The 115,343-nt window shown below is 31.9% G+C and carries 105 protein-coding genes and 3 pseudogenes (1 of these 108 running past the window's edge); 32 read left to right on the forward strand and 76 right to left on the reverse strand.

What is annotated here, in order from left to right; genetic code table 11:
• Positions 1-123 precede the first annotated feature (123 nt).
• The 33 genes from LQ598_RS04480 to LQ598_RS04640 form a co-directional block, all read right to left on the reverse strand.
• A complete protein-coding gene (locus LQ598_RS04480) occupies positions 124-2,442 on the reverse strand; it encodes a bifunctional glycosyltransferase/CDP-glycerol:glycerophosphate glycerophosphotransferase (protein ID WP_239745288.1) in 2,319 nt (772 codons plus the stop codon).
• Positions 2,443-2,464: 22 nt separating this feature from the next.
• Complete coding sequence (locus tag LQ598_RS04485; protein WP_239745289.1) at positions 2,465-3,778, reverse strand: glycosyltransferase family A protein; 1,314 nt, start codon at positions 3,776-3,778, stop codon at positions 2,465-2,467.
• Positions 3,779-3,896: 118 nt separating this feature from the next.
• Positions 3,897-4,847 (reverse strand): accessory Sec system protein Asp2, encoded by a 951-nt coding sequence (locus LQ598_RS04490; RefSeq protein ID WP_239745290.1) that lies wholly within the window; start codon positions 4,845-4,847, stop codon positions 3,897-3,899.
• Positions 4,848-4,893: 46 nt separating this feature from the next.
• Positions 4,894-5,247, reverse strand: coding sequence for a hypothetical protein (locus LQ598_RS04495; protein ID WP_103323595.1), 354 nt, complete (start codon positions 5,245-5,247; stop codon positions 4,894-4,896).
• A 235-nt stretch (positions 5,248-5,482) separates the two neighbouring features.
• On the reverse strand, positions 5,483-6,628 hold the full coding sequence (locus tag LQ598_RS04500; protein WP_208165576.1) for a DegT/DnrJ/EryC1/StrS family aminotransferase: 1,146 nt from the start codon (positions 6,626-6,628) through the stop codon (positions 5,483-5,485).
• Positions 6,629-6,633: 5 nt separating this feature from the next.
• The gene (locus LQ598_RS04505) at positions 6,634-7,254 is read right to left on the reverse strand and encodes an acetyltransferase (protein ID WP_239745291.1); all 621 of its coding nucleotides are present in this window, start codon (positions 7,252-7,254) and stop codon (positions 6,634-6,636) included.
• Positions 7,251-7,847: a sugar transferase gene (locus LQ598_RS04510; protein ID WP_239745292.1), complete on the reverse strand. Its 597-nt coding sequence runs from the start codon at positions 7,845-7,847 to the stop codon at positions 7,251-7,253. Before LQ598_RS04510 ends, LQ598_RS04505 begins: the two co-directional genes overlap by 4 nt.
• 47 nt (positions 7,848-7,894) lie before the next feature.
• Positions 7,895-9,022: a glycosyltransferase family 4 protein gene (locus tag LQ598_RS04515; protein ID WP_239745293.1), complete on the reverse strand. Its 1,128-nt coding sequence runs from the start codon at positions 9,020-9,022 to the stop codon at positions 7,895-7,897.
• 88 nt (positions 9,023-9,110) lie between these two features.
• Positions 9,111-10,385 (reverse strand): nucleotide sugar dehydrogenase, encoded by a 1,275-nt coding sequence (locus tag LQ598_RS04520; RefSeq protein ID WP_239745294.1) that lies wholly within the window; start codon positions 10,383-10,385, stop codon positions 9,111-9,113.
• Positions 10,386-10,408: 23 nt separating this feature from the next.
• The gene (locus tag LQ598_RS04525; RefSeq protein ID WP_239745295.1) at positions 10,409-11,410 is read right to left on the reverse strand and encodes an NAD-dependent epimerase; all 1,002 of its coding nucleotides are present in this window, start codon (positions 11,408-11,410) and stop codon (positions 10,409-10,411) included.
• A gap of 507 nt (positions 11,411-11,917) precedes the next feature.
• A complete protein-coding gene (gene wecB, locus LQ598_RS04530; protein WP_239745296.1) occupies positions 11,918-13,042 on the reverse strand; it encodes a non-hydrolyzing UDP-N-acetylglucosamine 2-epimerase in 1,125 nt (374 codons plus the stop codon).
• A gap of 2 nt (positions 13,043-13,044) precedes the next feature.
• On the reverse strand, positions 13,045-14,157 hold the full coding sequence (locus LQ598_RS04535; protein ID WP_239745297.1) for a polysaccharide biosynthesis C-terminal domain-containing protein: 1,113 nt from the start codon (positions 14,155-14,157) through the stop codon (positions 13,045-13,047).
• A gap of 13 nt (positions 14,158-14,170) precedes the next feature.
• The gene (locus LQ598_RS04540; RefSeq protein ID WP_239745298.1) at positions 14,171-15,196 is read right to left on the reverse strand and encodes a nucleoside-diphosphate sugar epimerase/dehydratase; all 1,026 of its coding nucleotides are present in this window, start codon (positions 15,194-15,196) and stop codon (positions 14,171-14,173) included.
• Between the two features lie 12 nt (positions 15,197-15,208).
• Positions 15,209-16,570, reverse strand: a complete 1,362-nt coding sequence (locus LQ598_RS04545; protein WP_239745299.1) for an MATE family efflux transporter — start codon at positions 16,568-16,570, stop codon at positions 15,209-15,211.
• Between the two features lie 48 nt (positions 16,571-16,618).
• On the reverse strand, positions 16,619-17,764 hold the full coding sequence (locus LQ598_RS04550) for a glycosyltransferase (RefSeq protein WP_239745301.1): 1,146 nt from the start codon (positions 17,762-17,764) through the stop codon (positions 16,619-16,621).
• 34 nt (positions 17,765-17,798) lie between these two features.
• Positions 17,799-18,806, reverse strand: coding sequence for an EpsG family protein (locus LQ598_RS04555; RefSeq protein WP_239745302.1), 1,008 nt, complete (start codon positions 18,804-18,806; stop codon positions 17,799-17,801).
• Between the two features lie 43 nt (positions 18,807-18,849).
• On the reverse strand, positions 18,850-20,052 hold the full coding sequence (locus LQ598_RS04560) for a glycosyltransferase (protein ID WP_239745304.1): 1,203 nt from the start codon (positions 20,050-20,052) through the stop codon (positions 18,850-18,852).
• Positions 20,033-21,352 carry a glycosyltransferase family protein gene (locus LQ598_RS04565; RefSeq protein WP_239745305.1) on the reverse strand — a complete coding sequence of 440 codons (1,320 nt, stop codon included), beginning with the start codon at positions 21,350-21,352 and terminating at the stop codon, positions 20,033-20,035. Before LQ598_RS04565 ends, LQ598_RS04560 begins: the two co-directional genes overlap by 20 nt.
• Positions 21,353-21,364: 12 nt before the next feature.
• Positions 21,365-23,149 carry a polysaccharide biosynthesis protein gene (locus tag LQ598_RS04570; protein ID WP_481817246.1) on the reverse strand — a complete coding sequence of 595 codons (1,785 nt, stop codon included), beginning with the start codon at positions 23,147-23,149 and terminating at the stop codon, positions 21,365-21,367.
• 56 nt (positions 23,150-23,205) lie between these two features.
• Positions 23,206-23,970, reverse strand: coding sequence for a tyrosine-protein phosphatase (locus LQ598_RS04575; RefSeq protein WP_239745307.1), 765 nt, complete (start codon positions 23,968-23,970; stop codon positions 23,206-23,208).
• Entirely contained in the window at positions 23,967-24,656 is a 690-nt protein-coding gene (locus LQ598_RS04580) for a polysaccharide biosynthesis tyrosine autokinase (protein ID WP_239745308.1), read from the reverse strand. Before LQ598_RS04580 ends, LQ598_RS04575 begins: the two co-directional genes overlap by 4 nt.
• A gap of 14 nt (positions 24,657-24,670) precedes the next feature.
• The gene (locus LQ598_RS04585) at positions 24,671-25,339 is read right to left on the reverse strand and encodes a Wzz/FepE/Etk N-terminal domain-containing protein (protein ID WP_239745309.1); all 669 of its coding nucleotides are present in this window, start codon (positions 25,337-25,339) and stop codon (positions 24,671-24,673) included.
• Positions 25,340-25,650: 311 nt separating this feature from the next.
• Positions 25,651-27,297: a phospho-sugar mutase gene (locus tag LQ598_RS04590; protein ID WP_239745310.1), complete on the reverse strand. Its 1,647-nt coding sequence runs from the start codon at positions 27,295-27,297 to the stop codon at positions 25,651-25,653.
• A gap of 17 nt (positions 27,298-27,314) precedes the next feature.
• The gene (galU, locus tag LQ598_RS04595) at positions 27,315-28,181 is read right to left on the reverse strand and encodes a UTP--glucose-1-phosphate uridylyltransferase GalU (RefSeq protein WP_239745311.1); all 867 of its coding nucleotides are present in this window, start codon (positions 28,179-28,181) and stop codon (positions 27,315-27,317) included.
• 376 nt (positions 28,182-28,557) lie between these two features.
• Positions 28,558-29,397, reverse strand: coding sequence for a class II fructose-1,6-bisphosphate aldolase (gene fba, locus LQ598_RS04600; RefSeq protein ID WP_239745312.1), 840 nt, complete (start codon positions 29,395-29,397; stop codon positions 28,558-28,560).
• 26 nt (positions 29,398-29,423) lie between these two features.
• A complete protein-coding gene (iolG, locus tag LQ598_RS04605) occupies positions 29,424-30,446 on the reverse strand; it encodes an inositol 2-dehydrogenase (protein WP_239745341.1) in 1,023 nt (340 codons plus the stop codon).
• A gap of 7 nt (positions 30,447-30,453) precedes the next feature.
• Positions 30,454-32,043, reverse strand: a complete 1,590-nt coding sequence (locus LQ598_RS04610) for a solute:sodium symporter family transporter (RefSeq protein ID WP_239745313.1) — start codon at positions 32,041-32,043, stop codon at positions 30,454-30,456.
• A gap of 58 nt (positions 32,044-32,101) precedes the next feature.
• The gene (gene iolE / locus LQ598_RS04615; protein ID WP_239745314.1) at positions 32,102-32,986 is read right to left on the reverse strand and encodes a myo-inosose-2 dehydratase; all 885 of its coding nucleotides are present in this window, start codon (positions 32,984-32,986) and stop codon (positions 32,102-32,104) included.
• A 10-nt stretch (positions 32,987-32,996) separates the two neighbouring features.
• Entirely contained in the window at positions 32,997-34,016 is a 1,020-nt protein-coding gene (locus LQ598_RS04620) for a Gfo/Idh/MocA family oxidoreductase (RefSeq protein ID WP_239745315.1), read from the reverse strand.
• A 16-nt stretch (positions 34,017-34,032) separates the two neighbouring features.
• Complete coding sequence (iolD, locus tag LQ598_RS04625; protein WP_239745316.1) at positions 34,033-35,946, reverse strand: 3D-(3,5/4)-trihydroxycyclohexane-1,2-dione acylhydrolase (decyclizing); 1,914 nt, start codon at positions 35,944-35,946, stop codon at positions 34,033-34,035.
• Between the two features lie 13 nt (positions 35,947-35,959).
• Positions 35,960-36,919: a 5-dehydro-2-deoxygluconokinase gene (gene iolC, locus LQ598_RS04630; protein WP_239745317.1), complete on the reverse strand. Its 960-nt coding sequence runs from the start codon at positions 36,917-36,919 to the stop codon at positions 35,960-35,962.
• A 13-nt stretch (positions 36,920-36,932) separates the two neighbouring features.
• The gene (gene iolB / locus LQ598_RS04635) at positions 36,933-37,751 is read right to left on the reverse strand and encodes a 5-deoxy-glucuronate isomerase (protein ID WP_169034482.1); all 819 of its coding nucleotides are present in this window, start codon (positions 37,749-37,751) and stop codon (positions 36,933-36,935) included.
• A gap of 15 nt (positions 37,752-37,766) precedes the next feature.
• Positions 37,767-39,221 (reverse strand): CoA-acylating methylmalonate-semialdehyde dehydrogenase, encoded by a 1,455-nt coding sequence (locus tag LQ598_RS04640; RefSeq protein ID WP_239745318.1) that lies wholly within the window; start codon positions 39,219-39,221, stop codon positions 37,767-37,769.
• A 205-nt stretch (positions 39,222-39,426) separates the two neighbouring features.
• Between LQ598_RS04640 and LQ598_RS04645 the strand changes: the two genes are divergently transcribed.
• Entirely contained in the window at positions 39,427-40,182 is a 756-nt protein-coding gene (locus LQ598_RS04645) for a DeoR/GlpR family DNA-binding transcription regulator (RefSeq protein ID WP_204198120.1), read from the forward strand.
• Positions 40,183-40,468: 286 nt separating this feature from the next.
• Here the strand turns inward: LQ598_RS04645 and panC are convergent, their stop codons facing one another.
• The gene (gene panC, locus LQ598_RS04650) at positions 40,469-41,311 is read right to left on the reverse strand and encodes a pantoate--beta-alanine ligase (protein WP_239745319.1); all 843 of its coding nucleotides are present in this window, start codon (positions 41,309-41,311) and stop codon (positions 40,469-40,471) included.
• On the reverse strand, positions 41,308-42,117 hold the full coding sequence (gene panB / locus LQ598_RS04655) for a 3-methyl-2-oxobutanoate hydroxymethyltransferase (RefSeq protein WP_239745320.1): 810 nt from the start codon (positions 42,115-42,117) through the stop codon (positions 41,308-41,310). Before panB ends, panC begins: the two co-directional genes overlap by 4 nt.
• Positions 42,118-42,178: 61 nt before the next feature.
• Between panB and LQ598_RS04660 the strand changes: the two genes are divergently transcribed.
• From LQ598_RS04660 to LQ598_RS04680, 5 genes are all read left to right on the forward strand, one after another.
• Positions 42,179-43,027 (forward strand): oxidoreductase, encoded by an 849-nt coding sequence (locus LQ598_RS04660; protein ID WP_239745321.1) that lies wholly within the window; start codon positions 42,179-42,181, stop codon positions 43,025-43,027.
• A gap of 86 nt (positions 43,028-43,113) precedes the next feature.
• Positions 43,114-43,986 (forward strand): SDR family oxidoreductase, encoded by an 873-nt coding sequence (locus LQ598_RS04665; RefSeq protein WP_239745322.1) that lies wholly within the window; start codon positions 43,114-43,116, stop codon positions 43,984-43,986.
• Between the two features lie 305 nt (positions 43,987-44,291).
• A complete protein-coding gene (locus tag LQ598_RS04670; protein ID WP_107556765.1) occupies positions 44,292-45,329 on the forward strand; it encodes a quaternary amine ABC transporter ATP-binding protein in 1,038 nt (345 codons plus the stop codon).
• Complete coding sequence (locus LQ598_RS04675) at positions 45,322-46,158, forward strand: ABC transporter permease (RefSeq protein WP_016911258.1); 837 nt, start codon at positions 45,322-45,324, stop codon at positions 46,156-46,158. The genes LQ598_RS04670 and LQ598_RS04675 overlap by 8 nt, the downstream gene beginning before the upstream one ends.
• 16 nt (positions 46,159-46,174) lie before the next feature.
• On the forward strand, positions 46,175-47,053 hold the full coding sequence (locus LQ598_RS04680; protein ID WP_107559132.1) for a glycine betaine ABC transporter substrate-binding protein: 879 nt from the start codon (positions 46,175-46,177) through the stop codon (positions 47,051-47,053).
• Positions 47,054-47,293: 240 nt separating this feature from the next.
• Here the strand turns inward: LQ598_RS04680 and LQ598_RS04685 are convergent, their stop codons facing one another.
• Positions 47,294-47,851: a GNAT family N-acetyltransferase gene (locus tag LQ598_RS04685; RefSeq protein WP_192978359.1), complete on the reverse strand. Its 558-nt coding sequence runs from the start codon at positions 47,849-47,851 to the stop codon at positions 47,294-47,296.
• Between the two features lie 221 nt (positions 47,852-48,072).
• On the opposite strand from LQ598_RS04685, the gene LQ598_RS04690 reads away from it, so the two are divergent.
• From LQ598_RS04690 to LQ598_RS04700, 3 genes are all read left to right on the forward strand, one after another.
• Positions 48,073-48,495 carry an aggregation-promoting factor C-terminal-like domain-containing protein gene (locus tag LQ598_RS04690; RefSeq protein WP_107559134.1) on the forward strand — a complete coding sequence of 141 codons (423 nt, stop codon included), beginning with the start codon at positions 48,073-48,075 and terminating at the stop codon, positions 48,493-48,495.
• A gap of 138 nt (positions 48,496-48,633) precedes the next feature.
• Positions 48,634-49,263, forward strand: a complete 630-nt coding sequence (locus LQ598_RS04695; protein ID WP_107559135.1) for an NAD(P)-dependent oxidoreductase — start codon at positions 48,634-48,636, stop codon at positions 49,261-49,263.
• A gap of 70 nt (positions 49,264-49,333) precedes the next feature.
• Positions 49,334-49,738 (forward strand): Rrf2 family transcriptional regulator, encoded by a 405-nt coding sequence (locus LQ598_RS04700; RefSeq protein WP_107559136.1) that lies wholly within the window; start codon positions 49,334-49,336, stop codon positions 49,736-49,738.
• Positions 49,739-50,203: 465 nt separating this feature from the next.
• Here LQ598_RS04700 and LQ598_RS04705 read toward each other — a convergent pair whose 3' ends face one another.
• The gene (locus tag LQ598_RS04705) at positions 50,204-50,857 is read right to left on the reverse strand and encodes a CPBP family intramembrane glutamic endopeptidase (RefSeq protein ID WP_192978134.1); all 654 of its coding nucleotides are present in this window, start codon (positions 50,855-50,857) and stop codon (positions 50,204-50,206) included.
• Positions 50,858-51,046: 189 nt separating this feature from the next.
• Between LQ598_RS04705 and LQ598_RS04710 the strand changes: the two genes are divergently transcribed.
• The gene (locus LQ598_RS04710) at positions 51,047-52,549 is read left to right on the forward strand and encodes a glycosyltransferase (RefSeq protein ID WP_239745323.1); all 1,503 of its coding nucleotides are present in this window, start codon (positions 51,047-51,049) and stop codon (positions 52,547-52,549) included.
• A 409-nt stretch (positions 52,550-52,958) separates the two neighbouring features.
• Here the strand turns inward: LQ598_RS04710 and LQ598_RS04715 are convergent, their stop codons facing one another.
• The 6 genes and pseudogenes from LQ598_RS04715 to LQ598_RS04740 all read right to left on the reverse strand — a co-directional run bounded on the left by LQ598_RS04715 (position 52,959) and on the right by LQ598_RS04740 (position 57,721).
• Complete coding sequence (locus tag LQ598_RS04715; protein WP_239745324.1) at positions 52,959-54,002, reverse strand: HAMP domain-containing sensor histidine kinase; 1,044 nt, start codon at positions 54,000-54,002, stop codon at positions 52,959-52,961.
• Positions 54,003-54,682 (reverse strand): annotated as a pseudogene (locus LQ598_RS04720) (response regulator transcription factor).
• Between the two features lie 5 nt (positions 54,683-54,687).
• On the reverse strand, positions 54,688-55,125 hold the full coding sequence (locus tag LQ598_RS04725) for a DoxX family protein (protein ID WP_107559139.1): 438 nt from the start codon (positions 55,123-55,125) through the stop codon (positions 54,688-54,690).
• Positions 55,126-55,191: 66 nt separating this feature from the next.
• Positions 55,192-55,644 (reverse strand): DM13 domain-containing protein, encoded by a 453-nt coding sequence (locus LQ598_RS04730; protein WP_192978135.1) that lies wholly within the window; start codon positions 55,642-55,644, stop codon positions 55,192-55,194.
• A gap of 92 nt (positions 55,645-55,736) precedes the next feature.
• On the reverse strand, positions 55,737-56,417 hold the full coding sequence (rpiA, locus tag LQ598_RS04735; RefSeq protein WP_345773314.1) for a ribose-5-phosphate isomerase RpiA: 681 nt from the start codon (positions 56,415-56,417) through the stop codon (positions 55,737-55,739).
• 161 nt (positions 56,418-56,578) lie between these two features.
• Positions 56,579-57,721: an NADH-dependent flavin oxidoreductase gene (locus LQ598_RS04740; RefSeq protein ID WP_192978136.1), complete on the reverse strand. Its 1,143-nt coding sequence runs from the start codon at positions 57,719-57,721 to the stop codon at positions 56,579-56,581.
• A gap of 351 nt (positions 57,722-58,072) precedes the next feature.
• Here LQ598_RS04740 and LQ598_RS04745 point away from each other — a divergent pair, with 351 nt between their 5' ends.
• Genes LQ598_RS04745 through LQ598_RS04760 form a run of 4 tightly spaced genes read left to right on the forward strand, consistent with a single transcriptional unit; the run spans position 58,073 to position 61,600 of the window.
• A complete protein-coding gene (locus LQ598_RS04745) occupies positions 58,073-58,519 on the forward strand; it encodes a PTS sugar transporter subunit IIA (protein ID WP_107537126.1) in 447 nt (148 codons plus the stop codon).
• Between the two features lie 10 nt (positions 58,520-58,529).
• On the forward strand, positions 58,530-59,915 hold the full coding sequence (locus LQ598_RS04750; RefSeq protein WP_107556763.1) for a PTS fructose transporter subunit IIC: 1,386 nt from the start codon (positions 58,530-58,532) through the stop codon (positions 59,913-59,915).
• Positions 59,916-59,941: 26 nt separating this feature from the next.
• Entirely contained in the window at positions 59,942-60,805 is an 864-nt protein-coding gene (locus tag LQ598_RS04755) for a ketose-bisphosphate aldolase (protein ID WP_192978137.1), read from the forward strand.
• A gap of 24 nt (positions 60,806-60,829) precedes the next feature.
• On the forward strand, positions 60,830-61,600 hold the full coding sequence (locus LQ598_RS04760) for a DeoR/GlpR family DNA-binding transcription regulator (RefSeq protein WP_107556762.1): 771 nt from the start codon (positions 60,830-60,832) through the stop codon (positions 61,598-61,600).
• A gap of 88 nt (positions 61,601-61,688) precedes the next feature.
• Here LQ598_RS04760 and LQ598_RS04765 read toward each other — a convergent pair whose 3' ends face one another.
• The 11 genes from LQ598_RS04765 to LQ598_RS04815 form a co-directional block, all read right to left on the reverse strand.
• Positions 61,689-63,047: a PTS ascorbate transporter subunit IIC gene (locus LQ598_RS04765; protein ID WP_239745325.1), complete on the reverse strand. Its 1,359-nt coding sequence runs from the start codon at positions 63,045-63,047 to the stop codon at positions 61,689-61,691.
• 19 nt (positions 63,048-63,066) lie between these two features.
• A complete protein-coding gene (locus LQ598_RS04770; protein WP_103322872.1) occupies positions 63,067-63,351 on the reverse strand; it encodes a PTS sugar transporter subunit IIB in 285 nt (94 codons plus the stop codon).
• A gap of 1 nt (position 63,352) precedes the next feature.
• The gene (locus tag LQ598_RS04775) at positions 63,353-63,793 is read right to left on the reverse strand and encodes a PTS sugar transporter subunit IIA (protein WP_103322873.1); all 441 of its coding nucleotides are present in this window, start codon (positions 63,791-63,793) and stop codon (positions 63,353-63,355) included.
• A 2-nt stretch (positions 63,794-63,795) separates the two neighbouring features.
• Entirely contained in the window at positions 63,796-65,739 is a 1,944-nt protein-coding gene (locus tag LQ598_RS04780) for a BglG family transcription antiterminator (protein ID WP_103322874.1), read from the reverse strand.
• Positions 65,740-66,328: 589 nt separating this feature from the next.
• Positions 66,329-67,306, reverse strand: coding sequence for a Delta(5) desaturase DesA (gene desA, locus LQ598_RS04785; RefSeq protein WP_213017707.1), 978 nt, complete (start codon positions 67,304-67,306; stop codon positions 66,329-66,331).
• Positions 67,307-67,721: 415 nt separating this feature from the next.
• Positions 67,722-68,798: a M42 family metallopeptidase gene (locus LQ598_RS04790; RefSeq protein ID WP_107537204.1), complete on the reverse strand. Its 1,077-nt coding sequence runs from the start codon at positions 68,796-68,798 to the stop codon at positions 67,722-67,724.
• A gap of 350 nt (positions 68,799-69,148) precedes the next feature.
• Entirely contained in the window at positions 69,149-69,874 is a 726-nt protein-coding gene (locus LQ598_RS04795; protein WP_103322877.1) for a GTP pyrophosphokinase, read from the reverse strand.
• Positions 69,875-69,996: 122 nt separating this feature from the next.
• The gene (locus LQ598_RS04800) at positions 69,997-71,475 is read right to left on the reverse strand and encodes a tripartite tricarboxylate transporter permease (protein WP_239745326.1); all 1,479 of its coding nucleotides are present in this window, start codon (positions 71,473-71,475) and stop codon (positions 69,997-69,999) included.
• An 18-nt stretch (positions 71,476-71,493) separates the two neighbouring features.
• The gene (locus tag LQ598_RS04805; protein ID WP_107537342.1) at positions 71,494-71,979 is read right to left on the reverse strand and encodes a tripartite tricarboxylate transporter TctB family protein; all 486 of its coding nucleotides are present in this window, start codon (positions 71,977-71,979) and stop codon (positions 71,494-71,496) included.
• Positions 71,980-72,001: 22 nt separating this feature from the next.
• Entirely contained in the window at positions 72,002-73,003 is a 1,002-nt protein-coding gene (locus tag LQ598_RS04810; RefSeq protein ID WP_103322880.1) for a Bug family tripartite tricarboxylate transporter substrate binding protein, read from the reverse strand.
• Positions 72,996-74,162 (reverse strand): 2-methylaconitate cis-trans isomerase PrpF family protein, encoded by a 1,167-nt coding sequence (locus LQ598_RS04815; RefSeq protein ID WP_239745327.1) that lies wholly within the window; start codon positions 74,160-74,162, stop codon positions 72,996-72,998. The genes LQ598_RS04810 and LQ598_RS04815 overlap by 8 nt, the downstream gene beginning before the upstream one ends.
• Before the next feature lie 146 nt (positions 74,163-74,308).
• Here LQ598_RS04815 and LQ598_RS04820 point away from each other — a divergent pair, with 146 nt between their 5' ends.
• A complete protein-coding gene (locus tag LQ598_RS04820) occupies positions 74,309-75,178 on the forward strand; it encodes a LysR family transcriptional regulator (protein WP_103323397.1) in 870 nt (289 codons plus the stop codon).
• Between the two features lie 240 nt (positions 75,179-75,418).
• Here the strand turns inward: LQ598_RS04820 and LQ598_RS04825 are convergent, their stop codons facing one another.
• Together LQ598_RS04825 and LQ598_RS04830 are read right to left on the reverse strand one after the other, a co-directional pair.
• The gene (locus LQ598_RS04825) at positions 75,419-76,744 is read right to left on the reverse strand and encodes a 6-phospho-alpha-glucosidase (RefSeq protein WP_016912554.1); all 1,326 of its coding nucleotides are present in this window, start codon (positions 76,742-76,744) and stop codon (positions 75,419-75,421) included.
• 24 nt (positions 76,745-76,768) lie between these two features.
• The gene (locus LQ598_RS04830; RefSeq protein ID WP_103323399.1) at positions 76,769-78,343 is read right to left on the reverse strand and encodes an alpha-glucoside-specific PTS transporter subunit IIBC; all 1,575 of its coding nucleotides are present in this window, start codon (positions 78,341-78,343) and stop codon (positions 76,769-76,771) included.
• A 153-nt stretch (positions 78,344-78,496) separates the two neighbouring features.
• On the opposite strand from LQ598_RS04830, the gene LQ598_RS04835 reads away from it, so the two are divergent.
• Complete coding sequence (locus LQ598_RS04835) at positions 78,497-79,246, forward strand: MurR/RpiR family transcriptional regulator (RefSeq protein ID WP_016912552.1); 750 nt, start codon at positions 78,497-78,499, stop codon at positions 79,244-79,246.
• Between the two features lie 50 nt (positions 79,247-79,296).
• A complete protein-coding gene (locus tag LQ598_RS04840; RefSeq protein WP_103323400.1) occupies positions 79,297-80,253 on the forward strand; it encodes a 2-hydroxyacid dehydrogenase family protein in 957 nt (318 codons plus the stop codon).
• 106 nt (positions 80,254-80,359) lie between these two features.
• On the opposite strand, the gene nagE is transcribed toward LQ598_RS04840, so the two are convergent.
• From nagE to LQ598_RS04855, 3 genes are all read right to left on the reverse strand, one after another.
• The gene (nagE, locus tag LQ598_RS04845; protein WP_239745328.1) at positions 80,360-81,844 is read right to left on the reverse strand and encodes an N-acetylglucosamine-specific PTS transporter subunit IIBC; all 1,485 of its coding nucleotides are present in this window, start codon (positions 81,842-81,844) and stop codon (positions 80,360-80,362) included.
• Positions 81,845-82,049: 205 nt separating this feature from the next.
• On the reverse strand, positions 82,050-82,406 hold the full coding sequence (locus LQ598_RS04850) for a zinc ribbon domain-containing protein YjdM (protein WP_016912549.1): 357 nt from the start codon (positions 82,404-82,406) through the stop codon (positions 82,050-82,052).
• 92 nt (positions 82,407-82,498) lie between these two features.
• Positions 82,499-83,086, reverse strand: coding sequence for a nuclear transport factor 2 family protein (locus tag LQ598_RS04855; RefSeq protein ID WP_239745329.1), 588 nt, complete (start codon positions 83,084-83,086; stop codon positions 82,499-82,501).
• A gap of 152 nt (positions 83,087-83,238) precedes the next feature.
• Here LQ598_RS04855 and LQ598_RS04860 point away from each other — a divergent pair.
• Positions 83,239-85,229: pseudogene (locus LQ598_RS04860) on the forward strand (catalase).
• Between the two features lie 133 nt (positions 85,230-85,362).
• Here the strand turns inward: LQ598_RS04860 and LQ598_RS04865 are convergent.
• The 7 genes from LQ598_RS04865 to LQ598_RS04895 are packed head-to-tail and all read right to left on the reverse strand — an operon-like array spanning position 85,363 to position 90,597.
• Positions 85,363-85,701: a PTS sugar transporter subunit IIA gene (locus LQ598_RS04865; protein WP_239745330.1), complete on the reverse strand. Its 339-nt coding sequence runs from the start codon at positions 85,699-85,701 to the stop codon at positions 85,363-85,365.
• The gene (locus LQ598_RS04870) at positions 85,676-85,843 is read right to left on the reverse strand and encodes a hypothetical protein (protein ID WP_239745331.1); all 168 of its coding nucleotides are present in this window, start codon (positions 85,841-85,843) and stop codon (positions 85,676-85,678) included. Before LQ598_RS04870 ends, LQ598_RS04865 begins: the two co-directional genes overlap by 26 nt.
• 24 nt (positions 85,844-85,867) lie before the next feature.
• Complete coding sequence (locus LQ598_RS04875; RefSeq protein ID WP_239745332.1) at positions 85,868-87,241, reverse strand: BglG family transcription antiterminator; 1,374 nt, start codon at positions 87,239-87,241, stop codon at positions 85,868-85,870.
• Positions 87,242-87,277: 36 nt separating this feature from the next.
• Positions 87,278-88,660, reverse strand: a complete 1,383-nt coding sequence (locus LQ598_RS04880) for a glycoside hydrolase family 1 protein (protein ID WP_239745333.1) — start codon at positions 88,658-88,660, stop codon at positions 87,278-87,280.
• Positions 88,657-88,971, reverse strand: coding sequence for a PTS sugar transporter subunit IIA (locus LQ598_RS04885; protein WP_016912616.1), 315 nt, complete (start codon positions 88,969-88,971; stop codon positions 88,657-88,659). The genes LQ598_RS04880 and LQ598_RS04885 overlap by 4 nt, the downstream gene beginning before the upstream one ends.
• A 21-nt stretch (positions 88,972-88,992) precedes the next feature.
• Entirely contained in the window at positions 88,993-90,273 is a 1,281-nt protein-coding gene (gene celB, locus LQ598_RS04890) for a PTS cellobiose transporter subunit IIC (protein ID WP_239745343.1), read from the reverse strand.
• A 9-nt stretch (positions 90,274-90,282) separates the two neighbouring features.
• Entirely contained in the window at positions 90,283-90,597 is a 315-nt protein-coding gene (locus LQ598_RS04895) for a PTS sugar transporter subunit IIB (RefSeq protein WP_239745334.1), read from the reverse strand.
• A 204-nt stretch (positions 90,598-90,801) separates the two neighbouring features.
• Between LQ598_RS04895 and LQ598_RS04900 the strand changes: the two genes are divergently transcribed.
• The 3 genes from LQ598_RS04900 (at position 90,802) to LQ598_RS04910 (ending at position 94,771) form a co-directional block, all read left to right on the forward strand.
• The gene (locus LQ598_RS04900) at positions 90,802-92,163 is read left to right on the forward strand and encodes an amino acid permease (RefSeq protein ID WP_016912613.1); all 1,362 of its coding nucleotides are present in this window, start codon (positions 90,802-90,804) and stop codon (positions 92,161-92,163) included.
• 204 nt (positions 92,164-92,367) lie between these two features.
• Positions 92,368-93,534: a hypothetical protein gene (locus LQ598_RS04905; protein WP_107536886.1), complete on the forward strand. Its 1,167-nt coding sequence runs from the start codon at positions 92,368-92,370 to the stop codon at positions 93,532-93,534.
• Positions 93,535-93,553: 19 nt separating this feature from the next.
• A complete protein-coding gene (locus LQ598_RS04910; protein ID WP_107536887.1) occupies positions 93,554-94,771 on the forward strand; it encodes a metal-dependent hydrolase family protein in 1,218 nt (405 codons plus the stop codon).
• 722 nt (positions 94,772-95,493) lie between these two features.
• On the opposite strand, the gene LQ598_RS04915 is transcribed toward LQ598_RS04910, so the two are convergent.
• From LQ598_RS04915 to gabT, 3 genes are read right to left on the reverse strand one after another with little or no spacing between them, the layout of a single operon-like run.
• On the reverse strand, positions 95,494-96,873 hold the full coding sequence (locus LQ598_RS04915) for an NAD-dependent succinate-semialdehyde dehydrogenase (RefSeq protein WP_107536888.1): 1,380 nt from the start codon (positions 96,871-96,873) through the stop codon (positions 95,494-95,496).
• Positions 96,836-98,227, reverse strand: a complete 1,392-nt coding sequence (locus tag LQ598_RS04920) for an APC family permease (RefSeq protein ID WP_107536889.1) — start codon at positions 98,225-98,227, stop codon at positions 96,836-96,838. Before LQ598_RS04920 ends, LQ598_RS04915 begins: the two co-directional genes overlap by 38 nt.
• A 31-nt stretch (positions 98,228-98,258) precedes the next feature.
• Positions 98,259-99,545 (reverse strand): 4-aminobutyrate--2-oxoglutarate transaminase, encoded by a 1,287-nt coding sequence (gabT, locus tag LQ598_RS04925; protein ID WP_016912987.1) that lies wholly within the window; start codon positions 99,543-99,545, stop codon positions 98,259-98,261.
• A 102-nt stretch (positions 99,546-99,647) separates the two neighbouring features.
• On the opposite strand from gabT, the gene gabR reads away from it, so the two are divergent.
• Entirely contained in the window at positions 99,648-101,024 is a 1,377-nt protein-coding gene (gene gabR / locus LQ598_RS04930; protein WP_126578779.1) for a MocR-like transcriptional regulator GabR, read from the forward strand.
• Positions 101,025-101,515: 491 nt separating this feature from the next.
• Here the strand turns inward: gabR and LQ598_RS04935 are convergent, their stop codons facing one another.
• Complete coding sequence (locus LQ598_RS04935; RefSeq protein WP_107536891.1) at positions 101,516-102,526, reverse strand: aldose epimerase family protein; 1,011 nt, start codon at positions 102,524-102,526, stop codon at positions 101,516-101,518.
• Between the two features lie 97 nt (positions 102,527-102,623).
• Entirely contained in the window at positions 102,624-103,211 is a 588-nt protein-coding gene (lepB, locus tag LQ598_RS04940; RefSeq protein WP_107536892.1) for a signal peptidase I, read from the reverse strand.
• 905 nt (positions 103,212-104,116) lie between these two features.
• On the opposite strand from lepB, the gene LQ598_RS04945 reads away from it, so the two are divergent.
• Positions 104,117-104,416 carry a DUF3923 family protein gene (locus LQ598_RS04945; RefSeq protein ID WP_233709592.1) on the forward strand — a complete coding sequence of 100 codons (300 nt, stop codon included), beginning with the start codon at positions 104,117-104,119 and terminating at the stop codon, positions 104,414-104,416.
• A 122-nt stretch (positions 104,417-104,538) separates the two neighbouring features.
• Here LQ598_RS04945 and LQ598_RS04950 read toward each other — a convergent pair whose 3' ends face one another.
• Positions 104,539-104,700 carry a hypothetical protein gene (locus tag LQ598_RS04950; protein WP_158278539.1) on the reverse strand — a complete coding sequence of 54 codons (162 nt, stop codon included), beginning with the start codon at positions 104,698-104,700 and terminating at the stop codon, positions 104,539-104,541.
• A gap of 362 nt (positions 104,701-105,062) precedes the next feature.
• Here LQ598_RS04950 and LQ598_RS04955 point away from each other — a divergent pair, with 362 nt between their 5' ends.
• From LQ598_RS04955 to LQ598_RS04965, 3 genes are all read left to right on the forward strand, one after another.
• Complete coding sequence (locus LQ598_RS04955) at positions 105,063-105,242, forward strand: VraH family peptide resistance protein (RefSeq protein ID WP_107536894.1); 180 nt, start codon at positions 105,063-105,065, stop codon at positions 105,240-105,242.
• Positions 105,243-105,483: 241 nt separating this feature from the next.
• Positions 105,484-106,416 carry a dihydrodipicolinate synthase family protein gene (locus LQ598_RS04960; RefSeq protein ID WP_107536895.1) on the forward strand — a complete coding sequence of 311 codons (933 nt, stop codon included), beginning with the start codon at positions 105,484-105,486 and terminating at the stop codon, positions 106,414-106,416.
• A 42-nt stretch (positions 106,417-106,458) separates the two neighbouring features.
• A complete protein-coding gene (locus LQ598_RS04965; protein WP_232059923.1) occupies positions 106,459-107,694 on the forward strand; it encodes an Nramp family divalent metal transporter in 1,236 nt (411 codons plus the stop codon).
• A 14-nt stretch (positions 107,695-107,708) separates the two neighbouring features.
• Here the strand turns inward: LQ598_RS04965 and LQ598_RS04970 are convergent, their stop codons facing one another.
• The 3 genes from LQ598_RS04970 to LQ598_RS04980 form a co-directional block, all read right to left on the reverse strand.
• Complete coding sequence (locus LQ598_RS04970; protein WP_119595940.1) at positions 107,709-108,716, reverse strand: LacI family DNA-binding transcriptional regulator; 1,008 nt, start codon at positions 108,714-108,716, stop codon at positions 107,709-107,711.
• Positions 108,717-108,876: 160 nt separating this feature from the next.
• Positions 108,877-109,491 carry a YIP1 family protein gene (locus LQ598_RS04975; RefSeq protein ID WP_107537470.1) on the reverse strand — a complete coding sequence of 205 codons (615 nt, stop codon included), beginning with the start codon at positions 109,489-109,491 and terminating at the stop codon, positions 108,877-108,879.
• A gap of 301 nt (positions 109,492-109,792) precedes the next feature.
• Positions 109,793-110,365, reverse strand: coding sequence for a flavodoxin family protein (locus LQ598_RS04980; RefSeq protein WP_107537469.1), 573 nt, complete (start codon positions 110,363-110,365; stop codon positions 109,793-109,795).
• 118 nt (positions 110,366-110,483) lie between these two features.
• Here LQ598_RS04980 and LQ598_RS04985 point away from each other — a divergent pair, with 118 nt between their 5' ends.
• The 6 genes and pseudogenes from LQ598_RS04985 (at position 110,484) to LQ598_RS05010 (ending at position 114,163) form a co-directional block, all read left to right on the forward strand.
• Positions 110,484-111,362, forward strand: a complete 879-nt coding sequence (locus LQ598_RS04985) for a LysR family transcriptional regulator (RefSeq protein ID WP_119595941.1) — start codon at positions 110,484-110,486, stop codon at positions 111,360-111,362.
• The gene (locus LQ598_RS04990) at positions 111,359-111,715 is read left to right on the forward strand and encodes a hypothetical protein (RefSeq protein ID WP_107537454.1); all 357 of its coding nucleotides are present in this window, start codon (positions 111,359-111,361) and stop codon (positions 111,713-111,715) included. Before LQ598_RS04985 ends, LQ598_RS04990 begins: the two co-directional genes overlap by 4 nt.
• Positions 111,716-111,846: 131 nt before the next feature.
• A complete protein-coding gene (locus tag LQ598_RS04995) occupies positions 111,847-112,830 on the forward strand; it encodes an aldo/keto reductase (protein ID WP_107537455.1) in 984 nt (327 codons plus the stop codon).
• Between the two features lie 27 nt (positions 112,831-112,857).
• Positions 112,858-112,965 (forward strand): annotated as a pseudogene (locus LQ598_RS05000) (VOC family protein); the annotation flags it as partial.
• A 182-nt stretch (positions 112,966-113,147) separates the two neighbouring features.
• Entirely contained in the window at positions 113,148-113,960 is an 813-nt protein-coding gene (locus LQ598_RS05005) for an alpha/beta fold hydrolase (protein WP_107537530.1), read from the forward strand.
• Positions 113,961-113,968: 8 nt separating this feature from the next.
• Entirely contained in the window at positions 113,969-114,163 is a 195-nt protein-coding gene (locus tag LQ598_RS05010) for a hypothetical protein (protein ID WP_239745347.1), read from the forward strand.
• A 414-nt stretch (positions 114,164-114,577) separates the two neighbouring features.
• On the opposite strand, the gene LQ598_RS05015 is transcribed toward LQ598_RS05010, so the two are convergent.
• Positions 114,578-115,343: the 3' portion of a flotillin family protein gene (locus LQ598_RS05015; protein ID WP_119609405.1), read on the reverse strand. It continues 752 nt past the right edge of the window; the window shows 766 of its 1,518 coding nt (coding positions 753-1,518); its start codon lies beyond the right edge, outside the window; it ends in the stop codon at positions 114,578-114,580.

Genomic DNA, 115,343 nt, shown 5'->3' on the forward strand with positions numbered 1-115,343 from the left:
GTATTTATATCTATTTTAATATTTCTAGTCATAGTAAAACTCCCTGCTAAGTTTTCACTATTTAAGTGTTTCCTTAACAGGGAGCATATCACTGGATGTTGATGGGTTTTCATTTTACAAGCATTATACTTGTTGCATACTATTAGAGTGATTTATTTCAATACTCTTTTCATCTTGCTTTATATTCTCTGATATTATTTGAGCTATGCTTTCATTTGCATTCTCAATATTTTTATTAATATAATTTTCTGGTGCTTTAAAATCTTTAAAAACATTTGTTTTAATTTTTTTAGCAAGTTCTGCTTCATCTTTTGCTACCAATTTCAATATATCATTATACATATCTAAGTAGACACCTCTAGATAAATTGAACTTAGGATAATCTTTAATCAAGAAATAAAATGGTTTATCTATATGAATAGCATCAAAATAAATTGATGAGTAGTCAGATATTATAACATCTGATATAGCTATCAATTCCTGTGTTTCCACTTTATCATTAACAGTATATACTTGTGTAATTCCATTGTTCCAAGATGGCTGTGTATCCATAGAATGTGCTTTATTAATGATGCAATAATCGTTCCCTAAATGATTTAAAATTTTTCTGAATTGAAGCATATAATCTTTATCTTTTTTACTTTCAGCAATTTTATAATTATAATCTCTCCAAGTTGGAGCATAAAGTATAATTTTCTTATCAAGTGGAATATTATTTTTAATTTTAATTTCTCTAACTAACTCTTCATTAGAATGATTTTCTTTCAACCATTCATTCCTTGGATAACCAGAAGTTATCACTTTATCACTCGAGATATCAAATGAAGTCTTGAATTTTTGTTTTGCCTTTTCTGAATCTGCAATTAAGTAGTCCCATCTTGCAATATCGTTTTTCATCTTCACTTTATGATTAGGATTTAAACTTAGCATAGTCGCTTCATTTGAATCAAACAACATTTTTTTAAATGGCGTACCATGCCATAATTGAATCCATTTTTGGCCTTTTTTCTTTCTAAATGCAGCTGGTATCCACGATTCACAAATCACTATATTTGAAGTATAGAAATAATTGAAAAATTCCTTACTTTTTGGATTAATTCTATATTCTTCAGGCACCTTTTTATCAAATGTTACAAATTTGAGATTTTCTGGTTCATATAAATCCTTTAAATAATCAAATAAGTACTTAGAATTCCCTCGATATTGGTAATCGAATCCCATCATTATAATATTTCCAGATTTTACTTTTAAGCTCATATAATTCTCAATTTCATTTGCTCTTTTTTTATTTCTTTTTGCATGAACTTTTCTTCTTGTATTATAAACTAAAGGTTTAAGGTAATAATTATTCTTCACTTTATTTATAACTTTATTTTTTCGTTTATTTTTTTCAATTTCTCGTGTGTAGTAGAAATTAATTTTATTTTTTTTATGCAGTTTAAATAATTTTTTCATCTCTGCTACATCTAAATTTTTAACTACGCCTTTAGAAAATGCATAATTATATAATGGTAATACGCCGTTTGGAACCTTAATATTAGGACTATACTCGTTTATGATCTTCATTGTCGATTTAATGAAATCATTTCTCATATTTTTATTATTTGGCAACCTTTTTTCTGAATACAATAAAGCCCTATATATAAAGTATTTATTCACTTGATAAGGGGTATATTGATCACGATAGCCATCTTGTAATTTTGATGCTGCATTTTCTATTGCTATCAAGAATGAGTCTCTATGTTTAGTACTTGTATAATCAGTTTTAGTAGTAGATTTATCATGTACTCTAACTTTATATAAAATATTAGAAATTACCGGTACTCGATATGCTTTTAGCGCACAAGCAACGTAGAATTCGAAGTCTTCATAAATATATCCTTCACCATATCTAATTTGATGTCTTTGTAAAAATGATCTTTTATATAGTTTGTTTACACTAAAGTATGTTGAACACCCTAATAACATTTCAACTGTATTACGATATAATGCTAATTTAAGATTGTATTTTTCTTTGTTAACATACTTTGTTTCACCAGTTTCTGGATAGTAATAAGCCCATTCAAAGATTACAAAATCATTCTCTTTTGTTCCACTTAATCTCTTGTATGCTATATCCAAAGTTGTATCTGCAATTAAATCATCAGAATCTAAAAATAATATCGATTCACCAGTAGCTATATCAATACCTAAATTTCTTCTAGCACCTTGCCCTTTATTCTCACCATCATCATGCATTTTATAATGGATGTTCTCTTTTTCACTATTTGCTATAAAGTCATTTATTAAATTAACTGAGTTATCTTCTGAACCATCGTTAATTAATATAACTTCAAAATTCTCTTTAAATGTTTGCTTCTCAACAGACTCTAATGTTTCTATGATAAATTCTTCAGCATTATATACTGGAATAATAATAGAAACTTTCATTTTATTACTCAATTTACTTCCTCCGAAATTATTTTTATTTTGTTTTTTTTATATTTTTAAGTACCCTATTCATTATTGAAGGGTTATTAATTTTATAAGTTATATCATTTTGAACTATTAGCATTCTACTTCCTGTAAATATAGAAATCAATGGTAATTTAACTTGATAAATATTTCTACTAAAATCACTAAAAGATTTTCCTAGTATTTTAAAACTTCTTTGTCTTATAAGAGATGCTTTTTTTATTTTATCACCTAAAAACTCAATATATACTTCTGAATCTGAAGGTAATGAGCAGGTTTCATTAGAAAATGTAAAAGTTATATTCCTATTCACAAGATTAAATGAATGCATATATACACTTAGCTGATTTGAAAATTTACTAGTTATCAATTTTTCTTCTTTTAAATTTAGCATATAATTCTTATATGAATAATGTGTTTTTAAATCATAAATAATGTTAGAATCTATATTTTCAAATAACACTCTTGACGACTTTTCAAATTCTTCTCTGTCAAAAAATGGACTATTTATTATTTTATTCTGATTATGTTCTTTTAAATATTCAATATAATGAGTACCAATTAAGAACTGAACATACTTTATGGTCTTATCAAATTTTTTATTAGATTGCTCTATTAAAAACATATAACTATTCTCAATTAATGGTATATATCTTTCTTCTAATGTCCACGCTGATTTACTAAGTGAATTTGGGTTTTCACTATTATAAAAATAAGCTGTATCATGTATTAATCCGTACTTTTCCTTATCTAACAGTAAATTATTAATAAATTTCGCGTCTTCCCAAAAATGTAATTTTTCATCAAATCTATAATATTCATTTTTAAAAACTTCTTTTCTAAATGCCATACCTCCAATATGAAAATGAATATACTTATAATCTTTATGTATATTAACAATTTCTATATTAGAGTGAAATCGATAATTTAAACTATGGTGTTTTTTCAATTGCTTATTAGTTCTTATAAGGGGTGTTGCTACAACATCAATTTCTTTGTTGGTATTGAAAAATTCATCTATTTTTCTAAAAAAATTCTTTTTTACTGTATCAGAATCATCTATAAATACTACATAATTTGATTTATCACTTAAATGTCTAATACCTCTATTTCTAGAAGCGCTTATACCTTTATTAAGTTGATCAAATATTTTAAATTGAATATTGTCTTTATAGTCTTCAAGAAGTTCCCTTGTGTCATCTGTACTTCCATCATTAATTATAATAATTTCATAGTTGAAATTATTTAAACTTTCCACAATATTTTCAATCGTATGTATTATATTTTTACTTCCATTGTATGTGGAGATTATTACCGAAAACATTACTTCACTCCTAAAATATAAATCAATATACATTCCCTATAAAACACAATTTACTTAACCTTCTATATAAATCGTCTTATTAAACTCTACATTATAAGATGATTCTACTTATAGTTATCTACACACTTACTCCGCTCAATAGATTATTTAAAATCATTAATTGTTCTGGCACAGTATTAGGAGAAACTTCTGGATGAGAAGTAATTTTATCATCTTTCATATTTATAACTTTTGCTTTATCTTTGTCTATGCGCATTGATTGTTCATAATATAATTTCACATTCTCACTACATATAATTACTTTTTGAAATTTATTTGATTCACTTAAATTTTCATTTACCATAGGGACTAAATCTTCTTTTCTTAATCCTTTTAATAACCTTCTATCATTAGCTTCTAATTTATCTCCAATATTTAATATTGGATCAACTGCTAATGTTTTATAATCCATTGAGGTTCCATGTACAATTGCACCTGCTCCTCCTCTAGACACTCCATAAAAAACAACATTTTTCTTATCTATGTCTAAATAGTTCCTTACATTTTCTATTGATTCTTGAATTTCTTGTTCATAATCAGGATAATTTACAGTATTTATATAATGTGAACCATGAGAAACATTCAAATCCATAATTCTCATTGTATATACATTTTTAACTAGACTTCTCTCTAAATCATCAAAAAAGGGAGGCAACATTCTATGAGGGATTTTAGGACTATCATATTGGTTAGCACCAGGCATTTTTGCAAAAATAACAATTAACTTTTTTTCTACCTTATTGTTCACTTTTCTTCCTTGTGGCATAGAAAGTCTATAGAAAATATTTTTGTATTGTTCTAAATTCAAACCATCAAATAATTTATTTACATGCTCTCTCTTACAAAATCTTGATATTTCTTTGTCATGAAAGTATAAGATATAATCATTTGCCAGCAATTCTTTATACTTTATTTTCAAACCACTGTCTTTTCTTGCAAGTTGTAATAAATTTTTATCACTACCTGTTTTAACCAATATTCTTTCTTGGTTTTCGTATTTAATATCATCATTTAAATTAAAAACTTTCAATTTAATTATTCCTTTCGAAGATGCTTGATCATTTCTATATTTTTATTTATTCGGTTCCCGTATTATTCTTCAACCATACAGACTCTTCATACGCATATACCGCTTCTTGATAATTATTGCTTCTTGGAAGTATTCCTTTATCAATTGCTTCATTATATGCATTCATCTTAGCTTGTTCATCTTTATCGCTATATATAACTTTAGATAAATCTTTTTGCGTTTTAATTTTCGGCTCATTTTCTTGTTTCTTCTGAGCCTTTTCTTTTTTCTTAGATGCTTGTTCTGTTTTTTCTTTATTGGCATCTTTTTTATCTTCCTGCTTATTATCTGTTGTTATCATGAAATAAGCTGAAAGTACTGTAAGGCAGAAAATAATGACTACAAGAATTATATTTTTCAATGACTTACCTCTCTCCTGTTTTTTAATCAATATTCTTATTAAACTACAATTTTTTACTTTTGTAAAATTGATTTTTACATTTTTAATTAAAAATTTACTTAACTACAAAATGAAAACAATTACATTATAAACATCAACATTTAGCGATATGTTTTATTACAAAAATAATTATACTCAATTAAAAAAAGCTGTTTGAGTTTTGAAGTCTCATTCAGCTTTTATATTTTTGTCATTTCTACAAATTCTTATTACCTAGGAAATCTTGAATTGTTTTTATAACTGTACTTAATTCTGTATTGGTCATGTTAGAGCCAGATGGAAGACAAACACCATATTCAAATAATGTTTTTGCATTATCATTATTTTCAGCTATATAATCGTATTTTTCATATAAAGGTTGTAAGTGCATTGGTTTCCATACTGGTCTTGCTTCAATATTATTTTTCTGTAAATGATCAATTAATTCAAGAGCATTAAATCCAACTTTTTCAGGAATAATAGTTAAAGCAGTTAACCATCGATTAGATTTAGTATTAGTTAATTCAGGTTGGAATTCTATTCCTTCAATATGGCCTAACTCTTTATGATAAGTATCAAATATTTCTCTTCTTCTATTTACTCTATCTTCTAATACTTCCATTTGACCTCTACCAATTCCAGCTGAAATATTACTTAATCTATAATTGTAACCTAATTCACTATGCTGATAATGAATCGCTTGATCACGAGCTTGTGTAGATAAGAATAATGCATGTTCAACATTTTCTTTGTTATTTGAAACTAACATACCTCCACCACTAGTGGTAATAATTTTATTTCCATTAAAGGAGAAAATACCATAGTCACCAAAACTACCACTTTTTCTTCCTTTATATTCAGAACCAAGTGATTCAGCAGCATCTTCAATTAGTTTAACGTTAAATTTTTCGCATAAAGCTTTGATTTCATACATTTTAGCTGATTGACCATATAAATTCACTACTATTACCGCTTTAGGTAGCTTTCCAATCTCCTCATACTTTTCGAATGCCTTTCTTAATGCATAAGGAGACATGTTCCAAGTATCATTATCTGAATCAATAAATACAGGCGTAGCATTCTGATATAAAATAGGATTAGATGTAGCACAAAAAGTTAATGATGAACAAAATACTATATCTCCTTCTGCTACACCACATTCTATTAAAGCAAGATGTATTGCAGACGTCCCGCTTCCTAGCGCTAAGCTATGATCGACTTGTACATATTCACGTACAGTTTTCTCAAATTCTGATACATTCTCACCAAGAGGCGCAATCCAATTTTGTTCAAAAGCTTCATTAATATATTTTTGCTCATTGCCCCCCATATGAGGCGATGATAGTAATATTCTCTCTGTCATAAAATTCATCTCCTAATCGGTTTAGCAGGCGTACCTACTACAATCTGATTATCACCAATATCATTAACAACAGTTGAACCAGCTCCAACTATCGTGTTTTTCCCAATATTTATCTGAGGTATGACCGTTGCACTAGCACCTATTTGAGACTTGGATCCAACTGTAACTCCACCAGTCAAAGTAGAATTAGGTGAAACATGTACAAAATTTGAAATATTATTATCATGTTCAACAATAGCTCCCGTATTAATAATGCTATGTTTCCCTATACTAGTATCTGCATTTATTACTGTATTAGCCATTACAACTGAGCCATATCCAATTTTTACATTAGATCCTATACTTGAAGTAGGATGTATTAAAATTGAATACTTTTCAATAGGGATATTTACCTTTTTATAAATGGTTTCTCTAACTTCATTATTACCAATAGATATAATAAAGTGATAATCATTCGCATAATTACTAATATTTTCTAAACGGTCATATATAATATTATTCTCTTCATGAAATTCATTGATATTATCATCTAAATATCCCTTAAAACTATAATCTTCACTTTGTTTAATAATATCTTTAATCACTTTTGCATGTCCGCCATTACCTATTAGTAATATTGGCTTCATTTTAAACTTCCTTTGAATCTTTCTATCGTTACATGATCACTTGCACTTATATCTTTACGTTTAATAACATTATAGAAAGTTTTATATAATATATACATATCTAGAGTGAAAGATTGATTTTCTACATACCAGACATCTAATTTAAATTTATCTTCCCATGAAATAGCATTTCTACCATTTATCTGAGCCCATCCAGTAATGCCGGGTTTAACAAGATGTCTTTTTCGTTGTTCTTCTGTATATAAAGGTAGATATTCCATAAGTAATGGTCTTGGTCCTACTAAACTCAAATCGCCTTTTAATACATTTATTAATTGTGGTAATTCATCTATACTCGTTTTACGAATAAAGTCGCCCGTTTTCGTCATTCTTTCTTCATCTGGCAATAGATTACCATTACCATCTCTTTCATCTGTCATTGTTCTGAATTTCAAAATTTCAAAGGGCTTTTCATCTTTACCAGGCCTAGTTTGTTTAAATAAAACAGGATTACCCATTTTTTTAGAGATTATTACTGATGCGCCAAGTATTAAAGGAGAACTCAATATTAATAGAGAAGAACTAACACTTACGTCAAATAATTTTTTTAACAATTATATCTCTCCTTATAGCTAATTTAATTATAATAATACTATAATTTCTATTTTAATTTATTATTATAGAATCTTAGCATATCTTTCCAAATAAGTTCATTAGAGAAATTTTCTTTTACCCATCTCTGACTATTAACGCCTAAATTTCCTTTTAAAATTTGATCGTTCAACAATAGTTCTAACTTATTTGCAATTTCAATATAATCACCAGGTTTAACTATGAATCCCGTTTCATTATTTAACACTGTATCTTTAGCTCCAGTTACATTATAAGTTATTACAGGTACACCTACTGATTGTGCTTCAATACTTACATTTCCAAATCCTTCGCGATAAGTAGGAAAAACAAAAACATCCATATTATTATAGTATTTGACAGGTTCTTTCACATGTTCTATATATATTACGTTTTCGCTATTCATTATGTACTCTAAATCCGAATTATTTATACTATTTAATTTCTCAACCGATCCAATTACCAATAATTTCACACTACTATATTTTTTTTCTAGTAATTTAAATGCTTTTATCAAATCTTCAATACCTTTGTCTTTTACAATTCTTCCAACATATCCAACAATAAATTGTCCTCGTATTTTATCCGCAATCTTATTGTCTAATTTATTATTATCTCTTTTAAATTCATTTAGATTTAATCCATTAGAACTACCATTACCAAAAACTATAATTTCTTTATTGTTATTTAATTTTAGTTCAACTATCCTAGTTTTTAAACTTTCAGAAATTGCTATAATATCAGTGGCACAAAGCATAGCTATCTTTTCCATTAAAAATAATATTTTATATTTAATGCCTGAAACTGTTTCTAATCGAAGACCACGTACCGTGTATACTCTGTGTGGTCTTCTGGTAATATATGAAGCAATCATCCCTAACAAACCGGCTTTTGGTGTTCCTGCATTCACAATATATGGTCGTTCTTTTATAAATAAATTAATTAATTTCAACAAAGATTTTATATCTTTTAAAATAGAAATTTCTCTATTCATTTCTATTTTATGAATTATATCATTTGGATATTGTTCTAATTCCTTCCCTTCAGAAGAAATAAGATGCATATTTATATCATTTACCCTTAAATATTCAATCTGTCCTCTTAATAAATTCACACTTTTGGATACTGTAATTATTTGAAATACTTTTCTTTTTTTCATTTTATCATCCAAATCTTAATTATTATTTTGAATAAATTTTAATTTTTTTACTAATATATTAATAATATTCTAGAAAGGTAATCGTTTTTTATAATCTCCATACAGTCTGATTGGCTTTTAAATCATTATTCTTAATTAGCCCTTTGATATCAATAATTACCCCATTATCATTTAATAATTCTAAATAGCTATTTTTATCTTCAATATAATCATTGTGAGGAACTGCAAAAATTAATGCATCTGTTTTTGTCATTTCATTTTTATCTTTTAATTCAATACCATATAATTTTTTTGCAGTTTCTTTATCTGCTTCTGCATCGTTAACAATAACATTCATACCATAGTCTTCTAGTTCTCGAACAATATCAATAACTTTAGTGTTTCTTAAATCAGGACAATTCTCTTTAAATGTTAATCCCAATAAGTTAATTGTCATACCTTGTACTTCAATACCTTTTCTTAATAACTCTTTGATAATATTAGAAGCTACATACTTAGACATATTGTCATTGATACGTCTACCAGCTAATATTACTTCAGGATGATGTCCTAGTTCTTGTGCTTTATGTGTTAAATAATATGGATCCACACCGATACAATGTCCACCTACTAATCCAGGTTTGAAGTTTAAGAAGTTCCACTTTGTTCCTGATGCTTCTAACACTTCTGAAGTATCAATCCCAACTTTATCAAAAATAATAGCAATCTCGTTCATTAGAGCAATGTTGACATCACGCTGCGTATTTTCTATAACCTTAGCCGCTTCTGCTACCTTTATAGATGATGCTTTATGCACACCTGCTTTTACTACCATGCTATAAACTTCTGCAACAACTTCTAGCACCTCAGGTGTTTGACCTGAAACTACTTTTGTAATAGTTTCAAATGTATGTACTTTATCGCCAGGATTAATTCGTTCAGGAGAATATCCCACAAAGAAATCTGCTCCATTAGTTAGGCCGGAGAATTTTTCAAGCACTGGGACACAATCTTCTTCTGTAGCACCAGGATATACAGTAGATTCATAAACTACTATAGTATCTTTTGTTAATACTTTACCTACTGTTTCACTAGCTTTAACCAATGGTGTTAAATCAGGTTGATTATTTTCATTAATTGGAGTAGGAACTGCTACAATAATAAAATCAGCTTTGCTTAATTCCTCAGGTTCATTAGTAAACTTAATCTTACTTTTCTTTAAATCCTCATCATTCACTTCATTCGTACGATCATAACCTTTTTTCAATTCATTAATTCTTGTTTCATTAATATCAAACCCCACAACCTCTTGTTGCTTCCCGAAAGCAACGGCTACAGGTAATCCTACATAGCCCAACCCAACGACAGCTATCTTTCTTTTCATGTCATAATCTCCCTTAATATTTTTTATTTATAATAATCTAAATACCAATCAACAAACTTATTCACACCATCTTGAATCGTAGTTTTTGGTTTAAAATTAATATTATTAAATAAATCATCTACATTTGCATAAGTTTCTGGTACATCTCCTGGTTGTAAATCCATATAATTCTTTTTAGCTACTTTTCCTAGTTTGTTCTCAATTGCTTCAACAAACTCCATAAGTCTGACAGGACTATTATTACCAATATTATAAATTTTATATGGTGCATAAGATGAACTTGGATCTGGATTGTCGCCAGTCCATTCAGGATTTGGTTGAGCTGGTTTTTGAACTAATCTACTAATAGCTTCAACTATATCGTCAACATATGTGAAATCTCTCATCATTTTCCCGTGATTATAAACATCAATTGCTTCATCATTAACAATTGCTTTAGTAAACTTAAATAATGCCATATCCGGTCTTCCCCACGGACCATATACAGTAAAGAATCTTAATCCTGTAGTAGGTAAGTTATATAAATGACTATAAGTATGAGCCATTAGTTCATTTGATTTCTTAGTAGCTGCATATAAACTTAAAGGATGATCAATATTATCAGAAGTTGAAAACGGCTTTGAAGTATTAGCCCCATATACCGAACTGGATGAAGCATAAATTAAATGTTCTACTTTATGATGTCTTGAACATTCTAAAATATTTATAAATCCTACTATATTTGAATCAATATATGCTCGAGGATTTTCCAAGCTATAGCGAACTCCAGCTTGAGCAGCTAAGTTAACAACTACTTGCGGTTTTTCATTTTTGAATATATCATCCATTGATGCGTCATCTTCAAGATTTATTTTGTAAAATGTGAAATTCTCAGTACCGATTGATTTCAATCGATCCTCTTTAATTGTGACATCATAATAATCATTAATATTATCAATACCTACAATTTCATGACCTTGTGATATTAATTTTTTTGATAAATGTGAACCTATAAAGCCTGCTGTACCTGTAATTAAAATTTTCATTATTTATATCTCCCTATTTTTCTTTTTAGCACCACTGGTACTACTACAACTAACCAACATTTTCATTAACAGCACTTCTAGCAGTTATAATAGTATGACTTCCAATATGAACATTATTTAAAATCCTAACACCACAACTAATCCTTGCGTTATTATTTATGGTTACACTTCCCTTGGTAATTGGATTATATTTAATAGGCTTTGTAAGGTCATTCCAAGTATGTGAACTACTAAGAATTGAGGAACTATGAGCAATTGATATAAGATAAATCATGTATACTCACTTTATCTCCAAAAGAACATCTTTCTATATTTTTTAATGTTACATGTTTTCCTATATATTTTTTTCGAATTTTCTCAATATACTTCTTACTACTAAATGTCTTATTGTTATATGAAATTTCAGGTTAGTAGAGCTACTTAGTTCATATAATAAATATCTAAATTTCGTTTGTAATAACTTAAGGATCAAAATAATTAAATTAAATACTATTTTCTATTTATATATTATTTCCCCCACGTATTCCTATTAATAATCTCCGTATAACTCTGTATAATCTTCACTACTTTTTGTGAAACATTTGTATCTTTATAGTCAATTGCATCTATCATTGGTTCATTGTTATTTTGCATTGCTCTTGCAAGTTCTACAGATTGCACTAAGTTATCATATTTAATGCCACCGATAATTACTGATCCTTTGTCTAATACTTCTGGTCGTTCTGTAGATGTTCTTATTAGAACTCCTGGGAACTTAAGCATTGATGATTCTTCTGACAGTGTTCCACTATCTGAAAGAACAACAAAGGCATGTTTTTGTAATGCGTTATAATCGAAGAAGCCGAATGGTTTCAGTTGTTTTACTAATGGATGAAACTCAAATGATCTTTCTTCGATTTTTTTCCAGCTTCTTGGGTGTGTTGAATAGATTACTGGTAATTGATATTTTTCTGCTATCTCGTTAATAGCATTCATTAATGAATTAAAGTTATCTTCAATATCAATGTTTTCTTCTCTATGCGCTGAAATTAAGATGTATTTGTTTTTTTCTAGATTTAATGTCTTCAGTGCATCGCTTGTATTAATTTTATCTTCATATTGTTCTAATACTTCGCGCATTGGTGAACCTGTAACGAAAATATTTTCTTTTTTAAATCCTTCATCTAATAAATATCTTCTACTATGTTCTGTATATGGTAGGTTTACGTCACTCACGTGATCAACTATTTTTCTATTAATTTCTTCAGGTACATTTTGATCGAAACAACGGTTACCTGCTTCCATATGAAAGACAGGGATTTTTAATCTTTTAGCTGATACTGCTGCTAAACAGCTATTTGTATCTCCTAGTATCAGAAGCGCGTCAGGTTTTTCTTTTGCTAACACTTCATAAGATTCAGCTATAATATTCCCCATTGTTTCACCAAGATCTTTGCCTACGGCTTCTAAAAAATGATTGGGTTCTCTTAATTCTAATTCTTCAAAGAATACTTGATTAAGTGTGTAATCATAGTTTTGACCAGTATGTACTAATATTTGATTGAAATATTTATCACAAGCTTTTATAGTAGCTGATAGTCTAATAATTTCAGGTCTCGTTCCAACAATTGTCATCAATTTTAATTTATTCATTTTTAAACCTCCAAGAAATATGTGTCAGGGTTTTCTGGATCAAACATCTCATTAACCCACATGATAGTTACCATGTTTTCTGTACCTAAGTTTTCAATATTATGTGTATAGCCTACTGGAATATCTACTACTTCTAAGTTATCCCCTGACACATAATATTCTATAATTTCATCAGATTCAGGTAGTCTAAATCTAATAACACCTTTACCAGAAACGACAAGGAATTTTTCATTTTTAGTGTGATGCCAGTGATTTCCTTTGACTATGCCTGGTTTTGAAACATTGACAGATACTTGACCTCTGTCTGGCGTTTTGAGAAACTCTGTAAAAGATCCTCTTTCATCAATGTTCATTTTAAGAGGATAACTAAATTCATTTTTAGGTAAATAACTTAAATAAGTACTATATAAAGCTTTTTCAAAGGAATCATCTAACTTTGGTAAAGTTCTTTTTTCTCTTGTTTCTTTAAAAGACACAATTAAATCACTAATTTTTCCTAAGCTTGCTTTATATACATTTGGAACTTCTACTTTGTTATCAATAATGGTAGGTTTATCTTCAATTGCTCTCTTGATTTCAGCAATAACATCATCAACATAATTCAGTGATAACATGATTTCTCTATCATTCACGCTTATTTCTTTGCCATGAGCAATATTGTGACAAAATGTTGCAATGACCGAATTATAATTAGGTTTACACCATTTACCAAATAAATTCGGTAATTGATAAATATAAACTTTATTCCCATTATTTTTAGAAAAATCTTTTAATAAGTTTTCTGCTTCATTTTTACTTTTTCCATATGAATTATCTGCGTTGGCTTGAATGGAAGATGATAAAATAATTGAAGGTTTATTAGGATTGTCTTTAATCGAATCTAACATTTCATTTAAAAGTGACACGTTTCCTTCATAGAATTCACTTTCACGTACTGGTCTATTTACACCTGCTAGATGAACAATACAGTCTGCTTTAGTTAAATATTCATTTCTCTCTTCAATAGAAGTATTTCTTGATATTTCAAGTATTTGATAATCAGTCGTTTGCTTTAAATCAAACTTTAAATTTTTTCCTACAAAACCATTTGAACCAGTTATGACGATTGATTTCATGTAAACCTCCTATTTAAGCTTTATTTTTATATTTATTGAGTTCATTTTTTACGAGATCAAGTGATAATAATTTTTCTTTAATTTCCTCTACTGAAAGTTGATAAGTATTATCTGAGTTATACTCATACGCTTCTGTTATTTCTTTACTACCATCTTCAAAATAATTACTATAATTTAAGTCTCTAGAATCCGCAGGAACTCTGTAATAATCACCCATGTCTTCTGCTTGAGCATATTCTTCTCTAGTAAGTAGTGTTTCAGCTTGTTTTTCACCGTGTCTTGTACCAATTATTTTAATTTCATTTTTCGCTTCAAAAAGTTCTAATAGTGCTTGTGCTAAATCACCAACTGTAGAAGCAGCTGATTTTTGAACCATAATATCTCCAGTTTCAGCATGTTTGAAAGCATGTATCACTAATTCAACAGCTTCTTCTAAACTCATTAAATATCTTGTCATATTAGGATCTGTAACTGTTAACGGTTCATTGTTTTTGATTTTCTCAATAAACAAAGGAATTACAGAACCTCTTGAAGCCATAACATTCCCGTATCTCGTTCCACAAATTAATGTTTGATCTTTATCCACATTTCTAGATTTTGCAACAAACACTTTTTCCATCATTGCTTTAGAAATACCCATAGCATTTATTGGATAGGCAGCCTTATCTGTAGAAAGACAAATTACTTTCTTTACATTAGCTCTTATTGCAGATTGCACAACATTTTCTGTACCTAATATATTTGTTTTAACAGCTTCTATTGGGAAAAATTCACAAGAAGGAACTTGTTTTAAAGCGGCGGCATGAAAGACGAAATCAACGCCTCTCATAGCACTTTCCACACTAACAACATCTCGAACATCACCAATATAAAACTTCAATTTATCATCATTATATTTTTTTCTTAAATCATCTTGTTTCTTTTCATCTCTTGAAAATACTCTAATTTCTTTAATGTCAGTATGTAGAAATCTCTCCATCACTGCATTTCCAAATGACCCTGTACCACCTGTAATTAGTATGATTTTATTTTTAAACATTATTATCTCCTCTTAATTTTTTTTGTATTTCAAATGATTGTTTAAGTGTTTATTCAGCCATATTGGCTGTACTATACAATACATGCTAAGTGAAAGAACAGATGCAACTAAAACTCCTATCCAAGACTCAAGTACATTAACAAAATACCAAGAGAGTGGTATTTTAATTAATACACCTAACGTAAAAAAGATTGTTTGGGTTTTAAGTTTTCCTAAACCATTGGCAAAATTATTATTAACACCAATCCAAACGATCATACTTCCATATATTGCAAATAAAATTGCATAATAAATATTAATATCGATACTTTTATCCTGTAACCAAAAATCAATAATAATCTGTAAAAAAGGAATTATCAAAAACTCAAGTAACATAACAATAACTCCTATAAAAACAAAAACAGAATATGTTTTTTTTATCCATATATAATTTTCTTCAGCAAATGCTTTTGTTACTATAGACCAAATCGGAATCAAAGTTAACGAAAAAATAGTTCCTACAAGTGAAAATATCCTGTTATATATTTGAAATTCCACAACATTTTCAGTGTTAGAAAATAATGAAATTAAAAATTCATTTGTTGTTGTCAATAGCATATACATGATTTGCACCCAAAAAAATGCAACTCCTACTTTTAATATTTCATTTGAATGATTAATACTAAAGTATTTTAAATTTGGTCTACTTCTCTTTAAAGTAGTTGTAAATACCAAAATTGAAGTTATAAAATTCGGGAGATTAATTGCTAAAGAATAGATTATAGTAAGTGAATATAATTGTTCTTCAATATTATTGATGTCAAATATTAGTAAATAAAATAAAATGATACCATTACTAATTAAAAGATTAAGGTTGTTCATAAATGATTTTTGCATAGCGTAAAGAATCGAGTTTATTATTCTAAATAAAAACTGTATCATTATGCCAATAAACAATATATATATCGCATTGTTAAGTGTGTTTTCAGGAACAATATTATTTGAAATTTTAAATATTATGTTCCAATTAAAACTATTCTTTATAAATCCAAATCCTATTATTATGGCTATTACTATTGAAGCAATCATAAAATATGACGACGAAATATATTTTTTAATTAGTAAATCATCTTTAATAAGAAAAAGCGTTACTAATTTATTACGCAATCCATTTCCTATTCCTAAATCAAAAGCTAACATCCAAGTTAAAACTGATAAAATGGTAAACCAAAACCCTAATATTTGATAGTCATTAAAGTAATTTAAATAGGCTGGTATTGTAAAAAAAGATACAATCATTGCTCCACCTTTTATAATAAATGCATTCATTATATTAGTAATTACCACTCTTGTATTTGAAATCTCAGAAACTTTTTTGGTTTTTAATTTTTTCATTAATATCATTCCTACTTCTCTTTTCTAAATACTAATTAAATTAAACGTTTATAATTTTAGTAATTTATTTAAGTCATTTAGAAATCTTACATCCAAATTTCTAATTATATTTGTAGTTTGATTTTCATTAGACAAATTTATACTTTCTATAGCTTTAATAAATGATTGAGTTTGATCATTATTAGCAAAAACAATATAATCCTTAATTTTTGATGATTTCACACTTTTTATTGGCGTACTTACCACATGTAGGTTGTGACTTAAATACGAAATGATTTTTGATGGGAATGCTGTTCCCATGTAGTCTCCAATATGTTGAGGATTTAAAGCTATATCACATTTCATTAAATAATCATCAAATTTTTCACCATGTAAAAGTCCAACATAATAGCATGCTTCATCATTCTTAATTTTATTAATCTCTTTAATTTTATTATTTAAAGTTTTTATATTTTTTTCATTTCCACTGCCTAAAATATGCAATTTGTAATTAGCAGGCAATCCTAGAATAATATCAAGTGATTTAAAGGCCCCGCCCTTAACTTCATCAATAGAACCGGCATAGACTAAATCTATATTTTCTTTATTAAACTTTTTGTTATCTTCTAATTCCACTACGTTATATGCTCCATACAAAACTATGCATTTTTCATCTTCAATATCAAAAAGCTTTCTCAGCTCATCAGAGACGAATAAATACTTATCTCCACTTTTTATTAACTTATTTTCCATTTTTTCTAATAACTTAGATTTTTTCCATACCTTACTATAGATTTCTTCAACTTCTAATATTAGTTCAAACCTTTTTATAAATTTAGCCATTCTTACTGGGTAAGAAAGCCATTCCACATGGTATACTAGAACACTTTCTCCTTTTTTTACATTTATAAGTAAATATAAAAAAAGCCATATTAAAGAATACATAATTTTGATTTTTTCTGCAGTTTTTGATTTTGTATACCATGATAAACATCTAGTTACCTTATGGCTTTCATTTCTTTTTAAAACCTGTTTTTTTTCAAATTTAACTGTTGAATTTCTACCCATCCACGATGGTGAAATGATTTCTACATTATATCCTATTTTAATTAAAGAATTAGTTATATAATCCATTTTTTTAATTGCTGCTATATTACTAACTCTATCACTTATACTATTTTCAATATCATAAAATCCAATATATTTTATGTTCATACCTAAACACCTCCATAAACAATATTTACACTTCTCACCAGTTGAAAGTATATCCTTCATAATATCCACTTATAAATAAATACATTATCAAAATAACTATAACTATTATATTAACTAAAATTTTTATATATACGTCTTTAAAGCTACTAATTACATTAGAAAATAATATTATTGAAAATATGCTAAAATAAAGACTAATTCTAAATACAACAGCTATATTTGTTGCAAACAATTGAAAAATTAAACCGATGAATATCAAATTATAAAAAGTTATATTTTTAGGTGAGTTTGTAAGACTCGTTTTTTTAAATAACAAACAGAATAAAAAAATACTCAGCTGTATTAAAAAACCTGAATAATTCAATGATTCTTTATTATTTAAATAGTACTCATACTGTTCATTAAAAATAAAGTTTTTTAATAGACTGTATATTTGAGTGTTAAATAATATATTTATTAAGAACGCTATAATCAAAACTACTACATGTTTAATTCCTAATTTCATATAAACTAGCGGATATGCTATTAAAAATACTAATGCCGTAGAATGGAATAACGATGCTAATAGTACTAATATAATAAATTTATATATATTCCTTTCTCTTAAATACTTATACGAAATTATAATAAATGTAAGTGCAAATGTTTGTCTTAATCCAGTTAGACTGAAAAATAAATAGCCTAAACATATAAATAAAGTAATACTAATTAGAGTGTTATTGGAATATTTATAGATCATCCAAAAAACTGATATCAAAAAAAGTATGGAAAATAGAACAACTATTAACGACTCTTCTACACCAATAAAATTTAATGCTCTTACTACTAAATAAAATGTTTTATCTTTTTCATCAATTTTGTTTAAGTAATCTATAATTCGTGAAAAATCTATTGAATTATATTCCTTAAATTTTTCTACATATACTAAAGTATCAGTTCCAAAACTTAGATTTCTTAATGAAACAATTAACATCATTAAGAATGCAGCAAGTGTTAAAAATATGTTTTCTGTGATTTTATTTTTTGTAAGTATAACTTTCAAAATAACTATTGCAATTATATAAGCAAAAATTATATACATAAAATCACCTTAATAATTCTTTGTATAACTCAATATACATATTATTATTTTTATTTTTATCAAAATTGTCTTCTGCATACTTTCTACACGCATTGCTATATTCACTTTTACTACTTACTTTTATTTTGTTTATTTTCTCTCTTAATTCATTTATATCTTCCGAATATAAAACCTCACCGCATCCTTTGCCAATTAATTCAGGATTTGCAGTAGAATTATATACTATTGCTGGAGTACCGCAAGCTAATGACTCAGCCGTAGTTTTCCCAAATGATTCTTCTAGAGACAAATTCAAAAACAAATCTGCGCTAGAATAAATATCTGCTAATAATTCTATTTTTTCTGTTTCTTTAATATTAATTATATTTTTAGGTAATTTTTGCATATCGCTTATATTTCCTATTAAAATTATCACTTCATTCTCATCTAATATTTCAGATAACTCTATAAATTTATTTAACCCTTTCTCTGAAGTCCAATGACTTGCTACTCCTAATATCAAATATTTATCTTGTAAATTTTGATGTTTTTTAAATTCATTATTTTTTTTAGGATAGAATTTTTTTAAATCTATTCCATTATAAATTCTTTGTATTATACTAGCTTCAGCTAATACAGATTTTTTTGCTTCTTCAGTTATCCAATCTGAAACTCCAATTACAGCTAATTTTTCAATTTTTTTGTACCAGTCTTCCTTATCTCTTAACATAGTTGTAGTTCTATCAAAAATAATACTTGGGATATCTTTTTTTAATCTAGGGCAACTGCCACATGAATCTTTCCATCTAAAACAGTTGTCTGCAGTATAGTGTGTACATTTTCCAGTGTAAAACCAGCAATCATGTAGAGTTAAAACTACACTTTTTTTATGTTCAATAATATAATTCATTAATATTTCTATATTTATATAGTTCGCATGTAAATTATTCAAATGTATAATATCTGGGTTGATTTTTTTAAAATACTTAATTAATTTTTTGGTTGAACAATCAGAATAGTAACCTTGCTTCCCAATTACTCTGCTTAATAACGCATGAATTTTTTTTTCTATTTTATTTCCAATCTTATAGCTATTATCAGTATTTAATCCTTCAGAATATACGATATAACTTTCATAGCCTTCGTGTTTTATACATTCAGATAGCTCAATTGTTGATCTTCCTGTACTTTTTATTCCGTTTACTGCATTAATTTGTACTATTTTCATTTTTATTTACATCCTTAATTAAATTATCAAGTTCATTGTAAAATTTATTTCTTACAGTACTTAACTTATGATTTTTAACTCCTGTTTTCCAACCCTTTACAGCATATTCATTTAATATTGTAGGGTTATTCTGAATTTCTATTAGATGATCTTTTATACTATTTTCAGTTCTAGCAATAATTGCCGCATCATTTTTCAACAAATAATTTATACTAGCTAAATTAGTATCTCCTATAGCTAATAAAGTTCTTCCACTACTAAGGCAATCAACTATTTTTGTTGAAAATGATAAGCGAGTCAAACTTTTTTCTGTTTCATCAAAAGATTCAACATGCAATACAATATCTGATTTTTTCATCTCTTCTATGACTCTATTATTAGGAATCTTACCTTTAAATTTAGAAATATCTTTAATTTCTATTTTATTTAACATTTTTTTATCTGGTTTATACTGGGAATATATATCAAGTGTAAATTTAATAGTGCTTTTTTCATTTACTTCTTTTATACTTTTAACAAGTTGAGATATTGTTTTCCATCTACCGTATTGTAATGTTCCAATATAGATAATTCTTATGGTTTTTTCATTATTCATACTATATAGAGGGAATTCATTAAAAACCCCTCCTTTATACAACAACTTCATTTTTTTACCCAATTCATTTTGATACTCTACTTGTTGTTCTTGTGAAATACAGTAATTCAATGAAGCTAGGTTAATACTCTTAATTATTGTTTTTTTTCTATTTTTGTTCAATAATTTTTTCACACCATTGTTTTCTGTTAACATGAGATAATCATCTGCATGAAATAGCACTATTTTTGCGTTCGTTTTCTTTTGTAAATACCAAAGAATTTTGTGTGTATATACAGTATAAAATGAAGGTGAAAATATAATATCTGGCTTAAATTCATTTAAAAAATTATCTAAATTTTCATTTTTCCATTTATTTGTATTCCATAAAAGGTTTTGAAACATAAATGGTAATAGCTTGCTTCTATTTCTAAAAAAATTATATAGTTTCTTTTCAAATGATGTTTTATTATTTATAGATTGATTTTGAGCTAAATTATTTTTGAAATGTTTACCTGGTAATGTTTTTATTTTTAGCAGTGATTTAAAAATTTGTATATCTGACACTGAATAATAATTATCACAGACATTATTATTTGGTTTAGCATCTCTAACGTATATATTCGCTATATTAGTCTTATCAAAATCACCAAAAATGTTAGACATCGTATTTCCTGTACTATTTTCATCTGACCATTCACTTCTAGTGAAAATCAAAACCTTCATAATATCCACCTCTTATTTTTCATTAACTTTGGATAAAAGTAACTTTTTACATTCTTCGATATTCTTTTCATTTATTAATTTATTTATTATTTTTTCATCAATATATGAAAGTGAATTTATAGTAGTTTTCCCTCTATAAATCTTCTCGTACACTTGTTCCGGATGTATTTCATCCTTATTTAATAGTTCTTCAAATAATTTTTCACCAGGTCTAATGCCACTGTACTCTATCCCGATGTCTTCTTCTTTATAACCACTTAATCTAATAAGATTTTTGGCTAAGTCTACTATTTTTACAGGTTTACCCATATCTAATACAAATACTTCTCCACCTGTTGCTAACGCGCCTGCTTGTAAGACTAGTCTTGATGCTTCTGGTATCGTCATAAAGTACCTTGTCATATCTGGGTGAGTCACTGTTACTGGACCGCCCGTTTCTATTTGCTTTTTGAATAGTGGTATTACAGATCCTCTTGAACCAAGCACATTTCCGAATCGTACTGCTACGAAATCTGTCTTACTTGTTTCATTGTTCATACTTTGTATAACCATTTCTGCTATTCGTTTTGTTGCACCCATGACGTTTGGTGGATTTACGGCTTTATCTGTTGATACCATTACAAATTTACTTACTTCTGCTAATTTAGCTGCTTCTGCTGTATTTCTTGTTCCTAAAACATTATTCTTAATTGCTTCTTGTGGGTTGTACTCCATTAATGGTACGTGTTTATGTGCTGCTGCATGATAAACAACGTATGGTTTATAAGCTTGCATCACTTCTTTCATACGCTCTTTATCTTGAACGTCTGCAATAATGGGTATGACTTCTATTTCTTCTTTATATAGTCCAGTAAGTTCTTGATGAATGTGATATATACTATTCTCTCCATGACCAAGTAGCATGATTCTATCTGGTGTGAACTTACATACTTGTCTACATATTTCAGAACCGATTGATCCACCTGCTCCTGTTACAAGTATCGTTTTGTGTGTTAATTCTTTTGAAATGGATGCCATATCTAGATCTACTGGATCTCTTCCTAGTAAATCTTCGACTTCTACTTTTTTCAATTGATTAACTTCAATTTCACCTGACATAACATTTTCTATGTTAGGCATTTTAAATACTTCTACATTTGCGCCTTCACACAATTTATTAATTTCTCTTAATCTCTGTTGTGAAAGTGTCGGTATCGCAATGATGATTTTTTTAATATTAAATTTCTTTACTAAGTCTGGTATATCTGCAATGTAACCTTGAATTTTAACGCCAGATGCGATAGACATTTTTTGTTTATTAGGGTCATCATCTACTACAAGTGCGGGTTCCATTCCCATATATGGTGTATTCATCATTTGACGAATAAGTAATGAACCACCTCTACCACCACCTACGATAAGTGTTGGTTTCTTTTCGCCTTCTTTACTAATAAATGTCTTTCTAAATATTCTCCACGACAACCTTGATCCACCGATTAACAATAAGTGCATCATCCAAGTTATAAAATACAATCGTAAAAATGGTGGTTGTAGCGTAAATATTGAAACAATTATCCCGGTAGCAACGATGGATCCCGTAACCGCTTTAACTATTAATATTAATTCGCTAACACTCGCATATTCCCAAGCTCTATGATACAAATCAAAGATTTGAGCGAATACATGATGCGATATAAGCAATATGAGTGATGATAAAATCAACACGTTAATTGAATATCCTTTAAAAAAAGGTTCTAAGATGTAATATCCTAAAAACACTGAAAAAGTTACAATTAGCGAGTCTATGAACAACAACATCAAAAGTTTCTGCTTAGTTGATATATATTTCAATTCTCATTCCCCGATTTCCTTAATTAAAATAGACCTAAAAATTTATTCTTCTTAAATTCAATGGGCCTTCCCGTAACTACATTTTTGTCTTGAATCATTGCCTCATTATTATCTAGTAACACGCTTATATCAGATTCAATATTTTTTAATTTAGGCGTGCTAAACAAAGCATCCAAACTAAATGGTCTACTTTCTGAATGATGTGCATCTGAAGCAACAAAATGTACTAAATTGTGTTCTAACATTTGTATAGATAATTTTTGTATATTTTTACCAAGCTCACCTGTTAAAGATGATGATGTAAGTTGACTAAGTGCTCCGTGATTGATCAGTTCATATAGTAAATTTATATTTTGAGCAATCGCTTTATTGCGTTCTGGATGCGCAATAATAGGTATAAAGCCTTTAGTTTGAATTTCATATAGAAGTTTCTTAGTGTAGTGTGGTACTTCATTTGAAGGTAGTTCAATAAGTAAGTATCTTGATTTATTAATCCCGTAAATTCTTTGTTGCTCGATTTCTTCGAAAATTTTATCTGTTATACGTATTTCTTGACCTGGATAAAGCTGTAAATTTAATTGTGCAATCTCTTCGATGTTGTTAAGTTCATCAATCCCTTTTAACACTGTATCAAAAGTATTATCATATCTAGGATGTAGATGATGTGGTGTTACAACAATACCTTTAATCCCTTGTGCACTTGCTTGCTTTAATAGAGCAATGGTTTCATCTAAAGATTGTGGCCCATCGTCAACTCCTACTAAAACATGATTATGGATGTCGATCATTTTTCATCTTTCCCGTAGTAATAATAGTAACTAGATGATTTATCTTCAGGCGCTTTATTTAACACAACTCCTAAAATTTTCGCACCCGCTTTTTCAATGAGTTCTTTACCTTTTTTAACAGCGTTTCGATCATTCTTTTGTACATCTACTACAAAGACAACATATTTAGCAATTTCAGAGAACAATTGCGCATCTGTTACGGTATTTACCGGGGGTGTATCAATAATAATAAAATCATATTCTTTTTTTACATATTGAAATATTTCTAATAAGTTTTCTGAACCAATTAATTCCGAAGGATTCGGCGGAATCGGACCCGATGTAAGCAAATCTAACCCTGAAATATCTGTCTTATGAATTGCTTTAGAATAATCCGTCTTATTAATGATTAAATTTGATAAACCATCAATATTCGTCGTATTAAATAAATAATGTTGTGTAGGTTTTCTCATATCACCATCTATCAATAATGTCTTATATCCAGCTTGTGCATATGTGATTGCAACGTTAGCAGAAATTGTTGATTTGCCAGCTGATGGTTTTTCAGAAGTAAATACGACAGTTTGAACATCGTTATCTGCTGTCGAGAATAAAATGTTCGTACGAATACCTCTGAATTTTTCACTAATTACTGATTTAGGTTTATCTACTGTAATAAGTGGTTTTACATTTTCATTTTTAGCCATATTCTTACCTCCCCTTATTTACTAAAGTCTTGTATAGTGCCTAATACTGGTAAATCCAATAATTCTTCTACGTCTTCTTCTGTTTTAATTCTCTTATCTAAAATTTCTTTCAAGAATATTATAATAAGTGCGACAATTAAGCCTAAAAAAACACCGACCACTGCATTGATAAGCAGTTTAGGTGAAACTTTATTCCCATTATGATCTGCTTTAGAAAGGATAGAAACATTATCTACGTTCATAATTTTATTAACATCTTTACTAAAGACGTTTGCTATTTCATTAGCAACTTTACCTGCTGCTTCACGACTTTCATTTTCAACAGCTATGTTTAAAATTTGTGATTCTGCTTGGTTGCTAACTGTAAGCATGCCTGCTATTTCTTTACTAGAATACTTACCTTTTAAATTTTTAGATACTTTGTCTAATATTCTTGGACTCTTAATAATTTCTGAGTATGTATTGACTAGTTGTAAGTCTGATTGCACTTGTTGAGCCATCATTTGGCTGTCTGTTTCTTTTTGGTTAACAAGTACTTGTGTTGAAGATGAATATTTAGGTGTCATAAATAAGAATGTCATTACCATACTTAAAACAAGAAAAACTATCGGTAAAATTATTAAATACTTCATGTTTTTCTTTAATATTGCAAATAATTTACTTAAATCAATTGTTTCTTCCATAAAGTCCTCCACTTTTTCACATTTAATACAATTTAATTATACAACAATTATTAACATTTACCATTGTTTGTTTGTAAAATTTTGATTAATATTTTTTATACTTTATCACTATTAAAAATATTAATTCTTTTATTAATCATATTTTAGTTTTTATTATGTTATATTTTTTTCAATACTCTTTTCCCCTTAAATTGTAAGTCAGTTTTAATTACAATTAAGTAAGTTACTTTTTACATCTATTATTCCATTAATTGGTATTAATGCACATTAAAAAGCCTCATTGAGTGTATCTCAATGAGGCTTTTAGTATGCTATTCCAACCCGTATTTCTCTTTAAATTCTTCAATTACTTCTTCTAAATTCTCTACGTCTAATGAGAAGTATAATTTCATTTTAGGTTCTGTTCCTGATGGTCTTACTGCTATAAATCCTTCTTCAAATATAAACTTGATCAAATCTGTTTGTGGTAAGTGTATGATTTCTTTGTTACCACTTTTAACATTTAATGATTCTTTCGTAATATAGTTTTCAATAAACAATGGTGTTAAGTTTGATAGTTCAATTGTATCTAGCTGTTTGAAGTTGTACATAATGTGGTTAATTTTTTTTCTGCCTTCTGCGCCTTCAAATGTTGGTGATAGTGTTCTATCTTTATAATGCCCGTGTTCTTGATAGATATTGTTTAATACATCTTTAAATGTTTTGTTTTCTTGTGCGAGTTGTTCTTTATATTTGATAAGCAATGCGGCTGTTTGTACCGCATCTTTATCTCTTGAGAAATCATTTATTAAATAACCATGGCTTTCCTCATAGGCTAAGACGAGTTGTGATGGATTGTTCTCTAAGTTCATCAGCTGTTCGGATATATATTTAAAGCCTGTTAGAACGTTTATAACGCCCATATCTAATGATCTAGCTAATTTCTCACTTAATGTACTTGTTACAACGGATTTAATGATGTACTTTTGTCGATCATTTGATAATGCGTTATCTCTCAGTTTGATAAGCAACAAGCCTATTTCGTTTCCGCTGAAATATCTTGTCGTTCCATCTTCGTATCTTTCAACGATACCTATTCTATCTGCATCTGGATCTGTTGCGACGATCAACTGTGCATTTTCTTGTTCAGCTAATTGCTTACCTAATTCAAATGTATCTTCCGCTTCTGGATTCGCAATATTCACTGTTGGGAAGTCTCCGTTCGGTGTTGATTGCGCTTCTTCTACGACATGATTTGTATATAACAGATCATTTAAGATATCAGATAATAAAGGAAGACTCGTCCCGTGTAAGCTTGTCAAAATAGTCTTAGTTGATGTCGTTTCAAATTCACCTATTAATGCTTTAACAGCTGCTTTATAAGCAATTGTTGTCGCTTCATTAAATGGTACGATGACTTGTTCTTCTTTTAGTACTTCGATATCTGTTGTTTTAATGTTTAATGGATCTTGTACTGCCTCGATATATTGACTCAGTTCTAATGATGGATCTGTGAGCAGTTGGCCACCGTCTGAGCCATACACTTTAATTCCATTATAGTTCTTAGGATTATGACTTGCTGTGATCATAATGCCTGCCGTTGTGTTTAAATGTCTTACCGCAAATGATAGTTCTGGTGTTGATTTGAAAGTTTCAGGTAAAATGACATGCACACCATTCGTGCCTAATACTTTCGCTATTTCAATCGCAAATTCTTTAGATAAATATCTTGTATCAAAATGGATGACAACTTTAGGCTGCGCTGTTATATGCTTTAAATATTTAGCGAAACCTAAAGCGAACTTTTGAATCGTAAATTTATTTAAACGCCCAGGGCCAATACCAAAGGTGCTCCTAATACCTGCAGTTCCAAAGGATAATACATCTGAAAACCCTTCTTCAATTTCTTGTTCTGATTGAAGTTTATAAAATCGTTCTACTAAGCTTTCAGAAACTTTCTCTTCCCATTGTGCTCTCAAAGTCCTATCCCCTTTACCTAAATATCTAATGATTGAATATATCGCTTAATTTCTTCACGCATTTCTTCATCTTTCAGTGCATATTCTATCGTTGTCTTCACGAATCCAATTTTTTCACCAACATCGTAACGTTGGCCTTCAAAGTCATATGCATATACTTTATCATCTTTATTTAAACGTTCTATTGCATCTGTTAATTGAATTTCTCCACCACTACCTTCAGTTTGTGTTTCTAAATAGTCAAAGATTCTTGGTGAAAGGACATATCTCCCCATTATCGCAAGGTTTGATGGCGCTGTTCCTTGTGCAGGCTTTTCAACGAATGTTTCTACTTCGTATAAACGCGCTTCCTGAGACTTCGGCGCAATAATACCGTAACGATGTGTTTCAGATTCAGGTACAGTTTGAACACCAATTACAGACTTTCCTGTTTCTTCATACTGATCCATCAATTGTTTAATCGCTGGATTGTCTGATTCTACGATGTCATCGCCTAATAGCACTGCAAATGGCTCATTACCGATAAATTGCTTAGCCGTATGAATCGCATGACCTAATCCTTTTTGTTCCTTTTGTCTAACATAGAAAATGTTCGCTAAGTTTGTTGAATATTGAACTTTATCCAGTAGCTCAAGCTTGCCCTTTTCAAACAATGTCGTTTCAAGTTCTTTTTGAATATCAAAATGATCTTCAATCGCACGTTTATGTTTACCTGTCACGATGATAATATCTTCAATTTCAGCACGCGCCGCTTCTTCCACGATATATTGAATTGTAGGCTTATCTAATATCGGTAACATTTCTTTAGGCATCGCCTTCGTAGCAGGTAAGAAACGCGTCCCTAAACCTGCAGCTGGTATGATTGCTTTTTTTATTTTTGTCATAGTAATCCCCTTTATAAAATTGCTTTTAAAAAATATATAATAACTATTATTAATGTTTATTTTTAATATAGTAAAACTCTCTCATTTTTACCACGTTATAATTATAGCATTTTCAGTTTATCTGTTGCCATTATACATATAATCATCATCCTTATCTCTAAACATACATTTCCCATTTTATAATAAATAAACCTTTATGATATGTACTTTTCAAGGTTAAACGATAAGTATTCTTTTAATTCTTCTTCACCTTACTCGAACACAACAAACAGGCTGCATAGTCCGAGATACTATGCAGCCTGCGTTCATACAATGTCAGTTGGTTAGTCTGATGTGTATGATTTAATATAGTTTTGTGTGTATGAAGATATTCATTCTATGCTCTATTGTTTGATAGACATTTATGAATGATTTGTACGACAGTTTCTTCTATTACGTCTTTGCTTGGGTTCAAAATTTGTTGTGGATTAAATATATTTTGGTCATTTGTTAATGTTTGTCTCAGTTGATTACTCCAAGCGATATTTATTTCAGTATTAAAATTGATTTTTGCATGTCCTAGTTTTATTGCGCGTACTAAGTCTTCATCGGAAATGCCTGATGCCCCATGCAATACTAAAGGTATATCAATAGCTTTTTGAATTTCTTCCATTTCTTTAAATCCTAAATTCGGTTCTCCTTGGTATTTACCATGTACGGATCCAAGTGCTGGTGCGAGTGTATCAAGGTTTGCTTCTTTTGCAAGTCTTATACAGTCTTCTAATCGTGCGTACTGTACATTGCCAATTACACCATCTTCGTTTCCGCCTATTGCGCCGACTTCACCTTCTACTATTACATTATGTTTATGTGCGTAGCCTACAATTTCTTTAGTTTGCGCAATATTTTCATCAATTGGTAATTTTGAACCATCAAACATTACTGAGTCATAACCTGCATCTACTGCTTTTTTACATCCTTCTAATGTTAAGCCATGATCAAGATGTATAATGACAGGTACCGTTATATTCATCGATTTAACTTTGTTTTTGATTGTTTTACATATAAAATCATATCCACCAAGAAAATCAATTACTTTATCAGTCGTTCCTAAAATAATTGGGGAACGTGTCTTTTCAGCTGCCTTTAAAATACATTCTATCCATATTAACCCATTAACATTAATTTGAGGAATGGCATAATGTGATTTTTTAGCTTTTTGTATAAATGTATTCATTCTTTAACGTTCCACCTTCCTTATATTTATAATGTGTTTGATTGACCGGTTAATAATGATTTAGGTTCATTTGATTGCAACGATTCTTTACATTTCACCGCAATTTCTTGAGCCTTATAACCATCTTCAATAGAACATAATACGTCTGTATCCGTTAAAATAGCCTCTATAAAATCATCCATTTCAACTTTATATGCTTCACTATATCTTTCTAAAAAGAAATATGGTGGATTATTTTTAGAAATACCATCTGCACGATGATAATTTAATGTTGATGTTTGCTCATTAGCTATATCTATAGCGCCATTATCACCCAATACTTCGACACGTTGGTCATATCCATAAACACTTCTTCTACAATTTTCAATAACAGCGATTGATCCATTTTCAAACTTAAGTGTTACTAAAGCTGTATCAATATCGTCATATTCAGCTATTTCTGGATTAACGAGCGCACCACCTGTCGCAAATACTTCAGTTATTTCAGATTGCATTAAATATCTTGCCATATCAAAATCGTGAATCATCATATCCATAAATAGACCACCAGATCGTTTAATATATTCAACTGGAGGTGGCTCAGGGTCTCTAGAAGTAATTCTTAACGTTTGGATATTCCCCAGTTCACCATTATTTAATATTGTTTGAAGTTGTTTAAAGTTTCTATCAAATCTTCTATTAAAGCCCATTTGCAACTTAACATTTGCCTGTTGAACCGCTTCAAGTGCTTCTTTAGCTTCATCTAAAGATAGACTAATCGGCTTTTCACAGAATATATGTTTCCCTTTAGCACATGCTTCTTTAATAATATCTACATGCGTATCTGTTGGAGAACATATGACAACGACATCTACTTCTGGGTCATTCATAATATCCATATGATCTTTCGTTTTATTTTCTATACCTGACTTTTCAATCCAATCTGTCATCTTGTCACAATTTAAGTCTGAGATCCATTTTATCCTAACGTCTTTATGTGTTCTTAAATAATCTATATGTAATTGACCAATTCGACCTGCACCAATTACGCCAAATGTAAGTGTCATAATTTTCCTCCTATGCTAATCCAAGTGGTGAGAATAAAATATAAGTGCCTATAACTACAAATATGATAATGCCACCAACAATATATCTATACTTCCATGGTGTAATATCTACTTTTGCGTAATTAACACTGAAATCAAACTCATCAGATGGTTTCCATTTATTGAATAACATTAATACAAGTAAATCTATAAAGAATAGTACACTTAATACGTATAAATAATGAATTTCTGTTAACGCAACTTTTGAAAGCGCATACAATAATATGTGTAAAATAAACATCACTTTAGCGCCAAGCTGTGATGTACGTTTAACAAAAAATCCTGCAAGTACAAGTACTAATAGTGGCATATTATAGATACCATTGAACTCTTGTATAACTGCGTATAAACCTTGTGGGAACAATGAAATCATTGGTGCAAGAATAACTACTATCACACCTACTACGATTGTTACTAATCTACCGACTCTTGATACTTGCTTATTACTTGCTTCTTTATTCATGATTGATTTGTAAAAGTCTAACGAGAACAATGTTGCTGTACTGTTTAATGATCCAACGAACGAACTTAGTATTGCACCAAATATAACAGCACCAAACAATCCATAAGCCCATCCTGGTAATACTTCATTAACAAGCATTGGATACGCATTATCTGGATTTGTAACTTTGTCACCTAACATATTAAATGCTAGAACACCTGGGAAAACTAAGAATAATGCACCAAATATTTTAAATATACCAACGTACATTGCACCTTTTTGAGCTTCTTTTAAATTTTTACCTGCTAATGCTTTTTGCACGATCATTTGGTTCGTACACCAGAAGAATAAATTGTTAAAGAACATCCCGAAGAATAACGTCGGCCAAGGTACGATATCAGAATCGATAGCACCAATGGAATTTAATTTTTCAGGCGTATTTTGTACGACTTTGTCGAAACCTTTTAAAAAACTGCCGTCGCCAAACATAATTAAACCAAGAACTGGGATAGAAAGTCCTCCAACTATTAAACCAATACCATAAATAGAATCGCTGTGCGCACTTAATGATAGACCGCCAATAAATAAGTAAATGATACCGACCAAACCTATTATTGTTGAAATCAGAATTACAGCTGTCATATCACTAATTTCTAACATATCACTTACATTGAATATTTTATTAAATACAAGCGCACCTGAGTAAAGTACAACTGGTAAGAAAGATACAACATATGTAAATATGAAAAGTAATGATACGAGTCTCTTCGTAAATGTATCGAATCTCATTTCTATAAAATCTGAAATTGTATCGACACCATACCTAAAGTAACGTGGTAAAAATACGAGTGCTAATATTACAATTGCTACCGCTGCGGTTACTTCCCATGCCATGACTTCCATACCTGCCATAAAACTTTGACCATTTTGGCCAACGATTTGTTCGGTTGAAAGATTGGTCATGATAATAGTTGAAGCGATTGTAAAGCCGGTTAAACTTCTTCCACCCATGAAATAACCATCAGCATTTTGAGTGTCAATTTTTCTACTTCGCAAGTAAGCATATAAACCTACACCAAATACAACTACTATAAATGAAATTGCTGCAAACATACTCATGATAACCCTCTCCCTTTAGGAGTTTTGCGACTCCTACACCTTTGTGTTTATTATTTTTTTATTGATACTGTGCAATATATTCTTTTGCTTTTTTAGCATATATAAATGGATTGGCAACTGCCGGATCTTGCTCAGCTTCAATAACAATCCATCCACTATAATTCGATTCATAAATTAAATCTAATATTGGTTTGAAATCTATAGCACCATCACCAGGCACTGTGAACATCCCCTTTTTCACACCATCTAAAAAGCATTTGCACTCTTTATCTACAGCTTCTTTAACATCTTGTCTTACATCTTTAAAATGTATGTGCTTTATTCTATCTTCGTGTTTTTTGAATATTTCTATCGGATCTTCTCCCGAAAGTACGAGGTGCCCTGTATCATATAAGAGAGAAACGTTATCTTTATTTGTTCTTTCCATCAATTCATCTATTTCTTGTGTTGTTTGTACGCCTGTACCCATGTGATGATGGTATACAATTTCCATCCCTTTTTCATGTGCTCGTTTTCCTAACTTCTCTAATCCATCTACTAATAATTGCCATTCTCGTTCTGTAAAAACAGGCTTTTCTTTAAATAATGCTTTCGTTAAGTCTCCTTGAATACTATTACCTTGTTCAGAAACTACAATTACTTTAGCACCTAGTGCGTGTAAGAAATCTCTATGTTTTATAAATGCTTCTTCAGTTAACTCATAAGGTTCTGAAGTTAAGTACAAACTGATCCAAGCACTTGCAACAGATAGACCTCTAGGTTCTAAATAAGATTTCAATACTTCTGGATCTTTCGGATACTTATTACCAATTTCCGTACCTTCATATCCTGAAAGTGCCATTTCACTAATGCATTGTTCAAATGAATTTTCTCGCCCTAACTCAGGCATGTCATCATTCGTCCAAGCTATAGGTGCACAAGCATAACGTATATCTTTAGTCATTTAACTCACCTCATAAAGTAATGATTTTCTTGCTTTCAAATGATTCTTGCATTGCAATTGCAACTTCAGTACTTTTCAATCCATCTATTCCCGTTATAGAAGATGGCTCTTTTTTGTTGATAGATTCTACAAATGCATTTAATTCATTAATAAATGCAAGTTTGAAACGTTCTGGAAAATGTCCTGAAGTTGGTCTAACGACACCATTTTTGTCATATACTGTGACTAAGTTTTTCTCTGGTGCATTACCGATTCTGATCATACCTTCAGTCCCGATAATTTCTGTTTCAACATGATAACCGTGTTGCGCATTTCTGCCTGCTAGTAAATAAGCAATTGTGCCGTCTTCTAACTCTGCTAAACACGCACCTGTTTCAAGCTCTTCGCATTCAGATAGTTCTGGCGCTGCTATATTATTTCCTAGGGAATATACAGTTTTGAACTCTGAACCTGTAAACCAACGAACGAGATCAATATCATGAATAGACATATCCAAAAAGATTCCGCCGCTCACACTATTTTTTGCGAATTGGATAAAGCTATCTAATCCGGCACTTGGATCAATTCCGTAACAGCGCATTGCCGTAATTTTACCTAAATCTCCATTTTGGACGGCTTCTTTAGCAAATTGATATGATTCGTCAAATCTGCGCATAAAACCTAATTGGAATACTTTATCTTGGTTATGATCTATTTTTTCAACAACTTGTTTAATATTTTCTAACTCTAGTCCGATTGGTTTTTCAGAGAAAACATGTAACCCCTTATCTAAAGCTTGTGTGATTTGTACAGCATGAAAGCCACTAGGTGAAACGATAACAACTGCATCTAATGCTTCATCTTCTATCATTTCTGTATAAGATGTATAACAGTTTTCTACACCCAATGCATCTCTTGCATAATCTAACTCTTTTTCAACAACACTTGCTACAGCATATAACTCCGCGCCTTTAACATGGTTAAGAATATTTTCTGCGTGCACTTGACCTAATCTTCCTAATCCAACTTGGCCAATTTTAATTTTTGACATCGTTTTTGCCTCCAATTTAATACTGTTTAGCCTTCTTCAAAGATTGTGTTTTTTCTTTATATGCTTCTTGAATGGATGGCTTTTCACTATGTTCCGACACACCTACATTCCAAAATGATTCATATCCATCAGTCATTGTTTTAGGTAAAGTTTTAATTTCTATTAATGTTGATTTCGTCTCTTTTTTAGCTTGATTTAAAGCTTCTTCTAGTGATTCAAGATTATTCACACTATATGAAACCGCGCCATAACCTTCTGCTATTTTTTTGTAATCAACATTCATAACATTACCGTTATAATCAGTAAATTCAGTACAGAAACTGTCACTACCGTTACCCATTTGTAAATTGTTAATACATCCAAATCCACTATTATCAAAAAGTATAATATTAATTTTGTAATTATATTGAAGTGCTGTTAATAGTTCCGTATGCATCATAAGGAAACTACCATCACCAACTAGGGCGTACACTTCTCGATCTGGATTTGCAACTTTAGCACCGACTGCTGCAGCAATTTCATAGCCCATCGTTGAATATCCGTATTCCATGTTATAAGTATTAAATACATCTGTTTCCCATAAACGTTCCAAGTCTCCTGGTAATGAGCCAGCAGCGGCAACAATTATGGCATCTCGTTCTATTACGTCGTTCACTTTTATCAATGCATTCGTTTGAGGTAATTCTGTTTGAAGTGAAGTGATATATTCATTCAATTTCTCTTTGTTAAAGTGACCTGCAATTTCCGCTTCGAAATTAGCTTGATGAATATCAATTTGAGATAATCTCGTTCTTTCTTCATGCCACTTTTGTTTCACATTTTTAACAACATCTAATGTATTAAATTGATGTGATCCTAGAGCATCTGTTATGTGTTTAACTGAAACTTTTGCATCGCCAACTACTTGAATGGCATCTAATTTATATGCATCTACTCTGTTAACATTAATATTGATAATTTTAGCTTCATCAAAGTTAGCCATAGTTTTTGAACTTGTTGTAAAATCCGAATACCTTGTGCCTATTCCTACGATGACATCAGCATCTTTAGCATAAACATTGGCTGCTAAGTTCCCAGTTACACCTAAACCACCAAGATTTAATGGATTTGACGATTCTATCGTTCCTTTACCTGCTTGAGTTTCAGCCATGGGAATATTTGTGTTAGACATAAGTGTTTTAATCACTTCTTGAGCTTCAGCATATTTAGCGCCTCCACCTACGATTAATAAAGGCTGTTTTGCTTGTTTCAAAGTATCAATCGCTGCTTCAATTGCTCGTTTTGGAGGTTCTACTCTATCGACATAATGTACGCGCTTTTCGAAGAATGATTCTGGAAAATCATACGCTTCACCTTGCACATCTTGGCTTAACGCTATCGTTACAGGTCCCGCTGTTTGCGGATTCGTCATTACTTCAAAAGCACGTATAAGAGCCGACATAATTTGTTCAGGTCTTGTAATACGGTCAAAATATCTAGACAATGGCTTTAATGCATCATTTGTCGTAATTCCAATACTTTGTGGATTCTCAATTTGTTGTAATACTGGATCTGGTTGACGTGTCGCAAATGTATCACCAGGTAAAAATAGAACGGGTATATGATTGGCTGCAGCAGTACCAGCAGCTGTTACTAAGTTTGCTGACCCTGGCCCTACTGACGTCGTAACTGCAAAAATTTTCTTTCTTAAACTTTGTTTACTAAAGCCAACTGCAGTTTGTGCCATGCCTTGCTCATTTTTTCCTTGAATGATTTTCAATTCTTCTTGATAATGTGATAAACCTTCTCCTATACCAAGAACGTTCCCATGGCCGAAAATATTCAAGACACCTTCAACAAATCTTGTCTCTTCACCATCTATAGAAATATATTGTTTCGTTAAAAATTTAACGATTGCTTCTCCAGTTGTTAATTTCAATGTATTGACCATGTTAAATACCACCTTATGATTGTTCTTTAATTAAGTTTTCTATCTTGTCTACTGTAGGCATTGCTTCAGATGAACTATGACTACTTACAACTATGGCAGCTGAAGCCGCACCATATTTCAAGGCTTCTTCAACAGATTTACCTTTAACAAGTGCGTAAATAAAGGCTGCTGCATAAGAATCACCTGCACCAAATGTTTTCACAACATTAGCTTTGAAAGCTTTACCTTCAAATACATTTCCTTCTTTATCAAATGCATTTGAACCTTGAACACCATGTTTAATAACAACTAAATGTGGCGTAGATTTAAACAATAACTCACTAATTTCTTTATCCGTTAATGGTTTATAACGTTCTACCATATCGAATTCATCTCTCGTACCAATCACAACATCAGCTTGATCTGCTACTAACTCATAGTAAATGGATGTTTCTTCTTCACTAACCCAGCTATATGGTCGGTAGTCTAATTCGAAGATCACTTTTACATCATGTTTTTTCGCTAATAATAATGCTTTTATTACCGCTTCTCTTGAAGGCGATTTAGCTAGCGCAGTACCCGAAATAAGCAAATATTCTGAATTCTTGATGTATAGTTCATTAACATGTTCAGGTGCGAGATATAAATCTGCAACTTCTTCCCTATACATTAAAATGCTAGATTCTTTTGGACTTTTAATTTCTGTAAACGTAAGACCACTTTTATGACCATTTTCATCTACATGAATTTGCGAAGTATCAACGCCTATTTTTTCAAAATAATTGGTAATAAATTTGCCATGTTGATCATCTGAAACATTGGTTATCATGCCCACATCCAAGCCTAATTTGGCTGTACCAATCATAATATTTGCTGGTGAGCCACCTACATATTTCGTGAAAGTAGATGTCTCTTCCATAGGTCTATTCATTTCATTCGCGTTTAAATCGACAGCAGCACGACCAATTGCCACAATTTGTTTTTTCTTTGTCATTTATGAGCACTCCTTATTCTCGATCAATTATCCATTCATGATCTGGTTGATTATAGAATTTCCAAACTTTTTTAGGTCCTGCCATAACATTTAAATAGTAGCCATCATAACCATCTGGTACTGCTACTGGATGATATCCTTCAGGCACAACAACGACATCACCATTTTCTACTGTCATCGTTTCATCTAAAGATAAGTCATCCGTGAACACACGCTGAAAGACAAATCCTTTACGCGGATTCATTTCGTGATAATATGTCTCTTCAAGCAATGATTCATTTGGTAAATTATCAACATCATGTTTATGTGGTGGATAGCTAGACCAATTACCTTGATCAGTATAAACTTCTACGACTAACAATTTTTCACTTGCCGTATGTGTATCAGGTAATATATTGTGGACATGTCTTTTATTAGAATACTTACCTCGATCTTCTACAGAATTTTCAGATGCTGGAATGAGTTGAGTTGCTCTTTCTTCTTCTGCAGGTGAATAACAAAGTACAACTCTAGAATCTTTGTTAGCTTTTATCTTCACATCATGATTTTTAGAAATATAAATGCTATCTGTTGGAATTTTTTCGAACACTGATGCTCTTGTTCCTAAATCTTGATAAGTGTTCTTTCCATCTGCAACATCAATATTTCCAGTTAAAGCTACAATGCAAAGTTCAAAATCACCTGTTGATTCCTCATAAGTTCCTTGAGATTTAATATCTAAAACTTTAAAACCTATGTAATCTAAATTAATGTCATTAGGTTTCAAATCATGTATGACTTGTACATCATCACTTAATGGATGATGTACAGGTTTATTTAATAATCGAGCCATCTCTATATTCACTCCTTAAAATTGTGGATTAACATGACGAGCAGTTACGACTTTGCGGTGTGTATAGAATTCAATACTATCTTTACCGTTAGCATGTAGTGATCCATAGAATGATGATTTCCAACCTGAGAATGGGAAAATTGCCATTGGAGCTGGTACACCTAAATTAATACCTAACATACCTGCATCGATGTTTTCTCTGAAATATCTAATGGATGATGCACTATCTGTAAATAAACAAGCACCGTTAGCAAACTCTGATTGATTCGCTAATTCTATGCCTTCTTTTAAATCTTTAACTTTTACAATTGATAACACTGGTGCAAATATTTCATCTTGCCATAATTTCATATCAGTTGTAACGTCTTCAAATATTGTTGGTTTAACAAAATATCCTTCTTCGTTATTGCCTTCTCTACCATCTAATACAAGCTTGGCACCTTCAGCAACACCTTGATCGACATAATTTATCGTACGCTCTACATTTTCTTCTCTAATAACTGGACCTAAGAATACATCATCTTCTAAACCATTTCCGATTACGATATCTTTAGATGCTTGAACAAGTTTTTCTTTAAACTCATCATAAACACCTTCTTGTATTGCTACGACTGCTGCAGCCATACAACGTTCCCCTGCTGAACCAAATGCTGCACCAATTACATCTTTAACAGCACCATCAATATTTGCATCATTTAAAACAATTGTATGATTTTTAGCACCTGTTAAACATTGCGCACGTTTTAAGTTTTCCGTTGCTTTTTTATACACATATTCACCAACCGGTTTAGAACCTACAAATGAAACAGCTTTAATATGTTCATTTTCACAAATACCATTTACTACATCATGTGCACCGTGGACTACGTTAAACACACCTTTTGGAAAACCTGCTTCTTCAACTAACTCTGTAAGTCTATTTACTAATAACGGTGTCTTTTCAGATGGTTTAATGATGAAAGTGTTACCTACTGAAATCGCCATTGGGAACATCCAACAAGGAACCATCATTGGGAAGTTAAATGGTGTAATACCACCAACAACACCTACTGGATATTTATAACTAGTACCTTCAATATTTGTTGCGATACTTGATAATGAATCACCCATCATTAATGAAGGTGTACCCGCAGCAAATTCAACATTTTCAATACCTCGTTGTACTTCACCTAATGCTTCGGTTGTATTTTTACCGTTTTCTTTAGTAATGATTTCTGCTAATTCATCTTTGTTATCTATTAATAATTGTTGAAGTTTAAATAATAATCTAGCACGTTTCGGAACTGCTACTTCTTTCCACTCTTGAAAAGCTTCATGAGCAATTTGTGCTGCTTCATCTAATTCTTCTCTAGTTGAAACAGGAACTTTAGCAATTATTTCTTTTGTTGCTGGATTTAATACATCTATTGTTTCCTTACTTTTAGATTCTTGCCATTTACCATTAATATAATTCTTTAAGATTTCTGTCATTTTAAAATCCTCCAGTTATTATTTTTAAGTAACCGCTTACAAAACCATTTAAAAAAATGAGTATGTATTGATTAACTGTTGGTTACTTGTTGAAATAATATTATAATAAACTGAATAATATGTCAACTTTTGAGTAACTTATCTTTTTTTATAGTTGTTAAATCTATAATTTTTGGGTATATTGTAAGAAATGGGGGAATCGCATATGAAATCGAAACGCATTTATGAAATTGAATCATTCATAAAAAAAAATAAGACTGCTTCTATCGAAGAATTGAAAGAAATATTCAATGTGTCTATTAATACGATCAGGCGAGATGTAAATCTATTAGCCGAGATGAATATCGTAAAAAAGGTATACGGAGGCGTTGAATTAATAGAAAATGAATATAAAGCAGTCGACTATCAAGAAAGAAATGTCGAAAATTATCATTCAAAAAAGCATATTGGAAAAATAGCTGCCAAAGAAATTGAAGCTAATGATATTATTTACGTGGATACAGGTACGACAACAATACATATACTCGATTATGTCGACAAAAAACTTTCATTCACAATCATTACAAATAGTTTAGATATCATGAATAAAGCGTCTCAATTTGAGAACGTAACTTTATTTATCATTGGCGAAAAATACAAACCACGAACACGATCTTTTATTGGAATTGATTCAAATTTATTATTGACTAAGTTCAATATAAATAAATGCTTTATGGCAGCTACAGGCGTAAACATCCAAAACGGATTATCCAACTCAGAGATGGAAGAAAATCTCATCAAACAACATATTACAAAGAAAGCTAAAGAGACATATGTACTAGCAGATTATAGTAAGATGGAACAATCAACGCTATTAACTTATTGTAACTTGATAGATATAGACAGAATAATCACAGATAAAAATCCTCCTCAAGACATACAACAATTCTGCGATGAACACCAAATTGCAATTGTATATTAACTTTTAAGTGGAACTCTAAATTTTATTTTAGAGTTGCTCTTTTTTGGATTAACTTCGGACTTAACTCACGACTTAGGCTATGTCTTGGATTAACTTCGGACTTAACTCACGACTTGGGCGATGTCTTGGATTAACTTTGGAATAAACTCACGATTTCGCTTCACATTCCCAAAATTCCTCATACCCCATTTCCCTCAACACACAAAAAAGCCACCAAATCAATTTTGGTGGCTTTCCTTATTCATTTTCACTCTATTTGGATGACCTAATCTTCCATCTTCGTGACCTAAATTATAATATTATCGATTAATCTTGCTTGGCTAAATTTAACTGCTAATGATATGAATATTTGTCCGCTTATTGTAACTTGTTCTTCTAATTCGGGATAGCTATATATGGCTACTTCTACGATTTCTCCGCTCACATGATTTTGTAAATATTGTGTGATTTCGTTTATGAGAACTTCGCTATTTCTCTCGCCTTGATCATATAGTTGTTGTGCTAATTCTAAACTTTTAGATAGATGAACCGCTTCTTTTCTTTCTTCATCTCTTAAATATATATTTCTAGAGCTTTTTGCTAATCCGTCTGCTTCTCTTACGATATCTATCGGCACGATATGAACTGCATGATTGAATTCTTCTACCATTTTTTCGATTATGGCAAGTTGTTGTGCGTCTTTCTTCCCAAAATATGCTTTGGTCGGTTGTATAATATTAAAAAGTTTATTAACGACTGTTACAACGCCATCAAAGTGTCCTGGTCGTTTCTTTCCTTCTAATACTTGCGCTAAGTGGACTACAGTAATTGTCATTTCTAGCTTTCCAGGATACATTTCTTCTACTGTCGGATGAAATACATAGTCTACGCCGATTTGTTTTAATTTTTCTAAATCTGATGCAAATGGTCTTGGATAGTCATCAAAGTCTTCGTTAGGACCAAATTGTAATGGATTTACGAAAATACTTACTGCCGTTACATCATTTTCTTCTATTGATTGTTTCATCATTTTTAAATGACCATCATGTAACGCACCCATTGTTGGCACTAATCCAATTGTTTTACCTTGTGATCGATAGGTTGATGCGATATCCATCATGTCTTTTACATACTCGACTACTTGTGTCACTGATCTGTCTCTCCCATCACTTTCTTCTTATAAGTGTGTGCTTCTGAAGGGAATGCACCACTTTTTACTTCTTGATTGTATGTCTTTAATGCTTCTACGCCATTTGAAAAGTCACCATATTGCTTAACAAATTTAGCGATATGTTCTGAGCCATAATTCAATAAGTCGTGATATACCAATACTTGTCCATCTGTTTCTTTACCAGCCCCGATACCTATTACTGGGATGGTTAATTGTGCACTGATAACTGCTGCTAAATCACTCGGAATGGCTTCTAATACAAGCATTACGGCTCCGGCTTGTTCTACATTTTTCGCATCTTCTATTAGTTGCTCTGCTTCTTCCCTTGAACCAGCTTGTAATTTATAACCTGTAATACCGACACTTTGAGGTGTTAACCCTAAGTGTGACACAACTGGTACACCTATTTGCGTACACCCTTTAATCAGTTCTAAATGCACACCTTCAATTTTGACGGCGTTTGCTTTCGTTTCTTTATATAATTGAATGGCATGCTTCATGTCTGTCGTTTGATCGATTCCTACTGCACCAAATGGCACATCAACGATTACGTAACTTTCTGGCGCGCCTCTTCTAACTGCTTTAGCATGATGAATCATATCTTCCATTGTTACTTCTACAGTACTGTCATATCCTAAAACAACCATCCCTAAAGAGTCCCCAACAAGTATTGTGTCTATCTTTGCTTGTTCTGCTTGTTTAGCACTTGGATAATCATATGCTGTGATCATAGAAATTTTTTCTTTTTGTTCCTTCATCGTTAACAATTGTTTTATGGTTTTCATCCCGTACCACCTTCTCATTTTTGTTATTATGTATATATTAACATTGAAAGGAAAATAATAAATGAAAAAGTTTGGAATAATCGGTCCTGGTGCAGTTGGCACAGCTATCGCATATGCATTAAATCAATCTGGTCATAACGTTGCGCTATTTGGAAGATCAAATTCTACCGTTTGCTTCCAAGAATACAATCATAGTGCGCAACATGAATTTACTGTTCATGCCCTGCAAGATGCTCATGAACAAGTTGATATTTTATTTATTGCCGTCAAGACGACCCAACTCGATTCAATCATCCCATACCTTAACAATGTCATACACTCAAACAGTGTTATTATTTTAACTCAAAATGGCTATGGACAGCTACAAAAAATTAATCATCCTTATAAATATCATGCAGTTGTTTATATCAGTGGACAAAAAGATAAAAATAGCGTCACGCATTTTAGAGATTGGACTTTAAAGCTCCCTCTCGATAACAACACACTTGATCTTCAAGCCGTTACGCAAGACAGTTTACTCAATATCGAGTGTCTTGAAGATTATCCCGAGCATGTGTGGTACAAGCTCATTGTTAATTTAGGTATTAACACTGTAACAGCATTGACGCGACAACCTGCAGTCGTACTAAAGTCTAATGAAGTGAAAACACTTTGTTATAACTTATTAGTTGAAGGTAAACGTGTTGCTGAAGCTGAAAATATACATTTTGATGATGATTTAGAAGAAAGCATTATGAAAATTTATGAAGGATACCCTGATGACATGGGGACTAGCATGTATTATGACATGATGAATGCGCGACCTTTAGAAACACAATATATTCAAGGTTATATATATAACCTTAGTCAAAAGCATCAGTTATCCACCCCCTATATCGAAAGTACTTACGCCATTTTAAGTACATTTTAATAAGCGTGCCCGCAGTGTAAATCGTTTCATATTTCTATATTCGGGTAATAAATAATATAAGTATGACTATAAAGGTGGGTAATTTTATGAAAGACAAATTCGAAAAAAAGCATGAAGAAATAGAAGGTTATACGCAACAGGTACAACCTGGTATAGAACATGAAATGGAACCAAAACCTATTATTGAAGATGAAGATTATAAAGCTGGCGGTAAATTAAAAGGAAAAGTAGCACTTGTTACTGGTGGAGATTCCGGAATTGGTGAAGCAACTGCTATCCTTTTTGCTAAAGAAGGTGCAAATGTTGCCATCGCTTATTACGATGAAGATAAAGATGACAAATATGCATTGGCAAGACTTGAAGAAATCGGCGTTAAAGCAAAAGCCTATAAACATGACTTAAAAAAAGACAATCATGCTCAAGAACTTGTAGACAAAGTCATCGCAGACTTTGGTCAACTCAATATATTAGTTAACAACGGTGGTATTCAACATCCACAAGATCATTTCGAAGATATTACGAAAGACCAGCTACAAGAAACGTTTGAAACGAACTTTTTCGGTATGTTTTATCTATCACAAGCTGCATTGCCCCATTTAAATAAGGGAGATGTCATTATTAATACGACAAGTGTGACGGCATATCGTGGTTCGGCACATCTCATTGATTATTCTGCGACTAAAGGTGCCATTGTCTCATTCACGCGTTCTCTTGCGACTTCATTAGCTGATAAAGGCATTCGCGTGAACGCAGTCGCACCTGGCCCAATATATACACCATTGATTCCAGCAACTTTCGATAAAGACAAAGTAGAAAACGCTGGATCAGGAACGCCACTAGGTAGACGAGGTCAACCAAGTGAGAATGCCCCGGCATATGTTTATTTAGCATCACAAGATTCCACTTACGTAACAGGACAAGTCATCCACATTAATGGTGGAGACTTTATGACAACTTAATATTATATGACAAAATGATTTTAAGAAAAAAGTTTTGAAAAATTTTTCTTGTGATAACAATCAATTTTTAAGCGCTTATTTTAAATATGAAGAATCTCGACATTTTTCATTGGAATAAGCGCTTTCTTTACGTTATTGACGGTAACAAATCACACCCTATATTTACAAAAACTAATTGCTTATACTCAAAATTCACTCATAAGAATTATACTTTTAAAGCAAAAGATTGCACAAGACTAATTTGACTATTAAATTTTGTTATGATAGCGTAATATAAGTCAATAAACAAATAGGGACTGGTTATTTTGAGCAAAATAGAAATTAAAGACGTTTCAAAAGTTTTTGGCAATTACAATGACCAAGTTAAAACGCTTTTAAAGGATAATAAATCTAAAGACGAAATCCTTAAAGAAACTGGTTCAACAGTAGCTGTCAAAAACGCTAACTTCACGATTGAAGATGGCGAGATATTTGTAGTCATGGGTCTTTCCGGGAGTGGGAAATCAACACTTATCCGTTTGATTAACCGTTTAATAGACCCCACTGATGGCGATATCTTAATTAATTCAAAAAACATTTCATCATTAAACACTGAAGATTTACGTAACTTTAGACGTGAAAACTTAAGCATGGTTTTCCAAAGTTTCGCTTTATTCCCCTTCAAAACTGTTGTTGAAAATGTAGCTTTTGGATTAGAAGTAAAGAACGTACCGAAAAAGGAACGTTTGAAAAAGGCAGAAGAATCATTAAAGTTAGTAGGACTTGATGGTTATAAAGATCAACTTCCTAAACAATTATCTGGCGGGATGCAACAACGTGTTGGTTTAGCAAGAGCGCTAGCTAACGATACAGATATTTTGTTAATGGATGAAGCCTTCTCAGCATTAGATCCACTTATTCGTAAAGAAATGCAAAACGAACTTTTGCAATTACAACATAATATGCAAAAAACGATTATTTTCATTACACATGATTTAGATGAAGCGCTTCATATTGGCGATAGAATTGCCTTAATGAAAGATGGAGAAATCGCACAAGTTGGCACACCTGAACAGATTGTCATTAATCCTGCTGACGACTATGTTAAAGATTTCGTTAAAGACATCGATCGTTCTAAAGTGTTAAAAGTAAAACATGTTATGGATACTGTTGAAAATGTAGAATTAGTAGAAGGCATGTCATTTATAGATGCTGAATCATTACTCTATAAAACATTCCCACACTTCAAATCCGGTATTCACGAACTTTGGATTAAAAAAGACGACAAAGTGGTCGGAAAACTTAACTTCCAAGATGTGTTCGATGTATTAGCACAAGGGAATGAGGTGATGGGTCATGCTTAATATGTTACCAATATTACCTTTGTCAGATTGGGCTAACTCATTTGTAGAATGGTTAACAAATACATTCAGCTTTATTTTCGATCCAATTAAGACGTACCTAGGTAGCATAATGCAATTCATCATATCTTTATTAGAGTTGCTACATCCTTTCGTATTTATCATTATCATCATGGTATTAGCTTTCTTTGTAATGAATAGGAAGATTATTGCACCGATTTTAGTTGGTGTAGGTTTATTCTTTATTTATAATCAAGATTTATGGGATCAACTACTTAATACGATGACGCTAGTAATCATCAGTAGTTTATTATCCGTTATCATCGGTATCCCGCTTGGAATATTGATGTCTAAAAGTGATCGTTTCCAAGCCGTTATGAAACCGATTTTAGACTTTATGCAGACAATGCCTGCATTCGTATATTTAATTCCTGCCGTAGCATTTTTCGGTATAGGAATGGTTCCAGGTGTATTCGCATCTATTATATTTGCTACACCACCTACTATTCGTTTAACGAACTTAGGTATAAGACAAATTTCTGCAGAATTAATAGAAGCTAGTGATGCATTTGGTACTACTTCCATGCAAAAATTAATTAAAGTACAACTCCCTCTTGCTAAAGCCTCTATCATGGCCGGTGTAAACCAAACTGTCATGTTAGCTTTATCAATGGTTGTAATAGCATCAATGATTGGCGCACCAGGTTTAGGTAGAGATGTCTTAAGTTCTCTACAACGTGCAGAAGTAGGTTCAGGTTTCGTAGCAGGTTTAAGTATCGTTATTCTTGCAATCATTATCGACCGCTTTACTCAATCATCAAAAAACAAATAATCTAGGAGGAATTATAATGAAGAACAAATGGCGTGTACTCGTACTAGCTCTTTCTTTAGCTTTAGTATTAGCAGCTTGTGGTAATGGCGGCTCAAGTGAAGATGGAGACTTAGGTAAAAAAGATATAAACTTATCATACGTTGAATGGGATTCAGAAATTGCTTCAACTCATGTAATGCAAAAAGTATTAGAAGATGAAGGTTATAACGTTGAAATTACACCTTTAGATAACGCAGTAATGTGGGAATCCGTTTCATCTGGTGAAACAGACGCAATGGTTAGTGCTTGGTTACCAGGAACTCACGGAGATTTATATAAAAAACATAAGAAAAAACTTGATGATTTAGGTCCAAACCTTGAAGGTGCTAAAATTGGTCTAGTTGTAAACAAAGACTTCGATGGCGATTCAATTGCTGACTTAAAAGATCAAGCTGGCAAGAAAATCATCGGTATCGAACCAGGTGCTGGTGTTGTTAAAGCATCTGAAAAAGCAGTAAAAGATTATAAATTAGACGGATGGAAAGTTGAAACATCTTCATCAGGCGCTATGGCTACAACATTAGGCCAAGCAATGAAAAAAGGTGACGACATTGTTGTGACTGGTTGGTCTCCACACTGGAAATTCCAAAAATATGATCTAAAATACTTGAAAGACCCTAAAGGCTCATTCGGTAAAGCAGAACATATTAATACAATGGCTCGTAAAGACTTGAAAAAAGATAGTCCAAAAGCATATGAAACATTAGATAACTTCAACTGGACTACAAAAGATATGGAATCTGTTATGTTAGATATCCAAGATGGTACATCACCTAAAAAAGCAGCAGAAAAATGGGTAGATGATAACCAAGATAAAGTAAAAGAATGGACTAAAAAATCTAAATCAGACAAATAATACTGATTTATAATAGAGCAGCCTATACCTCGGGAAAAAAGGTATAGGCTGTTTTTTGTTTTTTTATTTTTTGAGACGCTATTTATCATGTGGAGCCTGACTTGATAAATTCAACGGCGCTATTTATCATGTGGACCCTGACTTGATAAATTCAATGCCTCTATTTATCATGTGGACCGTGACTTGATAAATTCACCCCGCCCCTATATATCATCTACACCCTCACTCACACTATTCTCTCTACTTCTCCCCTAGTTTCCGGTCTAATACTTCTGCCATCATCATCCAGCCTTTTTGATCTTTGCCGTCTATATCATATGGTAGAAATCCATAATTTAAATACATATTTATGGCTGGATAGCTTGTAGTTTGTGTTGTTAAATATACTTGTTCATGTCCGAGCTCTACCATTTTGTTCAGTGCAGCACTTAATAATGGCTTCGATAGTTTCTTTCCTTGGTATGCTGGTTTAATTGCAACAAAATGTATTCTACCTAATTGTTGTCTATTGCTATCTAAATCACCAAACCATGCTGTTGTTGTACCTACTGCTTCTCCTTTTTCATTCTCTATAAAAAGGCATCTCAATTTCATTTCTTCTATATTAATACCGAATTCTCTTTCAAATCTTTCCAGTGCTTCATCAATTGATTGAAATTCTTCGGCTGCTGTTTCAATTTTAGCCCAGTTGAGTTCATCGCCTTCTTTAAACATTCTAATAGCGTATCCATACGGTAAATCAAATTGAGGAATATTGTCTAAGTTATTTCTTAACATTTTTAATTTAATTTTTTCCATAAGTCATACCTCGATTTTTATTTATTTTAAAAAAGCTACTTAAAACGCTTTAAATTTCAAGTTGTCATAAGTCTATTATCTTTTTAATATGATTGTCATAAAAGACATTTCTTTTTTATTCTACTGTAACCTATGATATCAAAATTGATGTTAAAGTGTATAAAGTAATCAAGAAAGAAAATATATAAATGCTATTTATTGCATATGGAGGAAATTTAATTATGAAAAAATTATTATTTGCAACAACAGCTGCAGCAGGAATTATCGCTTCTGGTTTTGGAGCTCAAGCAGATGCAAGTGAATATACAAATCAAAATACAAACTATAACTATACAACTACACAAACTGCACAACCAACTCAAACAGCTGAATCAACTGGTACATCAAATACTAGCGAAGTGTACAAAGAATTTATCGCTGCTGGTGGAACAAAAGCATTATGGGATAATATCGTAATGCCTGAATCAAGTGGTAACCCAAATGCGGTTAATGAACTAGGCTATAGAGGTCTTGGTCAAACAAAAGAAGCTTGGGGTACTGGTAGTGTTGCAGAACAAACTAAAGGCATGATTAACTATGCTAAAGAACGCTATGGTTCTGTTGAAGCTGCAATTGAATTCCGTCAAGCTAACAACTGGTGGTAAAATTTAATATACGCTCTCTTATGCTATGTGGATTCCCCACATAGCATTTTTTTATGAGTAAATATTTTTTGACAAACTGACACAAGCATATTATACTTTACTTGTATCTAAATTAAATACAATTGAGGTCTTTTTAAAATGAAAATAGGCGTAATCGCAGCAAATGGTAAATCAGGTAAACTCATTACAGAAGAAGCCGTAAATAGAGGCTTAGATGTTACAGCAATTGTGCGTAAAGAAAATAAGACAGTTGCACCCCAATCAATTATTAAAGATATTTTTGACTTAACAACTGAAGATTTAGCACCATTTGATGTCGTTGTTGATGCTTTTGGTGAATTTAGAGAAGATAAACTTCATTTACATCAAGACACAATACAACATTTAAGTGATATTTTAGCTCACACAAACACAAGATTGATTGTAGTTGGCGGCGCTGGTAGTTTATATGTTGATGATCAATTAGAAACACAACTGTATAACACAGCTGACTTCCCTGAAGCATTTAAACCACTTGCAACAAGCCAAGGTAAAGCGCTTGATGAACTTCGTAAGAGAGATGATGTACGTTGGACGTTTATAAGCCCAGCAGCTGAATTTATAGCTGACGGCAAAAGAACTGGAGACTATATTTTAGCTGGTGAACAATTCACTTTAAATAGTAAAGGCGAAAGTAAAATCAGCTATGCCGATTATGCGATTGCATTAATAGATGAAGCAACTGAAGGTACACACATACAAGAAAGAATTTCAGTCGTTTCAAAATAATTCCTATTTCCTATCGCAATTATCATCTCTCAAAGTTATAATAAATAATGAATCCAAGAGGTGATAAAGCGTGAACACACAAATATCGGTTGCAATTCATATACTTTCATTGCTATCAATCAACGAAGAACCAATTTCAAGTAAATTTATAGCAGGTAGCATAAACAGCAATCCTACACTCGTAAGAAAAATATGTAAATATTTAAGAAATGGCAATTTAATAGAAAGCCAACAAGGTAAATCAGGTTATAAACTATCCAAGGCAGCCGATCAAATCGCTTTAGGAGACGTATACTGTCTTATACAAGAAGAAGATCATTTCGCTAAAATACACCAAGATACAAACCCAGATTGCGTAATCGGTAAAAATATACAAACTGCATTAGATGAAATTTATACTAACGTAGATTTAAAAATCATAGAAGAACTCAATACAACAACAGTAAAAGACTTAGCAATGAAAATGGCTAAGTAGAAAAAAGGTTTAACCAACTCTACGGTTAGACCTCAGATTGTGGACAAACCAAACGTGTACAAACGTTTGGTTTGTTTTTTGTCTTTTTTACATGTTTCATTTAAATATTTTACTGAAAAAGTTCATATTTTTGGGTTCAGTACAGACATTGCTCATGTCGTGAGTTAAGTCCACAGTTAATCCAAGACATTTTTGTACATACTTAAACAATCAAAAGTGTACATTATTAAATGATCATTTCCAAGTTCAGTCCACAGTTAATCCAAGAGAAGTCTAAAATCCCCCATCCCTAGCCCAAATACACGCAATGTCTAAGATTACTAACCATCTTATTCAAATAGAACGCTGAACTCAAAGTTTTAATTGAGGCTCAACAAAAAAACTGCCAACAAGTTCACTTTAAGTGACGTTGTCGACAGTCTGAGATCTAACCCACTCCGCTGTTAGACCTTTTTTCGTATTCCTTTAATTATAAAACGCCAAAAATATTACGATATGTACTAAATTGTTTAATCCGTGACAAATCATTGCTATTTCGATTCGATTGGTGATTAAATATAACCCTCCAAATATTAAACCTAACGCAAGATATATCGTAAATTCTCCAAAGCTTGCTGGTCCGTGAATAAGTCCAAACAAAATACTGGATACAATTAAACCTAACAACAAATGGCCTTTGAACATTCCTTTTAATATAAACCCTCTAAATATCAATTCTTCAAAAATCGGTCCTAAAATCACAAATATGATGATAGATACATAAAGTGGATAAGTATTTAAGTCATCATACACATCCATTTGATTATGTGGTTGACCTATAATTGCTGAAATCGACCAGTATATTGCAAGGGATATGGATGCAGCTATTAGTGCATATAAGAGATGCTTTTTTTCAATAGACTTATGCTTAATCAAGTTAAATTGAAACTTTAACAATAAATACATCAGCAAAAATAGTAGTACTATGCCAAGAACAAGTACAAACCAATTACTCGCTAACCCTATTGATGTATATGTTCCCATGCATATAACAGTGAGCAGTATTGATTGCCATAATACGTGTTTATACTGATGCTTTGATATTGGATCATAATCTTCCCAAAATTTATTGATATTCATTGATTTTCCCCATTTAAATAATTCTTAATATTATTTATAACAATATATGTATTATAGCAAGAATTTAACTATATTGACGACTATATATGAGATATAGATTTTATAACTTAGGCATGACTGTCTAACATTTTCTTTTAAAATAAGCTATATTATATATATATAAGACTTTACTAGATGGGTGGTATATTCATGAATTATTTTTTAGTTAATAATCTTGGCAACAAACTAACAGGCATTGAAAAATCAGTTATAAACAGATTTAAATTATTTCATTCAAATAAAATTGATTCACACATTATAACACTTTCTTGGAACCCTCATTTACATAAACACTCAAAAATCTTTGGCATTAACAATAATATATTTTCTATGTTTGACTTCTTCCAAGAAGCAAGACATATTCACATTAATACGATTAAAGACTGGATTGAATATTGGAAATACGAACAACAATATGAAATTAAATATATCCCCAACACACATGATGTTCGTGTATTTTCGAATGGCACTAGAATTATATATGCCAGTTTTCATGATTCCGAATACAAATATTTAAATTACCTAAATTATATCGATTCTAAAGGGAGAAAAATTAAAAGAGAACATTATGATTCACGAGGATTCTTGAGTCGCATCAAATATTTAACGACGAAAGAAAAGACTGTTTATGAATCTTATTTAACGCCAAAAGGTGACGTTAAATTGGAAATTTATTATGATCCTGAAGCTGAAAAAGAGCGCATCACGAGAATTATGCTTAATAACTTTCATAATAGAGATTATACTTTCGATAATAAAAACGAATTAGCCGCCTTTTTCTATGAAAATTTATATAAAGATGGCGATTTATTTTTTAGTGACAAAACGGGATTCACGTCCCCACCGTTTTTATTAACAGATTCTAAAATACCTGTCGTCTCTGTTTTGCATAGTACGCACGTTAAAAATAATGATGATATTGAAGGATCAGACACTAAAAATATTTATAAATCCGTATTTTCAAATTTAAATCGATTTTCAGGTATCATCGTATCTACAAAACAACAAAAATTGGATATTGAACGCCTTATTCATTCATCAATACCAGTATTTAATATCCCTGTTGGATATACTGAGCATTCAACATTACCCGATGTTCAAACGTTACCAAAAGGACCTATAAAGTTAATGTCTATTGCAAGATATTCACCAGAAAAACAACTCGATCATCAAATTCGACTCGTGAGTAAATTAAAAGAAGACTTCGACCAAATCGAATTACATTTATTTGGTTTTGGCAAAGAGCAAAAGAAACTAGAAGACCTAGTTAACACATTAAATTTAGAAGATAACGTAAAATTCCGAGGATTTATTCCTGATTTAACGAGTGAAATGCATTCGTCACATGTCAGCCTCATCACAAGTAATATGGAAGGATTTTCATTAGCTTTACTCGAATCCCTTTCAAATGGTCTGCCTGCTATTAGTTACGACATTGCATATGGACCGAGCGAACTCATTATAAATGATAAAAATGGCTATCTCGTTCCTAAAAATGACGAAGATAAACTATACGAAACTGTTAAGACTTTCTTAAATAATCCAGAACTTCAAAAATCATTCAGATCTGCCAGCATCATTGAAGCACAAAAATATTCACAAGATGAAGTAATAAAAAAATGGCATAACTTATTTAACGTTATAAAGTCATAAATGATCTGTAAATATGAGGTGTAGAGCATTTACCGTCTTGGTTGTTGGAACATTAAAGAGAGCTGGCTATATATCATGTCAGGCTCCACATGATATATAGAGACCTTGATATTATCATGTCAGGCTCCACATGATATATAGAGACCTTGATTTTATCAAGTCAGGCTCCACATGATATATAGGAATGAGTCTGGTACATAAATACCTAAACTCAAAATTAAAGAACTCTTCATTAGGTCATCGCCTAGTGAAGAGTTCTTTTCATATTAAATATTACGATTTTGAATGATTGTTACGGTCAAAGCGCACGAAGACTCAGAAGATATCGTGCGTTTCTGGTAAATTCTGGATAAAACGCACGAAGACTCAGAAGTTATTGTGCGTTTCTGATGAAGATTTCTACTCGTCATTATTTCATTGGTACTTTCAAATAAAATGTTGTACCTACATCTACTTTACTTTCAACTTCTAGCTGTCCATCCATTTGATATGCGAGATTTTTAGCTATATAAAGACCTAAACCAGAGCCTCCTGTATCTTTATTTCTTGATGCTTCTACACGATACGTTCTATCAAAGATACGCTTTAAATGTTTATCAGCTATACCTGGTCCATCGTCTGAAACAGCGATACAAACAAACCCATCCGCTTCTTTCCTTACTTTAATTTCTATTCTTGAACCTAACTGTGTAAACTTGAATGCATTGTCGATAATATTTATTAAAATTCGTTCCAGAGGTATTCTATATTGTGTGATCGACGTGATTTCTTCGCATAGTTGTACATCTATTGTTCGATTTTCATTCGATAATTGTCGTTCGTAAGATTGTAAAATCGTCACAAAAAGTTTGTCTAAATATATCGTTTCAAGTTTATAATTTTTAGAGTGATTTGTATTGAGTTCCATTACACTTGTTAATTCATCGAACATAAATGATATGCGTTGCGCTTGCTTAATTAAGACATCATAAGCTTTTTGTTGTTCATCGGAGTTAGTAATAATACCTTCTTTCAAACCTTCTGCATAAGAAGCGATACTTGCTAAAGGTGTTTTTAAATCATGTGTTAAATTTTGTACCAGTTCACTTTTTTCCAATTGTTCATGTTTCACTTGTTCAATTTGTGCTTCTATATTGTGTGCCATCGTATTAAATGAATCACTTAGTTCTTTCATTTCTTTCGGACTATCTATTTTTAATTTCTTTTCATTATAATTTCCTTTAACAATCAATTTAGTTTGTTTATTCATGAGCCTTATACGTTTAACTAACGGATTAATAAACAAAATACATATAAATGTCGTAAGGCAACTTGAGATAATCGCGCTTACTGTGAGCAACAATGTCGTGTTTGCATCGAACCACATCCACTTATATGCAAATGCTAAAATAAGTGTCGTTAATACGATACTACTTATAAAAGCAGTCATGATTTGCGTTCTAATTGTTAACATCTACTTCGCCCTTTCAAATTTATATCCAAGCCCCCATACCGTCTTAATGACATACTCATTATAATTTTGTTGTTCTAACTTTTCTCTTATGCGACGAATATGTACGTTTACAGTGTTCGTATCTTCATAATAGTCATAGCCCCATATTTTTCTAAAAGTTCTGATTTGGATATGACCATTTTTTCGTGTTCTGCCAAATACCAAAGCAAATCAAATTCTTTCACTCTTAACGCAATATCTTGCCCATCAATCTGAATAATCTTTTCTTGTTTGCATAATTGTAATGAACCAAAAGTTAAATATGCTTGTTTGTTATATTTTTGAGTACGATTTAATAAGTTATGCGCTCTTAACACGAGTTCACGCGGGCTAAATGGTTTCTTAATATAATCGTCAGCGCCTAAGGTCAACGCATATATCGTGTCGTGTTCTTGTGTTTTAGCTGTTAAATATATAAACGGAATATATAATTGTTGAGCTTTCATTTCTTTAACCACATCATAGCCATTTTTCTCAGGCATCATAATATCTAAAATGATCAAATCGATATTATCCTTCATGCGATCGATAGCTTGTTGTCCATTCGATGCTGTTACGACTTGATGGCCTTCGTATTCGAAGTACGTCTTACAAATATCTAAAATATCTTGTTCGTCATCTACTATTAAAATATTCGCCATATTATCTATCCTGCTTCCTTTTTCATAAACATTTTGTAAACTGCGTGCAATGACATATTACGTAAACGCTCCACATTTAACGCAATTATGATAAAACCTATAAGCTGCATAGGATACGTAAAAATCATATCAGCTAAAATGTAATTTATCATTATAAATATACCAAAAAGTGCTGCATAATACTGTAAGAAACCAAGGATTAGCGCTAGTCCAATCATGATTTCTCCGAGCGGAATCACCCATTCCCATATTGTCGTATATGGTGCAATGATATGCTCAAAAAACTGCTTATACCTTGTCGGTGAGTCTTCGTTTTGAGCAATGACTTTTGTTAATCCTTCTAAACGAAATCCTCCAGTTATTTTTTCATAACCTTGCATTAAAATAATAAAGCCACTTATAAATCGAACAATTAAACATAAGATTTGAAATATTTTCTTCATGGCATACTCCTTTAAATAAAGTTTAAGGGAAACCCAGACTTTCTGAATTCCCCTTAGCAATTGAATTTATTTTAATTTAGCACTTCCAAATATGACATGTGCCTTTTTACAATAAATCGTAACTTCATTATATTTAGATGTATCCATATCTTTTAAATCAAAAGTTTGTTCCATCTTGTTATAATCGACTTTATCGATTTCCATGCCTTTTTCAACGTCCCCATCTTTCGTTAAGTAAACATGTAAGTCAGGTCCTTTAGACGATTTAAAATCTGTAAGCATCAATTTATGATCTTTAATAGTTGCTTTCCCTTTTACCATTTCATCATTCATAGATTTAAACATGCCAGACTTCATCATATCTTGATCTTTCATGTTGTCTTTATTCATGTCTTTATCTTTCATTTCACTTTTATTGTCCATCTTTTCATCTTTGTTCATATCGCCATTTCCACAAGCACCTAATAATAACGTAGTAGTGAGCGCAAATGCTCCAAATGTAGTTTTCGTTAAATTCATATCACACATCTCCTCTTTAGTTGATAACTTAAGTGTATGTGCTATGTGGTCATTAAACCATTAACTGTTTATTAACTACTATGAACTCATTATTAATTATTTAATGCTATAATTTTTTCAGGATTTGAATAACTGATAAGTACTTTTTGAACCATGTTAATAAATAAACCTGTCTCTACTACACCAATAATAGAAATTAAATCTCGATTTAACTTTTCAGGGTTATGAATCTCTTTAAAATCACAATCTAAAATATAATGACCGTTGTCGGTTAAGAATGTACCATCTTTACCCACTCTTAAAGTAGTATCACAACCTAGCGCTTCAATTTCACGAGCCGCCACTTCCCATCCAAAAGGAACCACTTCAACAGGTAATTTAAACTTACCTAGCGTCTTAACATATTTAGATTCATCAACAATAACGATAAATTGATCAGTGGCATTAGCTACAATTTTCTCACGTAAAAGCGCGCCACCCCCACCTTTAATCAATTGCAAGTTGCCATCTATTTCATCAGCACCGTCAATCACAATATCTAAATGACTCACTTCAGAAAAATCAGTAAGTGGAATACCATACTGCTGAGCCCATTTAGCCGTCTGTTCAGAAGTAGGAATCCCTTTTATATTTAAGTCATCTTTAACACGTTCACCTAGCCTTTGAATCGCATAATACATCGTCGAACCAGTACCTAATCCAACTACCATACCATCTTGAATATCATTAACCGCTTCATGCGCAACCTGTTCTTTAAGCTTATCTTGATTCACGCTTAACACCTCATTTAAAATAAAAGCTATATAAAATTCAGTTTAACATAATGTGAAATATGTGTAGTTATATGGTGTTTGACTCTACTCATAATAAAAAAGCTACCATAAAGTCGATTCGACTTTATGGTAACTTTTAGCTGTATTCTTATTTTCAATTCTTACTTAGTGTTTGATGCTTTTTCGTCAGTTCTTGGTAATGGATAAAATCCTGCGTTGAACTGTTTCCATAATGGTTCTGGTAAATCATGTTTATCTGTTCTTTCTGGATCGAAAACTGAAATGATTTCATCTTCTTTACCTTGTTCAATTTTTGCAACAAATTGATGATCAAGTAATAATTCTCTTCCTAATGCAATTAGCGGTGAACCTGTTTCATAAGCTGCTAATGCATCGTCTGCTGTAAAGATTGATCCGATACCAATTAAAGGCACACGTCCGTTAATCCAATCTAATAATAATTTCACACGTTGTTCACCTTTGTACTGTCCTTCTCTTGTTGTTGAGTGGATATCCATTAATGATACATGTAAATAATCGATTGGTTGTTCTGACAATGTTTTAACGAGTTTTTCAGTTAATTCCATAGAGATACCTGGAGATTCTACTTCTTCAGGAGAAAAACGATATCCTACAATAAAGTCTGGTGAAGCATGTTCACGTACGACTTTAGTAACAGCATCAATAACTGCTAATGGATATTTCAAGTGGTCTCCCCATGTATCTTCTCTTCGATTGTAATAAGGGGAGAAGAATTGGTGAATTAAGTAATGGTTAGCACCATGAATTTCAACACCATCGAAACCTGCTTCAATTGCTATTTTAGTAGCATTAGCAAATGATTCAATTGAATGTTCTATTTCTTCAACAGTTAATGCACGGGCTACATGTGGTTCTTTTTGACCGAAGCCTCTTACTTCAACTTCACTTGGAGCAGCCACTTCACCAGTAGGCGTTAAACCTGGTAATGACATTGCACCACCGTGATGAATTTGGATTAAAGCTTTCGCACCATTTTTCTTCATCACTTCAGCTTGTTTCGTTAATCCTGGAAGATCTTCTTCTTTAGATACTGAAGGTTGCCCTGGAAAAGCTTGTCCAAGAGGTTCAACATAACTTGCTGCAGAAATAGATATTCCTACATCTTTAGAACGTTTTTCTATATATGGTATTTCAATGTCAGAAATTGTACCATCTTCATTTGAAGATACGTGCGTTAAAGGTGCTAAGACAAATCTGTTTCTAACTTCTACACCATTAGGTAATTTTAAAGACTTAAATAAAGGTTCGTATTTTTCATTCATTTTAATAAATCCTCCTTATGAAGTAACACTATACCACCATAAGAATTTAACTTGCCAATTAAATGCTTATGCTTTTAGTAAGAAATAAGGTGGATTGTACTTTAGAACTTGAGATGAGTGGGCGCGACGTCTCTTGGATTAAGGGCCTAAGTTTAGCTACAATAACCTGTTTTTCACATATAACTTATACTACATTTTAATTTGAACGATTTCGGTCATTAAAACTAATTTTTTGTACTTAAATATATGTTATATGACATAAATCATTCAAATTATTGAATAGTATGAATTATATGGTATGATTATAAACAATAAGTAAGCGCTTACAAATTGGTATAGGAGGTGTTATATATGACACTAGTTGAACTTATTGATAAAAATACTTTTATTTTTGATAAATCAATCACTACAAAAGATGAACTATTTAATTCACTTACAGAAATATTGAACGAAAAAGGTTATTTAAAAAACAAGAAAAAGTTTCTAAAAGATTTATACAAACGGGAAAAAATCATTTCAACGGGAATTGAAGATGGATTTGGTATACCTCACACGAAAACAAAATATATAAATAAACCCATAATTACTTTTGCAAAGACTTCTGAGTTGGATGATTATAAAGCATTAGATGACACAAAAATAAACACAGTATTTCTCATTGCATTACCCATTAATGCTCATAACTCACATCTGGATTTATTAAGTGAATTAGCTAGATTGTTAATGGATTCAGAATTTCGTCAATATATCAAAAATGCTGAACAACCGGATGAAATAGTTAAAATTTTATCTGTATAGGAGGAATATTATGAATATAGTTGGTATTACAGCATGTCCTACAGGGATTGCTCATACTTATATGGCTGCAGAAAAATTAAGTAATACAGCAACAAAACTTGGACATAATATAAAAATTGAAACCCAAGGATCTAAAATTGATAATATTTTAACTCAAGAAGAAATTAATAATGCCGATTTAATCATATTAGCAATTGATAAAGATATCGATTTAAGTAGGTTCCGCGGAATGAGTATCAAAAAGACTTCAACTGCAAATGCTATTAAAGATCCTGAAAACCTTATAGAAGATGGTTTGAATAATGTTGACGTAATATATATAGAAAATGATAATGGCGATCGCGATTCTAAAAGTAAAACCGGAATATATAACCATTTTATGAATGGTGTAAATTATATGCTGCCTTTTGTTATAGCTGGTGGAATTTTAATAGCTATTAGCTTTGCATTTGGAATAAATGCATCTAATCCTGATTCAGATTCATATAACAGATTCGCTGCTGCTCTATCAAAAATTGGTGGTGATACTGCCTTTCAATTAATGGTTCCAGCATTGTCTGCAGGTATAGCGTCTTCAATTGCTGGGAGAGCTGGCTTTGCCCCTGGTTTAGTTGCTGGTACTCTAGCAACTGTTGATGGTTCAGGATTTTTGGGCGGAATGATTAGTGGTTTATTAGCAGGTTATGTAACTAATGCTTTAGCTAATAAAGTTAAAATACCTAAATCTATTTCGGCACTTTATCATCTAATTATAGTACCATTAGTTTCTATTTTAATAGTTGGACTTGCTATGATTTTTCTCATTAATACACCTATTTCATGGTTGCTTGAAACATTAACTCATTGGCTTAACAGTTTAGGACAATCATCAGGAATTTTATTCGGATTACTAATTGGCGCAATGATGGCTGCAGATATGGGTGGACCAATTAATAAATCTGTTTCCACATTTTCGATTGGATTAATGTCAGCTGGTGTTACTGCACCCATAGCAGCATGTATGGTAGCAGGTATGACACCACCTCTAGGTTTAGCCTTAGCAACTCTATTATTTAAAAACAAATTTACTATAGAGGAAAGAGCTTCAGGTAAGTCTTGTTGGGTTCTAGGTGCTTCATATATTACTGAAGGTGCGATACCATTTGCCGTTGCCGATCCGCTCAGAGTCATACCTAGTCTAATATTAGGCTCTGCAACAGCAGCTGCAATATCTATGGGTGCAGGTATAACATCTCTAGCTCCTCATGGCGGTATTTGGATAATGTTTATCCCCAATGTGATTAATCATTTGTTCATATATACTATTGCAATTATTAGTGGAACAGTTGTCACAGCGTTATCAGTGGGTTTACTAAAGAAAAAAATCACAATTAGACAAGAGATAAAATCTAGTTAAATTATTAAAAATAAGGTGGAGATATAATGTTATATAATATGAAAGATTTACTAAAAGTTGCGAATGAACATCAATTTGCTGTTCCCGCTTTTAATATATGTAGTTTTGACATGCTGAAATCTATTATGGAAGAAGTAGAGAGACTTAACGCCCCTGTTATTCTAGAGATACACCCTGATGAAATTGAGTATCTAGGAGATCACTTCGTTTCTGTTATAAAAAGTTATGCGCTGAATAGTAAAGTTCCTGTTGTAATTCACTTGGATCATGGAGGCACATTATTCGATGTTACTAGAGCTATTAAAAACGGTTATACGTCAGTTATGATTGATGCTTCAACGAAATCCTTTGAAGATAATATATCTATAACTAAAAAAGTTGTTGAATTAGCACATAATGTTGGAGTTTCAGTCGAGGCAGAATTAGGAACAATTGGGAATAATGGTTCTGCTGAAGGTGGTACTGACGAGATAATATTTACTGATCCAGACCAAGCTGAATACTTTGTTAAAGAGACTAATATTGATACTTTAGCTGTGGCAATCGGTACGTCTCATGGATTATATCCTAAAGGTAAAAAACCGAAATTAAATATTGATTTATTAAAAGAAATTAATTCCAGACTCTCTATACCAATAGTTCTACACGGTGGTTCAGGTAATCCCGATGAAGAAGTACGTGAATCGGTAATTTATGGAGTAGGCAAAGTTAATTTAAGCTCGGATTTAAAAAGTGTTTTCTTCGATGAAGTTAGAAATACTTTAATCGAAAACAAAAAAATGTATGAACCAAATGAAGTTTATCCAAGAGCAAATTCAAAGTTAAAGGAAGTAGTTGAATATAAAATGAATTTATTGAATACTGTAGGAAAAGGAATTTTATATAAGTAATAACATATAAAGGCGGTCTGTTTTATGCTTAAAGTTATAGAAGAACGTCAACAAATTATAATTAACCATTTAAAAATTGTTCAATTTGCTAGGACTCAAGATTTGATTGATTTAGTAAAATATAGTGAAGCTACAGTAAAAAGAGACTTAATTGAATTAGAAAAGAAGGGATTAGTTAGAAGAACACGGGGTGGTGCAATGATTATAGATAATCAAAAAATAGACCTACCCTATTTGATGAAAATAATTAATTTTAATGAACAAGATGATAAACATAAAATTGCTGAAAAAGCTAAGGACTTAATCAATGATGACATGGTAATATTTTTAGATTCAAGTACTACTACGTTACATCTTATTAAAATGTTATCTAAATTTGAAGGTTTACAAATCATCACTAATGGTGTTCTTACAGCTTCACTTTTATCAGAATTTACTGATGCCCAAATCAATATTTTAGGAGGAACAGTTGTAAAAAAAAGAAATACAATTAATGGATCTAAGGCATTTAATGATGCTTTAACCTATAATGCTGACATATCATTTGTTTCTTGTAGAGGATTTGATTTAGAGAAAGGTGCTACAGAAACGACTGAAGGTGAAGCATTTATTAAACAGGCCTTTAGACAAAACTCAAAACATTTAGTTTTACTAGTCACGGAGGATAAATTTCACAATAAATACCTTCATAAAAGCCTATCTTTACACGATATAGATACTATAGTCACTGATTACAATTTATCACATAAAGAAGTCGATTTATTAAAAAGAAATAACATTACTTGTATCTATTAACTCAAAAATTTATTAAGAACATTACTACTCACCTTAAATCCCTCCATACAAAAAGCACTTCGACTGATTTCGAAGTGCTTTGTTTTATTTATTTTTCTTCTGCTACTTTTTGATTTGAACATCTTTGTAATAACACGCCCAACACGCCGATAATGATGATGATTGCAATGACACCGGCAAGTCCTAAGAATTTCGCTATATATCCTATAACGATTCCTACTGCTAAGAAGTCTGTATCTGAGAATGTAGTGGATGCTGCGCCTAAATCTCCCATAAATGGCAGTAGTAATAGTGGTAAGAATGTCACTAAAATACCATTTAAGGCTGATCCTGCTATTGCACCTTTTATACCACCTCTTGCGTTACCGAACACGCCTGCTGTTGCTCCTAAGAAAAAGTGTGGTACGACGCCTGGTAAAATGACGACGCCTCCTATTAAGAACATGATTAGCATTCCGATAACACCTGTTACGAAACTTACGAAAAAGCCTATTAACACCGCGTTTTGTGCGTATGGGAATACGATTGGGCAGTCTAATGCTGGTTTCGTATTTGGTACAAGTTTCTCTGAAATACCTTTAAATGCTGGTACGATTTCAGCTAAAATCAGTCTTACACCTGTTAAAATAATAAATACACCTGCTGCGAATGTGACACCTTGAATAACGGAGAACACGATAAAGTTTGTACCGTCACTTAATTCTGTATGTACAAAGGTTGGTCCCGCAAATAATGCAGCAATCACATAAAGTACGATCATTGTTAATGAAATACTTATTGTACTTTCTCTTAAAAAGCTTAAACCTTTAGGAAACTTAATATCTTCTGTTGATTTTGATTTCCCAGAAAATAATTTACCTATTTCACCTGCTGCCCAGTAACTTACTGTTCCAAAATGACCGATTGCTACTTGATCAGAGCCAGTGATTTTTTTCATTGTTGATTGTCCAAGTGCTGGTAAAACTGCCATAATAAGTCCTAAAATAATTGAACCTACAACGACTGTCATTGTACCTGTTATATTACCTACTGTTAACAGTATTGCTAGAAAAGCCGCCATATAAAATGTGTGATGACCTGTTAAGAAGATATATTTTAAATTTGTAAATCTTGCGATCAATATATTAACTAACATCCCGAACATCATAATTAAAGCTGCTGTAGTTCCATAATCTTTTAAAGCAATTGAAATAATGGCTTCGTTATTCGGAACGACCCCTTGAACACCAAATGCTTCTTGAAACATTTTTCCGAATGGTTCTAATGAATCTGTAACAACGCCTGCTCCAGCACTTAATACAAGAAAGCCTAATATTGTTTTAATGGTACCTGATGTAATATCTGCTGCTGATTTTTTCTGTACAATTAAACCAATTAATGCAATAAGTGCTACTAGTATAGCAGGTTGACTAAAAACATCTACAAAAAATCCTAGTATTGAATTCATGATGGTGTCTCTCCTTCGTTTATAAAATGTTCAGTGCTTTTAATTTTTCTTCAAGTTTATTTTGCAATTCTTCTTTGTCTAAAATGTTATCTAAAACGATTACTTCACCTAATCTTTGAGCATTTTCTTCTAAATCTCTCCCACAAATAAAGATATCTGCCATATCAGGGCTTGCTGACATAATGTCGCTATGTTCAACTTTAACATCGGATGGCGCTTGTAAATTTTTCAACGCTTCTTGTGCATTCATTTCTACCATGAAACTACTTCCTAAACCATGTCCACAAACTACTAAAATTTTCATATTAATCATTCTCCTTAAATATATTTATAATTTCTGATTTACTATTTGCCAAAATAAGTGACGCAACTGTTTCTTTATCGCTTAATATCGTTGCCAGTTTTTTTAAAATTTCGAGATGCGCTTCATTATCGATCGCACTTAATACGAATACTAATGATGCGTAATGACTGTTATCCGAAAAGTTAATATGCTCTTCTAGCTTCAATAAGCTTAATCCTACTTTATGAACATTGTCATTCGGTCTCGCATGCGCAATGGCAATTTCTGGTGCAATGACAATGTAAGGTCCCATATCATGCACACTTTTGATCATTGATTTGACATAATCATCATTAAAATAACCTTCTTGCAATAATGGTGCTGCTGCCACTTGAATACTTTCTTCCCAATTAGCAACTTTTTCTCTTAACTGTATATGTTCTTCCTTTATAATTTGGGTCAAATTTAGACACCCTCCTCATTTTGACTTACGGTTTTTATGAGTTGCAATATTGTTTCTTTCTGACCTGCAATTAATTCATTTCTATATTCTTCATTCATAATTATTCGACTTAACTGACCAAGCGCATTCAAATGAATTTGAGGTTGGCTTGTCGCAAGTATGACCACAACTTTCACAGGATCAAACCGATCATGTCCAAATTCAACGCCATTTTCAAAGTGTGCGATAGACATACTTACAGGGACATTTACATTTTCAAAATTAGAATGAAGTAATGCAATATGAGGTCCGATAACCATATAAGGACCAAATTTATCTAAATGATCGATAATTTCATCACCATATTGTTCATTAACATGTCCAACATCCACTAAAGTTTGAACACTCGTTTTGATAGCTTCATCTCTGCTTGAAACTTTTACATGCGTTTGAATATGGTTTTCAGGTATGACATTTTCTAAACTCGGACCAACCGTTTTAAAGCTTGAGATATATCTTTCTCTATAATCATTAATCATTTGATTGATTTTACTTCTATCTTCCTTCATTAAAAATGGTGAAACTTCTATGGTCGGTACTGAAAAGCCATCGACCGGCACAGTAGAAATAATATAATCGACTCCATGAGATTTTAGAAAACTTTCCGAAATATCATAAATTGAAAAAGCATCTAAAATTTCTAATTCAGGATAAATATTTTCGATGCGACTTTTTAATAACTGAGAAGTCCCAACACCCGAACCACATAACAAGATAACTTTAATTTGAGTCGGTTCCTCATTAGACAATCGTTCTATTGAAGACGCAAAATGTAACGCTAAATATGCAACTTCATCTTCATTAAAAGTGACTTGATAAGCTTCTTCCAATATCCCAACTTGTTGTTTAATCGCTAATACAAGTTCGGAATACTCCTTTAGAATTTCTTCTTTCAATGGATTGGAATGCGTCATATCAAAAGACATTCTATGGATGGCCGGCTGTAAATGTGTAACAAGACCTGTAAGCAGTTTATGATCATGTATAAGTGGCATGCCTATTTGAGCACTTACTTTTTGAATGAATAAACTTGCTAAATTGGATAGATTTTGTTGAGTTTGTTCTTGATGAAATTTATTGACCCTAGCCCCTAATAAATGCAATGTGATAAAAGCAGCTTCACTTTTAGGAAAAGCTATATTAAATACTTTTTCTAATTCGGCAGTAATTTGAATGGCTATATTAAAAGCATCTGTCTTGCTCAATCTTTCATACTCTTCATCGGGAATATCAAAAACAAATTGCTTCTTCGCGCGATGAATCGCAATAATAATGTGATATATTAAACCATCAATACCGACTTGAACCAGTTGGAAATCTTGATCATTTATAGTTGTAATAACAGCACGTCTTATTTTTTCAAGTTCATCTTCAGAAAAAATTTCAATCCCAATTTGAGCTGTAGATTTACGGAAATACTCATTAACCACATTGGCATAAGCTTCTCTTAAATATTTTTCATTACCTTCAATGACAAATCCTTTGTTCTTTTTATACTCTAGAACAAGCGTATATTCCTCTAACCAATGCTGCACAGACTTCAAATCATCAACAACCGTACGGCGTGATACATTCAGAATGTCAGCTAAACTTTGAGAACTAATAGGACTTGAAGATTCAAACAACCTTAAAATAATCTGTTCTTTTCTTTCATTTTTAGAATAATGAATGTCCAACTCAACATTCGACACTTCATTATCATTTTCTTTTTGTGATAATTTGACGCCTAAACTCTTATTTCTCTCAACATCAATATTCAATTCACTTTTAAAAGATTCAATAAACTCCAAATCATATTGAATCGTCCGTTCAGTAACTTGAAATAAAGATGCCAATTCGGAAATGGTTACGAAGCCTTTCTCAGATGATAAATAAGACAATATGTTTCTCTGTCGTTTACTAAGCAATCAAATAACCTCCCTAAATCTATTGTAAGCGTTTGCTCATAGTTGTAGATGTGTAATCTACTTCGTTTTATAATCCGAAACATTTCACATCAATGCAAATAATTAGAACTTTAAGCATATTGGACGCGGATGGAACTCATGATTTCAGGGGTGGACTGGAGGAAATGAGGAGTTGGTGGATGGGGTCAGGAGTGAGTTTATTCCACAGTTAATCCAAGACATTGCCCATGTCGTGAGTTAAGTCTGGAATTAATCCAAGAAAAAGCCCATGTCGTGAGTTTATTCCACAGTTAATCCAAGACATCGCCCATGTCGTGAGTTTATTCCACAGTTAATCCAAGACATCGCCCATGTCGTGAGTTTATTCCACAGTTAATCCAAGACATTACCCATGTCGTGAGTTTATTCCCAAGTTAATCCAAGACATCTTTGTACATACTTAAACAATCAAAATTGTACATTATTAAATTTTCGTTTCCAGCCAGTCTTGCAACATTCAGCATATACTTAAAAGAACAAACGAAAAAATATAAAGAAAAAGCATCACTTCGTTACTCAACGAAGTGATGCTTTTTTAGTACCATTTAATTTATGCATGATTTTTATTAAAGCGACGTGTATATTCTTTAAAAGTGATAAAGCATTTATTTTTTTCATCATAAAGTTTATATTTTAAAGATTCTAGACTATCTTTAAGCGTAATTGTCGTTGCATGGTGTAATGGTGGTGTCTTTTCATGTGCTTGTTCTAATTGATAGTTTGGAATTCTTGGGCTTAAATGATGCACATGGTGATAACCAATATTACCAGTCATCCATTGAATGACTTTAGGTAATTTATAATAAGAACTACCTTCTATAGCTGCTTTTACATAATCCCATTCAGATGCTTCTTCAAAATATGCATCTTCAAATGTATGTTGAATGTAAAACAACCATATACCTAACATACCTGCTATAAATAGCATTGGAAGGAATACAAGCATAAATGGCGTTGCGCCTACTAAGAAGAACATGCCGACATAGAATAATAGTAATACAATATTATGAATCCACGTATTACGTTTTTCTTTCGGCTTAGCATCTTTAGCGTTCGTTCTATTTGAAATAAACATCAAGAATATAGGACCTAGTATAAACATCACAAATGGGTGTCTATACATACGATATTTGAACTGAGTAAATTTAGAAGCATCACGATATTCTTCAATCGTCATAACCCAAATATCTCCAATACCACGTTTTTCTAAATTACCACTACTCGTATGGTGAATGATGTGTTCTCTACGCCATTTTTCATAAGGAAAAAATGTCATAAGACCAGTTATATTACCTAACAAATCGTTGTTCTTTTTCTTGCTTAAAAATGATCCATGGCAACAATCATGGAAAATAATAAATGTTCTAATTAAAAATCCCGAAGCTAACACACCACATAACAATGATAATGACCAATGTATTTGATAGCTTAAAAATCCAGCGACTACAAGTGCAACTAACGGAATTAATGTATTTATAATTTGAATTGTACTTTTCTTTAGATTGTTATTTTCAAATGGTTTCACCATTTTCCGAAGCAACTTTTTCTTTTCTTTTTCGATGATTTTTCACTTCCCTTTATTCAATAAATATAGAAAAAGGAAGCACCTGAACGAATCAAATTCTTCCATCTCTATTACTTATAATATAGCATAATGATACACTTTACAAACGATATCCATCAAATAAAAGTGAAATTTAATCACAAAATTTTATTTTATTTTAATAACAATTTGTTACTTGGTCATAATACTTGATGAAAACCTTGTTACAAAAGGATTTCATGCGAAATTTACACTAATATTTTGGGGATTTATTACTTTTTAATGATTGTATTCCAACTCATAATCATTCATCTCTGAATTGTCGTTCTTAGAGCGCTTATTCTTTTTTATAAAAAAAAGGAATTCTTCTGCAAGAATTCCTTCGAACTTTATTTTAAACTTACCACATAATATCTTTTACAGTGTCGTCGTTTAAGGCTTTTACGATTTCAGCTACTAATTTTACTGCATTTAAATAGTCATCTTTGTGCAGGATAGATACGTTTGAGTGCATGTAACGTAATGGCACGCCTATTGAGATTGTTGGTGTACCTTCGTTTGCTACGTGGATACTACCTGCATCTGTACCGCCACCGGTAATGTTATCCCATTGTACATCTATGCCTTTTTCTTTTGCTACGTTTTTAATGAATTTTCTAAATCCTACATGACCAATATTTGTTCCATCCATAAGTAAAACAAGTGGACCTTCACCTAATTTAGTTTCATGATCTTGACCTTTCATGCCTGGTGTATCATATGCGATACCTACGTCTACTGCGATTGATAAGTCTGGTTTAATTTTGTTTGCTGCTACTTTCGCACCACGTAAACCGACTTCTTCTTGTACAGTCGCACCTGAAACTAAATTAATGCCAAGTTCGTCATTATTAAGTTCATTTAATACGTCTACACTTAACGCACAACCAAAGCGGTTATCAAATGCTTTTGCCGTCAAGTAGTTACCATCTCCAAGTTCTTCAAATTCAGAGTAAGGTGTAACCATGTTACCTATTTCAACGCCTAATTTTTCAACCGCTTCTTTATTATCAACACCTAAGTCGATAAACATACTTTTAATGTCTACAGGCTTTTGACGCTCTTCTGGACTTAATACGTGTGGTGGTTTAGAACCAATAATACCTCTTAATTCTTTACCATCATCTGTCGTAACAGTCACTTTTTGAGAAAGCATGACTTGGTTCCACCAGCCACCAATTGGCGTGAATTTAAGGTAACCGTCATCATCGATACGCGTCACCATAAATCCGATTTCGTCTAAATGTCCTGCTATTAAAATTGTTTTAGAACCATTTTTAGCATTCTTTTTCCCGAAAATGCCTCCTAAATTATCTTCTATAATTTCATCACTTATAGGCTCTAGATATTCTCTCATTTTAGATTTAACATTGTATTCAAATCCCGAGATACCATTAATGTCTGTAAGTGTTTTTAGTAATTTTACTGAATCCGCCACTTTAAATCCCCCTTATATATATTCAACACTTTTATAATATCACGCTCTTTTAAAAATGTATCTTAGAAAGGTTTAATTTAATTGATTTTTCAGTATTTTAAAAGAATTGCTTAATTTAACTTATATTACAAAATATTCTCCTAAAATGTGGCAGAATTTTTGCGCCGACTCCTGCGGGAAGAAGGAAGTGGCTGAGACCGAGGCTCAGACCTTCCCCTAGGAAAGCGTGCGCAAAAAAACTGCCAACAAGTTCACTTTAAGTGACTTTGTCGACAGCACTTTTAAAATCATTATAGTGTAGGACATTTATGTCCTAAACGCTTACTATCATTTATATTTATCTATTTTTATCATGACATGCTACCCATCTCATCACGATATATTTCATCATTCATTTCTTGCATTTTTTGTTCCACATTGGTAATTTCAATAGAACATTCTTTTAATTTTTCTTGATATTGTTCAGTTGATACACGTGGATTTTTATATCTTAATTTATGCTCTAAACTTGCCCACATATCCATACCAATTGTACGAATCTGAATTTCGACTGGTATTACTTTCACACGTTCAGCTAAAAATACCGGAATAGATACAACTATATGCAGACTTTTATACCCATTTGATTTCGGGTACTCTATATAATTTTTTCTTTTTAATAACTTCACATCAGCTTGTCTAAGCAATAACTTTTCGATAGTATAAACATCTTCAATATAGTTACAAACCACTCTTATACCAGCAATATCTTGAATATTTTCTTTTGCTGATTCAGCATTTAATGGAAATCCTTTACGTTTTAGCTTTTTAATTAAACTTGGAAATTCTTTAACACGCTTTTCCATATGATGGATAGGATTATGTTTATAAGCAACTTGAAATTCATCATCTAAGATTTTCAATTTGGTACCTATTTCTTCCAGAGCAGCAGCATAATTATGTTGTAACTCTACAAAGTTAAACAACTCTTCTAAAGCTTGTTCCGATGACTGAACATATTCAATTTCACCTAAATTATTCGTAAATTCCTTCTTTAATTCCTCTAAATTGATAGTTGGTTTTCTTTCTATATACATAGATATTCTCCCTTATATTTTTAAATAAAAATATATATTCTCCGCTATTAAGTATATCATTTAGAAGTTTTCTATTAAAGAAAGATGGTATAGTAACTATTTACACACTAAAATCTACTCAATTAAGCCTTTCTTTTCTTCATAAATATTGGTAATACGATGATCAACACACTAATTGTTAAAAGGATTGCTGTGATTGGTGAATGTAATAGTGAGAAATAATCTCCGTTATTAAGTAATAGATGTCTTCTTAATGATGTTTCCATTAATGGTCCTAATACAATACCTAATATTAATGAAGCTATTGAGAAATTAAATACTTTCATTAAGTAGCCTACTACTCCAAATAGAAGCATTATCCAAACATTTAATAAATCATTATTTGTCGCATAAGCGCCTAGTAGTGAAAGAATGATAATAAATGTTGCGATGATACTATAAGGTGCTGTTAGTAATAATGTAAATACTTGTATACCTGCTCTTCCTGCTATTAAAGTCATCACACTCGCAAATAGCATCGCTAGAAATATCGAATATAATAAGATTGGTTGATCTGAAATTAATTGTGGTCCTGGTTGCACACCATGTAGAATAAGTGCCGCTAATATAACGGCAGTTGTTGGACTACCAGGTATACCTAATATAAGTGTCGGTATCATTGAACCACCAGCTGCTGCATTGTTAGCTGTTTCTGGTGCTACTACACCTTCTTCTTTACCTTTACCAAATTGTTCTGGATTTTTATCTGTTTTCATAGCAACACCATAACTTACAAATGATGCTATCGAACCGCCTGTACCTGGTAATATGCCAATCACACTACCGATAACAGCTGATTTTAAAGCAGCCCATTTATATACAAAAAAGTCTTTAAATTTAATTGTGCCTTGAGAAGCATTTGATGATGAATCTAAAGTATTGGTATTCTGATTTGTAATTTGTGAAAATACCTCTCCTAAAGCAAATGCGCCGATCATAATAGGTATATAATCAATTCCGTTCATTAATTCTATCTTATTAAATGTGAACCTATCCGTTGCTGTTAAAGGATCGATTCCTATTGTTGAAATAAAAATTCCAATCAGACCAGATATAATCGCTTTAACCATATTATTAGTACCGAGAGATGAAATAACGGTCATCCCTAAAACGGCTAAAGCAAAATATTCCGAGGAATGTATTTTAAATGCAAGCTGTGATAGTAATGGTGATAGAAAAATCATTAAAAATACAGCGAATACGCCACCAAATGCCGAACTACTTATTGCTAATCCTAATGCCTTTTTAGATTCCCCTTTTTGTGACATTGGATAACCGTCAAAAGTCGTCGCGACTGCTTCTGGCGTTCCTGGTGTGTTAAATAAAATGGCTGTTATCGAACCGCCATAAGCAGATCCTACATAAATTGTTGATAGTAACGCAATTGCTGGTATGACATCTAAAAAATATGTGAATGGTAGTACTAATACGATTGCCATTGAAGAGCCTATACCTGGTAATGCCCCTAAAAATATACCTACTACTAGCCCTAAAATAATCAACATTAACGTTGTAGGTTCTAATATAGTTAAAAAAGAATCTTTTAAGATTGTTATGTTCATTTTTCACACCTCCGTTATTTAATATAGGAAACTACTAATTTCAGAAAAGAAGCCAAATCCTCTTGGCAAAGGTATATTCAATACATTTCCAAAAAGTACTGTAAACAGTATTGGTATACCGATGGAAAAACTGATGATTGAAACTTTGTTTTTTGCTCCTAAAAGTATTAATAATAATGGTGTCAAAAATAAACAAGATAAGAAAAATCCTATTTTATTGATAACTAAAATAAATATAGTTATGGAAATTGTTAAGCACATGATAATTAATAAAGATTTATTAAATAGTGATGTCTGTTTAATTTCCTTTTTATTTTGCTTATATTTAACGATTTCTTTAACTAATGTATAGAAAAGCAGTAACACAAGGAAAAATAAAGCGAAAGTCGGTATTCCAGAAGGACCTATCGGATCAACCTCTCTTAAATTTTCCATGTTTATTGAATTAATTAGAAAGTACAAAAATACAATAAATAATATGAAGCTAAATATGATACTCCCCATGAATATCCCCCTCTGTTCTCAATTATTTGATATCTAAATCTTCTGCAATTTCATCAAACTTTTCATATTCTTTATTTAATTTTTTACCAAATTCATCTGGTCCAAGGTATCCTTCACCTATGTCTACTAAATTATCAGATGCATACTTTTTATACTCTTCAGTTTCATATGCGTCTTTTATTTTTTTGTTTAAGTCCTTCTTAACATCTTCTGGCACGCCTTTTTTAACAACGAATCCTCTCCAAGATCCTATATCAACATCTAACCCTTTTTCTTTTGTTGTCGGTACACTTTCAAATTCAGGTATCTCATCAATTCTTTCATCATTAAAAATAACGAGCGGTCTCACTTTTTTAGATTTAGCATAATCTACAACATTTACTACTTTGTCCAGGTATACATCTACTTCACCACCAAGTGCGGCAGCTTTGACTTCTGATCCTGAAGTATACGGTGTAAACCTCATATCTATACCTGCTTTTTTTGAAAAGTCGTTTGTTGCAAAGTCATCTAATCCTGTTGAACCTGCTCCACCGACTGTGATTTTATCTTTTTTACCTTTTTCAATTAAATCATCATAATTTTTTATAGGGCTGTCTTGCGAAACTGACAATACATAAATATCACTTTGAATTTGTGCGAGCGGTTCAAAATCATCTAAAAGTTTCACTTCTTTACTTTTATTTAAGTTATCAGAAATGACTTGTGACGGTGTAATTTCTAAAATGTTGTACCCATCATTATTTTGTTGATACGTGTGTAACATGCCTATTAAGCCGCCGCTACCATCTTTATTAACTGGCTGAAAATTAGCATTTGAATTTTTATTTAACACTTGAGAATATTGTCTTACAAAAGAATCACTTGCACTTCCCTCTCCAAATGGTATGACAATATTAATCGTTTTTTTAGGGAAATTATCGACTTCATTCTTTTCGTCTTTGCTTTTCGTATCACCTTTAGCACTACAACTTGCTAATAATAACGTTAATACAATTAAGATTATCGACTTCTTTTTACCCATGTTCTCCCTCCTTATCTATTAAATATTTAGGAACGACAGCAGTGCCTTCCATAATTCTTCTAGCTGTACGTCCTGTGCCACCTTTTAATAACTTGTAATCGCTTTCATTTTTCTGTAAAAAAACTTCTGCTGAAATTGTTCCATTTGGATGTCCAATATTGATGCTATTACCAGTGGTACTTTCACAAACTAAATGTGGGATTGTACCAGGTATTTGGCATGCAGTTGCTAAACAAATCGAACCACTCACAGCAAATGCTGGATGTAACTTACCCATAGAAATGTATCTGCCTATAATATTGTTATTTTCTTTTTTATTGATTATACCTAGTTCCGTCTTATAATCTTTAGGCGGACTCACTAATGTTATTTTAGGTAATGCTTCTAATTCTGGATTGATTTTTTCATACTTGTTAAATATACCTAATAAAATACCAACTTCAACGCGTAATTTTTCAATTTCTTTAGAAACATCCGGTTTATCAATCGTTTGTGACAACTCATAGCCTTCGAGTGAAAAATCACTTGCTTGTACAAAAGCGACTATGTTACCAGTATCTAAAATACTTACTTCAAATGTTTTTTCATCAACATGAATTTCATCTATTACATTGCCCGTCGGAAAAAGTCTACCCGTAAATGCACCTGCTGGATTCATAAAACTCACTGTTATTTTTGCTCCAGTGCCTTCTACACCTGATATAGAAAAATCACCTTTGTTTTCAATGTTTCCATCTTTTATAGGAATCAAGACTTCCATTATTTTGTTCGTATTCGTATTTAATATTTTAACTTTTGTTTCACCTTCGACTCTTGGGACTAAACCTTCTTCAACTGCATATAGTCCTACTGCTGATGCCATGTTTCCACATGTCACATTGTAATCAATGCTCTTCTTATTTACACCAACTTGTCCAAACGTATAGTAAATATCACTTTCATTTGTACTTGATATCCCCACGATTGCGACTTTGCTCGTAACAGAAGTTCCGCCACCTATACCATCAATTTGGCCATTTGGAGAGCTGCCATAAATTTTTAAAATAACTCTTTCTCTCGCTTCATGATCTAGGGGTAAATCACTATCTTTAAAAACTAGACCCCTACTTGTTCCCCCTCTCATTAACACGCAAGGAACTCTTAAACTTTTTATATCCACGTTATGACCCCCCTAAAATTTATTGAAATATTCAGTTAACTTATTTAAAGTATATAAGTGGATAGTCGATAAATAAAATATTACTTTTTTATGTTTGAGCATAAAAAATTTTTATGGCAAATTTAAAAGAATGAGGAGAAATTCATATGGATAGCATGGATTGGGAGATATTAAGAGCATTATTTAAATATAAAAACATTACGCAAACAAGTAAAATTTTGAGAATATCACAACCAGCAGTAACTTATAGAATCAATAAGCTTGAAGAAGAATTTAACGTGGATATTATTAATAGAAATCAAAAAGGCGTAGTCTTTACTTCACCAGGAGAAATCATCGTAAAATATGCGCTCTCAATGATAAAAGATAGTCAAAAACTAAAAGAAGAATTAATCAACCAAGAAAACAAAGTACAAGGTACATTGAGATTAAGCGCGTCTAGTATTTTTTCAAGATATCAATTACCTAAAATATTATCAGAATTCAGTCAAAAATATCCTTTAGTAGAATTTGATGTCAACACCGGTTGGAGTGAAGAAGTATTTAAGTCAGTCCATAACGATTACTCGCAAGTCGGCATTTTAAGAGGTGATTATAGCTTTTCATCAGAAAAAATAAGACTTATGACAGAAAAAATTTATATCGTATCTAAACATCCAATATCGATAGATGACTTACCACATTTACCAAGAATTTATTATAATACTGACACTTCACTAAATAAATTGATCGACGATTGGTGGATAGGAAGATTTGTAGAACCATCATCAATTGCAATAAAAGTAGACAATATGGAAACAAGTAAAGAATTCGTACAACACGGCTTAGGATTTTCTATTTTGCCAGATATATTACTCAAAAATAATCAAGACTTACATAAAATACCTTGCCTAGATCAAAATGGAAATGCCATGATCAGAAATACCGATATGATATTAAAAGAACAATACTTATCAAATAACGTCGTTAGAGCATTTTATAATTTTATGAAAGAGAGAAAATTAGAATTCGATTGATTTAATATATATGGTGTAGGAGAGGTGTCGGGGGCAGGATTGGTTGGGATGGGTGATGGTATTGGACATCGAATTTGAAGTAATTCTTGGATTAACTTCGGACTTAACTCACGACTTCACTCATTTTTTATAAAACGTCCTAATTTCATCTAAATTAATCTCATCTCCTCAATTATTCCATGCCATCTTACTCAAACTCATCAAAAAAGGAACCTGATCTTTGTCAGGTTCCTTTTCCTACTACTTCAGCTCTGGCCAATAGTCTTTATTAGCTTCTATTAGATCATCTAGTATGTTTTTTGCGACGGATGCGCTTGGTACTGTTCGAGATAGTGTAAGTGCTTGCCATAATTTCTGGTAAGATTGTTCTTCATAAGCTTCGACGGTTAATTTTTCTACGCCTACTTGTTGTTCCATTAAGCTTTTTTGGAATCTTGGTATTTCTCCTACTGATAATGGCTCCGGTCCTTCACTACCGACTAAACATGGTATTTCAACCATTGCTGTTGGTTCAAAGTTTGAAATTGCGCCTTTATTTTCAACGATCATTAACATTCTTTCTTTCGTATTGAATGCGATTGCTCTTGCTAAGTCTACGATATAAGAAGCGTGCTCATCTATTGTGAGCTCAGTTCCTTCTGCAGTGCCTTTATCGATAATGTTTTGGCATTCTCCAAATACGAACTTTTCTCTTCCTGCCATGACTTCATTTGCTCTTGTGTAATCTTTGTTTGAATGTTCTACTACATAGTCTGGGAAGAAGTAGTATTTTAAATATGTGTTAGGCAATGTATGTTTATCTAATGCTTGGACGTCGCGCGCTTTTTTAAATGTATCGTTCCAGCTTGCTTCTTGTTCCATATCACTACCTGTATCCGTTGAATATCCAAATTTCTCTACGTGTTGAATGATGCTTGGCATTAAATCTTTACCTGATTTGTCTCTAATATCTGTCCACCAACCAAAATGATTTAATCCGTAATATTTAACGACCATTTCTTTTCTAGATTTTAAGCCAATATTTGTAGCCATTAGTTCTTCTATTCCTATTGGCATATCACAAATATTTAATATTCTTGAATTTGGTCTTAACTTTCTAGTTGCTTCTGCTACTATTGCAGCTGGATTTGAATAGTTTAACATCCATGCTTGAGGAGAATATTTTTCCATATAATCAACGATTTCAAGTACACCTGTTATTGAGCGCATACCATATGACAAACCGCCTGGCCCACACGTTTCTTGACCAACAACACCATGTTTTAAAGGAATCTTTTCATCTTGTTCTCGCATTGCATATTTACCGACACGGATATGTGCCATTACAAAATCTACATTTTCAAAAGCTGTTTTTGGATCTGTACTTGCTTGTAATTTAACGCCTGGCGCTCTTTCATTTAAAAGTATTTCACAAGCATCTGCTATAGTTTGTTGTCGCTCTTTATCATTATCATATAATTTAATGGTACCAATTGGAAAATCTTCTAAATGATCTAATAACATTAATATAATCCCTGGTGTAAACGTACTTCCGCCACCTGCTATTGTAATATTAAATTTCTTCATTATTCATAACCTCCATATATTTGTTTAAATCATTGTTTCAAAAGAATCTCTTACTTGTGGAACACTAAGTCCAACGATAACTTGTACATTCGTACCACTTTTCGCTACACCGTGTGCCATTTGATTATGTGTAAAGTAATCATTATCTTTTACTAAGTTTGCATCATAGACTGTTACTCTTAATCTAGTCGCACAGTTTGTCACATCTTTAATGTTGTCTTTACCACCTAAACCTTCTAAGTAATAAATCGCTTTCGTATCATATTCAGATGCATTGGCATCAAGTTGCGTATCTGCATGATCTTTAGATTTATAATCTTCTTTTGTATAAAGTTTGGCATCACCATTATCTGGAATGCGTCCTGGTAATGGCACATTGAACTTCTCTATAATAATTTTGAAGACGAAGAAGTAAATGCCGACAAAGATGATTCCAATAATGAACTGAGCTATATACGTACTTCCATGATTAGAGAACAATGGAATCCAGTTGATTGCTGCGAGTTCTATTGCACCGCCTCCTTGAATACCTACTACGCCAAAGAGATACATGATTGTTACCATCGTTGCGCCTAATAAAGCATGAATTAAGAATAAATATGGTGCTATGAATAAGAACGTGAATTCTAATGGTTCAGTAATGCCAGCAAAAACTGCTGTTAAACCTGCTGGTAATACAAGTGCTAATACTTTTTTCTTATTTTCTTTAGGTGTTGAAGCATACATTGCTAATGCGATACCTAAACAACCGAACATTTTAATGTTACCTTGTAACAAGAATCCATAAGGGTACAATTCTTTAAGTGATTTAGTAGAATTCGAGAAATCCGTTAAATGCTCAATCCAGTATGGTTTTAAACCGCCATTTACAACAGCTGGTCCATATTCAAACGGTGTATAAATGAAATGATGTAAACCAGTTGGTATAAGAATTCGTTCTAAGAAATGGAATAACCAAACCCCTACAAACCCTGAATGCAACATCACACCTTGTAACGATGCAATGCCAGTTTGAATTGTTGGCCAAACCGCGCAAACGATAAATGCAATTGGGATCATCACAAAGAATCCGATGATCACTACGTATGGTAACCCTTGGAAAATACCAACCATTTCAGGAAGCTTTTTATCATAGAAACGGTTATGTATCCAAATAACAATAGCTGATATGAAAATCGCACCGATAATACTTGTATCTAACGTTTCAATTCCAGCTATTTCTTTAACACCCGTTAAGTTCTCGATACCTTTTGATAAATCTACGCCAAAAGTTTTTGGCCAAAGTGTCAATATAGCATTGATAAAATTGTTAAATACTAAATAAATCATTAAGGCAGCTAACGTTGCTCTACCTTGTGCTTTTTTAGCAAGAGAAATTGGTAAGCCAATAACAAACGCTAATTCCATATGGTCGAATATCGTCCAACCACCAGCTTCAATTAAGCTCCAAATTTTAAACCACATTGTGCCTTCATTTGCTATGTCGCCCATTATATTCGGATTTTTAAATAACGTTGCAAAACCTACAACAATACCAAAAAATGCGAACAGCAGAACTGGAACAATCATGGCACTACCAAATCGTTTAATTGCATTCATATTCTAACCCCTTTTCAACATCGATTTAACTCCACTCTAAAGGAAACGCTTACATTAACCAATAGGTTTGACATAAATAGAAATGACATAGTAAACTTAGATTATATTTTCATAACATGAAAATCTTTTCACTATGAATAATGGAGGGTTATAATGATATTGGATAAACTGATTAATGAGCATTATCAACGACTTAACGATAATGATATACATATAATACAAATGATTAATCAAAATATTCATCTGATTCATCGCTTAAAAATTCAAGAAATAGCTGATATTTCACACACTTCTATCTCTTCTATCCACCGTCTAGCCCGCAAGCTCGGATTTGATGGTTATAGTGACTTTAAAGCTTACATTAAATTAAACAGACAAGTTTCTAAGCCTTCTACTGATATTATTGAAAGTTTAGAACAAGATTTACAACAAACATTGAAACACTTAAAAATGATTGATTATGATTATATAAGTGAACAAATAGATAACTCTCCATACATTTATATATATGGAACCGGCGTTGCACAATTAAACGTCGCGAGAGATGCACAACGACACTTCCTTTCTATAAATAAAAGAGTAATGGTCATAAACGATGAAAGTGAACTTAAAATTTCAATGAATCAAATGAAAGAAGACGATTTAATCTTCATCATTTCTTTATCAGGAGAAACACCTCATCTTAAAGAAAATATTGAAATTATGCATACTCGCAACATAAGTTATATTTCAATTACAACGTTAAAAGATAACTACTTAGCTCAAAATGCACGTTATAATATATACGTAAACAGTTCACCTATAGAACTGTTCAACCAAATATCATATTCAAGTTTTTTACCTTATCACATTGCTTTCGAAGTCATCGTGCGCAAATTCAGTGAATGGAAACTTTCACACTAGGTAAAGCTACAATAAATATATTTTTATTAAGAATTATAGGAGGTTACATTATGAAAAAAGTATTCATAACAGGAGAAATACCAACTGAAGGCTTAAATTTATTAAAGGAACATTTTGAAGTTGATGTCTTTGAAGGGGAGAAGTTAATCACGAAAGAAATATTACTTCAAAAAGTAAACGATGTAGATGCTATCATCAGTCCACTATCTACAAATATAGATAAAGAAATTATCGATCAAGCCCCTAACTTAAAAATTATCGCGAACTATGGCGCTGGATTTAATAATATAGATATTAAATATGCTAGAGAAAAAGGTATTGATGTGACAAATACGCCAAAAGCATCAACTAACGCAACAGCAGATTTAACAATTGGCATATTGCTCGCTGCTTCTAGAAGAATCGCAGAAGGAGATAAACTATGTAGAACGACTGGTTTCAATGGATGGGCACCGTTATTCTTTAGAGGTAGGGAAGTCTCCGGTAAGACTGTCGGCATAGTTGGTCTAGGTGAAATAGGTTCAGCAGTAGCAAGACGTGCCAAAGGATTTGATATGAACATCCTATACACAGGGCCAAACAGAAAGCCAGAACAAGAAGCTTCTTTAGGGGCTACTTATGTCAGTCTAGATGAGATGTTAGCACAAGCAGATTTCATTACAATCAATGCTGCATACTCAGATGCGTTACACCATTTATTCGATAAAGACGCTTTTGAAAAAATGAAAGAAACTGCATATATTATCAATGCATCACGCGGACCAATCGTAGACGAAAATGCATTAGTAGAAGCATTAAAAGCAAACACTATCGAAGGCGCAGCATTAGACGTATTTGAATTCGAGCCGAAAATAACAGAAGCACTCAAATCAATGGATAACGTTGTACTTACACCACATATCGGTAACGCAACATTTGAAGCTAGAGATGAAATGGCAAGAATCGTAGCACACAATACCATTAAAAAACTACAAGGAGATCAACCAGACTTTGTAGTGAATGCATAAGCAACATAAAAAAAGCTCAGCCCCTTTTCTTTCGGGCTGAGCTTCTTTGATAACAATTGAATCGTTCCCCTTTATCATTCAATCGTTTCATATTAGAAAGCACAATCTATTTATTTTGTTGCATTTGCATGAGTTCATCAGCTGTAAATTGGACGTCTGTTCCTATAATTATTTGGATGTTTTTATCACTGATTACTTTATTTCCTAATGCGCCTGATTGTTTAATTTTTTCTTGATCAACTATACCTGTATCTTTTAAAGTTAAACGCAATCTCGTAGCACAATGATCAATCACTTCGATATTGTCATTACCGCCAATAGCTTCGTAAATAAGTTTTGTCTTATAAGAAACTTTTTCGTCACTATTACCCGTTGTTTGACCATCACTGTCTTCTTCAAGGCTAGGATCTTGTTTAACTGCTTCTTCCATCAATCCATCTCTACCTGGTGTCTTTAAGTTGAATTTACGTATAGCAAAATCAAATATTACGAAGTACACAACAGCCATTACGAGACCAAGCAGCAATAACATGAATGGTTTATTGGCAATTGGAATACTTAAGCTTAGTAAGTAATCAATTAAACCGGCACTAAATGTAAACCCTGCTGTCCATTGGAATGTTGCTGCTATGAACAGTGACACACCTGTAAGTACAGCGTGTATACCAAATAACATTGGTGCTGCTACTAAGAATGAAAATTCTAATGGTTCAGTAATACCCGTAACGAATGAAGCGATAGCCGCTGTTACCATTAAAGAACCTACGACTTTTTTATTGCGTTTTTCAGCATTTTTCCAAATTGCTAATGCTGCTGCTGGTAAACCGAACATCATAATTGGGAATAAACCAGCTTGATAACGACCTGTTATACCTTTTTCCCCATTGCTAGACCAGAAGTTAGCAATATCATTAATGCCCGCGATATCAAACCAGAATACTTGGTTTAATGCATGATGTAAGCCGAATGGTAATAATAAACGGTTAAAGAAACCGTATAAACCTGCACCTAATGGACCAAGTTTAGAAATCATTTCACCAAATGTAACTAATCCATTATAGACCGGTGGCCATATAAACATAAGTGCGATTGAAATAACCAACATAGCCGCAGCTGATAATATTGGTACTAAACGTTTACCACTAAAGAAAGCAAACGCTGTTGGTAATTTCGTATCTTTAAATCTATTGTAAATTGCTGCTGTTACTAATCCACAAATAATCCCGATAAACACATTACTTATACCTGTGAATGCCAAATCTACTTTATCTTCAGCAACGTGTAGAACTTTCGCCATTGATTCTGGCTTTAAAACTTCTGTGACAACTAAAAATGATACAAGTCCACTAAGTGCAGCTGCACCATTTTTATCTTTAGACATACCAAAAGCTAACCCGACTGCGAACAGAATTGGTAAATTATTAATAACTGCTAATCCACCATTTGCTAAGAAGTTAGCAACACTGTTTCCTTCCCCGTTAATTGCGCCAGAATCGATAAAAGACGCAATACCTAACAATAACCCTGCAACCGGTAAAATTGAAATCGGTAGCATTAGAGACTGTGCAAATTTTTGCATATAAGCCTTCATATTTTTCTCCCCTTATATAGTTGTTAAAAACGGAATCTCTATACCATGTTTACCACAAAATTCATTATATGTACATAATATATTAATTTTCCAAAAAATTTAAAAACTCAATCTTTTATTATTATTTTGAACATTTTACATGTTGAAAAATCCATAAAAAAACAAACCATTGGATGCTATCCAACGGTTTGTCAGGTTATATGCCTTATTTATTTATTTTTTTAACTACAGATGATTTCAATCCAATTTGACCAAATCCTGGTATTTTACAATCGATATCGTGACCGTCTTCAGGGTCTACTAATTTAATACCTTTTACTTTAGTACCTTGTTTGATTGCATTAGAAGATCCTTTTACTTTTAAATCTTTGACTACTGTAACAGTATCTCCATCATTTAATTCAACACCGTTTACATCTTTAATTACTGTATTATCGGCATTTGCTGTTTCTTCTCCATTAGCTGTCCATTCGTAGTTACACATTGGACAAATGTATGATACACCATCTTCATAAGTGTATTCTGAATCACATTTAGGGCAATTTGGTAATGTAGCTTCCATTTTTCAACCTCCGAGAGTTTATAATAACCTATATAATTTACCATAATTTCACTAATATAGGTAATGTTTCTACCATTATATTTCAAATAATATTAAGGTCTCATCACAATATAAGAAGTGGCTTTTTTAATTTTGGCGTCTTTTTTATGATTTTCAAATTCATACATCTCAGCAAAATGTATTTCTTCGCCTGAATGACTGATGATTGTTCCATGTGTAGAAGCTTCTTTGCCATGTGTGAGCATAGATTTTATTTCAAGACTCGATACTTTTTGTAAGTGTTCTTTAACTTCATCTATAAAGGCCTCTTTACCGTTCAATTCAAATTCTCCTGGGACATTCCATACAACATCATCCGTTAACCAATTACTAAGATATTTTTCATCTCCTATAGTTGATGCAATTACAAAATCTCGTACTATCCTTCTTTTAGGTGCATTATCACATTTTAAATCACCGAGTACGGTAAACTTTAAATGACGTAAATCATCATCCAATTTACTAAATGACAATCCTTCATCTTCCAAAGACTTTTTCAAAATACTTATCGCTTTTGGTCCTAGACCATGTAATTTCGACAAATTGTGTTCATCTAGTTTCGATACTTGCTCTAAAGTTGTCACGTTGATGTTGTTTAACGCGTTCGTAGCAGGCTGTCCAATTTTCGGTAAATGTGTCATATTGGTACACCTCCTTTTATGAAATGTCTTTACATTTAAAGCTCATTAATATACTTATACCCAAAATGATTAGTCTATTTCAATCTTTTTCCAAAATGACGTTTCTAATTATCTTTAAAGGGAAAACGTACACTATAATTAGAGGGATGAAATTGAGTAATAAAAAGCAAGATCAATTAAATGACGTGAAAAAGGATAATGACGGTAAAGCATTAACGACGAATAATGGCGTTAAAGTAAGTGAAGATGAAAATACTTTAACTGTTGGAGAACGCGGACCGAGCTTATTAGAAGATTTCCATTTCAGAGAAAAAATCATGCATTTTGATCATGAGCGTATACCTGAACGTATTGTGCATGCAAGAGGTTTTGGTGCACACGGTGAATTTCAAGTTTATGAAGATTTATCAGAATATACATCTGCTGACTTTTTAACTCAACCCAATAAAACGACCCCCGTATTCGTAAGATTTTCAACTGTACAAGGTTCTAAAGGTTCTCCTGACACTGTGAGAGATGTTCGAGGGTTTGCGACGAAATTCTATACAGACGAAGGTATCTTTGACTTAGTTGGAAATGACATTCCCGTATTCTTCATACAAGATGCGATTAAATTCCCAGACTTAATTCATGCAGTTAAACCTGAACCTCACAACGAAATGCCTCAAGGTGGTTCGGCACACGACACATTTTGGGACTTCTTTGCACAAAATCCTGAATCGACTCATACGACAATGTGGGTAATGAGTGATCGTGGTATTCCTAAGAACTTTAGACAAGTCGAAGGGTTTGGTGTTCATACATTCCGACTTGTTAATCGTGAAGGTCAGGCTCACTTTGTAAATTTCATTGGAAACCAGTGCAAGGATTAGAATCACTCGTTTGGGATGAAGCACAAATTTTATCTGGTAAAGATATCGATTTCCACCGCAAAGATTTATATGAATCTATTGAAAAAGGTGATTTCCCAGAATGGGAGTTAGCTCTGCAAATTATTCGACCAGAACAAGAATTCGATTTTGATTTCGACATATTAGATCCAACAAAAATTTGGCCGGAAGATCAAGTACCCGTCCAAAAAGTAGGTAAAATGACGCTGAACAGAAATGTAAGCAACGTATTTGATGAAACTGAACAAGCTGCATTTCACCCTGGACATATCGTACCGGGTATAGATTTTACAAATGATCCTTTATTGCAAGGACGACTGTTCTCATATACCGACACACAAATCTCCAGATTAGGCGGACCAAACTTCAATCAAATACCAGTCAATCGACCGGTAAATGAAGTTCACAATAACCAAAGAGATGCCATGCATCAAATGAATGTTCATAAAGGGCAAGTCGCTTATCATAAGAACGCACTCAACAATAATGACCCACATACAACACCTAAAGAAGAAGGTGGCTATGAACATTACCAGGAAAAAGTAGATGGCCATAAAATTCAAAAAAGAAGTGAAAGCTTTAAAGATTATTATAGCCAACCAAAATTGTATTTAAATAGTCTTAATGAAGACGAATACAATCATATGGTACAAGGCTTTTCTTTCGAGATTGGTATGTGCAAATCTATTATGGTGAAACAAAATGCAGTAAATCAACTAAACAAAGTTGATCGTAAATTAGCTGAAGAAGTGGCACAAAACGTAGGTGTTACAGTACCTGAAACAAATGAGGAAGTGCAATCAGAATCTAAAGATAGTCAACTCACAATGGAAAAATTCAACATCCCATTACCAGGACATTCAGTAGCCGTATTAATAAACGGTGATATTAGCGCTGAAACTTTAAAATCATACGCCAAAGTATTTACAGCAAACAAATTAAATTATGCATTCGTAGGAAAACATCCAAAAAGCATATCAGAAGACTACGGTATAACAGAAACATTTAATACAGCACATCCAACATTATTTGATAGTCTCATCGTATTATCAGACGATAGCGATATTAACCCATCAATAGAAGAATTTGCAGAACTTTCTTATAAACACAACAAACCGTTAGTCTTTAATCAACACGCAGCTGAAAAACTTAAAAATGCCAAACTAGACTTATACGGGTCTGGTGTCTTCATTTCAGACGAACCAGACACAATAGTCAAAGCATTTGAAAGAGCAAGTTATTGGGATAGATAGAATTGATCGATATATAAAGTAAGAAGCAAGCATGTACTTTCAAAATCGTAAAATATAAAGATCTCTTCACTAGGCAATAGCCTAATGAAGAGATCTTTTATTTTGAGTTTAGGTATTTATGTCCCAGACTCTACTAAGGTGAAAAGACTTTATGAAATTGTTCTTCGGTATCCGCTTCTATTAACTTTAAGACTTTAGTGTAATCATTAATAATATCGGTTAAGTTTTGATACATTTTTTCTAGATTGATTGTTGTATTCTTTTTTAAACCGAGACAAAATACAATTTGTACTTCTTTATCATCCCATGCGATTGGTTTTTCCATCGTTATCATATATATGAATGTTTGCTTTGCTAAAGGCATTACTGGATGTGGTATCGCTACTAAATTTCCATAAGCTGTAGAAGCATGTTGTTCCCTTTCTTCTACGCTGTCTATAAATCCACTATGAATTAAATCTCGCTTTTTCAATTGAGTATTTAAAAAATTTTAATAAATCATCTTTATTGTTCAACTTTGTTTTTAGTTCGATTATTTCTATTAATGCTTCTGAATGATGAGAATCCTTTAAATCAATATACCTTTGTATCTTATCTAAATCTTGCTGCGACATAATTGGATTAACATATAACACAGGTCAATCTACAGTATCATTAATCGGTACTGTTGAAATAATCAAATCTGACTGTTCGAGGTTTGCTTTATGAATATTATATAACTCTATAATTTCAGAAATTTGAATTTGATTTCCAAAGTTCTGCATCAATTTATACTTTATTAATTGAGAGCTTGTTAATCCTGAATTGCAGACAAGTATGACGTTCAACTTTCCTTTATCTGTCTCTATTCGGTTTAATGCCATCTCAAAGTGAAGCGCTAAATACCCTATTTCACTTTCCGATATTTGTACTTTTAAATCTTTTTCAATCATTTTACTCGCCACTAAAGCAATATCAAAAGCAAATGGGTAGTTTTGTTTAATTTCATTTAACATTGGATTTCTAATATTCATTTTATATTTATATCGATGAATGGATGTACATAAATGTAAATATAAGTTTTTCTTAAGTGCATTGTCTGTCGTTAAATCTAAATAAAAAATGCGTTTAATATAATCTAACATATGTTTAATCATCGTCTCAATCATATTATTTCTAGGTACATTTGTGACTTCATTCATAATACCTGTCGTCACAAAATGAATATACAAATAATCCATTTCTTTTTTAGGTAAATTCAAAGCAAAACGACGCTCTATAAATTGAATCATTTCTTGAAAGAATGCCTTTAATTCTTTAGGTAACGGTTGCTCTTCAATTTGAAATTGTTGTTCTATCATAAGTTGATTTCTCATTCTAACGATCGCAATATTAATATGTGTTACAAGATTATCAAGTTTCACTTCAGGAATTTCAATTTTATACTTGCTTAACAGTTTAATCAGATATGATTTAACGCTTTTAATATCATCTTCTGTAAAACCTATATTAACATGTTGATTATTTAATAAAAATTGAGCAATGGCATACCTAATTTGAAATTCTTTGCCAATTATTTTCATGCCGTAATTTGGACGGCTTACGATTTCAATTTCATATTGAGAGAGTATTTTTCTCATTTCATTCATGTCGTTTTTTAAAGTACCTACACTTACAAACATACTTTCACTCAAAGATTCTAGTTTTGTATAATGGTTATCCAGCAATAATTTTTTCATAATATAACGAATTCTACTATTTTGATTGTTGAAATTTAAATTTTCATCTTTTAAAAACCGTTCATTCAAAAAGTAATTAAATAAACCTTCATCCATTATTTGGAGCTGATAACCTTTTGACTTTTTGATTAAAATAGTGAAACCATATTCATTGCTCGCTTCATTAATAATTTTTATATGTGAGCGAATCGTTTTTGAAGATAGTCCCAATAATTTGGCAATTGCATCACTGTTCATATATTCGTGTTGATGCTGGTATAATATTTTAACAATGTTAAGGTCTCTGGTTTCCATCACGCTCTCTCCTAATATTTCTCTTTGTATTTCATATTAGTCATTTAAACTGTTGCTTGAAGAAACTTCTTTAAACCATTTTCCACTTTGTTTGATTGTTCTTTTCATTGTATCAATATCCACCGAAACAAAACCATATCGATTCTTATATGCATTCATCCATGACCAGTTATCCATAAACGTCCACATATGATACCCTGTACAATTCGCACCTTCTTCTATAGCTTTATTCAACCATATTAAGTGTGATTTTACAAAATCTATTCTGTAAGTATCATTAATTTGGCCGTCTTCGATGAATCGTGCTTCATTTTCAACGCCCATACCATTTTCAGAAATGAAACTTTCTATGTTGTGATAATTTTCTTTTAAATTAATCATAATATCGTATATCCCTTTAGGATAAATTTCCCAACCACGATATGGATTCATTTTTCTACCTGGCATTTCATAGTTATCAAAATAATACTCAGGGAAGAATGGTGAATTTGGATTAGGAACAGTATCTCTCGCTTTAACACGTCTAGGTTGATAGTAGTTAACACCTAATAAATCTACTGTATATTGATTAATGGTGTTTAAATGTTCTTCTGTATAAGTCGGTACCAATTCATGCTTCTTCAAAATATCTACTAAATCTTGCGGATATTGACCTTTTGTTACAGGATCTAAGAAACTTCTATTAAAGAATAAATCCGCGATTTCTGCAGCTTTAACATCCGCTTCATTTTCACTACGTGGATAAGATGGTGTTAAATTTAATATAATACCAATTTTTCCATCATAACCATTTTCTTTATAAGCTTTGATCACTTGAGCGTTCGCAAGTACAGTATTAAACGCTACCTGGAAGCCTCTTTTCGCATCAATTATATTTGGGTAATGGAAGTCATATAAATAGCCGCCTTCAACCGGTACAATTGGTTCATTAAATGTAAACCAATATTTAACACGGTCACCAAATAATTCGAAACATGTCATTGCATAATCCACATATCGATCAACAACTTCTAAAGACTCAAAACCACCTTGTTGTTGCTTTTTAAACGGCATATCAAAATGATATAAATTCACGAAAGGTTCAATATGATTTTCTTTCAAGCCATTGATAACACGATTATAAAATTGGACTGCTTCGTCATTTACTTCATTCGTATCTTGATCCATTAATCTAGCCCAAGAGATAGATAATCTAAATGAATTATGACCTGTTTCCTTCATTAATTTAATATCTTCTTCAAATTTATGATAAAAGTCTGAAGTTTGATAAGGTCCTACACCATCGAAAAATCGATTAGGTTCTTCTTCAAACCACTTGTCCCATATCGTTTCATCCTTGAATGATTTTGTACCTTCCGTTTGTGTGGCACTGGCAGCACTTCCCCACCAGAAACCTTCTGGAAATACATACTTAGTCATGATTTCATCTCCTTATATAAATCTACCATTTCATTTGCTAAATCTTTAACTGTGATTGCATTCATTAAATGATCTTGAGAATGGATGAGCAATAAATTCAATTCACTTTCCTCACCTTGTGCTTCATTTTGTAACAATTCAGTTTGATATTTATGTGCTTTATTGATTTCTTGTTCCGCTTCTTTAATGAGCGCTTCAGCTTCTTCAAAGTTTCTTTCTTTTGCACATTGTATAGCTTCCATAGCGCTTGAACGGCCGTTGCCACCGTATAATATAATTTGAAATGCTATCTCATTAATTGAGGTTGCCATCGTAAATTCCTCCATCCTATATTACTTTTCTAATTCTTGTTTTAAATAGTTTTTGTCTAATACTTTTAAAAATGGCCACCAAATGACAAATGTGATACATAAATTGACGAGTTGTAACGCTGCGCCTTGCCATGCATTTCCTGTCGCTAAAAAACCACTTATAAATATAGGTGTCGTCCATGGCACAATGACACCTGAAGGCTTCGGTACAAATCCAATGTACATAGCTGAATAACTTACAATTGTAATGATTACCGGTGAAACAATCCAAGGTATAACAACTAATGGATTCATGATGATTGGCAATCCAAATAAGATAGGTTCGTTCACATTAAATATGGAGGCTGGGGTTCCAAGTTTCGCTATTTCTTTATTTTGCTTACTTCTACAAAGTAAATATATTCCAATAACTACTGCTATTGTTCCACCAGTTCCGCCCATACCAACTAAAAATGTATCTATAAATTGTTTAGTAATAATATTTGGTAACTCTAATCCTTTTTGAAACGCTTCAAAGTTTTCATTGTTTAATGAATACCAGATTGGGTCAAACACTGTATTGACGATAATTTGCCCATGCAATCCAAAGAACCAAAATATTTGAATGAATAATACAGCAACAATAGTAGCTGGTAATCCTTTTCCTAAAGCCGTTAAAGGTTCTTGTACAATTGTATAGATTAAATCTTGTAACGTATTAAATGGTGTAAACGCAATTAAGATTCTAATGATTAAAAATATCGTTAAAGTAAATGCTACCGGAAGCAAGGCACTAAATGACTTAGAAACTTGATCTGGTACACCATTAGGCATTTTTATCGTAATATCTTTTTTCGTAAAGAAACTGTATAACTCTGAAGTAATAATAGAAACGATAATACCAAGGAACATCCCTTTTGCACCTAGTATTTCTGTAGGTATAACCCCTTCAGTCTTGCCTACTACTTGTGGCGTTAAAATTAAAACTGCACTTAGTGCTGTTACCGCTCCATAAATCCCTTCCAAGCCATTCCGTTCGGTCAATTTATACCCAATCCCGATAATTACAAATAGTCCCATAATAGAGAGTGTTGCTGCTGAAGCTGGTCCAACTGCATTTTGCCATGCTGTAAACTGACTTTCTGATAATAACTTATCTAAAAATGGAAAGTTTGCAATTACGACAAAGATAGAACCAAATATAATCAATGGTAAAGCAATCATAAAACCGTCACGTAAAGATGCTAAATATTTATTGTTATTTAATTTATCCGCTATTGGCAGTAATACATCTTCTAACTTATCCATAAAAGTGCTTTGCATTTTTATCACCTATTCCCCTAATAATGATAAAGCTTGTTTTAGTACGCCATCCCCGTCTATTCTTCCATAGCTTACTGAATCTATTGTTTCAATTGGCATTTCGATTCCTTGTTCTTCGGCTGCCTTTACAAATTTTTTCTTCATGAATCTCATTTGTGGACCGATTAATAGAACATCATAAACATCTAAAGCTTGAAAAGCATTGTCACTGGACATCGCTTTTATATTAACTTGTATATCTTGTGTTTCTGCTGCTTCTTTCATTTTTGTTACTAATAAACTCGTAGACATTCCCGCTGAGCATGCTAACAAAATATTTTTCATATTATTTTCCCCTTTCGACTATATTTACATTATATTTTGAATACGCTTACATATCGATATAATCATTTTCCTCTACTAGTGGAATGTAAATATGTTAATTATTATTATGCATAATACAAATAATAGTAGTATAATGCTTTTTATATTGTTTTTTTAAGCATATTTTTAACATATGTGTTATTGAGATTAAGGAGAGCGAAAAAAATGGAAGATCATGAATTAAAACGGAGTATGTCCAATAGACATATACAATTAATTGCTATTGGTGGCGCAATTGGTACCGGTCTTTTTCTAGGTGCTGGTAAGAGTATTTCATTAGCTGGCCCATCAATTTTATTAGTTTATATTATTATCGGTTTTTTCTTATTTATTATGATGAGAGCATTAGGAGAATTATTACTTTCAAATAGTGATTATAACTCTTTTATTGATATTGCAGAACATTATTTAGGTCCTTTATTTGGGTTTTTAACAGGATGGACATATTGGTTTTGTTGGGTAGCAACGGGAATAGCTGATATTACAGCTGTAGCAAAATATATTCAATTTTGGTATCCAGATGTTCCATCTTACGTTTCAGCCATAGCAACCGTTGTTATTTTATTAGGTTTAAATTTAATGACAGTGAAACTATTTGGTGAAGTAGAATTTTGGTTTGCACTTATAAAAATTATCGCCATCGTATTATTAATTGCGATTGGTTTATGGATGATTTTAAATGGTTTCAAATCAAGTACAGGTATTCAATCCGGTTTCCACAATTTATATTCACATGGTGGTGTGTTCCCGAATGGTGCGATGGGCTTCTTACTCGCTTTCCAAATGGCGGTATTTAGCTTTGTCGGAATTGAACTTGTTGGCGTAACAGCTCGTGAAACGAAAAATCCTGAAAAGAACTTACCTAAAGCGGTCAATTCTATCGGAATTCGTATACTCATATTTTATGTTTTAAGTTTATTAATTATCATGAGCATTACACCTTGGAATAAAATCGATCCAGATGAAAGTCCATTCGTTAGTTTATTTGTGTTAGCAGGGATTCCTGCTGCTGCGGGTATCGTAAACTTTGTTGTATTAACGTCTGCTGCAAGTGCTGCTAATAGTGGCTTATTCAGTAATAGTCGAATGGTTTATGGTTTAGGTCAAACAGGTCATGCACCTAAAACATTGAGCAAAACGAACAGACGAGGTGTACCATATCCAGCTTTAATTTTTTCAGGCGTTGTATTATTCTTAGCAGCGATATTAAACTATTTCATACCTGATGATGTGTTCACACTCGTAACAACACTGGCAACAATATTCTTTATATTTATCTGGTCTATCATTTTAATTTGTTATATTAAATTTAGAAAAGAAGATGCAGATTTACATGAAAAATCTAAATTCAAAAATCCATTTGGTGTGATTGGTTCTTACCTTTCATTACTATTTTTCGCGTTTGTACTCGTTATTTTATTCTTTGCAGAAGATACACGTACAGCGTTATTATATTCACCTCTATGGATAATCATGTTGTTAGTCGTTTACTACGTGAATCAACGTAAACAAGCCAATAAGCATTAATATCTTCAGACTGTAAACTATGTCATTCGACATGTTTACAGTCTTTTTTTATATTATTAAACGATATTAATATTCAACAACTATATGATTAAAAATTATTCGTGCAATATTTTCTTTATTTTCAAAATATTTAGAAAATACTATTAACTAATATATTTTTATGTGCTAAAGTTTGCTTATTAACTTAAAAAGGAGTGAACGCTAATGGTTAGTGAACCACTTATTTCAGCCACTATATTATTTTCATTAATTGTTCTCGGTGAAGTGATTTCATATCTTACAAAAGCACGTGTACCAATGTTATTAACAGCTATGGTCAGTTATTTACTTTTATCATGGGCAGGCGTACTACCTGAAAAGATATTAGATCACGCAATATTGCCATCGCTTGGCGCACTTATTATTGCACCTGTTATTATGCACATGGGGACGATGATGCCCCTTCATATATTGAAGTCTCAATGGAAAGCAGTTGTGATTTCAGTCTTTGGAATTATTGGTTCGACTACTTTAATTTTAATTTTCGTTACACTCCTCTTTGATTTCCGTACAGCAGCTTCAGGAGTTGGTCCAATTGCAGGCGGTATCGTTGCACTACTCATCACTGTGGAGAAACTTCAAGATTTAGGATTAGCTAACTTAATTGTATTACCTGCTATTGTTCAAGCATTGCAAGGTGTCATCGGTATGCCACTAAGTTCAATACTTATGAAACGTTATTCTAAGTATTACCTTACAAATAGAGAACATGATAAAAATGTTGCTAACATTTCTAATAAAAACAAAGTCAAAAAAGAAACAATTTTCAATAAAAATCCATTGTTACAGAACAATGTTATTAGACTATTTATCATGTTCTTCTTAGCAAGTATTGCTTTTATAATCGGAGAATTTACAGGTATCCACTACACACTGCTCAGTTTACTATTTGGTGTAATTGGATTAAAGATTGGTTTATTCGAACAAAAAGAACTCGAACGAAATCAATCGTTTACGATTATGATGGTTATCATCATCCTTATCGTTATCGGTTCTATGGGTGGTATTAAACCTCATGATTTATGGGCATTCTTACCAGCAATATTATCTATCCTCATTATCGGTACAATCGGCATTTTAATTGGTGGATTGATCGGTGCCAAATTAATTGGTTGGAGACCTACAAAAGCTTTACCAGTTGCTCTAACAGCACTATATGGTTTTCCAGGTGATTTTATTTTATGCGAAGAAGTTAGCCGTTCTGTCACAGACAACGATGAAGATAGAGAAGATGTATTTAATGAGCTACTCAGTCCAATGATTATCGGTGGATTTACAACTGTAACAGTAGCGTCGGTTATTTTAACATCTATATTAATGAATTTTCTTTAATAACTAGGAGGCATTTATCATGATTTTAAAAAACATCAACTTAATAGATGGAACAGGTAAAGAAGTACAACAAGGCGTAGATATTAAAATTGATCATAATGTTATTGCTGAAATCGGGAAAAATTTAACAGGAGACAATATTATAGAAGGAAATGGACAATATTTACTACCTGGCATGATTGATAGCCATGTACATGTCATGTTGGAAATGGAGCCATTAGAAAATCGCTTATCTACACCATTTTCATATAATTTTTATAAAGCGATAGATCATTTGAAACGAACAGTAGATGCAGGTGTGACAACTGTTAGAGATGCTTTAGGTGCAGATTTAGGTATAAAAGAAGCTGTAAATGATGGCATCATATTAGGACCACGTTTACAAATCAGTGTGAATGCATTAACGATCACTGGCGGACATGGTGATAGTTACACAAAATCAGGTATACACTTACCACTTTTACAAGATGATTATCCAGGTATGCCGAATGGATTGTGTGACGGTGTGAATGAAGTACGAAAAAAAGCGCGTGAAATGTTAAGAGCCGGAGCAGATGTATTAAAAGTTCATGCAACTGGCGGCGTTACAAGTGCTACTGATCACCCAGACTACACACAATTTTCATTAGAAGAATTAAAAGTCATTGTAGAAGAAGCCCAGTTTAGAAACAATCGTAAAGTAATGGCGCACGCACAAGGTTTACAAGGCGTCAAACAGTGTATAGAAGCGGGTATCCATTCAATCGAACACGGCATATATTTAGACGATGAAGCAGTCAAATTAATGAAAGAAAAAGAAATGTATTTAGTACCAACACTGCTCGCTCCCCTTTCAGTGATAGAATTTGCTGCTGAATTAGGCATGAGTGAGAACTCTATAAACAAATCAAAACAAGTCATGCAAGATCATATCGACAGCTTCAAAAAAGCACATCAAGCAGGCGTAAAAATCGCAATGGGTACAGATGCCGGCGTATTTAAACACGGTACTAACTTAAGAGAATTAGAACTCATGGTAGAACACGGTATGACAGAAATGGAAGCCATCATTGCATCCACTAAAACAGCAGCAGAATGCTTAGGTTACGATGACGAACTCGGTACTATCGAAATAGGTAAAAAAGCAGACTTTATATTGCTAGACCAAAACCCATTAGAAGACATTGGCATCTTAAGAGACCCTCAAAAAATTAAAGTCGTATCAATAGACGGTAAAATCGTAAAAGACATTAGATAAATAGAGCATCCTTTCTTAAATGTAAAAGCGCGTAAATTCCTATTCTCGAGGAATTTACGCGCTTTTATTTTATTTAGTGAGTCTTCGTGCGTTTTATCCAGTTTTTACCAAAATCGCACGATATCTTCCAAGTCTTGGTGCGATTTGACCGTGATATTATCAAGTCGGACTCCACTTGATAAATAGCAAACAACCTTTATAATCTTCCTCCACGATTTTGAAACATACATTGCTTCTATGTTGCTTGTTTGGCAAGTCTTGCAACATACGAGCCTTCTATGTTGCTTGTTTAGTAAGTCTTGCAACATACAGACCTTCTATGTTGCTTGTTTAGTAAGTCTTGCAACATTCGGAGCTTCTATGTTGCTTGTTTGGCAAGTCTTGCAACATTCGGAGCTTCTATGTTGCTTGTTTGGTCAGTCTTGCAACATTCGGAGCTTCTATGTTGCTTGTTTGGTCAGTCTTGCAACATACAGCATGTACTTAAAAGAACAAACAAAAAAACATTATAGAAATGACTGTCCCCCACGATTTTGCAAAGTGCGGACGCCCGGGGGAATAGTATGCCGCGCGACTACAGGCTCGAGCCATACCCCAGGCAAGCATGCACTTTCAAAATCGCAACACTCTAAAAACAAATAAATCTCTTCACTAGGCTATCACCTAATGAAGAGATTTATTTTGAGATCGGATATCTATGTCCCCGAACCTTTATTTATATACTACATATTACCTATTGATAAATATTTTGTTTCTAAATATGGTTCTATACCTTCTATACCGCCTTCACGACCGTAACCACTTTCTTTATATCCGCCAAATGGTGCATGGGCTGCTGATGGTGCGCCATCGTTCCACCCAATCACGCCATAATCAAGCTTTTTATAAATATCGAAGCCTGTTCTATAATCGTTCGTAAAGAAGTAAGCTGCTAATCCATATTCAGTATCGTTTGCTACTTTTAAGATTTCATCTAAATCATCATATGTCATAACAGCTGCAATTGGTCCGAAAGTTTCTTCATGCATCACTTTCATTTCTAGATTAGCATGACGAATCACGACTGGTTTTAAGAAGTTGCCTCCTAATTTCAGTTGTTCTATTGATAATGACAGTTCGCCACCATGTTCGACTGCATCTTCTATTTGATCTATTACTTTTTCTACCGCTTGTTGATTAATAAGTGGTCCCATATCTGTATCTTTTTCTATACCATTTCCTACATTTAAAGCGTTCACTTTTTCAGTTAGTAATGCTGTATAGTCTTGTTCAATATCTTTATGTACAAAAATTCTATTTGCACTGATACACGTTTGGCCAGAATTTCTAAATTTAGTAGCAATTGTTTGATTAACAGCTAATTCGATATCTGCATCTTTATGTACGATTACTGGTGCTAATCCACCTAATTCCATCGTCACATTTTTAACACTATCAGCTGAAGCTTTAATCAATTGTTTCCCAACTGGTGTTGACCCTGTAAAAGTAATTTTTTGAATGATTGGACTTTCTGTAAAAATTCTTCCAGCATCTCGACCACTTAAAACGACATATTGTATAGCATCTTCAGGTATACCCGCTTCATGTGCTAATTCAACCATTCGAATCGTTGTTAAAGGTGTTTCCAATGCTGGCTTACATACGATGGTACAACCTGCAGCTAATGCTGGTGCCATTTTTCTAGCAATCATGGCTGCTGGGAAGTTCCAAGGTGTAATCGCACCTACAACGCCAACTGGGAACGGATCTGTAATAATCTTTTTACCTTTTTGATTCGCTGGTATTGTTTTGCCATAAATACGCTTTGCTTCTTCTTGATACCATTGTATATAACTATTAGCATAGGCAACTTCACCCAACGCTTCTTTATAAGGCTTTCCATTTTCTAACGTAATCAGTTCTGCTAATTCTTCTTTATGTTCTTCAATGAGTTGATACCATTTCAATAAAAGTGCAGAACGATCATGTGCATCTCTTTCACGCCAAGATTCAAATGCTACTTGTGCTTTATTGATCTGTTGATTTACTTCTTCTTCAGAAGTGTACTGGATTGTCTTAACGACTTCATTCGTTGCTGGATTGTATACTTTGAGTTCTTTCAAATACTTCATCCCCCTTAGGTTTAGTTAAATATAGAATTGCTGCAATGCCATACCAAACAAATACGATAATCCATTCATGTGGCCAAATAAGTGATGAAGGCATTCCAGGTAAATAAATAGCAATAAATCCAATACTTAAAATAACTGCTACCCAACCGACAAATTTACCACCTTTAATACGGTATGGTCTTTCTAAATCTGGCTCACTTTTTCTTAATTTCAAGAAAGAAAAAGCAACGAGCAAGTAACCTAATACGACACCTATACCACCTGCATCAACGATCCACACGAGTGCTGGACGTCCTAATAAAGGCGCAACAAATGCTAATATACCAAGGAATATAATGCCGTGTGTCGGTGTCTTATATTTAGGGTGAATAAATCCAAACCACTTAGGAATCATATTATTTTTAGACATCGCATATAGAATACGACTACCACCAATAATAAAGGCATTCCAACTTGTTATAATACCGGCAACGCCACCTAATACAAGTAAGATACCAAATCCACTAGAGCCAAATAAATTCACCATAGCATCTGCAGTAGCTAATTCACTCGTTTGTAATTGGCTAGGTGTTAATCCTGTTGCAACACCAAATACAATAAGTAAATAGAAAATAACCGAAGCGATTATTGAAATAACAAGTATGCGACCTATCATTTTAGCAGGTGCTTTAACTTCTTCTGCAATTTGAGGAATCACATCAAATCCTACAAACAGGAATGGAATCATGATGAGTACTGACATCGTCCCACCTACACCATTACTGAACAATGGTTTTAGTTGTGTGAATTCACCATTAAATCCCGCTCCAAAAAATAGTAATAATCCTACGCCTACGATAAATATTGTAAACACCGTTTGCATAATCGCAGCAGGCTTTACACCAAAATAATTCAATGACGTTAAGACTACACTACCAAGAGAACCGATCAGAACCCAAGTTAAGTAAACATCCCAACCTGCTAGATTCCAAAGAAAACCTGTATGTTCAAATGGTATAACGTAATCAATAACTGTCGGCAATGCTACTGCTTCAAAAGTGATAACAGATACATAGCCAAATAATACTGACCAACCTGAAATAAAAGCTATTCCTGGACTAAATGCTTTCTTAACAAAGACAAATCCCCCACCTGTTTCAGGTATTGCAGAGGCTAATTCAGCATAAGTCAATCCTATGAAAATAACTAATAAGCCACCTATTGCAAAAGCTATAATACTTCCTAAAAATCCTGCTTCAGAAATCCATTCTCCCGAAAGCACAACCCAGCCCCATCCAAGCATAGCGCCAATCGCGAGAAATAATATATCTGCTATATTCATTGTTTTATTAAATTGAGAACTCATATTCATACCCCATTTTTATTAGTCATAAATCTTAAAGACTAGATTCTAAAATCGTAAATCCTTTGTTTAATTCTTGATCTGTAATGACTAAAGGTGCTAGAAATCTAATCACGTTACCGTTAATACCAGCTGATAATAATAATAACCCATTATCGTTAGCTGTTTTCACAATTTGTGATGTTTTGAGTTTATCCGGTGCTTTTGTTTCTGGGTCTACAATTTCCATTGCGACCATTGCACCTAATCTACGAATGTCTCCAACAAAATTATGTTCTAGTTTATATGATTCTAACGTTGCTTCTATAGTCGCACCAAGTTGCTCAGCTTTAGCATTTAAATTTTCTTCTTCTATAATTTCGATTACTTTAAGCGCCGCTTCACAAGCTAGTGGATTACCTGCATATGTACCACCAATTTCACCTGGGTTTGGACTATCTACAATTTCACTTCTTCCTACAACACCACTCAATGGGAAACCTGCTGCAAGCGATTTAGATACCGTCATTAAATCTGGTATCACATCAAAGTGCTCTATCGCAAACATCTTTCCAGTTCGAGCAAATCCAGTTTGTATTTCATCTGCAATAAATACAATACCATGTTCTTCACAAATATCTTTTAAAGCACGCACAAACTTTTTGTCAGGTATAATAAATCCACCTTCACCTTGTACCGGTTCAATAACGACACATGCAACTTCTGAAGGATCTACAGTTGCGATAAAGAAGTTCTTCAAATCTTTGATCACGCTATCAATATACGCTTCATCACTCAATCCTTCTGGTTTATCAGCTAAATATGGATACGGTGCTTGATATACTTCTGGTGCAAATGGTCCAAATCCAAATTTATATGGTTTTACTTTACTTGTCATAGACATCGTTAAATTTGTTCTTCCGTGGAAACCTCTAATGAAAGATACAACTTGTTGTCTACCTGTATATTTTCGAGCTATTTTCACAGCATTTTCTACTGCTTCAGCTCCTGAATTTAAGAGTACTGTTTTCTTTTTATGATCACCTGGTGTAATTTCAGCTAATTTTTCAGCTAGCTTAATATAGCTTTCATACATAATGACATTAAATCCAGGTAATATAAATCGTTCTAGTTCTTTTTTTAGATGTTCAGTAATTTTCGGATGTGAATGACCAACATTTAATGTTCCAATTGCCCCTGCAAAGTCGATCCATTCTTTACCTTCATTATCTGTAACAGTTGCCCCTTTAGCAAAATCAGCAATATGTGTATTACCATTACTGACACCTCTTGCTACATATTCGTTACGTAAAGATACTAATTGTTCTTGAGTCTTACCCATCTAAAATCCCTCCTATTGTTTATTTAGTACATATTAAAAAAATATTGGTATAATGAAAAGTACCAGTTTTGATTTTTATATGGTACCAGAGGGGTGAAAAGTATGGCACAAACTTACAAATATAGAGAGATTTATCTCAAAACAAAACAAGATATTCTCTCACAACAATATAATAGTCATGAAAAGTTACCATCAAAAAGACAACTAGCAAACGACCAAAATGTCAGCATAAACACTGTAAAAAATGCGTATGAACAACTTTTTGCAGAAGGTTACATATATACAAAAGAAAGACAGGGATATTTTGTTGAAGCTTTAAATAAACTAATCATTCAAGATCATCGTATCCCACAGCCTATACATAATAATCCGAATAAAATTAAATCTTCATATCGTTACTCTTTTTCTCATATGACAACAGATATATCTCAGTTTCCAATTGATTTATGGTCTAAGCATACTAAAGAAGCATTTCGACTTTTCCAAAATGAAATGTCAGAAATACCAATTTATAAAGGACCTTTAGAACTCAGGAAATCTATCGCTCAACTCATCTCGTACAAAAGAGGCGTGACATGTTACCCAGATCAAATCATTGTCAGTTCAGGCACTGCAAACTTATTAAGCGCCTTGTTCAATACATTTTCAAACAACCAAAAAATTGCCATGGAAAATCCAGGTTATTCACGTATGAGAAAACTTTTTATAGATATGGGACAAGATGTCGTGAACATTCCTCTCGATCAAAAAGGACTATCTGTTAATCGTGTAAAATCAGAACAACCAGATTTTGTTGTGACGACACCTTCCCACCAATTTCCAACAGGGACAATTATGCCGATTTCTAGAAGAATAGAATTATTGAATTGGGTAACAGAACACAATAAATACATCATAGAAGATGATTATGATAGTGAATATAAATATGGAACAGATAATATTCCTTCCTTATATAGTTTAGATAAAAATGATCGTGTCATATACTTAGGGACATTCTCAAAGACGTTAATGCCAAGTTTAAGAGTGAGCTATATGGTGCTGCCATACCCTCTACTTTATAAATTTGATTTAGCAACAGACACTGCAATTACAGATTTAAGCTTAATTAACGCTTATACACTACATCTATTTATAAAATCAGGAAACTACGAGAAATATATTAGAAAAATGCACCACATATATACTGAAAAAAGAGAGCTATTTTTAAAAGTATTAAACAAAGAATTTAAAGAAGATATTTCTATATACGACATGGAAGCTGGATTACACTTTTTATTAAGTATCAAAACATCACTCACTTATCAAGAAATAGAACAAAAAGCACATGATAATAGTATAGAACTCTATACATTAAGAAGATTTATGGTCGATGAACCTGCGAACTCAAGAGTCAAAACGCTTATTATTGGATTTGCAAAAATAGAACTAGAAGACATCGAACCTGCAATATTAAAATTAAAAGAAATCATTTATGAATAAAGGTAAAATAAGCAATTCAAATAAATAAGAGCTTAGGACATAAATGTCCTAAACTATAATGATTTTGTAAAGTGCATGCTTGCCTAGGGGTATGGCTCGAGCCTGTAGTCTCTCACTCATACTATTCCCCTGGGCGTCAGCACTTTACAAAATCGTGGAGGAAGATTATAAAGAATTTTCGCTATTTTTTCGTTTGTTCCTTTAAGTACATGCTGTATGTTGCAAGACTTACCAAACAAGCAACATAGAAGCACTGTATGTTGCAAGACTCACTAAACAAGCAACATAGAAGGTATGTATGTTTTAAAATCTTATGATTTTGTAAAGTGCATGCTTGCCTAGGGGTATGGCTCGAGCCTGTAGTCTCTCGTACATACTATTCCCCCGGGCGTCAGCACTTTACAAAATCAGAAATATAAAATCACCCAATCCGAAAATGATTCCAACGGATTGGGTGATTTATTTTAAGTTGTGATTTATATCCCAACCTCTTATTTTTTACGCTTAATTTGATAACTTGTTTCACTACTATATGTCTTACCGCTTCTTAATATAGAAGGTGCCTTATCACCTAACAAATGTATATCATCTGGTATGGCTTGTGCTTCTAATGTAAATCCACCGTGTTCGTGAATCGTGTTAGCTTCGTCATTCCAATCTACATCGTTTAAAGTAAAGAGAACTACGTGATCTTGATCCGTTTGCATTTCAATTTCTAGTTCATCGTTTGATATATTAAATGATGTATTTTCTAATTTAACTGGATGGTCAATACCATTGAATTGCTCTATTTGTTCCAAACCACTATCAAATATATCTTTAAAAGTGAGTATATCTTTATTTAATTCATCATTAATATTAACTGTATTCAATGATTTGACGATTTGATTTTCTTTTAAAGGATAAAATTCAATTTGATTATGAATAGTATGATTTTCAATAGTTTCATTTGTACGATTCAAATTAAAATACACATGATTCATTGGATTAAATAACGTATCTTCTGTACTCGTAGCTTCATAATGAATCGTCCACATCATTTGAGTTAAATCATAACGATGAGCCACTTTAATTTGGATATCACCTGGGAAATAATCATCATCCGATTGTATATCTACAGTATAAATAACTGTAACAACTTCATCTTCATTTATTATTTCATAATCACTTACGCTTGTATGTAATCCATTTGATCCACCATGTAAATTGTGTTGAGCATCATTTTGCTCTAACTTATAAGTTTGACCATTCAATTCAAACGTTGCATTTTCAATTCTACCGCCATATCTTCCAACTGTAGCGCCAAAGAAATATGGATTTTCTTCATAATATTGAATCACGTCTTCATTTTCATTAGGACCTAGAATGACAGACCTATTATGAACTTTCCAATCTACAATTCTCATACCAAAATTCGTAAATTTAATTTCTGAGTTCTCATCATAAATCGTAATTAAATCTATATTTTTATCTTCATCTAAAATCTCAATGTTAAAAGCCATCAACTTACCCCTATTCTTTAATATTAACGTTTACTCAAATAAATTTTAGCATAGTTAACAAACAAGTTAATAGAGATGTGATTTATACATCATTTAATCAATGTTCATTAACTTCATCGAACGATTTAGAACTAAAACCATATTTCATGTCACGAGTAGGCAAGACTCTCATTTTAGCTTTACCAACTATCTGTTTCTCCGCAATTAAGCCAACATCTAAACGGCTATCATTACTATTCATACGATTATCACCCAACACTAAATATCTACCTTCAGGAATGACTTTCTTTCCACCTGAATTTTTTGTATCTGATACATCAAAGTTTTCTGTTAAATAATCCGAATATTTATGTTCTTTATTAAAATCTAAATAAGGCTCTGCTACTTTTTCACCATTCACATAAAGCTGATCTTGCTTGTACTCTACAGTATCTCCAGGCATCCCAATTAACCTCTTAATAAAATCTTTTTCCTCATTAGCATGGAAAATAATAACGTCACCTCTATCAATAGTCCCTAATGATTTAGAAATCTTACTGACAGCAAGGTTGTCGTGATCATTAAAAGTTGGAGACATCGATTCACCATGAACTTCGTATCTACTGATTAAAAAAGTTGTGATTAACCAAGCAGCAACTATAGCAATCGCAATAGAAGCAACCCATTCCATTATGTTTCTTACCATTATATACCTCCTAGTTCTTTAAACACCAAATCAATATAATCAGTATTCTAATTTTATTGAAATTATATCATATGTAAACAACATAATATATAAAAAAGTAATAGAGTATGATTTGAATAATCGTGCTATTATAAAATTGAAAAAGGGCAACATGCACCAACATGTCGCCCTAGCGAGCCTTGGAAAAAGACGATGGCTTATTATATTTTACTTGAAAATAACCTCTAGTCACTTTACCAATGTAGTATCTAGATGGTTATTTTTTGGGTTATTATTTATCATTAGACAAAATATACCAAATCGTGCTATTATAAAATTGAAAAAAGGCAACATGCACTAACATGTCGCCCTAGCGAGCCTTCTAAAAAGACGATGGCTTGTAATATTTAAGGTATTAAAATAACCTCTAGTTACTTAGCCAAAGTAGTATCTAGATGGTTATTTTTTTTGGTTATTATTACTCATTATTACTAAACCAATGATTGACAGTACAACCATCAGCATTTCATAATCCGTCATACTTTTCCTTTCCAGGAGCTAAACCAAATACATAGGCATCACCCCATTTTCATGAAGTTAGCCACCATCTATCTTGCTCGCCATTATATTATATCAAATTACCATTATTTGTCATAATGTTTTTATATCATTGGACAAGATATGCCGATCGTGCTATTATAAAATTGTAAAATTTCTAGTTACATTGCCAAAGTATTAATAAAACTAAAAAAAGGCAACATGCATGAACATGTCGCCCTAGCGAGTCTTCTAAATAGACGATGGCTTGTAAAACTTTAGTTGTAAAAATAACCTCTAGTTACTTAGCCAAAGTAGTATCTAGATGGTTATTTTTTTTGGTTATTATTACTAACCCAATGAATTGACTAATATTGCTCATTTAAAATATGAATGATAACATTTTAATTATAAGATTATTAAAATACATACTGAAAAGAGGATTCTACTTGAAAATATCGTGGATTTTATGGTGGGTATTAACTGTAATTGAATTAGGATCATTCATTACGATTTCTTTATTATTATGGTTTAGGGATGTTGATGCTACAGGTGCTGTTCAAACAACAGAATTAAAATGGATGTCTATTGGTATGATCTCTACCTTGTTTATCATACCGTTTTTAACTCAAATCGCTTGGCTAATTATCAATATTGTTACTTCAAAGAAACTAGCACCTCAAAAATAACATATCTATTTTCCTTAAATAAGCCCCATGTCATCCACTTCTATAAATGGATGACATGGGGCTTTGTTAGTCAGTTTAACGACTTTATAAGTTTAGACTTATGAACATGATTCTAATACTGTTTATGTTCTTCTTTTTTTTATTGCTTTATATGCCGCTATAAAGAATAATATTCCAGATGTTATCCATAGAACTCCAGATAAATTTATTAAGTTACCATGTAAATTCGTGGCGATCATTGGAAGAATGCCTGCTATTAAAATTAAAAATATAACTGTTCTCATTGTAATCCCTCTTTAACTATTCATTAAATGTTATAAGTTAAGAAAATCTTTAATGCGGTCGTGCTAAATAAATACCAAAAACAATCAGTAATATTCCTATCACTATAAAGCTTTTATATAAAAAACTATATTTCCTACGAAATATTCCGAGTATTGTTAAGTATATACCTAATATTATGGAGAGAATCATTATATAAAATCCCATTCTAATCATTCCTTTCAAGATTAATATTTTCAAACAACATATTGCAAGTATGTATGTATATCAGCAATCTTTATGAGTTATTTCTTTCTTGATTCATTAAATGTTATCCTAAAAATATAGTATATACAAAATCTAAACTATAAAAGAGGTGCTATAAATGAAAGTAAAAGACCTTCTCAAAAAAAGTTTTGACGATTTACTCGAGTTAGAACTAACGAGTTCTAATATAGCTGTTGTATTAATAGCTGTTATTGTATTAAGCACTATATTTACGCCTTTACTAGGTATTCCTGTTGGATTATTAGGTGGCGCTTATTATTTAAAAAGTTATAAATAATATATGAAAACCCGTTTCCGCAAATTCAGGAAACGGGTTTTCATATATTTAAGGATAGCATTTTTCATTTTCCACTTCTACCTTTAGCAAAATACTCAGCTGCAATGTCTAAGTTTTATATCAATGTATTTTTATATATTTAAGAAATATTTACACAATTTTCATTGACATAAGAAAACGCTTACTCTAGTATTGTCTTTAACGTAAACGTTTACGTAATTTAAATTTAGAGGTGTTAACTATGAAGAATAAAGAAAAATGGAGTGGCGTATTCCCAGCTATATTAGTACCTTTTAACGATGATGATTCTATTGATGAGCAAAGTTTTAGAGATTTAGTGAGATGGGTTGCAAATCATGACGGCGTGAAAGGCATTGTCGTTAATGGGCATACTGGTGAAATTATGACCTTGTTACCTGAAGAAAGAGCTAAAATAGTTAGTCTGGCTGTAGACGAGTTGCAAGGAAAGTTACCAGTTATATCTGGTGTTTCTGCAGAGGGTACAATTGAAACAATTCAGCATGCTCAAGCTGTCGAAAAAGCTGGTGGAGAAGGTATCTTATTAATGCCTCCACATTCTTGGTTAAGATTTAGTATGCAAGATGACTCGCCTTCTAATTACTTTAAAGATGTAGCAGATGCAATAAATATTGGTATCGTTGTACATCAGTATCCTGCTGATACGAAAGCATCTTATTCAACTGAACAGTTATTAAAAATGGCTAAAATACCAAATGTTGTAGCTTTTAAATTAGGTGAAAGAGATATGGCAACATATGAACTTCATGTTCGTAATTTACAAAAAGAAGCGCCTGATTGTGCAATCTTAACTTGTCATGATGAATATTTATTACCAACTTTAGTACAAGGCATTGAAGGTGCTCTTGTTGGATTTGGATGTTTTGTCCCTGATTTAATTTCTGATTTAGTCCACCATGTTAAAAATAATGACATTGCTTCAGCAAAAAATACTTATGATGAAATATTTAAATTAAAACATGCTATTTATAAAATGGATCAACCTTCATCTAGTTCTCATTTAAGAATGAAGGAAGCGATGTATCAAAGAGGAATTATTAAAACTAACCATGCGCGAAAACCTGTAGAACCATTAACACAAGAAGAAAAAGATGAAATTACAGAAGGTTTAAAAACTGTAGGACTGATTAACTAATTCCAAAATACAGAAGTAATAATACTTCTTATTTAGTCAGTGGTGATTATTATTAAAAATATAAAAAGATTAAGTTTCTTAGAATTGCTAAAGCGAATCGGTCCAGGTATTGTTTTGACTGGTGTTGTTATTGGTCCAGGCGTTATAACAACTGCTTCTATGGTTGGTGCTTCTTATGGCTATGCTTTAATGTGGTTATTTATACCTATCGCTTTCATGGGCGTTACATTTGTTGTTGCTTCTTATCGTATAACTTTGTTAACAGGCATGCCTTCAATAAAAGCGATTAGACATTATTTCGGTAAACCTGCCGCCATATTAGTTGGAGTATCCACTTTCTTATCTTGTGTATTTTTTACAATTGGTAATATTTCTGGAACAGGTGCAGCAATGAATTTACTGTTTGGAATTGATTGGAAAATTGGTGCAATTATAATGCTCGTTGTTCTAGTTTATTGCTATTTTTCTAAAAACGTATATTCCAAAATCGAAAAATTAATTTTAATATGTATATTTGGTATGATTATTGCTTTTTATATTTCATTAGCAAGTGTAGGAGGACCTGATGTCATTCAAACTTTTAATGGTTTGACACATTGGCATTTTCCTGAAGGTAGTTTATATTTAGCCTTAGGATTTATTAGTACACACGCTTCTATTACAACTGGTATTTATGGTACTTATTTAAGTAAAGAAAAGAAATGGTCGAAAGATGATTTATATAATGGAGGTATGTTAGCAGATGCATTAGCTCATGTATTAGGGGTAATATTAGTGAGTGGTGCAATCGTACTTGTTGGAGCTATAGTATTACATCCTTATAATCTTTCAATAACATCGCCAACTCAATTAAGTGATTTGCTAAAACCATTTTTAGGTACACATTTTGCACCTATTGTGATGGGTATCGCTTTATTGGCAGCTGCATTTTCATCATTACTAGGAAATACTCATAGATCAGTAGTATTATTAAATGCTGGATTTGATAAACCAACTCATTTAGATCATAAATCTATACAAATAGGAGCAGTAATTGTCTTAATTATTTCTTCTATTGTAAGTTTTAGCTATGGTGGATCACCAATAGAACTTATTTATATATCAAACATAGCAACTTCAATAGCTACACCGGTAGCTGGCTTATTCATGACTATTCTTTTATTTAAAAAAGATGTAAATAAAGGAGAAAGAAGGCCCTATCTACTACAGATTGCAATGATTATTAGTTACACTTTTTGCTTAGCATTAATAATTGCTTCTATTATAAACATATTCTAAAAACAACAGCTTTCTTATTTGAAGAAAGCTGTTGTTTCACGTTCTATATATTTCATTGGAAAAATACAATTCACATTTCGAATTTCATCATTTTGATTATTAAGCTTTATTAACAAGCGGGCCACAGCAGTTTCCCCTATTTCCTTAAGATTAACGTGAGTAGTGGAAAGTTTAGGTGATGTCAAATTACTAACTGGTGTGTTATCACTACCAATAATAGATAATTGTTCAGGAATTGATATATTTAACTCATTTGCAATATTAATAACACCTAAGGCAATATTATCAGATGAACAGATTACAGCAGTGACATCTTTATGCATAATTAAGAATTCCTCAACTACTTTTTCTTGTCCTTTAATATCAAATTCTTCCAATTCTAAAATATAACTATCTAAACCTAACTTATGAACTACATTTTTATACCCTTGTTCGTATATTTTACTTTGATACGAGGAGGAAGGACCATTAATTAAAGCAATATTTCTATGATTCTGGTTATATAAACTTTCAATAGAAAGTCTAACGCCAGATTTTTCATCTGCACTAATACAATCAAAATTTGAATTTTCAATAAAACTACCAATAATAACAGTAGGTAACTTTAAATAACTAATCCAGTTTAAATCTATTTCATTCTCTCTTGGTGCTAATACTAATATGCCATCAACGATATTTGTATCGAGCATTTTTTTATGTTGTTTACTTGTAAATGAAATAATTAAGTTATATTCTGTTTGATCAATAATACTTGAAATACCTTCAATAATTGTTAAAAAGAAAGAGTTTTGTAATGTATTAAAGCCACCAGGAATAATAACACCAATATTACCAGTATTCTTTTTAACTAAACTTCTAGCATTAATATTTGGCTTGTATCCCATTTCTTCCATAATTTCTCTTATTCTCTTCTCAGTTTCTTTACCTACACCAGGTTTATGTGAAATCACTCTAGAAACTGAAGCAGTAGATACATTTGCCCTTTTCGCAATATCTTTTATACTTATTCTCTTATTTTTCATAGAATGCCCCTTTATTTTAAAATCTATAAGTCATAAGTTATAAAACTCATTTATAATTTTTAGGTAGCTTACTGCTATTATACAGAATATGAAAAACAAAATGATAAAAAAACCTAAATGACTATTATAATAAATAGTCATTTAGGTTTTTACGCTTACTTTATAAAGCTATACTTGCTTGAATAAGTCCTAGTCCTATTAAAAGCACAAGATATACTATGCCCCAAATAAGTGCTGTTTTTCCTTTGAGATGGCTTGTTGCGTATAATACAACGCCAAATAAGTAAGCACCTAAAAGTATTTTCAAATCAAATATACCGAGAAATTGATTACTTTGGTTAAATATTTTTAAACTTGTAAATGAATATTTTACGGGATCCAAGTCCATAATTGCATGGATAGCTACAATAATTAAGCCATAGATTGATGTGATAAGTGTCATAAATGTTGCAGCTGCAAATAAACTTGTTGCTTTCACATCTGATTTCATGATTTTTGATACGATTAAGATTAAAAGGAACATGAATGCAACGCCAACAATTGCTCCTATGACTGCTCCTATGTATGCAAATACTGTCGTGAATGTAGACATATTGGCTACATCGGCTTCACTTAAGCCTGTTTCTCTTAATTCAGCTGAAATATCTGTAGTTAATGTAGTAATCCATGCTGAAGCGATTGCTATAATGATAACTAGTAACATATTTACTAACCATTTCGGATTTTCTCTAAACTTATTAAAAGTTGGTGCAAAAACTAAATTTGAATTTTTCATGTTGTTGCTCCTTTAAAACGTTTTATTATTTTATGATAACATTCATATAGAATGATTCAAATACTAAATTATATAATTAATATTCTTAAATTTTATAAATCCGGTTGAATTAATTGAATAGTATTATTCATATTTTTCAAAAACAAAAAATAGAATCATCATAATAGTGAGTATGACCATTACAACAAATGTTGTAAAAACTAATACAGGCATTATATAGGTGAAATAATATTTGAAAAATAGTAATAGTAACGAAGAAATCATTATAAAAATGCTGAATGCAATGGTACATTTTTCGATTTTATTCATTTGTTTCTCCTATTTGATGTTTTAAATTTCTCAAGTCATTATTTAAAGTTTTTACTTTCTCCATAGTGTTTCTGTCTTCTAATATATCTAATGGTTTTACACCTTCTCCAACTATAAAAGAATAATTCGTTATATTCATAAATTCAAAAATATATTTGAATTGTTCTATCAATGGTCTTGATTTAACTGCAGGATTGTCACCACCAACTATGATAATAATATATTCTTTCTTAGACATTACTGATTTGAAATTATCTCTATGTTGATCTCTTAAACTTTCTGTCCATCGATCTATAAATAGTTTTAAAGAAGCACTCATAGAATACCAATATAATGGTGTAGAGAACACAACAGTATGTGCATCCATCACATTTTTTAATACCTCTGAATAGTCATCTTGATGCAAATCTTTGTCATTCATTTTTGAGTGTCTATTGTCTATAACTTTATCTATTCTTTTCTCATAAAGATTAATCATTCTATGCTTTGTACCTTTTAATAGATTATCTGCCAATATTCTTGAGTTACCATCACTTCTACTACTTCCTAACAAACATGTAATCATTATTTACTCCCTTATACTTTTAGTGTATATACTCATACTAATCCGCTTTATGATATTATTAAAATAGATTTTTCGGATACTAGATATCACAAAACACGATAATATATTGGAGTATACAATGAATATTAATTTTATTAAGACATTTTTAGTAGCTAGTGAAACTAAAAATATTTCCAAAACAGCAAGTCTATTAAACTATTCCCAATCGACAGTATCAGGACATATTGAAAAACTTGAAAATGAGTTAGGTGTATTACTCTTTCACAGAAAAAAATATGGCGTTGAATTAACTAACGAAGGTTTAACCTATGTAAGATATGCTCAAAATATCATCGATAGTCATATAGAATTCCAGAAGGAAGTGCGTGGCTTATATAATCATTCGGAGAGTTTAGTGATTAATATGCAAGAGAGTCAATATATTTACAAATATGCTCAAAAAATAAGTGAATGGATCATTAACAATCCACATGTGAATATTACGTTCAAGACAGCACATTCTAATTTTTATATTAAAGAAGAATTATCGAATAACGAAACTGATATATCCTTAATAACAGATGAACATATTATAAATAACACTTTAAATAATATTCCAATATCCGAAGATCAACTCGTCTTAGTAACCAATTGCCAGTTACCTTCATTTCAATTTAATGATATAGAAAATTCTACTCTATTAGTTACTGAAAAAGGTTGTAGTTACCGTGAACAAATGGAAAAGATTTTATTTAAAAATAATATTACGCCTATGCAAAAAATAGAATTTATTGGCATTGAATCCCTACTTCAACATATTAAAAACATTGGTGGTATTGCTTTATTACCACAATTTGTTGTAGCACAAGAATTGAATAATCATCATTTATTTTTAGTACCATTAGACTATAAATTCGCGACATTAAAGACAAACTTACTATATAACTCGAATACTAGAAAACAAAGCGTATTTTCATTTATTGAAAATGTATTTTCTTTGGAAGGAGAAATGAAATGAAGAAATTTCTTAAAGTAAGTTTTGTTTTTGTATTATTAATCACTACATATTTACTTATGAATTTTTTACTGTTTGATAAGTGGACTTTACATCAAAGTGAACACCAACTAAATAGTGATATTGAAAATCATAACAACAATCATTTAAAACAAATTTCTAAAGATGATAAGACTTATAAATTTTTAAAGAACGAGAAAAAAATAAACATTGTAAGTCAAAGTGATAATCAAGGTAGCGGAAGTATAAATTATTATCGAGTAATGATTCATAATCATTCAGGCGAAATATACATTAATTCCAATCACGCTTTTATTCCTAAAAACTCCACCATCCGAAGTATTAGAATGCTTTAACATTAAAAAACATATCATTCGTTTTTTAATAAATTATTTCATATTTCAAATCACAATATTTTCAAAAGTTTCATTTTAGGGATAAAATTGAGTAGATTAAATATTCAAAAAATAAGGGGATGAACTATATTATGAAATATCGTGAATTAGGTCGTACAGGTATGAAGATCAGTGAAGTCAGTTTTGGTACGTGGGCAATTGGTGGCGCATGGGGCGAAACAAATGATGAGGAAGCTTTAGAAGCTTTGAAATATGCAATCGATCAAGGTGTGAATTTCTTTGATACTGCTGATGTTTACGGTGATGGGCATAGTGAGGAACTACTCGCTAAAGCAACTGCAGGTAAAGAAAATGAAATTTATATCGCAACAAAATTCTGTCGACAAGGTGATATAGCCGACCCACAAAATTATAGTTATGAAACGGTTAAGTCATATTGTGAAGATAGTTTACGTCGTTTAAATAGAGATTCAATCGATTTGTTTCAAATCCATTGCCCTGCCACTGAAATTTTAAAAGATGGTAGTGTCTTTAAAGTATTAGATCAATTAAAAGAAGAAGGCAAAATAAAGCACTATGGTGTCAGTGTAGAATCCGTAGAAGAAGGATTGATTTGTTTAAACTACCCTAATGTAGAGTGTTTACAAATTATTTTTAATATGTTCCGTCAAAAACCATTAGAATCATTAATTCCTAAAGCTCATCAACAAGGTGTAGGAATCATTGCGAGAGTACCGCTTGCAAGTGGATTATTAACAGGGAAATTCACAGCAAAAACAACATTTGCTGAAGATGATCATCGTAAATTTAATGAAAATGGCGAAGAATTTAACGTCGGTGAAACATTCTCAGGTCTCGGTTTTCAAAAAGGTGTAGAATTAGCTAATCAGTTAGAATGGATCAAAGAAGGCCGTTCTTCCATGGCAAGTGCAGCATTAAGATGGATTTTAGACTATAAAGAAATATCTTGTATTAATCCTGGATTTAGAAATATAAAACAAGTTAAACAGAACTTGGACACACTAAATACTAAATCATTCACAGAAAATGAAAAGTTAGAAATTGAGCACTTCTACAAAGAAAAAGTAGAACAATTTATTAGAGGCGTGTATTAATTGAGGTGCTAAATTTTTTCAATAAACTATTTAGAAATCGAACCAGAAAATACTTATTGGAAAAAACAAGGTGTTACTATTGAAGACCCTGATGGATGGAGAATTGTATTAATGAATAGGTTATATATAACTTAAATGACCATCGTTAAGTTATATAAAAAATGGATAAGGGAGAAAGTGCTGAGAGTATATTAAAAAGATTAAAATTATAAATAAGTCATATGTAACACTGTTTCCGATATAGAAATAATTTCACCTCATTTATTTTTTCAGTATTATTCAATTATTTATGAATATAAATCGGAGGTTAATATATTATGCAAACAAACGAAGTTAAAGGGATGTTTAACGCTACGGGGGCTAATATTTATTTTGAATCAAAAGGTAATGGTGAGAATATATTATTACTTCATGCTGGAATTGCAGATTCACGTATGTGGGATAATAAATTCCACTTATTATCAGAAAAATATCGAGTAGTTAGGCTTGACCTTCCTGGATTCGGCTTAAGTGATTTCACAGGAGGAAATTACTCTTATAGTAATATTATTAATGAAATACTTACACATCTAGATATCAATCACACTCATATTTTAGCAGCTTCATTTGATGGGAAAATAGCTATTGATTTTTATCTAGACCACTCAGAAAAGTGTCTGAGTTTAGCACTTTTGTCTCCAGCTTTAGGTGGGTGGCAAGATTCGTCTTTCCTACAAGATTATGAAGAAGAAGAAGAAAAACTATTACGAGAAGGTAAAATAGAAGAAACAGCACTGTTTAACTATAAAACTTGGATACTAAGAAATAGGTCTCCAGAACTTATCAATACAGATGTGAAGCAATTAGTTGTTGATATGCAGATGGAATTTTTAACTAAACCTGAATCAGATTATTCTTGCGAGGAAGTAGAAACGAAGGATAATATCTTACAGATAAAAAATATCCAAATCCCTGTATTAATTATTAATGGTAAGTATGATATCCAAGATTTTCATGATATATCTGAGCTAATGAGTAAAGAACTTCCTTATGTTAAAAAGATTATAATCCCTGATACAGCACATTTAGCTAACCTGGAATCTCCAAATCACTTTTTTAAGTTGATTTCGGAATTCTTTTCCGATAGCTAAAATAATTCATGAAGATAGTATTTAATAGTATTTTAGATATATACTTAGTCAAAATCACCAGTTTAGCTGAAAGAGAGTTTTTAAATCTTTATCCATTAATCGATTCTGAAAAAAGTGAAAGAATTAAAAGGTTTATTAAATCTGAAGACAAATTACGTACAATAGTTGGAGAAGTTCTCATTAGTATCGTTTCTACGATTTGATTTACAAAATGAGCAATATCATTTTCTGGAATTAAAACTTCAATATCTAGTGGTAGCGTTAATTGAGACATGTTATAATTTTTATACATAGAGCACCTCGTTAATTTAGTTTTTGTTGTGATTAATTAAATTATACGAAAGTGCTTTATTTTTTTGTATAAGAATGGATATTTTGTCACGATTTTGTAAAGTGCTGACGCCCGGGGGAATAGTATGCGTGAGAGACTACAGGCTCGAGCCGTACCCCCAGGCAAGCATGCACGCACAAAATCGTAGATTTTATAAATAAAGGAAAGAGAGCTAATCCGAAAATTATGGATTAGCTCTCTTTATTTGAGAATAGGTATTTATGTCCCACGCTCATTTTTGTGTCAAAAACGATAAAATAAATACTACAGTCCTTCTAATATTTGATTATTTTTCGTCATTGCTCATATCTTCAGTTTGATTGATATCATCTTTAAGAGGCGCTTCTTCAGACTCTAGGCCATTATTTTCACTAGAACCTTCATTTTCACTAGAAGACTCATTTTGTTCAAAGGCATAAGTTTTCTTTTGATTTGAGATGTTCTCAAGCATCTGAGTTAAATTAAAGCCCGTCATTTGGTTTAAACCTTCCTCAGCATTAGCCATTTGAGAAATAATACCATTTGATAAAGAGTTTACGCCTTCTCCGTTTCCACCATCAAGAATACGGATATTCTCAACATTAGATAATGGTTCAGCAATTGCTCTAGCAAACTCAGGCAATGTATTAATCATCAATTCAGCTAACACAACGTCTTTATTTTCAGCAAGCGCATTAGCTCTTTCTCTTAAACCGTCAGCTTTTGCTTTTTCTTGTTCTCGAATAACTTCAGCTTCAGCTTTACCTTCTTTAATACGAGCTTCGTATGCTGCTTCAGATTGTCTAATCTTAATTGCTGCATCTGTTTCTGATTGTTGACGACGTACATCATCTTTTTGGCGTTGAATAAGAACATCATTCTCACGTTCCATTTGAATTAAGTGTAATTCATTTTCTTTCTCAGAACGTTCAACATTCAATTGTTTTTCTTTGATTTCTAAAGCTCTAGATTCTTTCTCTAATTGACCAGAAGCTTCAGCCTGCGCTTGAGCTTTATTTGTTTCACTTAAAATTGATTGTTCTTTTAGATCTTTCTCTCTACGAGAATCAGCT

This window comes from Mammaliicoccus sp. F-M27, assembly GCF_022387115.1.
GTDB classification, from domain to species: Bacteria; Bacillota; Bacilli; order Staphylococcales; family Staphylococcaceae; genus Mammaliicoccus; species Mammaliicoccus vitulinus.

Excerpts from the sequence above, each read along its gene's own strand:
- LQ598_RS04825 (WP_016912554.1), bottom strand. The coding sequence starts at position 76,744 with ATGAAGAAATTTAATATTACAATAGCAGGTGGCGGAAGTACGTTTACA.
- LQ598_RS04725 (WP_107559139.1), bottom strand. The coding sequence starts at position 55,125 with ATGAAGAAAATATTTCAAATCTTATGTTTAATTGTTCGATTTATAAGT.
- iolC (WP_239745317.1), bottom strand. The coding sequence starts at position 36,919 with ATGACAAAGAAAAAACAAATTGTGGCAATTGGTCGTGCTGCTGTCGAT.
- LQ598_RS04755 (WP_192978137.1), top strand. The coding sequence starts at position 59,942 with ATGTTATATAATATGAAAGATTTACTAAAAGTTGCGAATGAACATCAA.
- fba (WP_239745312.1), bottom strand. The coding sequence starts at position 29,397 with ATGAATACATTTATACAAAAAGCTAAAAAATCACATTATGCCATTCCT.
- LQ598_RS04985 (WP_119595941.1), top strand. The coding sequence starts at position 110,484 with ATGAATATTAATTTTATTAAGACATTTTTAGTAGCTAGTGAAACTAAA.
- LQ598_RS04690 (WP_107559134.1), top strand. The coding sequence starts at position 48,073 with ATGAAAAAATTATTATTTGCAACAACAGCTGCAGCAGGAATTATCGCT.
- LQ598_RS04895 (WP_239745334.1), bottom strand. The coding sequence starts at position 90,597 with ATGAAAAATATTTTGTTAGCATGCTCAGCGGGAATGTCTACGAGTTTA.
- LQ598_RS04715 (WP_239745324.1), bottom strand. The coding sequence starts at position 54,002 with ATGTTAACAATTAGAACGCAAATCATGACTGCTTTTATAAGTAGTATC.
- LQ598_RS04620 (WP_239745315.1), bottom strand. The coding sequence starts at position 34,016 with ATGTCAAAAATTAAAATTGGCCAAGTTGGATTAGGAAGATTAGGTCAA.
- LQ598_RS04485 (WP_239745289.1), bottom strand. The coding sequence starts at position 3,778 with ATGTTTTCGGTAATAATCTCCACATACAATGGAAGTAAAAATATAATA.
- LQ598_RS04515 (WP_239745293.1), bottom strand. The coding sequence starts at position 9,022 with ATGAAAAAAAGAAAAGTATTTCAAATAATTACAGTATCCAAAAGTGTG.
- LQ598_RS04545 (WP_239745299.1), bottom strand. The coding sequence starts at position 16,570 with ATGAAAAAATTAAAAACCAAAAAAGTTTCTGAGATTTCAAATACAAGA.
- iolE (WP_239745314.1), bottom strand. The coding sequence starts at position 32,986 with ATGACTAAAGATATACGTTATGCTTGTGCACCTATAGCTTGGACGAAT.
- LQ598_RS04525 (WP_239745295.1), bottom strand. The coding sequence starts at position 11,410 with ATGAAAATTTTAATTACAGGTACAGCAGGCTTTATAGGTTCACATTTA.
- LQ598_RS04960 (WP_107536895.1), top strand. The coding sequence starts at position 105,484 with ATGAAGAATAAAGAAAAATGGAGTGGCGTATTCCCAGCTATATTAGTA.
- galU (WP_239745311.1), bottom strand. The coding sequence starts at position 28,181 with ATGACAAAAATAAAAAAAGCAATCATACCAGCTGCAGGTTTAGGGACG.
- iolB (WP_169034482.1), bottom strand. The coding sequence starts at position 37,751 with ATGGCTCGATTATTAAATAAACCTGTACATCATCCATTAAGTGATGAT.
- LQ598_RS04665 (WP_239745322.1), top strand. The coding sequence starts at position 43,114 with ATGAAAGACAAATTCGAAAAAAAGCATGAAGAAATAGAAGGTTATACG.
- LQ598_RS04905 (WP_107536886.1), top strand. The coding sequence starts at position 92,368 with ATGGTTAGTGAACCACTTATTTCAGCCACTATATTATTTTCATTAATT.
- LQ598_RS04980 (WP_107537469.1), bottom strand. The coding sequence starts at position 110,365 with ATGATTACATGTTTGTTAGGAAGTAGTAGAAGTGATGGTAACTCAAGA.
- panB (WP_239745320.1), bottom strand. The coding sequence starts at position 42,117 with ATGAAAACCATAAAACAATTGTTAACGATGAAGGAACAAAAAGAAAAA.
- LQ598_RS04565 (WP_239745305.1), bottom strand. The coding sequence starts at position 21,352 with ATGAAGGTTTTGATTTTCACTAGAAGTGAATGGTCAGATGAAAATAGT.
- gabR (WP_126578779.1), top strand. The coding sequence starts at position 99,648 with ATGGCACAAACTTACAAATATAGAGAGATTTATCTCAAAACAAAACAA.
- LQ598_RS04505 (WP_239745291.1), bottom strand. The coding sequence starts at position 7,254 with ATGAAGCCAATATTACTAATAGGTAATGGCGGACATGCAAAAGTGATT.
- LQ598_RS04765 (WP_239745325.1), bottom strand. The coding sequence starts at position 63,047 with ATGAATTCAATACTAGGATTTTTTGTAGATGTTTTTAGTCAACCTGCT.
- LQ598_RS04855 (WP_239745329.1), bottom strand. The coding sequence starts at position 83,086 with ATGACACATTTACCGAAAATTGGACAGCCTGCTACGAACGCGTTAAAC.
- LQ598_RS04920 (WP_107536889.1), bottom strand. The coding sequence starts at position 98,227 with ATGAGTTCTCAATTTAATAAAACAATGAATATAGCAGATATATTATTT.
- LQ598_RS04745 (WP_107537126.1), top strand. The coding sequence starts at position 58,073 with ATGACACTAGTTGAACTTATTGATAAAAATACTTTTATTTTTGATAAA.
- LQ598_RS04945 (WP_233709592.1), top strand. The coding sequence starts at position 104,117 with ATGAATGATAACATTTTAATTATAAGATTATTAAAATACATACTGAAA.
- LQ598_RS04975 (WP_107537470.1), bottom strand. The coding sequence starts at position 109,491 with ATGAAAAATTCAAATTTAGTTTTTGCACCAACTTTTAATAAGTTTAGA.
- LQ598_RS04795 (WP_103322877.1), bottom strand. The coding sequence starts at position 69,874 with ATGTATATAGAAAGAAAACCAACTATCAATTTAGAGGAATTAAAGAAG.
- LQ598_RS04550 (WP_239745301.1), bottom strand. The coding sequence starts at position 17,764 with ATGAACATAAAATATATTGGATTTTATGATATTGAAAATAGTATAAGT.
- LQ598_RS04680 (WP_107559132.1), top strand. The coding sequence starts at position 46,175 with ATGAAGAACAAATGGCGTGTACTCGTACTAGCTCTTTCTTTAGCTTTA.
- LQ598_RS04840 (WP_103323400.1), top strand. The coding sequence starts at position 79,297 with ATGAAAAAAGTATTCATAACAGGAGAAATACCAACTGAAGGCTTAAAT.
- LQ598_RS04695 (WP_107559135.1), top strand. The coding sequence starts at position 48,634 with ATGAAAATAGGCGTAATCGCAGCAAATGGTAAATCAGGTAAACTCATT.
- LQ598_RS04585 (WP_239745309.1), bottom strand. The coding sequence starts at position 25,339 with ATGGAAGAAACAATTGATTTAAGTAAATTATTTGCAATATTAAAGAAA.
- LQ598_RS04870 (WP_239745331.1), bottom strand. The coding sequence starts at position 85,843 with ATGTCGCAGCAAGATTTAGATAAGATACAAAGGTATATTGATTTAAAG.
- LQ598_RS04955 (WP_107536894.1), top strand. The coding sequence starts at position 105,063 with ATGAAAGTAAAAGACCTTCTCAAAAAAAGTTTTGACGATTTACTCGAG.
- LQ598_RS04560 (WP_239745304.1), bottom strand. The coding sequence starts at position 20,052 with ATGAAAATAGTACAAATTAATGCAGTAAACGGAATAAAAAGTACAGGA.
- LQ598_RS04540 (WP_239745298.1), bottom strand. The coding sequence starts at position 15,196 with ATGTTTAAAAATAAAATCATACTAATTACAGGTGGTACAGGGTCATTT.
- LQ598_RS04820 (WP_103323397.1), top strand. The coding sequence starts at position 74,309 with ATGGATAGCATGGATTGGGAGATATTAAGAGCATTATTTAAATATAAA.
- LQ598_RS04580 (WP_239745308.1), bottom strand. The coding sequence starts at position 24,656 with ATGGCTAAAAATGAAAATGTAAAACCACTTATTACAGTAGATAAACCT.
- LQ598_RS04610 (WP_239745313.1), bottom strand. The coding sequence starts at position 32,043 with ATGAGTATGTTTGCAGCAATTTCATTTATAGTAGTTGTATTTGGTGTA.
- desA (WP_213017707.1), bottom strand. The coding sequence starts at position 67,306 with ATGGTGAAACCATTTGAAAATAACAATCTAAAGAAAAGTACAATTCAA.
- LQ598_RS04810 (WP_103322880.1), bottom strand. The coding sequence starts at position 73,003 with ATGGGTAAAAAGAAGTCGATAATCTTAATTGTATTAACGTTATTATTA.
- LQ598_RS04800 (WP_239745326.1), bottom strand. The coding sequence starts at position 71,475 with ATGAACATAACAATCTTAAAAGATTCTTTTTTAACTATATTAGAACCT.
- LQ598_RS04885 (WP_016912616.1), bottom strand. The coding sequence starts at position 88,971 with ATGGCAACCTCAATTAATGAGATAGCATTTCAAATTATATTATACGGT.
- LQ598_RS04875 (WP_239745332.1), bottom strand. The coding sequence starts at position 87,241 with ATGGAAACCAGAGACCTTAACATTGTTAAAATATTATACCAGCATCAA.
- LQ598_RS04575 (WP_239745307.1), bottom strand. The coding sequence starts at position 23,970 with ATGATCGACATCCATAATCATGTTTTAGTAGGAGTTGACGATGGGCCA.
- LQ598_RS04970 (WP_119595940.1), bottom strand. The coding sequence starts at position 108,716 with ATGAAAAATAAGAGAATAAGTATAAAAGATATTGCGAAAAGGGCAAAT.
- LQ598_RS04935 (WP_107536891.1), bottom strand. The coding sequence starts at position 102,526 with ATGGCTTTTAACATTGAGATTTTAGATGAAGATAAAAATATAGATTTA.
- LQ598_RS04730 (WP_192978135.1), bottom strand. The coding sequence starts at position 55,644 with ATGAATTTAACGAAAACTACATTTGGAGCATTTGCGCTCACTACTACG.
- LQ598_RS04685 (WP_192978359.1), bottom strand. The coding sequence starts at position 47,851 with ATGGAAAAAATTAAATTAAAAATGTTAAGAAATAACTTAGACAATATT.
- LQ598_RS04900 (WP_016912613.1), top strand. The coding sequence starts at position 90,802 with ATGGAAGATCATGAATTAAAACGGAGTATGTCCAATAGACATATACAA.
- LQ598_RS04950 (WP_158278539.1), bottom strand. The coding sequence starts at position 104,700 with ATGAGAACAGTTATATTTTTAATTTTAATAGCAGGCATTCTTCCAATG.
- LQ598_RS04520 (WP_239745294.1), bottom strand. The coding sequence starts at position 10,385 with ATGAAAAGAAAGATAGCTGTCGTTGGGTTGGGCTATGTAGGATTACCT.
- LQ598_RS04645 (WP_204198120.1), top strand. The coding sequence starts at position 39,427 with ATGAAATCGAAACGCATTTATGAAATTGAATCATTCATAAAAAAAAAT.
- LQ598_RS04830 (WP_103323399.1), bottom strand. The coding sequence starts at position 78,343 with ATGAATGCAATTAAACGATTTGGTAGTGCCATGATTGTTCCAGTTCTG.
- LQ598_RS04675 (WP_016911258.1), top strand. The coding sequence starts at position 45,322 with ATGCTTAATATGTTACCAATATTACCTTTGTCAGATTGGGCTAACTCA.
- LQ598_RS04705 (WP_192978134.1), bottom strand. The coding sequence starts at position 50,857 with ATGAATATCAATAAATTTTGGGAAGATTATGATCCAATATCAAAGCAT.
- LQ598_RS04990 (WP_107537454.1), top strand. The coding sequence starts at position 111,359 with ATGAAGAAATTTCTTAAAGTAAGTTTTGTTTTTGTATTATTAATCACT.
- celB (WP_239745343.1), bottom strand. The coding sequence starts at position 90,273 with ATGCAAAGCACTTTTATGGATAAGTTAGAAGATGTATTACTGCCAATA.
- wecB (WP_239745296.1), bottom strand. The coding sequence starts at position 13,042 with ATGAATAAATTAAAATTGATGACAATTGTTGGAACGAGACCTGAAATT.
- LQ598_RS04760 (WP_107556762.1), top strand. The coding sequence starts at position 60,830 with ATGCTTAAAGTTATAGAAGAACGTCAACAAATTATAATTAACCATTTA.
- LQ598_RS04640 (WP_239745318.1), bottom strand. The coding sequence starts at position 39,221 with ATGACAGAAATCTTAAAGAATTATATTAATGGTAAATGGCAAGAATCT.
- LQ598_RS04850 (WP_016912549.1), bottom strand. The coding sequence starts at position 82,406 with ATGGAAGCTACATTACCAAATTGCCCTAAATGTGATTCAGAATACACT.
- lepB (WP_107536892.1), bottom strand. The coding sequence starts at position 103,211 with ATGGTAAGAAACATAATGGAATGGGTTGCTTCTATTGCGATTGCTATA.
- LQ598_RS04500 (WP_208165576.1), bottom strand. The coding sequence starts at position 6,628 with ATGACAGAGAGAATATTACTATCATCGCCTCATATGGGGGGCAATGAG.
- nagE (WP_239745328.1), bottom strand. The coding sequence starts at position 81,844 with ATGAAGGCTTATATGCAAAAATTTGCACAGTCTCTAATGCTACCGATT.
- LQ598_RS04880 (WP_239745333.1), bottom strand. The coding sequence starts at position 88,660 with ATGACTAAGTATGTATTTCCAGAAGGTTTCTGGTGGGGAAGTGCTGCC.
- LQ598_RS04660 (WP_239745321.1), top strand. The coding sequence starts at position 42,179 with ATGAAAAAGTTTGGAATAATCGGTCCTGGTGCAGTTGGCACAGCTATC.
- LQ598_RS04805 (WP_107537342.1), bottom strand. The coding sequence starts at position 71,979 with ATGGGGAGTATCATATTTAGCTTCATATTATTTATTGTATTTTTGTAC.
- LQ598_RS04570 (WP_481817246.1), bottom strand. The coding sequence starts at position 23,149 with ATGTTGTTGTTCATAGACTCGCTAATTGTAACTTTTTCAGTGTTTTTA.
- gabT (WP_016912987.1), bottom strand. The coding sequence starts at position 99,545 with ATGGGTAAGACTCAAGAACAATTAGTATCTTTACGTAACGAATATGTA.
- LQ598_RS05005 (WP_107537530.1), top strand. The coding sequence starts at position 113,148 with ATGCAAACAAACGAAGTTAAAGGGATGTTTAACGCTACGGGGGCTAAT.
- LQ598_RS04995 (WP_107537455.1), top strand. The coding sequence starts at position 111,847 with ATGAAATATCGTGAATTAGGTCGTACAGGTATGAAGATCAGTGAAGTC.
- LQ598_RS04910 (WP_107536887.1), top strand. The coding sequence starts at position 93,554 with ATGATTTTAAAAAACATCAACTTAATAGATGGAACAGGTAAAGAAGTA.
- LQ598_RS04740 (WP_192978136.1), bottom strand. The coding sequence starts at position 57,721 with ATGAATGAAAAATACGAACCTTTATTTAAGTCTTTAAAATTACCTAAT.
- LQ598_RS04770 (WP_103322872.1), bottom strand. The coding sequence starts at position 63,351 with ATGAAAATTTTAGTAGTTTGTGGACATGGTTTAGGAAGTAGTTTCATG.
- LQ598_RS04835 (WP_016912552.1), top strand. The coding sequence starts at position 78,497 with ATGATATTGGATAAACTGATTAATGAGCATTATCAACGACTTAACGAT.
- LQ598_RS05010 (WP_239745347.1), top strand. The coding sequence starts at position 113,969 with ATGAAGATAGTATTTAATAGTATTTTAGATATATACTTAGTCAAAATC.
- iolD (WP_239745316.1), bottom strand. The coding sequence starts at position 35,946 with ATGGTCAATACATTGAAATTAACAACTGGAGAAGCAATCGTTAAATTT.
- LQ598_RS04710 (WP_239745323.1), top strand. The coding sequence starts at position 51,047 with ATGAATTATTTTTTAGTTAATAATCTTGGCAACAAACTAACAGGCATT.
- LQ598_RS04535 (WP_239745297.1), bottom strand. The coding sequence starts at position 14,157 with ATGAAATCAATCGTCATAACTGGTTCAAATGGTTTTGTAGGAAAAAAT.
- LQ598_RS04750 (WP_107556763.1), top strand. The coding sequence starts at position 58,530 with ATGAATATAGTTGGTATTACAGCATGTCCTACAGGGATTGCTCATACT.